The organism is Marinifilum sp. JC120, assembly GCA_004923195.1.
Taxonomy (GTDB): Bacteria; Desulfobacterota; Desulfovibrionia; order Desulfovibrionales; family Desulfovibrionaceae; genus Maridesulfovibrio.
Genome location: RDSB01000018.1, coordinates 1 through 96,055, shown reverse-complemented (window position 1 = coordinate 96,055; position 96,055 = coordinate 1). Strand labels below are relative to the sequence as shown.

The 96,055-nt window shown below is 48.0% G+C and carries 91 protein-coding genes and 2 tRNA genes; 51 read left to right on the top strand and 42 right to left on the bottom strand.

The genetic code is table 11. From position 1 onward, the window contains the following. Window positions 1–245: 245 nt before the first annotated feature. The gene (locus D0S45_16350) at window positions 246–1,388 is read right to left on the bottom strand and encodes an NAD(P)/FAD-dependent oxidoreductase (GenBank protein ID TIH13092.1); all 1,143 of its coding nucleotides are present in this window, start codon (window positions 1,386–1,388) and stop codon (window positions 246–248) included. Between the two features lie 111 nt (window positions 1,389–1,499). On the opposite strand from D0S45_16350, the gene D0S45_16345 reads away from it, so the two are divergent. Beyond that, window positions 1,500–2,177, top strand: coding sequence for an HAD family hydrolase (locus D0S45_16345; protein ID TIH13091.1), 678 nt, complete (start codon window positions 1,500–1,502; stop codon window positions 2,175–2,177). Between the two features lie 280 nt (window positions 2,178–2,457). On the opposite strand, the gene D0S45_16340 is transcribed toward D0S45_16345, so the two are convergent. After that, window positions 2,458–3,561, bottom strand: a complete 1,104-nt coding sequence (locus tag D0S45_16340) for a DUF362 domain-containing protein (protein ID TIH13090.1) — start codon at window positions 3,559–3,561, stop codon at window positions 2,458–2,460. A 222-nt stretch (window positions 3,562–3,783) separates the two neighbouring features. On the opposite strand from D0S45_16340, the gene D0S45_16335 reads away from it, so the two are divergent. Continuing rightward, the gene (locus tag D0S45_16335; protein ID TIH13089.1) at window positions 3,784–4,740 is read left to right on the top strand and encodes an SDR family oxidoreductase; all 957 of its coding nucleotides are present in this window, start codon (window positions 3,784–3,786) and stop codon (window positions 4,738–4,740) included. 86 nt (window positions 4,741–4,826) lie between these two features. Here D0S45_16335 and ilvD read toward each other — a convergent pair whose 3' ends face one another. The 4 genes from ilvD to D0S45_16315 form a co-directional block, all read right to left on the bottom strand. Further along, window positions 4,827–6,494: a dihydroxy-acid dehydratase gene (ilvD, locus tag D0S45_16330; protein ID TIH13088.1), complete on the bottom strand. Its 1,668-nt coding sequence runs from the start codon at window positions 6,492–6,494 to the stop codon at window positions 4,827–4,829. Between the two features lie 348 nt (window positions 6,495–6,842). Then, complete coding sequence (locus tag D0S45_16325) at window positions 6,843–7,724, bottom strand: FtsX-like permease family protein (GenBank protein ID TIH13087.1); 882 nt, start codon at window positions 7,722–7,724, stop codon at window positions 6,843–6,845. Further along, complete coding sequence (ftsE, locus tag D0S45_16320; GenBank protein ID TIH13086.1) at window positions 7,718–8,407, bottom strand: cell division ATP-binding protein FtsE; 690 nt, start codon at window positions 8,405–8,407, stop codon at window positions 7,718–7,720. The genes D0S45_16325 and ftsE overlap by 7 nt, the downstream gene beginning before the upstream one ends. 20 nt (window positions 8,408–8,427) lie before the next feature. Beyond that, window positions 8,428–8,781: a hypothetical protein gene (locus D0S45_16315; GenBank protein TIH13085.1), complete on the bottom strand. Its 354-nt coding sequence runs from the start codon at window positions 8,779–8,781 to the stop codon at window positions 8,428–8,430. A 336-nt stretch (window positions 8,782–9,117) separates the two neighbouring features. Between D0S45_16315 and D0S45_16310 the strand changes: the two genes are divergently transcribed. From D0S45_16310 to D0S45_16295, 4 genes are all read left to right on the top strand, one after another. Further along, the gene (locus tag D0S45_16310) at window positions 9,118–10,293 is read left to right on the top strand and encodes a pyridoxal phosphate-dependent aminotransferase (GenBank protein TIH13084.1); all 1,176 of its coding nucleotides are present in this window, start codon (window positions 9,118–9,120) and stop codon (window positions 10,291–10,293) included. Window positions 10,294–10,393: 100 nt separating this feature from the next. Then, window positions 10,394–11,737: a glucose-6-phosphate isomerase gene (locus tag D0S45_16305; GenBank protein TIH13083.1), complete on the top strand. Its 1,344-nt coding sequence runs from the start codon at window positions 10,394–10,396 to the stop codon at window positions 11,735–11,737. 120 nt (window positions 11,738–11,857) lie between these two features. Further along, window positions 11,858–13,288 carry a GHKL domain-containing protein gene (locus D0S45_16300; GenBank protein ID TIH13082.1) on the top strand — a complete coding sequence of 477 codons (1,431 nt, stop codon included), beginning with the start codon at window positions 11,858–11,860 and terminating at the stop codon, window positions 13,286–13,288. Window positions 13,289–13,290: 2 nt separating this feature from the next. Beyond that, window positions 13,291–14,664: a sigma-54-dependent Fis family transcriptional regulator gene (locus tag D0S45_16295; protein TIH13081.1), complete on the top strand. Its 1,374-nt coding sequence runs from the start codon at window positions 13,291–13,293 to the stop codon at window positions 14,662–14,664. 46 nt (window positions 14,665–14,710) lie between these two features. Here D0S45_16295 and D0S45_16290 read toward each other — a convergent pair whose 3' ends face one another. The 3 genes from D0S45_16290 to sstT all read right to left on the bottom strand — a co-directional run bounded on the left by D0S45_16290 (window position 14,711) and on the right by sstT (window position 19,710). Further along, the gene (locus tag D0S45_16290; GenBank protein ID TIH13080.1) at window positions 14,711–15,364 is read right to left on the bottom strand and encodes a toxin-antitoxin system YwqK family antitoxin; all 654 of its coding nucleotides are present in this window, start codon (window positions 15,362–15,364) and stop codon (window positions 14,711–14,713) included. A 56-nt stretch (window positions 15,365–15,420) separates the two neighbouring features. Next, the gene (locus D0S45_16285; GenBank protein TIH13094.1) at window positions 15,421–18,297 is read right to left on the bottom strand and encodes a DEAD/DEAH box helicase; all 2,877 of its coding nucleotides are present in this window, start codon (window positions 18,295–18,297) and stop codon (window positions 15,421–15,423) included. 171 nt (window positions 18,298–18,468) lie between these two features. Continuing rightward, window positions 18,469–19,710, bottom strand: coding sequence for a serine/threonine transporter SstT (gene sstT / locus D0S45_16280; protein ID TIH13079.1), 1,242 nt, complete (start codon window positions 19,708–19,710; stop codon window positions 18,469–18,471). A gap of 406 nt (window positions 19,711–20,116) precedes the next feature. On the opposite strand from sstT, the gene D0S45_16275 reads away from it, so the two are divergent. Both D0S45_16275 and D0S45_16270 read left to right on the top strand, forming a co-directional pair. Further along, window positions 20,117–21,067: a cation transporter gene (locus tag D0S45_16275; protein ID TIH13078.1), complete on the top strand. Its 951-nt coding sequence runs from the start codon at window positions 20,117–20,119 to the stop codon at window positions 21,065–21,067. Window positions 21,068–21,073: 6 nt separating this feature from the next. Next, window positions 21,074–21,766, top strand: coding sequence for a dienelactone hydrolase family protein (locus D0S45_16270; GenBank protein ID TIH13077.1), 693 nt, complete (start codon window positions 21,074–21,076; stop codon window positions 21,764–21,766). 64 nt (window positions 21,767–21,830) lie between these two features. On the opposite strand, the gene D0S45_16265 is transcribed toward D0S45_16270, so the two are convergent. The 3 genes from D0S45_16265 to D0S45_16255 all read right to left on the bottom strand — a co-directional run bounded on the left by D0S45_16265 (window position 21,831) and on the right by D0S45_16255 (window position 24,330). Continuing rightward, complete coding sequence (locus D0S45_16265; protein TIH13076.1) at window positions 21,831–22,340, bottom strand: nitroreductase family protein; 510 nt, start codon at window positions 22,338–22,340, stop codon at window positions 21,831–21,833. A 382-nt stretch (window positions 22,341–22,722) separates the two neighbouring features. Then, window positions 22,723–22,818: a MetS family NSS transporter small subunit gene (locus D0S45_16260; protein ID TIH13075.1), complete on the bottom strand. Its 96-nt coding sequence runs from the start codon at window positions 22,816–22,818 to the stop codon at window positions 22,723–22,725. 3 nt (window positions 22,819–22,821) lie between these two features. Then, window positions 22,822–24,330: a sodium-dependent transporter gene (locus D0S45_16255; GenBank protein TIH13074.1), complete on the bottom strand. Its 1,509-nt coding sequence runs from the start codon at window positions 24,328–24,330 to the stop codon at window positions 22,822–22,824. Between the two features lie 420 nt (window positions 24,331–24,750). On the opposite strand from D0S45_16255, the gene D0S45_16250 reads away from it, so the two are divergent. Further along, window positions 24,751–25,110 (top strand): response regulator, encoded by a 360-nt coding sequence (locus D0S45_16250; protein TIH13073.1) that lies wholly within the window; start codon window positions 24,751–24,753, stop codon window positions 25,108–25,110. Window positions 25,111–25,114: 4 nt separating this feature from the next. Here the strand turns inward: D0S45_16250 and D0S45_16245 are convergent, their stop codons facing one another. After that, on the bottom strand, window positions 25,115–25,987 hold the full coding sequence (locus D0S45_16245) for a PAS domain S-box protein (protein ID TIH13072.1): 873 nt from the start codon (window positions 25,985–25,987) through the stop codon (window positions 25,115–25,117). Continuing rightward, complete coding sequence (locus D0S45_16240) at window positions 25,984–27,102, bottom strand: histidine kinase (protein ID TIH13071.1); 1,119 nt, start codon at window positions 27,100–27,102, stop codon at window positions 25,984–25,986. The genes D0S45_16245 and D0S45_16240 overlap by 4 nt, the downstream gene beginning before the upstream one ends. Before the next feature lie 247 nt (window positions 27,103–27,349). Between D0S45_16240 and D0S45_16235 the strand changes: the two genes are divergently transcribed. Then, window positions 27,350–28,273, top strand: a complete 924-nt coding sequence (locus D0S45_16235; protein ID TIH13070.1) for an ACP S-malonyltransferase — start codon at window positions 27,350–27,352, stop codon at window positions 28,271–28,273. A gap of 64 nt (window positions 28,274–28,337) precedes the next feature. Here the strand turns inward: D0S45_16235 and D0S45_16230 are convergent, their stop codons facing one another. Continuing rightward, window positions 28,338–28,607, bottom strand: coding sequence for a hypothetical protein (locus D0S45_16230; protein TIH13069.1), 270 nt, complete (start codon window positions 28,605–28,607; stop codon window positions 28,338–28,340). 239 nt (window positions 28,608–28,846) lie between these two features. On the opposite strand from D0S45_16230, the gene D0S45_16225 reads away from it, so the two are divergent. The 3 genes from D0S45_16225 to D0S45_16215 all read left to right on the top strand — a co-directional run bounded on the left by D0S45_16225 (window position 28,847) and on the right by D0S45_16215 (window position 31,175). Continuing rightward, entirely contained in the window at window positions 28,847–29,266 is a 420-nt protein-coding gene (locus D0S45_16225; protein TIH13068.1) for a 4Fe-4S dicluster domain-containing protein, read from the top strand. Continuing rightward, window positions 29,266–31,047: an aldehyde ferredoxin oxidoreductase gene (locus D0S45_16220; protein TIH13067.1), complete on the top strand. Its 1,782-nt coding sequence runs from the start codon at window positions 29,266–29,268 to the stop codon at window positions 31,045–31,047. Before D0S45_16225 ends, D0S45_16220 begins: the two co-directional genes overlap by 1 nt. A gap of 52 nt (window positions 31,048–31,099) precedes the next feature. After that, window positions 31,100–31,175: transfer RNA gene (locus tag D0S45_16215), tRNA-Phe, on the top strand. A 53-nt stretch (window positions 31,176–31,228) separates the two neighbouring features. Here D0S45_16215 and D0S45_16210 read toward each other — a convergent pair. Beyond that, window positions 31,229–32,170, bottom strand: coding sequence for a LysR family transcriptional regulator (locus tag D0S45_16210; GenBank protein TIH13066.1), 942 nt, complete (start codon window positions 32,168–32,170; stop codon window positions 31,229–31,231). 137 nt (window positions 32,171–32,307) lie between these two features. On the opposite strand from D0S45_16210, the gene D0S45_16205 reads away from it, so the two are divergent. Together D0S45_16205 and D0S45_16200 are read left to right on the top strand one after the other, a co-directional pair. After that, on the top strand, window positions 32,308–33,003 hold the full coding sequence (locus tag D0S45_16205; GenBank protein ID TIH13065.1) for a 5'-methylthioadenosine/adenosylhomocysteine nucleosidase: 696 nt from the start codon (window positions 32,308–32,310) through the stop codon (window positions 33,001–33,003). Between the two features lie 136 nt (window positions 33,004–33,139). Beyond that, window positions 33,140–33,619 (top strand): S-ribosylhomocysteine lyase, encoded by a 480-nt coding sequence (locus D0S45_16200; protein ID TIH13064.1) that lies wholly within the window; start codon window positions 33,140–33,142, stop codon window positions 33,617–33,619. Between the two features lie 46 nt (window positions 33,620–33,665). Here D0S45_16200 and D0S45_16195 read toward each other — a convergent pair. The 3 genes from D0S45_16195 to D0S45_16185 all read right to left on the bottom strand — a co-directional run bounded on the left by D0S45_16195 (window position 33,666) and on the right by D0S45_16185 (window position 35,430). Then, window positions 33,666–33,741, bottom strand: a tRNA-Phe gene (locus D0S45_16195). Window positions 33,742–33,838: 97 nt separating this feature from the next. Further along, window positions 33,839–34,717: an NAD(P)-dependent oxidoreductase gene (locus D0S45_16190; protein TIH13063.1), complete on the bottom strand. Its 879-nt coding sequence runs from the start codon at window positions 34,715–34,717 to the stop codon at window positions 33,839–33,841. A gap of 122 nt (window positions 34,718–34,839) precedes the next feature. Then, entirely contained in the window at window positions 34,840–35,430 is a 591-nt protein-coding gene (locus D0S45_16185) for a LysE family translocator (protein ID TIH13062.1), read from the bottom strand. Between the two features lie 273 nt (window positions 35,431–35,703). On the opposite strand from D0S45_16185, the gene D0S45_16180 reads away from it, so the two are divergent. The 7 genes from D0S45_16180 (at window position 35,704) to D0S45_16150 (ending at window position 43,694) form a co-directional block, all read left to right on the top strand. Beyond that, window positions 35,704–37,176, top strand: a complete 1,473-nt coding sequence (locus D0S45_16180; GenBank protein TIH13061.1) for a PLP-dependent aminotransferase family protein — start codon at window positions 35,704–35,706, stop codon at window positions 37,174–37,176. Between the two features lie 45 nt (window positions 37,177–37,221). Beyond that, window positions 37,222–38,508, top strand: coding sequence for a 4Fe-4S dicluster domain-containing protein (locus D0S45_16175; protein TIH13060.1), 1,287 nt, complete (start codon window positions 37,222–37,224; stop codon window positions 38,506–38,508). Between the two features lie 473 nt (window positions 38,509–38,981). Beyond that, window positions 38,982–39,542 (top strand): GAF domain-containing protein, encoded by a 561-nt coding sequence (locus D0S45_16170; GenBank protein TIH13059.1) that lies wholly within the window; start codon window positions 38,982–38,984, stop codon window positions 39,540–39,542. 25 nt (window positions 39,543–39,567) lie between these two features. Beyond that, window positions 39,568–40,587, top strand: a complete 1,020-nt coding sequence (gap, locus tag D0S45_16165) for a type I glyceraldehyde-3-phosphate dehydrogenase (GenBank protein TIH13058.1) — start codon at window positions 39,568–39,570, stop codon at window positions 40,585–40,587. 373 nt (window positions 40,588–40,960) lie between these two features. After that, window positions 40,961–42,553, top strand: coding sequence for a hypothetical protein (locus D0S45_16160; GenBank protein ID TIH13057.1), 1,593 nt, complete (start codon window positions 40,961–40,963; stop codon window positions 42,551–42,553). A 2-nt stretch (window positions 42,554–42,555) separates the two neighbouring features. After that, window positions 42,556–43,449: an alpha/beta hydrolase gene (locus D0S45_16155; GenBank protein TIH13056.1), complete on the top strand. Its 894-nt coding sequence runs from the start codon at window positions 42,556–42,558 to the stop codon at window positions 43,447–43,449. Beyond that, window positions 43,449–43,694: a hypothetical protein gene (locus D0S45_16150; protein TIH13055.1), complete on the top strand. Its 246-nt coding sequence runs from the start codon at window positions 43,449–43,451 to the stop codon at window positions 43,692–43,694. Before D0S45_16155 ends, D0S45_16150 begins: the two co-directional genes overlap by 1 nt. Before the next feature lie 24 nt (window positions 43,695–43,718). Here the strand turns inward: D0S45_16150 and D0S45_16145 are convergent, their stop codons facing one another. Both D0S45_16145 and D0S45_16140 read right to left on the bottom strand, forming a co-directional pair. Further along, window positions 43,719–45,386, bottom strand: coding sequence for an FAD-binding protein (locus tag D0S45_16145; protein ID TIH13054.1), 1,668 nt, complete (start codon window positions 45,384–45,386; stop codon window positions 43,719–43,721). A 170-nt stretch (window positions 45,387–45,556) separates the two neighbouring features. Beyond that, window positions 45,557–46,591, bottom strand: a complete 1,035-nt coding sequence (locus D0S45_16140) for a radical SAM protein (protein TIH13053.1) — start codon at window positions 46,589–46,591, stop codon at window positions 45,557–45,559. Window positions 46,592–46,766: 175 nt separating this feature from the next. On the opposite strand from D0S45_16140, the gene D0S45_16135 reads away from it, so the two are divergent. Next, a complete protein-coding gene (locus D0S45_16135; GenBank protein ID TIH13052.1) occupies window positions 46,767–47,189 on the top strand; it encodes an HIT family protein in 423 nt (140 codons plus the stop codon). Between the two features lie 128 nt (window positions 47,190–47,317). Next, entirely contained in the window at window positions 47,318–47,608 is a 291-nt protein-coding gene (locus D0S45_16130) for an integration host factor subunit alpha (GenBank protein ID TIH13051.1), read from the top strand. A 207-nt stretch (window positions 47,609–47,815) separates the two neighbouring features. On the opposite strand, the gene D0S45_16125 is transcribed toward D0S45_16130, so the two are convergent. Next, window positions 47,816–48,685 carry a septal ring lytic transglycosylase RlpA family protein gene (locus D0S45_16125; GenBank protein TIH13050.1) on the bottom strand — a complete coding sequence of 290 codons (870 nt, stop codon included), beginning with the start codon at window positions 48,683–48,685 and terminating at the stop codon, window positions 47,816–47,818. A 249-nt stretch (window positions 48,686–48,934) separates the two neighbouring features. On the opposite strand from D0S45_16125, the gene D0S45_16120 reads away from it, so the two are divergent. Both D0S45_16120 and D0S45_16115 read left to right on the top strand, forming a co-directional pair. Continuing rightward, window positions 48,935–49,630 carry a Crp/Fnr family transcriptional regulator gene (locus D0S45_16120; GenBank protein TIH13049.1) on the top strand — a complete coding sequence of 232 codons (696 nt, stop codon included), beginning with the start codon at window positions 48,935–48,937 and terminating at the stop codon, window positions 49,628–49,630. A 99-nt stretch (window positions 49,631–49,729) separates the two neighbouring features. Next, window positions 49,730–50,011 carry a TIGR04076 family protein gene (locus D0S45_16115; GenBank protein ID TIH13048.1) on the top strand — a complete coding sequence of 94 codons (282 nt, stop codon included), beginning with the start codon at window positions 49,730–49,732 and terminating at the stop codon, window positions 50,009–50,011. An 89-nt stretch (window positions 50,012–50,100) separates the two neighbouring features. Here D0S45_16115 and D0S45_16110 read toward each other — a convergent pair whose 3' ends face one another. The 5 genes from D0S45_16110 to D0S45_16090 all read right to left on the bottom strand — a co-directional run bounded on the left by D0S45_16110 (window position 50,101) and on the right by D0S45_16090 (window position 55,639). Further along, window positions 50,101–50,616: a cyclic nucleotide-binding domain-containing protein gene (locus D0S45_16110; GenBank protein ID TIH13047.1), complete on the bottom strand. Its 516-nt coding sequence runs from the start codon at window positions 50,614–50,616 to the stop codon at window positions 50,101–50,103. Further along, window positions 50,609–51,757 (bottom strand): potassium channel protein, encoded by a 1,149-nt coding sequence (locus D0S45_16105; protein ID TIH13046.1) that lies wholly within the window; start codon window positions 51,755–51,757, stop codon window positions 50,609–50,611. The genes D0S45_16110 and D0S45_16105 overlap by 8 nt, the downstream gene beginning before the upstream one ends. 141 nt (window positions 51,758–51,898) lie before the next feature. Continuing rightward, entirely contained in the window at window positions 51,899–52,381 is a 483-nt protein-coding gene (locus tag D0S45_16100) for a LysM peptidoglycan-binding domain-containing protein (protein ID TIH13045.1), read from the bottom strand. Between the two features lie 57 nt (window positions 52,382–52,438). Further along, window positions 52,439–53,209, bottom strand: coding sequence for a hypothetical protein (locus tag D0S45_16095; protein TIH13044.1), 771 nt, complete (start codon window positions 53,207–53,209; stop codon window positions 52,439–52,441). 18 nt (window positions 53,210–53,227) lie between these two features. Continuing rightward, window positions 53,228–55,639: an ATP-binding protein gene (locus D0S45_16090; GenBank protein TIH13043.1), complete on the bottom strand. Its 2,412-nt coding sequence runs from the start codon at window positions 55,637–55,639 to the stop codon at window positions 53,228–53,230. A 447-nt stretch (window positions 55,640–56,086) separates the two neighbouring features. Between D0S45_16090 and D0S45_16085 the strand changes: the two genes are divergently transcribed. From D0S45_16085 to atpE, 4 genes are all read left to right on the top strand, one after another. After that, window positions 56,087–56,356, top strand: a complete 270-nt coding sequence (locus D0S45_16085; protein ID TIH13042.1) for an AtpZ/AtpI family protein — start codon at window positions 56,087–56,089, stop codon at window positions 56,354–56,356. After that, window positions 56,334–56,756, top strand: coding sequence for an ATP synthase subunit I (locus D0S45_16080; protein TIH13041.1), 423 nt, complete (start codon window positions 56,334–56,336; stop codon window positions 56,754–56,756). Before D0S45_16085 ends, D0S45_16080 begins: the two co-directional genes overlap by 23 nt. 5 nt (window positions 56,757–56,761) lie before the next feature. After that, the gene (gene atpB / locus D0S45_16075; protein ID TIH13040.1) at window positions 56,762–57,448 is read left to right on the top strand and encodes an ATP synthase F0 subunit A; all 687 of its coding nucleotides are present in this window, start codon (window positions 56,762–56,764) and stop codon (window positions 57,446–57,448) included. Between the two features lie 75 nt (window positions 57,449–57,523). Next, window positions 57,524–57,847: an ATP synthase F0 subunit C gene (gene atpE, locus D0S45_16070; protein ID TIH13039.1), complete on the top strand. Its 324-nt coding sequence runs from the start codon at window positions 57,524–57,526 to the stop codon at window positions 57,845–57,847. Here atpE and D0S45_16065 read toward each other — a convergent pair. Then, window positions 57,837–58,073 (bottom strand): hypothetical protein, encoded by a 237-nt coding sequence (locus tag D0S45_16065; protein ID TIH13038.1) that lies wholly within the window; start codon window positions 58,071–58,073, stop codon window positions 57,837–57,839. The two genes, atpE and D0S45_16065, sit on opposite strands and share 11 nt — an antisense overlap. A gap of 128 nt (window positions 58,074–58,201) precedes the next feature. Here D0S45_16065 and D0S45_16060 point away from each other — a divergent pair, with 128 nt between their 5' ends. After that, window positions 58,202–58,831 carry a redox-sensing transcriptional repressor Rex gene (locus D0S45_16060; protein ID TIH13037.1) on the top strand — a complete coding sequence of 210 codons (630 nt, stop codon included), beginning with the start codon at window positions 58,202–58,204 and terminating at the stop codon, window positions 58,829–58,831. A gap of 59 nt (window positions 58,832–58,890) precedes the next feature. Here the strand turns inward: D0S45_16060 and D0S45_16055 are convergent, their stop codons facing one another. After that, complete coding sequence (locus D0S45_16055) at window positions 58,891–60,369, bottom strand: sigma-54-dependent Fis family transcriptional regulator (GenBank protein ID TIH13036.1); 1,479 nt, start codon at window positions 60,367–60,369, stop codon at window positions 58,891–58,893. Window positions 60,370–60,544: 175 nt separating this feature from the next. Here D0S45_16055 and D0S45_16050 point away from each other — a divergent pair, with 175 nt between their 5' ends. The 3 genes from D0S45_16050 to rsmG are packed head-to-tail and all read left to right on the top strand — an operon-like array spanning window position 60,545 to window position 63,148. Then, window positions 60,545–61,003, top strand: coding sequence for a MarR family transcriptional regulator (locus tag D0S45_16050; protein ID TIH13035.1), 459 nt, complete (start codon window positions 60,545–60,547; stop codon window positions 61,001–61,003). A gap of 19 nt (window positions 61,004–61,022) precedes the next feature. Beyond that, entirely contained in the window at window positions 61,023–62,447 is a 1,425-nt protein-coding gene (locus tag D0S45_16045) for an MFS transporter (GenBank protein ID TIH13034.1), read from the top strand. Then, window positions 62,447–63,148: a 16S rRNA (guanine(527)-N(7))-methyltransferase RsmG gene (gene rsmG / locus D0S45_16040; protein TIH13033.1), complete on the top strand. Its 702-nt coding sequence runs from the start codon at window positions 62,447–62,449 to the stop codon at window positions 63,146–63,148. The genes D0S45_16045 and rsmG overlap by 1 nt, the downstream gene beginning before the upstream one ends. A gap of 89 nt (window positions 63,149–63,237) precedes the next feature. On the opposite strand, the gene D0S45_16035 is transcribed toward rsmG, so the two are convergent. The 3 genes from D0S45_16035 to D0S45_16025 all read right to left on the bottom strand — a co-directional run bounded on the left by D0S45_16035 (window position 63,238) and on the right by D0S45_16025 (window position 64,780). Next, window positions 63,238–63,462 carry a hypothetical protein gene (locus D0S45_16035; GenBank protein TIH13032.1) on the bottom strand — a complete coding sequence of 75 codons (225 nt, stop codon included), beginning with the start codon at window positions 63,460–63,462 and terminating at the stop codon, window positions 63,238–63,240. A 173-nt stretch (window positions 63,463–63,635) separates the two neighbouring features. After that, window positions 63,636–64,106: a 23S rRNA (pseudouridine(1915)-N(3))-methyltransferase RlmH gene (locus D0S45_16030; GenBank protein TIH13031.1), complete on the bottom strand. Its 471-nt coding sequence runs from the start codon at window positions 64,104–64,106 to the stop codon at window positions 63,636–63,638. A 2-nt stretch (window positions 64,107–64,108) separates the two neighbouring features. Beyond that, window positions 64,109–64,780 (bottom strand): serine/threonine protein phosphatase, encoded by a 672-nt coding sequence (locus D0S45_16025; protein ID TIH13030.1) that lies wholly within the window; start codon window positions 64,778–64,780, stop codon window positions 64,109–64,111. A 210-nt stretch (window positions 64,781–64,990) separates the two neighbouring features. Here D0S45_16025 and D0S45_16020 point away from each other — a divergent pair, with 210 nt between their 5' ends. After that, window positions 64,991–65,575, top strand: a complete 585-nt coding sequence (locus tag D0S45_16020; GenBank protein ID TIH13093.1) for a 5-formyltetrahydrofolate cyclo-ligase — start codon at window positions 64,991–64,993, stop codon at window positions 65,573–65,575. Then, window positions 65,563–66,309, top strand: a complete 747-nt coding sequence (locus D0S45_16015) for a laccase domain-containing protein (GenBank protein ID TIH13029.1) — start codon at window positions 65,563–65,565, stop codon at window positions 66,307–66,309. The genes D0S45_16020 and D0S45_16015 overlap by 13 nt, the downstream gene beginning before the upstream one ends. An 81-nt stretch (window positions 66,310–66,390) precedes the next feature. Here the strand turns inward: D0S45_16015 and D0S45_16010 are convergent, their stop codons facing one another. The 3 genes from D0S45_16010 to D0S45_16000 all read right to left on the bottom strand — a co-directional run bounded on the left by D0S45_16010 (window position 66,391) and on the right by D0S45_16000 (window position 70,314). Continuing rightward, a complete protein-coding gene (locus D0S45_16010; protein ID TIH13028.1) occupies window positions 66,391–67,356 on the bottom strand; it encodes a chemotaxis signal transduction protein CheV in 966 nt (321 codons plus the stop codon). Between the two features lie 220 nt (window positions 67,357–67,576). Continuing rightward, window positions 67,577–68,662 (bottom strand): glycosyltransferase, encoded by a 1,086-nt coding sequence (locus tag D0S45_16005; protein ID TIH13027.1) that lies wholly within the window; start codon window positions 68,660–68,662, stop codon window positions 67,577–67,579. Next, entirely contained in the window at window positions 68,656–70,314 is a 1,659-nt protein-coding gene (locus D0S45_16000; protein TIH13026.1) for a glycosyltransferase, read from the bottom strand. The genes D0S45_16005 and D0S45_16000 overlap by 7 nt, the downstream gene beginning before the upstream one ends. A 329-nt stretch (window positions 70,315–70,643) precedes the next feature. On the opposite strand from D0S45_16000, the gene D0S45_15995 reads away from it, so the two are divergent. The 4 genes from D0S45_15995 (at window position 70,644) to D0S45_15980 (ending at window position 74,847) form a co-directional block, all read left to right on the top strand. Next, a complete protein-coding gene (locus tag D0S45_15995; protein ID TIH13025.1) occupies window positions 70,644–72,116 on the top strand; it encodes a GGDEF domain-containing protein in 1,473 nt (490 codons plus the stop codon). A gap of 278 nt (window positions 72,117–72,394) precedes the next feature. Further along, complete coding sequence (locus tag D0S45_15990) at window positions 72,395–73,075, top strand: VUT family protein (protein TIH13024.1); 681 nt, start codon at window positions 72,395–72,397, stop codon at window positions 73,073–73,075. A gap of 71 nt (window positions 73,076–73,146) precedes the next feature. After that, a complete protein-coding gene (locus D0S45_15985; protein TIH13023.1) occupies window positions 73,147–73,992 on the top strand; it encodes a diaminopimelate epimerase in 846 nt (281 codons plus the stop codon). Between the two features lie 369 nt (window positions 73,993–74,361). Then, window positions 74,362–74,847, top strand: a complete 486-nt coding sequence (locus D0S45_15980; protein ID TIH13022.1) for a hypothetical protein — start codon at window positions 74,362–74,364, stop codon at window positions 74,845–74,847. 147 nt (window positions 74,848–74,994) lie between these two features. Here D0S45_15980 and D0S45_15975 read toward each other — a convergent pair whose 3' ends face one another. Continuing rightward, the gene (locus D0S45_15975; GenBank protein TIH13021.1) at window positions 74,995–75,210 is read right to left on the bottom strand and encodes a hypothetical protein; all 216 of its coding nucleotides are present in this window, start codon (window positions 75,208–75,210) and stop codon (window positions 74,995–74,997) included. A 275-nt stretch (window positions 75,211–75,485) separates the two neighbouring features. On the opposite strand from D0S45_15975, the gene D0S45_15970 reads away from it, so the two are divergent. The 9 genes from D0S45_15970 (at window position 75,486) to D0S45_15930 (ending at window position 87,919) form a co-directional block, all read left to right on the top strand. Continuing rightward, the gene (locus tag D0S45_15970; GenBank protein TIH13020.1) at window positions 75,486–77,708 is read left to right on the top strand and encodes a methyl-accepting chemotaxis protein; all 2,223 of its coding nucleotides are present in this window, start codon (window positions 75,486–75,488) and stop codon (window positions 77,706–77,708) included. 2 nt (window positions 77,709–77,710) lie between these two features. Continuing rightward, a complete protein-coding gene (locus D0S45_15965) occupies window positions 77,711–78,196 on the top strand; it encodes a chemotaxis protein CheW (protein TIH13019.1) in 486 nt (161 codons plus the stop codon). A gap of 3 nt (window positions 78,197–78,199) precedes the next feature. Continuing rightward, window positions 78,200–79,465: a chemotaxis protein CheR gene (locus tag D0S45_15960; protein TIH13018.1), complete on the top strand. Its 1,266-nt coding sequence runs from the start codon at window positions 78,200–78,202 to the stop codon at window positions 79,463–79,465. Further along, the gene (locus D0S45_15955; GenBank protein TIH13017.1) at window positions 79,465–80,121 is read left to right on the top strand and encodes a chemotaxis protein CheW; all 657 of its coding nucleotides are present in this window, start codon (window positions 79,465–79,467) and stop codon (window positions 80,119–80,121) included. The genes D0S45_15960 and D0S45_15955 overlap by 1 nt, the downstream gene beginning before the upstream one ends. A 41-nt stretch (window positions 80,122–80,162) precedes the next feature. Further along, window positions 80,163–83,060 carry a response regulator gene (locus D0S45_15950; protein ID TIH13016.1) on the top strand — a complete coding sequence of 966 codons (2,898 nt, stop codon included), beginning with the start codon at window positions 80,163–80,165 and terminating at the stop codon, window positions 83,058–83,060. Continuing rightward, window positions 83,057–84,070 (top strand): chemotaxis response regulator protein-glutamate methylesterase, encoded by a 1,014-nt coding sequence (locus D0S45_15945; protein TIH13015.1) that lies wholly within the window; start codon window positions 83,057–83,059, stop codon window positions 84,068–84,070. Before D0S45_15950 ends, D0S45_15945 begins: the two co-directional genes overlap by 4 nt. Before the next feature lie 4 nt (window positions 84,071–84,074). Further along, a complete protein-coding gene (locus D0S45_15940) occupies window positions 84,075–85,262 on the top strand; it encodes a response regulator (GenBank protein TIH13014.1) in 1,188 nt (395 codons plus the stop codon). Window positions 85,263–85,317: 55 nt separating this feature from the next. Then, window positions 85,318–87,156, top strand: a complete 1,839-nt coding sequence (locus D0S45_15935; protein ID TIH13013.1) for a methyl-accepting chemotaxis protein — start codon at window positions 85,318–85,320, stop codon at window positions 87,154–87,156. Window positions 87,157–87,226: 70 nt separating this feature from the next. Continuing rightward, a complete protein-coding gene (locus D0S45_15930) occupies window positions 87,227–87,919 on the top strand; it encodes a response regulator (protein ID TIH13012.1) in 693 nt (230 codons plus the stop codon). A gap of 143 nt (window positions 87,920–88,062) precedes the next feature. Here the strand turns inward: D0S45_15930 and D0S45_15925 are convergent, their stop codons facing one another. From D0S45_15925 to D0S45_15915, 3 genes are all read right to left on the bottom strand, one after another. Continuing rightward, on the bottom strand, window positions 88,063–88,383 hold the full coding sequence (locus D0S45_15925; GenBank protein TIH13011.1) for a hypothetical protein: 321 nt from the start codon (window positions 88,381–88,383) through the stop codon (window positions 88,063–88,065). A gap of 72 nt (window positions 88,384–88,455) precedes the next feature. Next, the gene (locus D0S45_15920) at window positions 88,456–89,172 is read right to left on the bottom strand and encodes an SPOR domain-containing protein (GenBank protein ID TIH13010.1); all 717 of its coding nucleotides are present in this window, start codon (window positions 89,170–89,172) and stop codon (window positions 88,456–88,458) included. 20 nt (window positions 89,173–89,192) lie between these two features. Then, window positions 89,193–90,836 carry an arginine--tRNA ligase gene (locus D0S45_15915; GenBank protein ID TIH13009.1) on the bottom strand — a complete coding sequence of 548 codons (1,644 nt, stop codon included), beginning with the start codon at window positions 90,834–90,836 and terminating at the stop codon, window positions 89,193–89,195. 209 nt (window positions 90,837–91,045) lie between these two features. Between D0S45_15915 and D0S45_15910 the strand changes: the two genes are divergently transcribed. Both D0S45_15910 and D0S45_15905 read left to right on the top strand, forming a co-directional pair. Continuing rightward, the gene (locus tag D0S45_15910) at window positions 91,046–91,951 is read left to right on the top strand and encodes a YitT family protein (GenBank protein ID TIH13008.1); all 906 of its coding nucleotides are present in this window, start codon (window positions 91,046–91,048) and stop codon (window positions 91,949–91,951) included. Between the two features lie 2 nt (window positions 91,952–91,953). After that, window positions 91,954–92,751, top strand: a complete 798-nt coding sequence (locus tag D0S45_15905) for a hypothetical protein (GenBank protein TIH13007.1) — start codon at window positions 91,954–91,956, stop codon at window positions 92,749–92,751. A 52-nt stretch (window positions 92,752–92,803) separates the two neighbouring features. On the opposite strand, the gene D0S45_15900 is transcribed toward D0S45_15905, so the two are convergent. The 3 genes from D0S45_15900 to D0S45_15890 form a co-directional block, all read right to left on the bottom strand. Continuing rightward, the gene (locus tag D0S45_15900; protein TIH13006.1) at window positions 92,804–93,484 is read right to left on the bottom strand and encodes a hypothetical protein; all 681 of its coding nucleotides are present in this window, start codon (window positions 93,482–93,484) and stop codon (window positions 92,804–92,806) included. Window positions 93,485–93,831: 347 nt separating this feature from the next. Next, window positions 93,832–94,509, bottom strand: coding sequence for a hypothetical protein (locus D0S45_15895; GenBank protein ID TIH13005.1), 678 nt, complete (start codon window positions 94,507–94,509; stop codon window positions 93,832–93,834). 56 nt (window positions 94,510–94,565) lie between these two features. Then, window positions 94,566–96,055: hypothetical protein (locus tag D0S45_15890; GenBank protein ID TIH13004.1), on the bottom strand; the 1,490-nt coding region annotated here is incomplete at its 5' end.

Sequence of the window (96,055 nt, the reverse complement as noted above, 5' to 3'; positions counted from 1 at the left end):
AAAATGCTGCACGCCTTTAATTAGACAGTTTTCCCTAGCAGATGCCAAGCAAGGCTTGATGACAAACAGGTTGGACCAACTCCTGAAAAACCTGACTCCGGCGGTGGCTTAAAAAGCCGTTGAGCCGATGAGGAGCAGGAGTGCGGATGCACCATCAGGGCACATAGATGCCGAATATACGTTTGCATCCACCTCTTAATCAATCCAAGCTTGACTTCTGGGCGGGACCATATACGCCGGAGGCATTAATCCCATTTCTTCTTCAATAGAAATTTATACGACCTCACACCGTGGACCATATCGGCCAATATTCTTGGCATGGATTTGAACATCATCTTGAATGACATATGCTTTAAGAGCGGCTGGGAATAGAACAGAGTCCAGCGTAAGCGATTGGAGTAGCGCAGTTCCGGGAAGACGTACTTTTCCAGACGTTCAAGGTAGAATTTTTCAGGTGCCTTGTTTTCAGTAATGCCTCGGGCTATTGATTCCGCAGCGTATCGTCCGGTCTGGATGGCGTAGAATATACCTTCACCGAAGAGCGGTTCAACCAGTCCGGCGGCATCCCCGGCAAGAAGTGTACGCCCGAAACAGGGATTCTCCATGAAATTTCCGTAGGGCAGCGGGTAGCCCTGCATGTGCAGTGATTCAGGATCAGAGATACCCTGCGTGCGTAGGAAGTCCATGTAGGTTTTCTTGAAATCAGTGGTGCATCGTTTGAGTGCGCCGATTCCGGTGACAACTTTTCTTTTGGCGGGGAATACCCAGATGTACCCGGCCCTGAGATGTCCGATATAAAGTTCAGGCTTGGTTACTTTGCGCGGGAAATCTTTTTCGTCAAAAATGATTTCAATGGTCGAGGCCATATCATCGCGCCATTTTTTCTTATCGTATGGCACAGAGCGGCGGATGGTGGAATGTACCCCGTCTGCGCCGATCAAGTATTTTCCCTTGAAAATTCGGTTTGATGCGGTTTTTACTTCCGCGTCCTGATAATTGCAGGATTTAATTTCTTCGCCGGTAAAAATGTGCGCTCCGGCATTTGCGGCTTTTTGTAGAAGGAAGTAATCAAAATCCACCCGGTCCACAAAGCGGAATGGGATGGATGATTCTGCATCGCGGATATTGTGGTTTCGGTAATTGATGGAATATTCAGCTGACTCAAAGTTGATGATGCCTTTTTCGTTGAGGCAATCAATATCACAATCGAATACTTTGTTTATTACTTCTGTGGCCTTATAGGTTAAGAGTCCACCACAGAGTTTTTTTCTGGGAAACTCGGATTTATCGATTAAAGCTACTTTAAAACCTTTACCAGCAAGGATACAGGCGGCTGTAGAGCCGGTAGGGCCTCCCCCTGCAATAATTACATCAAATTTACCGGACACATTGACTCCTGAAAAACTGTTCACAACCGGAATATCTGCTTGATTAAGTTATGATTTCATATCGGTTCAAGACAACTTGGGCAAGCAAGACCGTACAAAACTTATCGGAATATGAAAAAAATAGAAGCAATAATTTTTGATTTTGACGGCACACTGGCCGAGTTAACCATTGATTTCGATGAGATGAAGAAGCGTCTTAAGGCTTTGGGGAGGGCATTTCTTGATCCACTTCCTAAAAAGGATGCTCCAGCCCTTGAATGGGTGGATTTCATAGCCGATTGCCTTGCTGAAGATGACCCGGATCTTGGCAAGGAATTTCATACCCGCTGCCGTTTTCTGATTATCACCATGGAAGTGGAAGCAGCCCGTAACGGAAAGCTTTTTCCGTTCACCTGTGAGATTTTATCCAGTCTACGCAATTCCGGTATCAAAACCGGAATCATTACCCGCAATACCGCCTCAGCTGTGCGGGAACTTGTTCCTGAAATTGATGATATTTCCGGTTGTTTCCTTTCCCGTGAAGATGTTCGAAACGTCAAACCGCATCCGGAGCATCTGTTCAAGGCTTTGGAAAAAATAGGGGTTGATGCTTCAAATGCACTCATGGTCGGTGACCATCCCATGGATATTGAAACAGGTAAAAGAGCCGGGGCCATGACCGCCGGAGTAGCTACAGGGCGCATGTCAGTAGAAGAGTTAACAAAAGCCGAACCTGATTTCGTAGCTGCAAATTGTGCAGAACTTATGCAAATGCTTGAAAAAGAAGGGTTAGTTGTAAACAATTCATAGCTAAAAATTGTTCAAAACGTGGAGAGGACGTCATTCAAAAGGGATTGAAATCGAAAAAGAATTCAAGTTATGTTCGTTGCTGAAGCTGCATGGTGAATGTCAGTAAAACAATTGATATATGTTGATCTTAATTTTGTAGTTGCAATTTGTGCTAAACACGTACAAGTGCTTGGAAAGTAAAGATTAGTTATAAACAATTTGCAGTCATAATATGTTCAAAACAAAAGGGCGCAGTATCGTTAAAGATACTGCGCCCGATGTTTTGAACATATTTTTTAAGCTAAATAGTAACCAGCTTGTAGTTCCGAGATCCTAAGCCGATTTCTTCGGCATACTTCAGGCCGAAAGAGTCCGGTGTGTCCGGGGTGAGTGCTTTGAACTTGTCATCACCCTGACTGAGTCCATCCGGCAATCTGCTGGGATACAGCGGCGGCGCGGAGTTGATCATATCCAGCGAGGCCTGATCAATAGCAACAGGGTCGGATGAGATCATGACCCCAAGATCGGGACAGATGGGCGCATCGCTGTAGCCGTGGCAATCACAGTCCGGGGTGATGTTCATAAGAAAGTTGATATGCATGGCTGGGCGCTTGAGTCGATCCAGAATAGCTTTGTTGTATTCAATGAGCCGTTTGGTGAAGATATCCACATCGCTTTTCCAGTCGATGGAGATGGCCCCGTAACGGCAGGAAAGGAAACAGCGTCCGCATCCGGTGCATTTTCCGCCCATTATGATCTTACCGTCATCGTCAAGATCCAGTGCTTTAGCTGCACATTCGGTGATGCAGACCCCGCATCCGGTACATTTTTCAGGATGCAGATGCGGCTCAGTGGAAACATGGATATGCATTTTTCCTTTTTTGGAAGCGCAGCCCATGCCGATATTTTTGATGGCTCCACCGTATCCGGCCAAACCATGCCCTTTTACATGGTTGAGGGTAACCATCATGTCTGTTTCCATGAACATGCCACCCACGTGGGCTTCAGAAATGTGCTTTCCGTCGTAAGGGATAGTTGTTTCATATTCCCCGCGTAGTCCGTCAGCAAACATAACCGGAGCACCTACAATATTGGGATCGTAGCCATGCCTAGCTGCGAGTAATCCATGGGAAACGGATTCCCCGCGGTCACCTACATAAAGGGTGCTGGTGTCGGTAAAGAAGGGTTTGGCACCTGCTTTTTTCAGGAAATCTACTATGGGGCGCAGGTTGAGGGCATTCAGATACCCGGTATTGCCGCTTTCCCCGAAATGTACTTTAAGGGCCACAAGGTTACCCGGATCAATAATAGCATTCAATCCGGACTGCTTGAGCAGTTTTTTCATTCTCAAGGCGTGTGGAGATTTACGTGTGGTGCGTAAATTCCAAAAATATACTTTAGACATGTCACTTCCCCTTATGTTGCCGAAATGTGTAAGAGCTTTTTCGGGCTGCTTTTAGCGGCATTAAAGTATAGTCTACTTGAAAGATTGTCTATTTTAAAAAAACAGCTTTATAGTAAATATTTATGAATTAATGGGCGGGTAGCTTTCAGCAGATAGTTGATTTATATAGCACTGACTAAGCGATATATGCTTGAAGAGAATTGAATATTCAGGAGCTTGAAAATGCACTTACTCAAAAGGGTTTTGGTTACAGGCGGAGCAGGATTTCTGGGGGCGCACCTTTGTGAACGTCTTTTAGGTGAAGGATGCGATGTTATTTGTGTGGATAATTTTTTTACAGGTACGAAATCAAACGTTACCCATTTGCTTGGCAATCCGAATTTTGAAATAATCCGTCATGATGTAACTTTTCCGCTCTATCTGGAAATTGACGAAATTTACAACCTTGCCTGCCCTGCTTCTCCGATTCATTATCAGCATGATCCGGTTCAGACCACCAAGACTTCCGTTCATGGGGCAATCAATATGCTCGGTCTTGCAAAGCGCACCAGAGCGAAAATTTTTCAGGCTTCAACGTCCGAAGTCTACGGTGACCCGGAAGTGCATCCCCAGCCGGAAAGCTATGTTGGAAGCGTAAATCCCATCGGACCACGCTCCTGCTATGATGAAGGTAAACGTTGCGCTGAAACCTTGTTTTTCGATTACTATCGTCAGCACAAAGTGAACATCAAAGTCGCCCGTATTTTCAACACTTACGGTCCGAAAATGCATCCTAATGATGGGCGTGTGGTCTCAAATTTTATAACCCAAGCCCTGCTCGGCAAATCGATTACCATTTACGGTGACGGTTCCCAGACCCGTTCATTTTGTTACGTAGATGATATGATAGATGGATTTTTGAATCTGATGGATACCCCGGATGAAGTTACAGGTCCGATAAATCTCGGTAATCCGGTTGAATTTACCATCCGCGAACTGGCAGAAAAAGTAATCGAGTTGACCGGATCAAAGTCGGAATTGATTTTTGAACCCCTGCCCGGTGATGATCCAAAACAGCGCAAGCCTGATATTTCACTGGCCAAAGAACTGGGCTGGGAACCGACCATCCAACTCGAAAAAGGACTGGTTAGTACAATAGAATATTTTAAAACTTTGGATCTGGAAGCTATTTTCAAATAGAAGCATCTCGCGGTTTATCTACAATAAATAAGGCCGCAATATCATATAAGATACTGCGGCCTTGTTTTTAGAGTAGTTTGAATAAATTATTTCTTATAAACAGCACCGGTTGATGCTGAAGTTACGTTCTGGCTGTAACGCTTAAGAAATGCGGAGGGCATTTCTTTTTCAATGGGCTTGAAAACAGCACGGCGTTTTTCAAGTTCAGCTTCATCAAGCTTTACGTTGATGGACCGTTCGGGGATGTTGATTTCAATTACATCACCAGTCTGTACGAGGCCGATGGCACCGCCGGAAGCTGCTTCCGGGGAAACGTGCCCGATGGCTGCGCCGCGGGTACCGCCGGAAAAACGTCCGTCAGTGATCAGAGCCACGTCTGCGCCAAGTCCCATACCTGCGATGGCGGAAGTGGGAGTCAGCATTTCGCGCATACCGGGTCCGCCCTTGGGTCCTTCATAAAGAATAACTATGGCATCGCCTTTGACTATCTGGTTACCGAGAATAGCTTCAACAGCTTCTTCTTCGGAGTTATAAACTTTGGCGTTGCAGGTGCGCTTCATCATCTCAGGTGCTACTGCGGACTGCTTAACTACGCAGCCGTCCTCGGCAATATTACCGAACAGAACCGCGATACCGCCTTCATGGGAGTATGGATCATCAACCGGACGCACAATTTTGTGGTCGGTGATTCCGGCATTCAGTGCCTTGAGATTCTCACCCACGGATTTTCCGGTAACGGTCAGCGGATCAAGTTCGATACGTCCGGACTTGGAAAGTTCGGCCATTACACCCTGAATGCCGCCTGCTGTGTTCAGGTCCTCTATGTGATCGGGACCGGCCGGGGAAAGTTTGCAGAGGTTAGGTGTGTTGCGGCTGATTTCGTCAAATACGGTCAGGTCCAGATTAAGGCCTGCTTCGTTGAAAATAGCGGGCAGGTGCAGCACGGTGTTGGTGGAGCAGCCGAGAGCCATATCCATGGTTACCGCGTTTTTGAGGCTTTTCTCAGTGACGATGTCGCGGGGTTTGATGTCTTTTTCGAGCAGGGTCATGATCTGGGATCCTGCTGCTTTGGCAAGGCGGGTGCGCTCGGCCATAACCGCGGGAATGGTGCCGTTTCCGGGCAGTGCCAGACCGATGGTCTCGGACAGACAGTTCATGGAGTTGGCGGTGAACATGCCGGAACAGGAACCGCAGGTAGGGCAGGCACTTTTTTCAAGTACGGTAAGCTCATCTTCAGTCATGTTTCCGGTCTTAACCTGACCAACACCTTCGAAAACAGTAATCAGGTCTACTTTTTTGCCGTCCTTGCGTCCTGCGAGCATGGGACCGCCGCTGATAACGATGGTCGGGATGTTGAGTCTCAGGGCAGCCATGAGCATACCGGGTACGATCTTATCGCAGTTGGGGATGAGTACCAGCGCGTCAAAGGGGTGCGCAGTAGCCATGATTTCAATGGAGTCGGCGATGATCTCACGGCTAGGCAGGGAATAGCGCATGCCCGCGTGGTTCATAGCCAGACCATCACAGACACCGATGGCAGGAAATTCCATGGGCACACCGCCGGCAAGACGCACGCCGTCTTTTACCGCACGGGTAATGGTGTGCAGGTGCACGTGGCCGGGAATGATTTCGTTGGCAGCGTTACAGATACCGATCAGCGGACGGCTGACTTCATCCTCGGACATGCCCAGTGCGTAAAGCAGGGAACGATGCGGGGCCTTTTCCAGCCCTCCAGTCATTTTTTTACTTCTCATGATTTTCTCTCCTTGTATGCCTCCGGCGGCCCTGCCGGGGGCCTTAAACCCTTTGGGAAAAGGGTTTAAGAATCCCAAAACTTTTTAATTGGGGTTCGAGGTTTTGGTTTTAATTTGTGCTTTTAGCCAGTTCAGTCAAACAACAGTCAAACAACAGTCAAACAAATATACTATGCTTGTGTATTGTTATTATTGAATTTTTGACTGATATAGGAGTTTAGAACTTATCTCAGTCAAATGGCAGTCAAATAAAAATATCTATTAGGGATTCCAAAGGGGATTACCCCCTTTGGCCGCCGGAGGCGAAATGCGATCATATAAAAGCGCGATAGCGCATCAAATCAATATTTAATTCTTAACAGCTACAAAGCTGCTCAGCATTCCGATCAGGGTGACGGTTCCTACCAGTATAAGGCATTGTTCCGGGGGCAGGAAGGTCAGTTTCATGAATAGTGGCGGAAAGTTCAGGATATCTGTGAAAAATTGCTGGGCAGCGTAAAGTAGGCCAAGGGCTGCCCCACTTCCGACGAGTCCGAGCAGTGCCCCTCCGGTTAAGAGCGGAAGGCGGATGAACCATTGCTTGGCACCCACGAGATAGAGGATTTCTATTTCGTCTTTGCGGGTCATGAGTGAAAGGCGCATGGTGTTACCGACAACAAGTGCGACTATCAAACCTAAAAAGGCGATTATGGGCCAGACTATTGATTGGGTCAGGCTGATCCAGCCTCGTGCAAGGTCAATCTGCAAAGGATTGTAATGTACCTTGTCCACAAAGGGAAGTGCTTTAAGGTCGTGCAATAAATCCGCGGCCCAGCGTTCATTTTCCACGCCCGGTTCAATGGAAAATGAAAGCAGTGCCGTGGGCGGCAGTGGATTGCGTGATTCACCGAGCCATGAAAAATCGTCCGTATCGCTCAGGGCTGCGGAAAGCTGTTTGAGGGCGTTTTCCGGGGTGAAGGTGCGGATATCTTTCAACCCTTCGATTTTTTTGAGGTCGGACCACTGCTTTTCGTAATCTTCCGCCGGGGTGTTGGCGGCCCAGAAAATCTGAATTTCAACCTGTCCTTTGCTCTTGAGGAGTTCCTGATTAACGTTATGCAGGGTGAGCATGAACAACCCGGCCATGATGGAAACCATGGTTACGGCTACGAGAGTGAAAATATTGGCCCACGGGTGCAGTCCCATGTCACGGATACCCCGGCCTATGAGCCTGAAAAAGAGTGCTAACATGGGCATAGCTCCGAGGTCAGGAATTCCGGAGGTTCGCTGAGCTGGCCGTCTTCAAGGTGAATGATTCTGGAGTCAGGCACACAGCGCAGGATCTCCCGGCTGTGGGTAGCCATAACTACGGTTGTTCCGTGGGTGTGGAATTGTTTAAAAACATCCATCAGGTGCAGGGAAAGTTCAAAGTCGAGGTTTCCGGTAGGTTCGTCAGCAATGATCAATTTGGGATTGACCACCATGGCCCGGGCGATGGCCACCCGCTGCTGTTCACCACCGGAAAGGCTTCCGCATTTGGAGTAACTCTTTTTTTCAAGGCCAAGGGCACGGATGATGGCCCGGACCCGTTTATCAACAACAGATTTGGGCATGCTGCGTACGGTCAAGGCAAGGGATACGTTCTCGTATACTGATCTTCCAGACAGAATTTTGAAATCCTGAAAAACCACACCCAAGTCACGGCGTAGCATGGGAATCTGTTTGCGTTTGATGTTGTGCAGGTCGTACCCGGCAACAGACGCTTGTCCGCGGGTAAGTGGCAGGGCACCGTAAAGCAGACGCATGAGGGTGGTTTTGCCCGCGCCGGAATGTCCGGTCAGGAAGATAAATTCCCCTTTTTCAATATGCAGGGAGATGTCTTTCAGGGCCCAGTTGGAACCGAAGTTGTATGAAAGCCGGTTAAGCCGGATCATTTAATCACCGTGGAAAATAGCTAGAATTTAACCTTAAGGTTCTGACCGTCGGAAGTGGTACAGGTCCCTGTTCCGCCGCCTTCGAATTCCTGAACCGAATCTTTCAGCTCAAAGTCGCATTTCATGCTGACCCCGTCATGGCTGTAAAGAGTTACGGATTTTTCGCCGCGTTTCATTTCGCCATTGAAGACAGTCTCATCAGGAAGCTGAGCTTTTACTGCGTAGGTCTTGAGTCCGCTCTGTTTGAAAGCAGACATTTCCACCGGGCCGAGATCAGTCCCTTTATCGGAGGTTACTTCACCGTTCATCATCACAGGTGCGCAGGCAGCAAGGCTCAGCAGCAGGACGGTCAAAGTTAAAAATCTGTAAATCATATTATTAAACTCCTCGGATGGGGTTGTAGCAGGGGTGGGACAGTTTTGCAAAAATCATTGTATTAAGCGGTCCGCTGGGCATTTGTTTCGGTAAACGGTTAAAAAACAGAGTTGTAAAGTGGGATATTATCCATAGAGAGATTTACGTTTTTGCTGTTTTCAATTAAGTTCCCCAATAGAGCATGGACCTTAACAACAATCCTGACAATTGCGTGTTTTATGGCGCATCTTCAGATTTGGTGTCGTAACTGTTTGAATTTATTAGTTACGGTGTGTATGCTTAATTGTCGTCAATGGCCGTGGATTAACATATAACTCAAGCAGCAGGAAAGAGATATGAAAATTTCTGAAAGACTTATGAGGGCAAAACCGTCAGCAACTCTGGCAGTAAACGCCAAGGCACAGGAACTGCGTGCACAGGGTAAGGAAATCGTAAGCCTCGCAGTTGGTGAGCCTGATTCCCCCACTCCGGCGCATGTCTGTGAAGCCATGAAGAAAGCTGTTGATGACGGATTTCATCGCTACACCGCTGTTCCTGGACTCCCTGAACTGCGTACGGCTGTTGCCAATTATTACGGCAAATTTTACGGCGCAAAAGCTGAAGCTGAAAATACCATAGTCAGTAACGGCGGTAAGCATTCTCTATACAATCTGTTCATGGCCCTGATTGATCCGGGCGATGAAGTGCTTATTCCTGCTCCCTACTGGGTCAGCTACCCGGCCATGGTCGAACTGGCTGAAGGTAAGCCGGTTATCGTACCCACAACTGCCGAGTCCGGTTTTCTGGCAGAGATCAAAGATCTTGAAGCAGCCTGCACCGACAAGACCAGACTGCTCATCCTGAACACTCCCTCCAACCCCACCGGCGGACATTACCCGCAGGCACAGCTGGATGAAATTGCTAATTGGGCCAAGTCCAAAGGCATCTTCATTGTTTCCGATGAAGTTTACGACCGTCTGGTTTACGCACCTGCGCAGTATTCCACCCTTGCCAACTTCTGGGAAAAGAACCCCGAAGATGTAGCTATTGTCGGTGCACTCTCCAAGAGTTTCGCCATGACCGGCTGGCGTGTGGGAACCACTCTTGCTCATGCCGATCTGGTCAAGGCTATGGTCAAGATTCAAGGACAGTCCACTTCTAACGTAAACACCATGGCTCAGAAGGCTGCACTTGCCGCTTTTGAAGGTCCTTGGGATCTCATTGATGACATGTGCGTCAAGTTCCAGAGACGTCGTGACCTAGCTTATGACATCATCACTTCATGGCCCGGCGTGATCTGCCCCAAACCGGACGGAGCTTTCTACCTCTTCCCGGTTCTGGACACCTTTTTCACTGAAGAAACCCCGGATTCCGCTTCCATGTGCACCAAGATTCTGGAAGAAGCCGGAGTCGCTCTTGTACCTGGTTCCGCCTTCGGTGATGACCGCTGCATCCGCTTCTCTTATGCCGTAGATGACGAAGTACTCAAAAATTCACTGGAAAAAATCGGCAAAGTGTTGATGGGAAAATAAAAAGCAAGTAAAGATAGTCATATTTGATTGATGAAAAAATCAACCTCTCCCGGTGATAACTGCCGGGAGAGGTTGCAACCCATACAAATGGAGATCGAATATGGCTGCCAATATTCTTGATTGGACCGACAGCTGGTATGAAAGACTTGATTCGGAATCACATTGCGATTCCGCAGCAGGTCTTGCCGCAAGATTCAGCGGAGAAGTGGCTGAAGGCAAATTGCCCTTTTGCTCCATGCCTTTTATGGCTTCTTTGCTCCATGATCTGGACGGTCTTGAAGGTTACGTAAAAAGTTTTGACCATATGCTTTTGCTGGGCATCGGCGGCTCCGCCCTCGGTGCAAGAGCCTTGCAGAAAGCTTTCTTTCCGCAGCAGGATCAGCCGGGGCATGAAGGCCCATGGTTTTGGATTGCGGATAACGTTTGCGCCAAGACCCTTGATTCCTATCTTCAGAAACTCCCCCTTGAAAAAACATTGGTTGCGGTTGTCTCCAAATCCGGCGGAACAATCGAAACCATCAGCCAGTATTTCCTTGTTCGTGACAAACTCAAACAGGATCTCGGTGACAATTGGAACCGCAATCTCCTTTTCGTAACTGATAAGGAAAAAGGTTTCCTGCGTGAGCAGGCCGATGAATTTTCTGTGCGTACCCTCGAAGTTCCTGATTTCCTCGGCGGCAGGTATTCCGTGCTTTCCGCTGTCGGGTTGCTCCCGGCCATGTTTATGGGCATAGATTATCGGGCCATGGTGGAAGGTGCTTCTGCTGTTCTTTCTCCGCTGGCATCGCCCAACCTTGATGGCAGCAGCTTGGGCAACCATCCGGCATTTAAGCTGGCTTGCTGGGCTTCCGGTTTGATGAATGAGGGCTACAACGAACTGATTTTCTTTTCTTACATCCCGCAATGGGCCTGCTTCGGGCAGTGGTTTGCCCAGCTCTGGGCGGAAAGTCTCGGCAAGGACGGCAAAGGCAGTCAGCCGCTTCCGGCAACTGGGGCCACTGATCAGCATTCCGTGAACCAGATGTTTCTGGACGGCCCGCGCAACAAGGGTTGTCTGTTCCTGACCTGTCCTTCACTTCCTGAAGGCGCAGCCTTCCCGGAGGATATTCCGGATAATTTTTCTTATCTCAAGGGCAAAAGTTTTGGTGAATTGATCCATGCTGAAGGTCTGGGAACCAAGATGGCCCTCTCCGCTAATAAGGTTCCGTTAGTTGAAATGCAGATGGGTGATGATTCTGAGGAATCCGCAGGAAGACTCATGGGATTGCTCATGGCTGCAACTATATTTACCGGCTGGCTCATTGAGATTAATCCCATTGACCAGCCCGCTGTTGAGATGGGTAAGTTGCTTGCCAAAGCACGGCTCGGAGCTGATGGATTACAAAAAGAAAAGGACAGCCTTAACGCATTTTTGAATACCAAGCGTTTGGAACAAGAATTTTAAATATTACAATACTTACATTAAATTTTAATCGGTCGTCTTTTTTAATAAGGCGGCCGATTTGCTTTTGCTGCCGAAGGCTTATAAGTAATAACAACATAAATTAAGCTGCCCGGAGGCACTTTGGAAAATAATCAAGATTTGCAGGTTAAATCATTTCAGCTTGTTAAGCTTCTTTCATGGACTTTGCTGATAGTCATTATTGCCAGCAGTCTGGGGCTTTCTGTATTTCTGGCAAAGCATGCGGATGAAACCCTTCTGGAAAAGCAGAAGGAATTTGCTTTGTTGCAGGCTGAGAACCTGAACCACCAGATTTACCGCCGTTTTATCCTGCCTACGATTATCGGTTATGGGCGCATCGGGCTGAAAAATGAGGAACAGATGGACCGCCTTGATCAGGTGGTGCGTTCCACAGTGCACAGCTTTAAGGTTAATGAAGTGCGTATTTATGACCCTGAATTTACAGTTTCATATTCAACTGATCCTGAGATAATCGGCAAGAAAGATTTGGGTGGTGAATTTATCAAGCAGGTCCTTGAAAGCGGTGAGCCGAAATATGAATTTATCCGCAAGAAGTCCACGTTGGCTCTTATCTTTGATTTTCATATGCGGCCCGGAACAATGCAGCTCAAGATCGTTTACCCGCTACGTTCGGAAAAGAGTCTGAACATTGAGGAAAACGTGATCATGGGTGTGATGGAACTTACTCAGGATATTACCGAAGATTACCAGTCGGTTATAAATTTCGAGCGGCTTATCCTGTTCACTTCCAGTTGTTCAGCTATCATTCTTTTTGCCACGATTATGGCTATTATCCGACGTGCTGATATTATCAATGAACAGCGTATGCAGGAACGCCAGCAGTTTGAAAAAGAACTCAACCAGAGTGAAAAACTGGCCAGCATCGGGCGTATGGTTGCCGGGGTGGCTCATGAAATCCGTAATCCGCTGGGCATTATCCGCTCCAGTTCAGAATTGCTGCTTAAAAGGATGAAGGAAAGCGATCCGGTCAATGTGAAGATACTGGGGGCTATTCATGAGGAAACCAAACGACTTAGCCGTACGGTTAGCGATTTTCTCGACTATGCAAGGCCGCGCAAGATTGCTCTGCACGCCCTTGATCCGGCTGATTTGCTGGATAAAATTTATATGTTTCTGGACTCCAAATGCCGGGAAAGCAACATTGAATTGAAAAGGGATTACGTGCATGGGCATCAGGTATGTGCTGATGATGATTTGCTTTACCGTGCCTTTTACAATCTTATCGGCAATGCCATGCAAGCCGTGGAAGAAAATGGCCGTATCGCTGTTTCTATTAATGAAGGTAAAGATGGAATTAGTGTTGTTGTGTCCGATTCCGGCCCCGGATTTCCTGCTGAAATTATTGATAAGGCCAAGGACCCGTTTTTTACCACCAAGGATAACGGAACGGGCTTAGGGCTTGCCATTGTGACCAATATTGTGGAAAGCCATAACGGAAAGCTGCGTATCGGGAACAATCCCGAGGGCGGGGCGCGTTTGGAAATATTTTTACCTGAAAAGAAAGACTGCTAGAAATGCCTGCAAATATTCTCATACTGGACGACGAACAGAACTACCTGCTTATTCTGGAGGCACTGCTTTCAGACGAGGGGTATACTATTACTGCCCTCTCCGATCCTGAAACCGGATTGGCTTATCTTGATGAATCGGAAGTTGACATGGTCATCACCGACATGAAGATGCCCAAACTGACCGGACAGGACGTGCTGGAACATGTGAAAAAGAATTTTTCGCACATCCCGGTGATCATTATGACCGCTTTCGGTTCTATTGAGTCCGCTGTTGAGGCCATGAAAATCGGGGCCTTTGACTACATCACCAAGCCCTTTGCCAATGAAGAACTGCTTCTTTCTGTGACCAAGGCTGCGCAGTTTGCTAAAGCACAGCAGGAAAACAGACAGCTCCGGGAGCAGATCAAGGACCGCTATTCACCCAGCAATATCATTGGTCGTTCCAAGCCCATGATGCAGGTCTTCGACATGATCAGCAAAGCCGCTCCGGGCAGCTCCACCGTGCTGGTTACCGGGGAATCGGGAACAGGTAAGGAGCTGGTGGCGCAGGCTATTCATCAGGCCTCACCGCGTTGCGATAAGCCTTTTGTTTCCGTTAACTGCATGGCCTTTAACGCCGGGGTGCTGGAGAGTGAACTTTTCGGGCATGAAAAAGGTTCTTTTACCGGAGCCGTGGCCCTTAAGCGTGGACGTTTTGAGGCTGCTGACCAAGGAACCCTTTTTCTCGACGAGATAGGTGAAATTTCCCATGACATGCAGGTCAAGTTACTGCGCGTATTGCAGGAAAAGACCATTGAGCGCGTAGGTGGGGGAGAGCCCATCAAAGTTAACATCCGCATTGTGGCTGCCACCAATAAAAATCTTAAGGAAGCGGTGGAAAAAGGCGAATTCCGTGAAGATCTTTATTACCGTCTCAATGTGGTCAGCATTGAAATGCCCCCTCTGCGTGAACGGCGTGAAGACATTCCGTTCCTGGTGGATCATTTTCTGGCCACCTATTCGGCTGACAACAACAAAGAATTTGACGGCTTTGCACCGGCTGCTATGGATTACATGACCGCCTACGAATGGCCCGGAAATGTACGTCAGTTGCAGAACGTTGTGGAGCGTTGTGTTGTGCTTACTTCCGGCACAGTCATAGAGACCGAAGATCTGCCTGCCGAGATCAAGGATGAGGAAGCGCAGTTCAAAAGCGCGGTGGATTTACTGCCCGCAAAGCTCAATCTTGCCGATACCTTGGATAAGATTGAAGCTACGCTGGTGCGTAGGGCTTTAGTGGCCGGTAATTTTGTGAAAGTAGATGCCGCTGAAATGCTTGGTATCTCTAAGAGTCTTTTGCAGTATAAGCTGAAGAAGTATAAGATTACCGGGAAATAAATATTTAAAAGGGGTGCTGAACTTAGTTCAGCACCCCTTTTTTTTACTAAAAATTATAAAACATACTGGTCATGGCCGAAAACTGGTCGTGATCAGATAGATCAATATCCCGCGCATGCTCCTGCAACACATCATCCCGGTACTCGAAGACATTGACCAGAAATCCGGCCTTGTCCTTGGTGATGAATAAACCTTCGCGCTTGCCGTTCTTGTAATTCATTTCATCTTTCACCTTACCGTTGCGGTGAAAAGTAAAAGACTTGCCGTCAAGTTGGGCCTGAGCGTTGTAGTGGCGCATTTCACGCAGTTCACCGTTATCAAAATATTTGTAGTTATAGCCGTCCCTGTCGCGGTCGACGAAGAATTTCTCCTTGATTTTGCCGTTGGGCCAATACAAGGAATGGTAGCCGTAAATTTTACCATCCCGGTTGGTGCCCTTTTCACGCAGTGTGCCATCCGGGTTATAATGGTAGAACCCGCCGTCCATGACTCCATTTTTGACTACGATCCGGCTCTTGGGGAAGCGTTGTCCTGAGTCGTAATATTCGCTGTAGATACCGCTGAAAGGCTTATTGGTGTCCAGAAACAGGATTTTATCTTGCTCAAAGGTGAGCTCGTGGAAAGTTGCTTCCTGCGGATTACATGCGGCCAGCAGCATTAAGAACAGGGCAGCGATTAAAACGTGCATATTTTTGAACATAGACATCTCCTATTTCCTCAGAGGGCTATATGCCGGATGTCTTAAATACCCTCTTCTTACCAGTCTACTGGTAATCTCACTTTTTTCTTATCTTTATTAGTAAATAGCACGTATCCGTTCTCTTTGCCAAACAGATAGACATCGCGGGTTACGGCCACGTCCTGCTTGCAATATTCAGTGATAAGGTCCAGACGTCCTTCCTTCCACCATTCAAGAGCCTGTAAGCCGTCCGCGCTTTTGGCGGCATCGAGGGTCGCTTGAGCAATGTTATCGAGCTTGAGGCGGTACCCTAAGCGTTCGTGAACCTTTAGCAGCAGGTCCAGTGTGGGCAAGCTTTTGTAGTTGAAGGCGTGGATGCCGGAAAGGACCTTGTAGTCGAAACGTTCAATGTTGAAGCCGATGATCAGATCAAGGTTTTTGACCCGTTCCATCATTTCCGGAATTTGATCTTCTTCGTATTCAAAATATTTGTCCTCTGTGGAATCGTAAAGCACGGCAATGGAAATGCCCATACGCTCAGCTTTGTTCCAGCCGCCCACATCCTGCGCGGAGCGGCGGGTTTCCACATCGAGCACGCCGAAGTTTTTAACTTCCTTGGAACTCTCTTCCATTTTTACCTCTTCGCCGAAGGGAACCAGTACCATAGATAAATCCTCTATTTTTTTCGGTGGTTGTCCGTTGACCATGTTTTCAAGAACGTAGATTGCCGCTGCTTTGTCGATGGGCCTGTTGCCGGAACCGCATTTGGGGGAATGTACGCAGGTAGGACAACCCAGTTCACACTCACAGTCTACAATGACCTGTAAGGTGCGTTCAAGGAGTTCTTCTGCCTGTTCAAAAGCCTGCATGGTCAGCCCTGCGCCGCCGGGGATGCCGTCGTAGATAAAGACCGCCGGACCGTCGACTTGCTCGTGCATGGGTGTGGAGATACCGCCGAGGTCATTGCGGTCAGTGAGTACCAGCAGGGGCGTGATGCCGATGGCTGCATGTTCCACTGCGTGGATGCCGCCCATGAAATGAATGAAATCATCTTCTGCCCTGCGTTTGATTTCCGGGGAAATTTCCATCCACAGCCCTTGGGTTTCGAAAACGACCGGGGGTAAGTCCAGAGGCACTATCCCGAGCAGCTTGCCGCCCCTTACAGCTCGTTTTTCATATCCGGTGACCTCTTCGGTTACCCGCAGCCGTCCGAAGCGCATGACAATGCCGAAGACTTTTTTCTGGGAATGGACTTCAAGAATTTCCGTGGATTTGTTTTTGCGGGCGCGGGTGTAGTAGCCGACCCGTTCCTTGGCGGCTTTGATTTTCTTAGCTCCGAGGTCCAGTTCCTTGATACAGTAGGTGGAGCCGCGATGGATGTAGACAGCACCTTCGTGTGCTTCTGAGTAGGCCCGGACCTCATCAATGGTGCCGATGGTGGCGCCGCTGGCAGAATCCTCGATGTGCATGGTCGACCCGGCCCCGCGCAGAGATACTTCCCGATGCGGGCGTTTACGGGTGGAGTATATTTCGTCCCCGCGTTTGTTGCGCAACAGCACCCCTTCCAGCTCAAGCTCATGGACCCGTTTTTTTATCTCATTATCGCGGAGCAGGTAGTCGTTGTCGCGCAAGGTTAGTTCCGCTGCGGCGCAGACTAAGTGGCGTTGCATGATTACGGGGTTGTAGGGATTGAGCACCGCGTTTTCCGCCGGACGGGAAAAGAAGTCTTCCGGGTTGCGCATGAAATATTGATCAAGAGCATCTTCCTGTCCGATGAGGATGACCGCAGATTCGCGCTGACTGCGTCCCACGCGTCCACCACGTTGCAAGGTGGCCATGACTGATCCGGGGTATCCCACCATAATACAGAGATCTAAACCGCCGATGTCGATGCCCAGTTCAAGGGCACTGGTGGAGATTACCGCCAGCAGTTCCCCGGAAGACATTTTCTGTTCAATCTCGCGCCGTTCTTCAGGCAGAAATCCGGCCCGGTAAGCGCTGATGCGGTCTTTGTATTCCCCGGCTTTTTCATTTACCCACATGGCAATAAGCTCGGTCATTTTGCGGGATTGGGTGTAGACGATGGTCCTAAGTCCCCGCGCAAGTCCGGCCTTGAGCAGCTGGATAGCCGCGCTGTAGGGTGAAACCACCGGATTGAAAAAGATGTAGTTGCGTTTGCCCGAGGAGGCCCCGGATTCGGTTATGGGGCTTACTTCCAGTCCGGTCAGATCGTGGCAAAGTTCTGCCGGGTTGCCCACGGTGGCTGATGAAAAGATAAATGAGGGATTGGCCCCGTAATACTTACAAATTCTAAGCAGCCTGCGGAAAACCATAGCCATATGCGATCCCATCACTCCCCGGTAGGTGTGAACTTCATCCACCACAATGTGGGTCAGTCCGGCCAGAAAGGGTGACCATCTTTCATGGTATGGGAGCATGGAAAGATGCAGCATTTCCGGGTTGGTCAGGATCACCGAGGGCGGGGTGTCGCGGATTTTCTTGCGTCTGTAGGGTGAAGTGTCACCATCATAGATGGCTGCTTCGGGTCGCACTTGCTCGGGTAACAGGGCCGCCATTTCATTAAAGGTCTTGAGCTGGTCCTGCGCAAGGGCCTTGAGTGGGAAAAGATAGAGAGCGTGGGAGTCAGGATCACGCAGACATTGTTCCAACACGGGCAGATTGTAGGTCAGGGTCTTTCCGCTGGCTGTGGGGGTGGCAACGACTACATTGCGTCCGGCTCGGGCGTAGTCAGTTGCTTCAGCCTGATGGGAGTAAAGCTGTTCTATGTCACGGAAGCTGAGCACGGAATTTACCGAAGGGGAGAAAGGGCGGCGCGGTTCGCCGTATGAAGGATCGCATCCGTCCATGGTCCGATGGTGGACCACTTGATCTCCCATAGTTGGAGAGGCGAGCAGGGAGCTTATATATTCTTGTATCTTGTCTTTATTGTGCATCAGATAAATAGAGTCATCATGGAATGGAATTTCGTCAATAAAAAAAAGGCCCGTGCGTCGAAACACACGGGCCTTTTGATTTGTATATGCGAAGCGGCGAAGCCCCAATAAAAAGTTTTGGGATTCTTAAACCCTTTTTCCAAAAGGGTTTAAGCCGCCGGAGGCATTGCTTTAAGCTTTAACAGTTTCACCTGCAACTTCGTCACGCTTGGCTGCGATGTCGGCAGCAGCGGTGAAGATTACGTCGGTGGAGCTGTTCAGTGCGGTCTCAGCGGAGTCCTGAATTACACCAACGATGAAACCGGCAGCAACAACCTGCATGGAGATTTCGTTGGGAACACCGAAGAGGGAACATGCGAGGGGGATCAGCAGCAGGGAACCGCCGGCAACACCGGAAGCACCGCATGCGGATACGGAAGCAATAAGGCTGAGCAGCAGTGCGGTAGCAATATCAACCTGAATGCCGAGAGTGTGTACAGCGGCGAGGGTCATTACGGTGATGGTGATAGCTGCGCCGCCCATGTTTACGGTAGCACCGAGGGGAATGGATACGGAGTAAGTATCTTCGTGCAGGTCGAGTTTCTTACAAAGTTCCATATTCACAGGAATGTTCGCTGCGGAGCTGCGGGTAAAGAATGCGGTGATACCACTTTCACGCAGGCAGGTGAAAACCAGCGGATAAGGGTTGCGTTTGGTTTTGAACCATACAATCGCAGGGTTGATTACCAGAGCCATGGTACCCATGGAGATGAGCAGAACCATGATCAGGTGGCTGTAGCCTGCCAGTGCGGAAAAACCGGTGTTAGCAATGGTATTGGATACGAGGCCGAAAATACCAAGGGGAGCAAAGCGGATAACAAGCTTAACGATTTTGGATACGCCGTCGGAGAGGTCAGTCAGAACCTGCTTGGTTGTATCGCTTGCGTGCTGGAAAAAGAAACCGAGAGCGAGAGCCCAGGCAAGGATTCCGATGAAGTTACCGTTGTAGAGGGCGGTGACCGGGTTATCCACAATCTTAAAGAGTAGGGTATTCAGAACTTCAGCAATGCCGCCGGGAGGGGTGGCCGCGGTGTCGGTGGCAACAAGGGTAAGGGTGGTGGGCATCAGGAAGCTCATGGTAACAGCAACAAGTGCAGCCATGAAGGTACCCACAAGGTAAAGAGAAATAATGGAGCGCATGTTTGTGTGTGCGCCTTTTTTCTGGTTTGCGATGGATGCCGCAACAATTACGAAAACCAGAATAGGAGCAACTGCCTTGAGACCCTTAACAAAGAGGCTTCCCAGAAGTCCTACGGATTTTGCTGCTTCAGGAGCAGCGGTTGCCAGAGCGATACCTGCTGCAATACCGACCAGAATCTGTACTACCAGACTGCCGGATGCAATGCGTTTAAAGATGTTGGATGATTGTGTCATTTTTATCCCCCGTGTTTTTGAAAAAAATTTATGCTAGACGGTTTTGGTCATAGGTAGATGTTGAGATTCTTGTCAACATTTTTGTGCCAAATAGGCGATTAGTTAATTTAAGCTATGTTTTTTTTCGTATTGAGCAAAAAAACAATAAGCAAAACACAAGCATAGATAGTTGCACAACATTAGGTTACTATTGTACATTGATTGATTTGTATTAAAATGCTGAATGGATATTCAGTCAATAATTTGTTTTAATATGAAATATATCGTTATATGTTTGTTTGATAATTCCTATTTACAAAATATTAAGTTTAAATATTAACGAAAACGCAAAAAACGAAGTTGATAGTTGTACTGATAACCACTATGTAACTTTTTTTTAAATCTAAATTGAAAGCAGGATAAAAGCATGGCTGAGTCTCCACAGAAGTATATTTACTACTCAATTGCGGCTTCAATTATTACCATGTTCCTTAAAACATGGGCTTGGTACGTTACTGATTCAGTGGGCTTGCTTTCCGATGCTTTGGAAACCCTAGTCAACCTTTCTGCCGCGCTCTTTGCTCTGGCGGTCCTGACTTTGGCCCTCAAGCCTGCTGACGATAACCACACTTACGGGCACGGCAAGGCGGAATACTTTTCCAGTGGTGCGGAAGGGATGCTTATCCTCATTGCTGCGGTGGGCATCGTCTATGCTTCAGTAGAAAGGTTCATGAGCCCATCAGTTCCGCAGAATTTGGGTATCGGTCTGGGTATCGCGTTGCTCTCGTCAGTAGTGAATTATGTGACAGCCAAGATTATGCTTAAAGGGGCCAAGGTTCACGATTCCATCATCCTTGAGGCGGACGCAAAACATCTTCTGACCGATGTCTGGACTTCGGTGGGGCTGGTAGCCGGGTTAGGCACAATGTTTTTTACTCCTCCGTCATGGGCATTCATTGATCCGCTTATCGCCATGATCATGGCCGGGAATATCGTTTTTACCGGATTTTCGCTGATCAAAAAGTCGTATTCCGGTCTTATGGACAACGCCTTGCCTCATGAAGAACTGCTGGTAATTGACGCCGCTGTGCGTAGTTGCGGCGGTGAGGACGTGCTTTACCATGGATTGAGGACCCGCAAGGCCGGATCGCAACGGTTTGTTGATTTTCATCTGTTGTTGCCCGGAGAATCCAGCATTGCCGATTCTCATAATTTATGTACTGAGATCGAAGAATGTATCAAATCTGATTTGAGAAATTGCCATGTGACCATTCATGTAGAACCGAAAGAAGATGTTGCGTCCTACGATTGTGAGGAGACCGGCGGCTTATGTGGTTCCATGATCAGGCTTAGAGAAAAGCTCGGGGATAAGGAGTAGTTGTCGATGCATGAGCAACGTAGCATCAGTCATATTCATTTAAATATAGAGCTTGAAAGTATTCTGCTGTTTCCCAAGGGAGAGGGACGTTTTCCGGCTGTTCTGCTATTTCATGAATATACCGGGCTGAATGAGGTTATTCTCAGCCATGCGCGCAGGTTGGCGGAAAATGGTTATGCAGTGCTTGCCGCAGATTTTTATGGAGTCCACAACCGTCCTTTTACTATAGATGAAGCGCGCACCACCCACCGCATTTATCGCAATGACCGTCTTTTAATGCGTGAGCGGGCAAAGGCTTGTCTTGATATTCTTTGTGCGCAATCTGAAATTGATCCATCCCGCATTTATACCCTCGGCTTTTCATTCGGTGGAGGCGCGGCATTGGAACTGGCACGTACCGGAGCAGATTTGAAAGGGGCGGCATCTGTTTATGGCTATCTTGATACCAGCCATCCTGCATTTTCCGGAGACATAAAATGTCCCCTGCTGGCTATTCATGTGAATAATGATCCCGTAGTTCCCGCAGAGCATCTGCGGATGTTTGAAGAAGAAATGGACTGCGCAAAAGTGGATTATGATTTGACCCGGCTTGATACCGCACAACATGGCTTTGCCAACCCGGATGATGATGGTTTTGATGCGAGGCTTGCGGAAGAAATGTGGATGCAAGTGCTGGACTGGTTGGATGTCAAAAAGTAACCGATCGTATACTTTTTAAAATAGCAAAATCCCCGGCACTCTCGCACCGGGGATAAACAAATTCCTACCAGCTGTTGCGGTGAACCCTTTCTTCGTTGTAGCGGTCTTTTTTCTTTGATTCCTGCTTGGGCCAGCCCATGACTGCAAAGCCCAGCGGGATGACCTGTTCGGGCAAATTAAACAGCTTTTTAAATCCCTCGACCCTTTCTTTTTCAGGATGGATTCCAGTCCAGACCGCTCCGAGCCCTTTTGCATGAGCAGCCAGCAGTAGATTCTGCATTGCTGCTGCGCAGTCTTGTGACCAGTAGCCGGGATATTTTTCAAGGCTCAAATCAGCGCAAACAAGAATTCCCATGGGAGCATTTTTGGCCATTGCCGCATATTTGTTGATGGCTGAAACGGTTTCAAGTTTTTCGCGGTCGTCAACAACTACGAACTGCCATGGCTGGGCATTTCCGGCACTGGGAGCCATCATGGCTGCGCCGAGGATTTCTTTAACTATTTCCTCGGAAACAGGCTTATCTTCATATTTTCTGATGCTTCTGCGGGAGTGAATCGCTTCAAATACATCCATTGTATTATCTCCGTTTAAGTTTGAGTGGATGATTGTTTGTAACATAGGAGATTAAAAAAACGGATCATATTTTTGTATGGTTATAAGGAAGGTATTTATGGATGCGAAAACAGGGGATAGATAGGCAGTGTCGATGCCTTTTTATAAACGGGTAGAGGTAATTATAAATAGTGCTTGATTTTAGCTCATTCTGTTGTATTCTACACATAATCACACCCCTGATTTGGTCTGAAATACTTTTGGTTATTTTGCAGTCCAACCCCTTGGTGGTGCCGTTCTCCTCCCTCGCTAACCGTTCGGCACCACCATCCTTTCCTTAAGAAAAAGGGTGCGTTCCATGTGGAACGCACCCTTTTCTTAATTCTATATTCTGCCCGAAACGCTATTTGTTTTTAAAAGCGATACGGAAACAGGCGATTGCTCCGCCCCAAGTAATACCGAGGCCGAAGATCATCATGATGATTGCGCTGGTAGTCATGGTTTATCTCCTTTTAAGGAAGCTGCTGTTGGTGGAAGATACTGAGGCGAATGCACGATTCTGACTGGAAAGGGCAAGGCCGACAGCAAGACATACAGCAAGGATTGCCCAACCAAAGGCAATAATTGCGGTATTGGAGTACCCACCATAGTTCTTGGAGATGTCACCGATGAAGTTGGTGACGATCATGAAACCGAGCATAGCGGGAACAATGAAGCGCAGGCTGTTCAGCCACAGGGAACCAACTGTGAATTCAGAGGTTTTGTTAACGTGAACGCGCATTTCATCGAGATTGCAGAACCATGCAATGAATATGATCTCAAGGAATCCGCCGATGAGGATACCGAAGTTGTTGACAAAGTGGTCAACAATATCGAGCAGCAGCAGGCCGCCGCCAGTGGTGAAGACCAAGCTGACCAGAAAGCCCAGAGCGCAGCAAACGCTAACAGCTTTCTTGCGGGAAACACCGAACTTATCGATTACGGCAGAAGCCACAACTTCGTTGATGGAGATCATGGAAGAAAGGCCTGCAACAGTAAGGGCCATGAAGAAAAGCACGCCGAAGAATGCGGGGGCGGGCATCAGGTTGATGGCGGTGGGCAGGGTGACGAAGGCAAGGCCTACACCCGCACCGGCAACGTCCTTGATGGGAACGCCCTGCTGCTGGGCCATGTAGCCAAGCACGCTGAAGATCATGATACCGGAGATTATGCTGAATCCGCAGTTGATGAATACAGTCATGCAGGCGTTGTTGTTGATGTCAGATTCTTTGGGCAGGTAGCTGGAGTATGCCAGCATGATACCGAATCCGATAGAGAGGCTGAAGAAGATCTGACCGAATGCGTCAGCCCATACTTTGCCATCCATGATGGCGGCAAAATCAGGCTTGAAGAGCCAGTTCAGTCCGTCCATTGCTCCGGGGAGCATGAGACCTCTTCCAATGAAGATAAACACAAGCAGGAAGAGAAGGGGCATGAAGATCTTGTTTACCCGTTCAATACCGGCCTTAACACCGGTGAACAGGGCTACAAAAGTAAATGCCCAGGCTGCGGCGGTTGCCAGGAAGATGGAACCCTGCACATTACCCATATTCATGGGGGAGTCGGTCAGACCGAGGAACTCTCCAAAGAAAAATTCCTTGGGTGACGCTCCCCATCCTTGGGTGAAGGCGAGGCCCACGTAGTTCATTGCCCATGCAATAACTACTACATAATAAGAGGCAATGATAAATGAAACCACTACCTGCCACCAGCCGAGCCATTCCCATTTTTTGGAAATGGATGAGAAAATTTTTGGCGCGGAACCCTTGAATTTTTGGCCGAGACCGAATTCAAGAATCATGAATGGGATACCCGCAGCAAGCATTGCTACGAAATAGGGGATGAGGAATGCACCACCGCCGTTTTCATAAACCATGTAGGGAAAACGCCAGATGTTACCCAATCCAATTGCAGAGCCCACCGCGGCAAGAATAAAGCCGGAACGGGAACCCCATGTTTCTCTTTTTTGCATGTTGTCTAAACTCCTTAAGAAAAAACAAGCTGGAACAGCAACCATTTTGCTGATTCAGCAAAAACTATATGTAAAATGCGCTAAACGCACAATTGAGCATACCGCATAGAATACATTTTGATTATTGTCTATCAAATTCAGTATCTGGTTTTTGGAATAGAGATGGAAAAGGGTGCAGTTGGGATGTTATTATGCATATCTAGAATGTTAATTTTGGCAAAAAGGAATTTATACATAATAATTTTCGTGTTTCGAAAATTAAATGTGCATTGAAGAAAATATTGGTAAAAACATTTCTGCTAAAAATGAAAAATATTCTGGAGTGTGCTGCATGGCAGCAAAAGAATACATAAAACAGAGTACTCGACTAAAGTGCATGTTGATATTATGATTCGTCAGCGAATCTTAAGGAGTCTGGTTATGGCACATATTCTTGTACTTGATGATGTTGTTGACGCGGGGATACTTCTCAAGCGCATTCTGGAACGCAAGGGGCACAAAGTAAGTGTTTTTTCTGAGGAGGAGGAAGCTCTTTCTTTTGTTTCCGGCAGTGATGTTGAACTTGCTATTCTTGACATTAAGCTCAAGAAAATGACCGGGGTGGAAGTGCTGGAAGAAATGAAGAAGTTGTTGCCTGAACTGAAGGTGATCATGCTTACCGGTTATCCGACTCTTGAGACCGCCCGTGAATCACTTAAACACGGAGCCAATGAGTATTGTGTAAAGCCGATAGACAAGGAGGAGTTGGAGTCTAAAGTTGAGGATGTGCTTGCCGGATAATTAATTATTCCCGGAAGTTCCCTAGTTCTTCAACCGTGGCGATGACTTCGGTTTTGGGGCTGCCCGGAGATACCGGGTTAAATCTGCTCCGAATATACATTTTTTTATTACCTGTAATTGATATGTAGTTACTCTCGTATATTGCCGGTTCGCCGCTTAATGCCTGTTTTACTGCCTTTTTCATTTCTCCGGTCCCTTTCTGGACAGCGTTGAATCCAATCAGTTTTTCTCGTGTTGATCCCATTTGTTCTATGAATTTACGGTTGCAATCTCTGATGATTCCTTCATGGTCGAAATAAATTATTCCCAAGGGTGAATTCTCAAAGATTACTTTATGGATGCGCCGTTCTTCCGATATGGCTTGCTCAGCTTTCTCCCTTTCCCGGATTTGATTTTTGAGTTTCATGTTCAGGATTTCATTGCGGCGGTGGGTTTGGCAGGAAATTATTGATTCAGCCATCCTGATGTTAATTTTATGAAGTGATTTCAGCATGGAGTGTGGCAGCGGAGAATCTCCCCTGCTGATCATTAGGAATCCTGCTTCGGGGAGATCCATTAGGTAATAGTGTATTCCTTCGAATGGGTTATGCAGGGGCAGGCTTTTTTTCAGGTTATGGAGATCTTCCTGAGTGCGGCAGCTGGCTATTTTTTCAGCAAAACCATCAAAAAAACTATGCTTCTTTTCTCTGAGAGGGATGGAGAATACTTTGCTGAAGTTTAGAGCTTCTTTGTCTTGAAGAACGACCCTTGCGCTCATACAGCATGAATTACGAAGGTATGTTGAAAGTGCTGTTACCAGCATCTCTTCAAGGTCCATGCTTTTACCAATAGACATGGCGATTTCGTAAAGCAGTTGCTCCTGAATTCTAATACTCACAATTCCTCCAGAATGGATAATACAGTGGTCTTGTTGTGAAATTCGAGAGATTGTTTTGTTTGGGTGGCTATTTCCCCGAATGAAAGAAAGCCCACCAGAGGGATATCCGGAAGATGAACAGCGTCCAATTCATGTTTGAATCTGTCTTTGAGGAATAAGGCCCTTGATATGCAGTCAATTATCAACCCTGTAGAGTTTTTTCCGAGGCTGAATTCCGTGGCACATGTGGATAGTTTGCTTGACGCTTTAATTAGTGAATCTGAGCTGCCGTGCATTATGTTTACAAATGCCCCTTCCAATATTTCACCAACACAGGTCAGCGCACCTGTTTCATCGACCATTACCGGGTCCCGGATAATGGGTTCGTTGCACATTCTGGAAATTCCAAAGGGATATGACATGGCAATGCGGGAGAAGTTCTCTTGGGTTATGTATTGCCCGGAATGTTCACGGATGACTTCTCTATAAATATTAATGGCAGGCATCCAGTTGATGGTTTTAATTACATTGCGATCTGCTTCAGTTACTTTAAACGGTCCTTTTATGGGGTACCAGCCGTGGCTGATGTGTACTGTGCTTTGCGTATTCAGCTGGACAATTATGGATGCATCCTCCAGTAATCCTTCATTACTGAGAATGCAGGGGCGTTTTTTAAGACTGAGTGATCCGGTTCCGCCTCCGATAATATTTCGCTCAAGTCCGATGTTTATGAACATGGCATTTATGAATGAGGAAATCCGGCTGGCAAAGCCGTCAGTTAAAACAAAGATGGTTTCAGAAATATCATCTGTTTTGAAAATATTATTAAGGTGGTGCATGAAGTCCGTATCGGGATTGCTCATTCCCCGGATTATGGACAGTTTCGGTTCTTGGGAAAGCCCTATTACAATGGTGCCGGTTTCCATTGTTTCTTTCTGGTGAATTATGCCCGGAAAGATTCCCCCGGCAAGGGGGACAGGACAGTCTTTAAGAAAAGAATCAATATTATCCGGTGTGAATCCGTTTTCATCACAGGTCAGGATTATGATTCCTTTTACCCCGTCACGGTTTGCGGTTTTTTTTAGTACTGCTTCAAGAGCTTGAGCACTGCCCGTTTTTTCCATTTCAATATACATGCGTGATCTCCACTATTTTTAGAGATATATATTAAAATATCAAAAAAAAAGATTTTGTGCAGGCAAAAAGGACGCCAGTTAAATACGCGAATGAATTTATAATGATTGAGCTTGAACAACGCTCCTAAATCTGCTTTTTATAGGCTCTCTTCCAGCGCGCGAGTGCGCATAACTAAATGTATAAACAAGTTTTTATCATATAAAAGTGTCCGGCATTTGGTCGGCGTTTATTCAAGGAGTATTTAAAATGTCTGATTTATCTATACTTTTTCCCGGTCAGGGGTCTCAGGAACCCGGAATGGGTCGTGATCTTGCTGAAAAATGGTCTACTGCCATGGATATGTGGAAATTTGCCGAAGCCGAGTCCGGCCTGCCTTTGCGTGAGATCTACTGGGAAGGCAATGCCGTTGATATGGCTAAGACTGATGCCCTTCAGCCCGGTTTGACCGTGGTAAACCTTTCCATCTGGGCCTACCTTAAGGATAGCCTTAAGCCGGCAGCTACTGCCGGTCACAGTCTTGGTGAATTCGCATCGCTGGGTGCTTCCGGTGTTCTTTCTGTGGAAGACACCATCAAGGCTGTCAGTCTGCGCGGTAAGCTTATGTCTCAGGTTGCCAATGAGGATCACGGCATGGCTGCTGTTCTCAAGCTGGACCAGTCCGCTGTTGAAGAAGCCGTTGAATTCGGAGCATCTGAAACCGGAAAAGAATTGCGTGTAGCCAACTACAACTCCCCGGCCCAGTATGTAATCAGCGGTGAAAAGGCTGCCATTGAGGCTGCCGGAACTGTGATCAAGGAAAAGAAAGGCCGTGCTATTCCTCTTCCGGTCAGTGGCGCATTCCACAGTCCGCTTATTCAGGAAGCTGCTGATGAATTTGCAGCCTACCTCGGCAAGCTGGACTGGAAAGCTCCCGTATTCCCGGTTTATTTCAACGTCACCGCAGCAGCAGAGTCCAACCCTGAAGAGATTAAGAAGATCATGAGTTCTCAGATGACTTCATCCGTGCGCTGGATTGAAATTGTCACCAACCAGTATGCAGCTGGTGCGCGCAACTTTCTCGAACTCGGACCCAAAGGCGTGCTGACCAAGTTGTTGGTCGCTAACCTTAAAGGCAAGGAGTACGAAGGGAAAGGTGTCGGTAATCTGGAACAGGCTGAAGTACTTAAGTAATAGCTGATTTTTAGAAAGAAATGAAAAGGACCAGCCTTCTCAGGCTGGTCCTTTTTTTTAAAACTTAGATTGAGCAGGTTCCGCTTTCGGAGCAGTAGTTGTCGATTACATTCATCATTTGGTTGGTGAAGTAAACACAATTATGTTCATTAAAGCAGCTGCTTACATACGAAGAGTCCATATGAGTGGATAAAGATTCTGAATCGCTTCCAAGGGTTATGATCCAAGTGTCCTGTTCTTCGTTGAACTTTGTGGACATGCCGATATTAAACATTTCTATTTCCGGATAAAGGTCCATGACCATCTGCCGGATTTGGGAGTCATTAAGTCTCATAGTTCCCCCTCATGGTTGCAAGTGAGAAGATATTTTTATCGATTTTATCTATGGTTCATATTTAAAATATAAATTGTAAATTGCGACTGTCAAATTTTTCAGGCTAATCTGAGGTTTTCCGCGCAGTTTGAATTCTGTTTGTGTATGGTGTTCATTGTGTTAAAATTATAGTTAGGATCAAAATTTTAAAAATTAATGTTCATGTTCGTAAATGATATTTATCTAATTTGGGAGACCATATGAAAACATTGACTGCTTCACGTATGGAACGTTGCATAGGATGCCATTCCTGCTCCTTTGCCTGTGCACGTCTGGTGCATAAGCTGCTCTCATGGAATACCGCAGGGATCAGGATTGCCTCTTCCGGCGGTCTTTCCACCGGATTTGTAGCCAAAGTTTGTCTGGCCTGCTCCCCGGCACCCTGTGCCGAGGCCTGCCCCACCGGGGCCATGCGGGCCCGCAAGAAAGGTGGTGGGGTTATTCACAAAAAGGATATCTGTATCCGTTGCGGCAAATGTGCTGAGGCCTGTCCGGTGGATGCAATTTATCTGGATCTTAAGGATCGCCCGTACGTGTGCATCCATTGCGGCAGGTGTGTTGAATACTGTCCCCATGAATGTCTTGAGATGGTCGAATCAGACCAGAGGAGGGACTCATAATGATACGTGATTACTTCAGAGTCCTTGTTGTTGATCTGGGTAGCGGCAAAGGAAATGTGGTCAAGGTCGACGGGCGCAATGAATTTGCCGGGGGCAGCGGCTTGGGTGCTCTGCTTTTTGAAAAATACGGGCATGCGGATCGTCCGTGGGATGACCCGGACCAGCCGCTTATTTTTTCCATCGGCCCTTTGACCGGGCTGTTTCCTTTGATGAGCAAGACTGTCTGTTCATTTAAATCTCCCTATCACGACCAGTTTGCCGAGAGCCATGCCGGGGGCCGTTCTGCTTTGGCCATCCGTTTTGCGGATTATGATGCTTTGGTTATCGCCGGGCGTGCGCCGCGTTTATCCTGTCTCTCTCTCGGTATGAAACATCTGGAAGTGAAAGACGTTCAGTTTTTGGCCGGGAAGGATGTTTTCAGTACCGGAAAGATTTTGCGTTCCATGTATCCCGGTTCCGGGCACAGATCCATTCTGCGCATCGGTCCTGCCGGGGAGAACCTTTCGGGCATGGCCTGCATCAATGCCGACACTTATCGCCATTTTGGGCGTTTGGGGTCCGGAGCGGTTATGGGTGCCAAGAATCTCAAGGGGATTGTGATTCAGGGAGACGGCTCATTCGCTTTGCCGGAAAGTAAGGAATATTCCAAGATCTATAAGCAGGTTTACGAGAAGATGACCGCCACCGATATGATGAGCAAGTATCACAACCTCGGGACTGCGGCTAACCTTGATGCGCTTAATGAATTGGAATCATTGCCGTGGAGAAATTTACAAGCGACCAAGGATGAAGCAATAACCGGAATTACCGGAAAGAAATTTGCTGACGACACCCTGCTGCGCAACGCGGCCTGTGCCGGGTGTCCGGTTGGTTGTATCCATATCGGCTTCGTGCGTGAGAAATTCATGGAGGATAACCAATATCTCTACCGTCAGGTGGCTTACGATTACGAGCCCATTTTCGCTACCGGGTCCATGCTTGGTGTTACTGACGCCTTTCAGGTACTGGGCATAATGGACGAGGTGGAAAAGGCCGGTCTGGATGTTATGTCCGGCGGGGTTGCTCTTGCATGGGCCACCGAGGCTTTTGAAAAAGGTCTGGTCAGTGAAGCTGAAACTCTTGTGCCGCTTGCTTTCGGTGATGCGGAAAACTACAAAAAAGCAGTGCAATACCTCGGCAGTGCGGAAAACGATTTCTATGCCGCACTGGGCAAAGGTTCACTTGTGGCGGCCGCAAAGTACGGAGGCGAGGATTTTGCCTGTGTTCTGGGGCAGGAAATGGCCGGATATGCTACCGGGGAAGCTTTTTATGTAGCTGAAGGGCTGGGTTTCCGTCATTCTCATCTGGATTCAGGCGGGTATTCATGGGATCAGAAAAATGATCGTAAGGATGCTGGTGAGGTTTGCGATTTCCTGATCAGCGATGAAACCGGTCGGGCATTCCTCACTTCAATGGTCGCCTGTTTGTTCGGGCGTGGAGTTTACAAGGATGAGATCCTTGCCGAGTGCTTGAAGTCCGTAGGTTACGGAGAAATAGCTGATAATATGGATCTTATCGGAGAAAGGGTCCGGGCCATGCGTTGGAAAGTACGGTTTTCCACCGGCTACGACCCTGAGAAGATCAGTATTCCCAAGCGTTACCGAGAAGTAAGCACATGGAAGGGTAAGACTGATCCGGAATACATGGAAAAGCTTAAAGCTGAATATGGTCGCAGAATTTGCGAACTGGTCTCTGATGAAGCGCTTGAGAAGCTTAATTTAAAAAAAGTTGAGAAAAAATAAAAAAATGCTTGCCAAGCGTGTCTTGTTTAGTTAGTAATCTCTCCTCAGCGGCGCCGAGGTAGCTCAGTCGGTAGAGCAGGGGACTGAAAATCCCCGTGTCGGCAGTTCAATTCTGTCCCTCGGCACCACTAAGTGCATAGAATAGCCCTCATGATTTATCATGAGGGCTTTTTCGTTTTTCCTACCTCAACTCCAATTTCGCATAATTCTTATTTAGTTCCATCCGTAAGTGTTCCTGAAATGCTCTTTCTGTAATCGTCGACTGTTTGTCCTTGAATTGAACGCAAGAGATTGTATTCTGTAGTTTTTCTTTGCCTGGGCGGATAGCAATGATCTCACCCGCATTGATTTCTCTGTTCATCAGATGACTGACCGTAATTCCCGCTCCAATCCCTGCTTTAATGGCTGAAACAATGGCCTCGGAGCTGTCAGCAATGAATACAAGGTTTAATTGTTGCGGTTCGCGTTCAAAATGTAGTTTGAACCAACTGCGGAACAGGGCGATATCATCTTTGTAGCCGATAAAATCCAGCTTTTTTAACTGATCGTAATTTGTTCCGTTTATTCGCGCCCGGTAATATTTTTTTGAGCAGGCCAGCACGAATTCTTCACGTACTACGGGCTTTATGGAGTAGGCCGAAGTCCCGCCCGGTGTGTCCATGAAAAAGGGCAGGATGTCGATGTAGGCGAAATCAAGTTCGCCATTGGCTACCTTGGAGAAGAGTACCTTGGGTTCGTCCAGGTCTAATTGCATGGTCACTCCCGGATATTTGCGCCGGAATGAGCCGAATACTGGCGGTAAGTAAATTTTCCCGAACTCTATAGGCGCGCCGATGCGTAGCGGGCCGGAGGGAGTATCCAAGCCATCATTGATATGGCGGACTCCCTGTTCCAGCTCAGACATGAATCCTTGTACTATTTTATACAGCTGTTTTCCGGCAGCAGTGGGCACAAGTCTGCGGTTGACTCGTGTGAACAGTTCTGTCTGGAGCTCATCTTCCAATTTTTTTAGATGCTGGCTGACCCCGGACTGGGTGATGTGTAGTTGCTTTGCTGCCCTGGTGCTGCTTTGCTCATTAAATATGTGGAAGAAGACTTTTAGTCTGTTCAGATCGGGAAGCATTTTTTTTGCCTTCACAGTAAGTTTTAGTAATTAAAAAAAGTAGAACTATTAATTTTACTAATTACACGGCCCGCGTATATCTTTCAAGCAAGAACACGGCAGTGAGATCTGTCGGAACAGATAAAAGGAAAAATGTTTTGAAGATAGGAATTATCGCGGCAATGGAAGAAGAACTTGCATTGCTGGTCAACAAACTGGATGAGCCGAAGGCAGAAAATTTCGGGCAGTTCACATACCATACCGGAAAAATTAATGGGGTGGATGTGGCTCTTTTTTTGTGCGGAATCGGTAAAGTTAACGCTGCGGTGGGGACTACTCTGCTGCTGGATAAATTTAAGCCCGACTACCTGATTAATACCGGGGTGGCCGGGGCATTTCCCGGTAACATCAATATCGGCGATATCGTGGTTTCATCGGAAGTGCGCCATTACGATGCCGACGCCACTGCATTCGATTACGAAATGGGCCAGATTCCGCAGATGCCCGCTGCATATCAGGCGGATAAGCTTTTGCTCGGATTGGCGCAGAAGGCATGGATCAACGAGGATACCATCAGCGTACATCAGGGGCCGGTTCTTTCCGGGGATTCTTTTATCCATACCCCTCAACAGATTTTGCAGATTGAGCAGAAGTTTCCCGATGTAATGGCCGTGGAAATGGAAGGAGCAGCTATTGCTCAGACCGGATTTTTGTTCAACGTGCCTTTTATCCTGATCAGGTCCATTTCAGACAAGGTTCACGAGGACGGAAGTAGTGCGGTTTACGAATCCAGCATGGAGAAGGCTGCCGCTAATTCAGTGAGCATGGTTTTGTCTATGCTTGATAATATTTGATGCGCTATCGCGTTTTTTGATGAAAAGATTTTGCCTCCGGCGGCCCTTCGGGGACCAGAGAACCCTTTTGAAAAGGGTTCTCTGGACTCTCCTAAAACTTTTAGTAAGCTTCACTGCTTTGTTTGAGAGATTACACATGAATAGGATTGAGAGCTTTAAAATAGACCATACACTGCTTAAGCGTGGAATTTATGTTTCCCGTCGTGATGAAATTGGGGCTGAGAATATCACCACTTTTGATTTGCGATTAAAAGAACCCAATAACGAATCTGTCCTTGATCCGGCAGCGGCGCATACACTGGAGCATATCGGGGCAACGTTTTTGCGTAACCACGCGGAGTATGGTGAGAAGGTTGTGTACTTCGGTCCGATGGGTTGTTTGACCGGATTCTATCTGCTGCTGAACGGCAGGTATGATTCAAAGGATGTGGTGAGGCTGATTCAGGAATTGTTCAAATTCGCAGCTGATTTTGAAGGCGATGTTCCCGGTGCTTCCGCTGTGGAATGCGGAAATTACACGCTTATGGATTTGGCGCAGGCCAAACAGGAAGCCGCAAAGTATTATGCTGAAGTGCTGGATGGGATTGGTTCGGATAGTTTGAATTATCCAGAATAAAAGAAAAAGCCGTTACAACTTGGTTGTAACGGCTATTCTAATCAAGTGGTGCCGAGGGACAGAATTGAACTGCCGACACGGGGATTTTCAGTCCCCTGCTCTACCGACTGAGCTACCTCGGCGCCGGAGAAAATCTTCTACGTAGATCGTTAAATTAAGTCAACAATTATTTGTAGATTAAAGTGCAAATTGTTTGCGCTAAGCGCGTCAAATTCTTTCTTACTTCCCATTCATCTTTTCCAAAACCTTGTACAAAGCCTGAGTACCAAGTTCATCATAACCAAGTGCCATGGCTGAGATATAGAACTGGTTGACCAGTGCCAGTCCGGGCAGGGAGAGGTTCATACGCTTGGCCTCATCAAGGGCGATGCCCATATCTTTGACGAAGTGTTTGATGAAGAATCCCGGGTTGAAATCATCATCCGCAATACGGCGACCAAGATTGTTTATGGACCATGATCCGGCCGCACCGGAGCCGATCACATCAATTACTTCATTGAGATCCATGCCCGCTTTGTAAGCATAGAGCAGGGATTCCACGGTTCCGATCATGGTTCCGGCGATGAGGATCTGGTTACACATTTTTGTGTGCTGGCCTGCACCTGCTTTGCCCATGAGTTTAATGTTGCTGCCCATGATTTCAAAGAGTGGGTTTACTTCATCGAAAGTTTTTTGCTCACCACCGACCATAATTGCCAGTGTGGCATTGCGTGCACCGAGGTCGCCGCCGGAAACAGGGGCATCAAGTGTGCCTACGCCTTTTGCGGTTGCTTCTTCGGCAATGCGCTGGGCAAGGGCGGGTTCGGAAGTGGTCATGTCCACGATAATTTTTCCAGCGTCGGCATTTGCCAGTACTCCGTTTTCACCGAGAATGGTCTGTTCCACGTCAATGGGATAGCCGACAATGGTGAAGATAATGTCTGCCTGCTTGGCAACTTCTGCCGGGGAATCACACCATTTTGCGCCTTCAGCTACCAGTTGGTCGGCCTTGGATTTGGTGCGGTTGTAGACGTATGCCTCGTTGCCTGCTTTGATCAGGTGCATGCACATAGAGCCGCCCATGACGCCTGTTCCGATCCATCCGATTTTTATACTCATAATATTTTATCCTCACTGTGAATTTACTTTTAAGACGATTTACTCGATAGCAATTTATCGTCCCATGTGGCAACGCCTTAACAAAAGGGTTTAAGAGCCCCGGTAGGGCCGCCGGAGGCATCTTATTTGTAAAGGGCATAGGCCGTGGCACCCACCATGAGTACCACCATGGAAATATTTACTGTATGGCGTACTGCCGGGGAGCGCAGCATTTTCATGAATGATTCGCCTGCAAAGCACCACAAAGAATGAAAGAGGGCCGCGCTACAGGTGAAAGTGGCTACAAAGATCATGATTTCCGTGAATTGGTTTGCGGTCGGGTCAACAAACTGGGCGAATGCTGAAACGGTCATGGCGTAGTGTTTCGGGTTCAGAGGATGCAGGGCCAGACCTTCTGCAAATTTAAATGCTTTTGGCTGACCGGATGCATTGGCGTGCATGTTCAGCACCTTCCATGCAAGGTAGAGGATGTAGATCAGTCCGCCAATTTTGAGAACTGCTGACACTTGCGGATAGGTCATGAACAATTGGGCCAGCCCCATGGCGGCTAGCAGATCCATGGTCATGCCGCCGATTACCAAGCCTGATAGGAACGGGATGGAGCGTTTGAAGCCAACTGCCTGACCAAGAGCCATGGATGCGATGTTGCCCGGTCCGGGGGTTCCGGTCATGACAATGACAAATATGAGGAAAGCCCAGAAATTTTCTTGCATGGTGATGCCTCCGGCGGCTGGGGAGGGGAAAACTTTTGCAAAAGTTTTCCCCTCCCCAGACCCCACCCCTTTCAAAACCTTTTAATAGGCTTCGCCGTTTTGTATGGCTGATTGGGGATTGTGTGTTGATTGAGCGTTGTCCGGACAACGCTTGACAAGGGGACCACTGGACGTGGTTGATAACTAGCAGTTTAATGATGATTGTGTGCTTTTTGCTGCTTAATTGTATTCATATGCTTGACATTGTATGTAGTCAAATGAAACATTGTCTGCATGACAAAATGGATACCTGAGTTGGAAGAAAGTGCGCGTCCAAAGTTCAAGCTTCTGGCCGATGCCATTGAGCGTGATGTTTATGCCGGGAAACTTAATCCCGGAGACAGGCTACCCACCCACCGTGATCTTGCTGATGATCTGAAGATGAACGTGAGCACAGTGACCAGAGGCTACGCCGAGGCCGAAAAACGGGGGCTTGTCTGCGGGACCGTTGGTCGCGGAACTTTTATCGCTTCTGATGCGATCACCTCATCATCAATGGTCACCTTCGAGCCGCACGCACCGGGCATGATTGAACTGGGCATGGTCAATACCTTCTATGATCTGGACCCGGACATTCAAGATGGCATGAAGAAACTTACTCGCCGCCGCAATCTTAATGCTTTTCTGCGCTATACTGATCCGCAGGGGCTACCGGAGCATCGCGAAGTGGGGGCGCAGTGGGCCAAGCGGTATAGGTTGGATGCTTCGGCGGGGGATGTACTGGTCTGCTCCGGTGCGCAGCATGCTTTGACTTGTTGCCTGAGCAGTTTGTTCCGGGCCGGGGACCGCATTGCTACCGATACTCTGATCTATCCGGGTATGAAGACTCTTGCCAATATGCTCGGTATCCGCCTGGTTCCTGTTCCCATGGACGATCAAGGTATGATTCCTGAACAGCTGGATACAATTTGTCGCCGGGAAAAGATCAATGGCGTATCGATCATGCCCGGGGTGCAGAATCCCACTTCCGCGTGCATGTCTTATGAGCGGCGGGAGCAGATTGCCATGATCGCTTGTAACCACGACCTGACCATCATAGAAGATGATGCTTACGCACTGACTGTGGAAAGTGATCTGCCTCCGGTTACATCTTTTGCCCCGGAACGGAGTGTTTTCATTGCCGGACTTTCCAAATCCATTGCCGTTGGTTTGCGGGTGGCTTTCATGGTCGCGCAGGGTGAGAGATTCAAGCAATTGGCTCACGCGATTCTCAATTCTGTTTGGATGACTCCGCCGCTTAACGTGGAGCTTATTTCGCAATGGATTCAGGATGGAACAGCGGATATAACCGTCAAGCTCAAGCGTCAGGCTGCGCGTCGTCGTTTTGAAGCGGTAAAGGATCTGCTTGATGGAATGGGTTTGGGGGCGAATCCGTCAGGTTTTTTCCTTTGGCTATCCCTACCCGAACCATGGAAGGGGTATATGGTTGAGTCTCGCGCCCGTGAAGCCGGATTAAATATTTTCGGAGCTGAGAAATTTGCTGTGGGCGGTGGTCCCGTTCCAGCCAATATCAGGCTTTCTTTGAGCGGGCCCAAGGATATTGCACAGTTGCGCAAGGGGCTTGGGATTTTAAAAGAAGTTCTGGATGGTAGAGACTATTTCAAAGAAGCTGTTCAGCAAGGATTAGAAGAACTGAACAGAGGGGAAAGGATTTCTCACGAGGAGATGACCAAGTCTATTAAAGAACTTGGATATGGTGTTAGTTAATTCATTTCTTGCTAATGCTTTTTAGCAAATGTAGATCAAATTTTTATGGGACACATCATCGGAAAAGATATTTACCGTCAGCTGGGTGGGAAAGTGGACGGAACCACTGTGCGTATGCCGTGGTCCGATTCCATGCGTGAAATGCTCATTGCTCTTTATTCTCTTGCGGAAGCGGAGCTTATTGTGCGTATGCCTTACCGCCCCTCTTCAATTGAGCGAATTTCAAAGCTGACCGGAATGAGCGAAAATGCGCTGCGTCCCATGCTAGAATCCATGTGCCATAAAGGGCTGGTCTGCGATCTTTGGGAAAAGGACCGCTATCTTTATATGATCAGTCCTTTTGTGATCGGTTTTTTCGAATTCACCATGATGCGCACCAAGGGTGAACTTGATTCTGCCAAATGGGCTGAGCTGTTCAATAATTATATGTTCGGGGACAAGTCCTTTTTTGAAGCCAATTTCGGCAACAACGAGCAGATTTCCATCATGCGTGCATTACCTCATGAGGGGACCATCCGCAATGTGGACCATGTGGAAGTGCTCGATTACGAAAAAGCTTCCGCTCTAGTGGAACAGCAGGACCGGTTTGCGGTCAGCCTCTGTTCCTGCCGCCATGAAAAAATGCACCTTGGCAAGCAGAGATGTGGTATTGATCTGGAAACATGTACTTCCATGGGCGAGGCCGCCGACTTTCTGATCCGTAACGACTTTGCTCGTGAGATATCCCGTTCTGAAATGGACGATATAATGGTCCGCTCACGGGAAATGGGCTTTACCCTGACCACCGACAATGTTCGTGAGAATGCCGGATTTTTATGCCACTGCTGCGGGTGCTGCTGCAACCTGATGAACGGAATTAAGTCTTCCGGCTATCCGGGCATTGTGGTTTCTTCTACCTTCATTGCCGAGATTGAGCTTGCCGACTGCAACGGTTGTAGCAAGTGTGCCCGGGCTTGTCCTGTCGACGCCATTACTATTTATAAAGAAGCTGTTCCCGGATCAGATAAGTCACGTCGATATGCGCAGATCAACAAGGAAATTTGTCTTGGCTGCGGAGTTTGTGCCCTCAAATGTCCCACAGGGGCTTTGCAGATGGATAAACGCGAACAGCGGGTTATCCACCCTGAAGACAGCTTTGAGCGGGTTATCCTGCAAACTCTTGAGCGTGGAACATTACAAAATCTTATCTTTGATAACCCAAACAGCCGCAGCGAGGACTTCATGCGTTCCTTGCTGGGCGGATTCCTTAAGCTTTCTCCGGTGAAAAAAGGGTTGATGAGCGATGCTCTGCGTTCCCGTTTTCTCAGTGCCTTGCGTAAGGCAACCTCATAATTCTGAGTCATTGTCAGTTCTTCTCTTTGCTGTGCCTTGTTTGTGACTTTAGTGGTTGCTGTCAGGGCGGATTCTGCTATTATTGAACCTGTCTCTTCTCCGGGTGGTTGTTGATATTTCTAAACCGAACCCTTCTCAATCCAGTTCCTCGTAATCCCGGATCAGTTTTTTTATTGAATAAATTTTCTAATCGTACTTGATGAGAAATTGCTAATCTGCAATGCTTTCAGGGTGTTTAATTTTATTTAGTTTATAAATAATTGGTGTATAGTTATGCATAGCAAAAGTGAATAAAATTTTCATAAACGAAAAACATTTAGGAATAAAAAACATAGAAATGTTAGAAAGTGGTCATTTTTTGCATGCAAAAGGTTTTCAAATCTGTTAGAAAGAATTTAACCCAGAACTTGATACGCAGGTCCGCTTTAATTTGCGGCCCTTTCGGTTAAACATAAACAAGGCAGGTAAGAGAAATGGGTGTAACCAGACTCTACAAAGCAATTTTTGAAATCACCAGAGCTGTTAACTCCAGTCTGGAACCGGAAAATGTTCTGCACAGTATTGCCGAAAAAGTGGCAACTGAAATGGAACTGAAAGGTTGTTTTATCAGACTTCTCGATCGCAAGGGTGAAACTCTGAAAGCAGATGCATCCTACGGATTGAGCGAACGGTACGAAAAGAAAGGTCCTGTTGAGGTTTCCAAAAGCCGTCTGGACCAGGAAGTTCTTGAAGGCAAGATCGTATCCATTCCCGATGTAAGAAAGGATGACCGCTTTCAGTATCCTGAAGAAGCAGTCAAGGAAGGTCTTTGCTCTCTGGTCGTTCTTCCCCTTACCGCACGTGGTGAAAAAGTTATCGGTGTTCTGCGCGTATACTCCGCTGAGCTTCGCGAATTTTCTGAAGAGGAACTGGATTTCCTCAAGTGCGTTGCAGACCTCTCCGGTCTCGCTCTTGAAAATGCCCGCATGTATAGCGCACTGAAGCGTGCAAGCGAACTGGCAAACGATTACATCTACCGCGTCGACGATTTATAAGACGTTTGAATATAAGGAATTTATAATGAGTAAAGTAAAAGTAGGTATTAACGGTTTCGGCCGTATCGGCCGTCAGGTTCTTAAGACCATCTGGGAAAGACATCGCGACACTGTTGAAGTTGTTGCTATCAACGACCTTTTCGATATTGAAACAAACTCCGCTCTTTTCGCACGTGACACCAACTACGGTAAATTTCCCGCAGAAGTAAAAGTAGAAGGAACCACCATGTACATCGGTTCTGACTACACCATCAAAAACTTCGCGGAACGTGATCCTCGCCGCATCCCCTGGGGTGAGTGCGGTGTTGATGTCGTTATCGAGTGTACTGGTATTTTCAGAACCGGACCTACCGCTGCGCAGCATCTTGAAGGCGGCGCAAAGAAGGTTGTTATCTCCGCTCCTGCAAAGGAAGAAGATATCACCGTTGTTATGGGTGTTAACCACAAGGATTACGATCCCGCGAAACACCACATTATCTCCAATGCTTCCTGCACCACCAACTGCCTCGCGCCTATCGTTAAGACCATGCACGAGAAGTTCGGTATTGATAAAGGTGTGATGACCACTGTTCACGCATACACCAACGACCAGCGTATTCTCGACCAGCCCCATAAGGATCTGCGTCGTGCTCGCGCTGCCGCTTGCAACATGATCCCCACCTCCACCGGTGCGGCTAAAGCTGTTGCTCTGGTAATCCCCGAAATGGCCGGCCGTTTCGAAGGTTACTCCGTGCGTGTACCAACACCTACCGTATCCCTTGTTGACTTCGTTGCAGTGCTCAAGAAGGACACCACAACCGAAGAACTCAAGGCTACTCTGAAAGCCGCTGCTGAAGGCGAACTCAACGGAATCATGGGTTACTCTGAAGAGCCTCTTGTTTCTTCCGACTTCCTCGCCGATCCCCGTTCCGGTATCGTCGAAGCAGACTTCACAGTTGTACAGGGCGGCAACCTTGCCAAGGTTTACGCATGGTATGATAACGAATGGGGTTACTCCTGCCGTCTGGCCGACCTGATCGACTACATGGCTAAGTGCGGTATCTAACTGTAGCGTCCATCAAATTTATAAATTTGATTTTTTCTTAAAATAAATATGAATTTATTTTAAGGGCGTTATCCTAATAAATTACTAAAGATCGGCAGCGGTTCGGGATGTTTACCGCTGCCGATTTTGACCCTTTTCCTGAAAGGGTTTAAAACCTCCCAAAGTTCGTCCGGGTAGTGGATGTACCCGGATAGAATATTGAGATTCTTAAGATTGCCAAGACGGGCGGCCTGTATTTTACAGGTCGTCCGTCTTGTATTTTTTACAGGGGCGGACCTGAGTCAACTGACTCAGGTCCGCCCCTGTTGTTATTTTCAATTCTTGTAAATGGTTTTTTATCAATTAAATTAATCAATAATAGGAGAAAGTAACAATGAAAGTAGCAAGTGAAAAAGGTGGAAATTTTTTAAAGGGTCAGTCCGCAGACGGTTTGTTCGGGACTGAAAAAGAGCGAGGGGTCAGCCCGGAGCTGGAAATGTTAAGTTTACGGGAGAATATTGATCCAGCATTGCTCCAGCGTGCCCGTGACCGGGAAGAAGAGGAGCGCGATTTACGGGTGTTGGATGCTTACAACCGTTTTGAATCCGGGTTGCAGGAGATACTTGCCGACCCTGATTCCGGGCTGATGGAGCTGCGTGCAGGGGATGCCCAGTCCGCAGTGTTTGAAGTTAATGATTATTTTGCCGAAGAGGGCGGCAGGTTGCGTGATGCGCTGCCCGATGAAGAATGCCGGACCCGCTTTATGGATATTCTGGAATCCCGGCGCAAGACTGCAGTGGATGCAGTGGCTCGTCACCAGAGTCAGGAATACCAGAACTGGAAAGAGCGCACAGCCGCCGAGACCATTGATTCCGTGCTTAAGGCGGTTAATCTTAGTCCCGACGCAGCTTCACTCATGCATGGGGAAAGGCTGCTGGAAGGGGCAATCCTGCGGCTTTACCGGGGAAGTAATCCCGACTTTTTGCAACTCCGTTTGATTACGGTCAAACAGGCCATGTATGCCGGTGCCTTGGAAACAATAGGCCTGAAGGACCCTATAACCGCGCTGATTATGTGTGGAAGCTGGAAGGATCAATTGGGCGAAGGTCACTTTGAACGTCTTTACGAAATGTTTGAGCCGCTGGCCCGGAATCAGCACATGAAGCAGGAATTTTATTCATTGCGCAATATGGACGAAGAGCAGCTTGAAGCGGAGCTGGAAGATTTGAAAGATGATGATATGCGCCGTGAACTTTCGGAAATGTTGGCGGCTGATGGAGAGCTACGTGAGAGGGCCGAGGTGCAGGCTGAAGAAGAGCGCATAAACATGGCCTGCCGGGAACTGTTCAAACGATTCATGGAAGGCAGTCTGTCCGCTGAAAATATTCTTGATTCCGGCTTTGAAGCTGAGCTTCGTTCCCTGTGGCTGCTTATTTTCAGCCGTAAAGGGGAAAAGGGCAGCGATGAAGCATTGATCAAAGTTGTAGAGGCGGTAATCAATGATGAAATCAGTGAGGAGTACCAGATATACGCAGCCATTGTGGACGGCCTGGGTGAAATGGATGCATCCATGTTGGCCGCTCTTTTCATGCTCAAGGAGAATCCTGAATCACGGCTTATGGTTAACGGGTTACGCGAAATCGGCGAACGCAGCAAAAATGCTTCGAGTGATCAGCGTGATCAGGCAGCCGCAATCCGTGATTTCATGCATCGGGTGGCTGTGCTGGTCAGCAAAGGTGAGCCGTTCAGCGTAACCAAAGTGCGTAATGAAGTTGTTGCAGATCATTTCGGAAATGTTCAGGGCGTGAAAAGTGAGCAGTCTGAAGATCGAGTGCGGGAATTGTCCGAATCCATAGAGTCCACAAATGATTTTGAAGAGGCTGATCATGTTGCGGATGAAGAGGGGGTAACGGATTCAGCAATGGAAGATGAAACCGATCAGCTTTCCAAAAAAGATGATGAAGGGTATCCTGCCGTAGAATCCTAAAAATGGAGTTTGCTATGCGTCGGTTGATCATGCCTTTAGTGCTTTTGCTTCTGCTGGTCGGGTGTGTTCATAAGAACCTTCCCGATTCCGCGCAATACCTCACCCCCTTGCCCAAGTCGCAGGTTCAGGTGGATGATGTAAAGATTGCTTACCGTACATTCGGGGAAGGTGCGCCTCTACTCATGATCATGGGTTTTGCCGGGACCATGGATATCTGGGATGCAGGGCTTGTCCGTGAACTGGCTAAAGAGCATACGGTGATTATCTTTGATAACCGGGGCATGAGCGGTTCCAGCAATGGAACTGAGCAAATCTCCATTAGACGCATGGCTGCGGACAGCGCAGGGTTGCTGCGCGAACTCGGTTACGCACAGGCTGATGTTCTTGGCTGGTCCATGGGCGGGCTTATCGCGCAGGAAATGGCTCTCAATTATCCTGAAAAAGTAGGCAAGCTGGTCCTTTTGGGGGCATCCTGTGACGCAAAGCCCGTTGCGGATATCACCCGCAAGTTGTTGAAGATGGATGTAAAAGAATTACTCGGTCATTTCTTCCCGCCCGGTTGGATCGAAAAATATCCTGATGCCTATAAAAGGCTTCCACACCCGGCAAGTCCGCCTGATCCGGCAATTGTGCAGGCGCAGGCCGATGCCATGATAGTCTGGCCTGGTTGCTGCTCACGGTTGAGGGAATTGCAGAAAGCTACGCTGGTTATTACCGGCTTGGATGATGACATTCTGCCGGAACCCTTGGGTGTTGAAATTACAGAGCAGGTCAAAGGAAGTTGGCTGGTACGTTATAAAAACGCCACTCATTGGCTAATGTATCAGGAGCCGGTCGGACTTGGACGCACAGTGAATAACTTCCTAGAAGTTAGGCAGGATTTGATGCCAAATTAATGCCTCCGGCGGCGCTTTCAGCGGGACCAGAGAGCCTTTTTTTGGGAAAAAATAGGTTCTCTGGACTCTCCAAAAAAACTTTTAGTAGGGCTTCGCCGCTTGGCGAGCTAATTAGTTTAAACGCAAACAACCGCAATAGCATTCAAGCTATTGCGGTTGTTTTTTTGAAAGTTATTTTAATAAACTATATGCGAAGCTTATTGAAAAGTTTTGGGATTCTTAAACCCTTTTTCAAAAGGGTTTAAGGCCCCCGGCAGGGTCGCCGAAGGCTACCAAATATTTTTGTCAGAATTTTGGGTGTCATCAAAGAGCCGGGTGAAATCATCAAAGGCGGTCAGTGCTGCGGCAGCCCCTTGCCCCGTTGCGGTGATGATCTGGCGCACGCCTCCGGTCACGTCCCCGGCAGCATAGACCCGGTCTACGCTGGTGCGCTGGGTGGGATCGACTTTGATGAAACCGTCAGATCGCAACTCAACGCCAAGCTTTTCAGCAAGCTCGGTATTGGCAGTATGCCCGATGGCGACGAAGACCACATCAGTGTCCTTGATGATTTCAGTGCCGTCCTTGTTGATGATGCGCGCTGATTCCACCTGATCGTCGCCGATGATTTCGGTAACCAGACTGTTCCAGATGATCTCGATTCCTTCGCGGTTAACTGAGTCTTGCAGGACTTTCTCGGCCCGGAACTTGTCACCCCGATGAACGACGGTGGTTTCAATTCCTAGATGCTTGAGATGCAGAGCGTCGGTCAATGCGGTGTTACCACCTCCGACTACAATTGCCTTGCCGCCTTTGTAAAAATTTCCGTCACAAGTGGCGCAATAGCTGACTCCGTGCCCGTAAAATTTGTCTTCTCCTGGAACTCCGAGCATGCGCACGTTAACTCCGGTTGCCAGCAGAACGCCCTTGGCTCGGTATATTTTTTCTTCGGTGGTGATATCAATACGCGGGCCGTATTTGACATCACTGACCTCGGCAAACTGATGGATGTCGGTGTATTCGCGGGCATGGGCACCGAGAATTTCCACCAGTTCGAATCCCTGAATGTTGGCGAATCCGGGGTAGTTTTCCACTTTAGGGGTCAGGGCCACCTGTCCACCCATACCTTGTTTTTCGAGAATGATGCAGCTTAGACCGCTCCTCTTGGCGTAAATTCCGGCACTCATTCCAGCAGGTCCGCCGCCTATGATGGCCAGATCAATGTCTTCGTAAGTTGTCTCTTCTTGAGCTTCTTCTTTTGCGGCTTTCTGTTCCTTGATTACTTCTTCAAGAGGCTTGAGAAAAAGCAACTGGAGCATAAATTTTTCTTCCGGATCCAGTCCGGTAAAGGTGACTTTTTCATTGATATCAGTGTGTGGAACCGAGCCTACATTATATTCGTGGGCCATGTTTTCATTATCTAGTGTGGAGATGTTCCATGCTGAAATTTTATCTGGTCTGGCTACTGCGGCTTTAAATGCGTTGATGGCCTGACCCGGGCAGTAGGGACAGGTGGGGCTTGCAAAGACTTTGATCATCCTGTCTTCATTCAGCGGTTCAAGCATTTCTTTTGTGGAATCGGAGATAGCGTCGACGCCCTTGGATGCGAGGTTGAGTGCTTCAACCAAAGCGCGCCCTTCTTCTCCGGCAGGGGCACCGAGAAAACGGATGTCATATTCATCCGGTGATATGAGCACGGTAGGGGTGGTGATGATTTTGCGGTTTTTGCCCATTTCGCTTTCAACAGCATATTCGCGCAATTCAACTTTCTCGCTCAGAACGTTGAATGCCCGGCAGATATTGAGGGTGAAATCATTATACTCACGGTGTTCGCCGTCCGTGGTGTATACCTCGATGGTGATAGTCCGCTTGAATCCGGCGAAGAGTTTTTCAAGATATTCACGGCTCTCTTCAGGTATAAAATTGCGGTATTTTTCTTCTGCGCTCAGGGTGCTCATTCTTATCTCCTTGTTGATCCTACTTAAATCATGCGGGTACTGATCTTCTTATCAACAATAAATATGTTGCTCTCATTAATATGACTTATTTTACAGCTTCGGAAAAGATCTTTCCAAAACTATAACTTTCTACTATCGGTAATAATTACTAAAAGCAACAGCATGAGCAGTTATTTACAGATGAGCTTGAAAATTTGTCTTGCTGCAAAAGAGGTGTTGTCAGGAGAAATACCGATTCTGGCATAAAGTGGTTTCAGATTGGATTTATGTCCCCAGAACTCGCCGGAATATTGTTGCGGAACGATCAGTTGTTTGGGAGCTGATCCGCACATGGCTAAGCGGGAGCGCAGGTATAGGTAGAGAGCCTTGGACCTGATTTTCTGGCCCAGTGCAGGGTGGACCGGGCCGGCCACGATGCTGTCTTCAAAGCCGTCTTCATGGGCCACGCCGATGCGGATGACGTGAATTTTATGCATCCATAAGCGTAGCAGGGCCGGGGCGAGCTCTTCTTCCGTACGGCTTAGGGACCACGGGGTGTATTTTCCGGCTCGGTAGAGCTTTTCAAGTCCGGTTCCTTTGACTGTCAGGCAGGGGTAAATGCGTACGGCATCAGGGTTCAATTCAATAGTCCGGCTGATGTCGCGCTGGAAGTCGCCTCGTTGTGAGCCGGGCAGTCCGGGCAGCAGCTGGATGCCCAGTGACAGTCCGTTTTCACGGACAGTGTGGCAAGCCTCGATTGCGGTTTCCGGGGAATAATTACGAGCGGAACGGCGTAGCACTTCTGCTGAAAAGCTCTGGATACCCAACTCGATCATGTCCAGACCAGCTTCATGCAGTTGTTTGATCTGGTCCTGTTTGATGCAGTCCGGACGGGTAGAACAGCGGACTTTGGTTAAAAATCCCTTTTCTTTGAATTCGGCCGTCAGTGAGACAAAACGTTGCTGCCATTCAAAGGGAAGGGCCGTAAAAGTTCCGCCAAAAAAAGCCAGTTCAAGTGGATCGCGGTCTTTTTCAGCAAAAAAGGTGGGGATTTCCTGTTTAAGATCTTGATATATTACGCTTAATGTCTTAGCTCCTGTCCCTGTCTGCCTGTCTTGTGAGCAATAAATACATTTCGACGGGCAGCCCATAAAAGGCATGAAAACCGGCCAGATGCGTGTCTTAGGATGTACCGGTTCCGGATGTTTGAATGTTGTTGTGTGCATAATTTCGTGTTGCTCAGGTAAAAAAATTAGACAAATCATGCCTTTGTTTAATAAATTAGCTTGATTTAAAAAACGTGGTCGGTTATTTATTTAAATATAACTGTCTCTTGAAGATTTCAGGATCGGTTTAAGACTATTTGTTCTAACATGCAACTTAAGAACAGCAGTATTTATTATGAGTAATCAGGATTGTATTTTCTGTAAAATTGTGGCCGGGGAAATCCCTTGCTTCAAGATTTATGAAACTGACAAAGTGCTCAGTTTTCTGGATATCGGGCCGGTTAATAAAGGCCATGCACTTGTTATCCCTAAGCAGCATTGTGAGAATATCTGGGATCTGCCCGCTGAATTGGGGCATGATATAATTACCGCTGCCCAGCTTGCCGGGGATGCCATTGTCAAGGCTACCGGAGCTGATGGGTTGAATCTGATTATGAATAATAATGAAGCGGCAGGCCAGCTTGTTTTTCATGCCCATTTTCACCTTATCCCCAGATTTAAAGAAGACGGTTTCGTCCATTGGGATCAGAGTGAATATGAAAGTATGGATGAGGCAAACGTCCTTGCCCAGAAGATAGAAAAGATGATAATAGGATAAATTAGTACTAATTTATCCTCAACGATAACGCCTTTTACCTGAATCGCCGTGCCCGGCATTTTGCCTTCACGGTTAACATTAAACCCGCCGCCCCTGCCCACAGGGCCGGGGACAACGGAGGAAAGGAAATGGCTAGCGGAAACACCCTTACTAAAGCCAGCGTTGTTGACTACATCTACGAAAAGACTGACCGGAACAGAGCTGAAATCAAGGATCTGGTTGAATCCATCCTCGACATCATGAAGCAGGCTGTGAAAAAAGATCACGCCATGTTGATCAGCGGTTTCGGTAAATTTGAAGCTTACGACAAAAATGCTCGTAAGGGACGTAACCCCCAGACCAATGAAGCAATCACCCTGCCTGCACGTAAGGTTGTTGTCTTCAGACTCTCCCGCAAGTTCAGGGCTGAATTGAACTAGATGGTGAGAGGCCGCCTTTGTTGCGGTCTGGATTCCTCCCTGTTTGATATTTTGCAATGAAACAAGGGAGCTGGGAGATACCCGGCTCCTGTTTTATACTTTTGTGCAATTTATTAAATACGCGCGGTCTTTTTAAATCGATGTGTACAAAAAAATCCGCCATGTCATGCGACACGGCGGATTTTTTCATTCAAATTTGATCGTTGACTATTTGGTAACGAGGATCACGTTTCCGTATTCATCTCCCAGAGTCGTCATGGCGTCTTCAGCAGCAGGAATGTTGTAAAAGTACCCGGCCTGAACACGCATGAATTTCTGACCGTTTACATCCACTTCCACCATGCGGGATTCCTTGTAGCCGCCGTCGCGTAGCGATTGCAGCACATTCTGAGCCCGGTCGCTATCGGTGAATGCGCCTACCTGAATGTAGTAATGAGCCTGCGCGGTGGCTTGCTCTGTGATTATTATTTCTTCAACTTCAGGCGCGGCCTGCACTGTCTCTTCCATAACGGCTTCTTCGTCGGGAGCCGCTGTCTCTGCTACTATTTCAGTTGCTTCCACAGGCTCCACATTTACATCTTCAATAGCCCGCAATTCAACAGGGGTAAGACCTTTGCTGATAATCCCCAGCTTAGAAGCTGCTGCGTATGAAAGGTCGATAATCCTTAAATCAGGGTCGGCAAAAGGACCGCGATCATTAACCCTGACGATGGTCCTACGTCCGCTGGAGCGGTCGGTTACTTCGAGCATGGTGCCCATGGGCAAGGTGCGGTGGGCGGCGGTCATGGCGTACATGTTGTATGTTTCGCCGTTGGCAGTTGTTTTGCCGTGGAAATCGTCACCATACCATGAAGCGAGCCCTTGAGCTTTGTACCCTTTGGAACTGAGGTGCGGTACATAACTCTGGCCATGCACGGTGTATGGATCTGTTTTCAGAACCGGCTTAACTACATTCGGGGAATCCTGTTTCTTTACCTTATGATGGGTAACTGCAGGAGTGGAATAAATTCTTTTTTTTGCACAGCCTGCGGGAAAAACCAGCAACAGGACTGCAAGCAGAAGTATATATCTGGACATTTGTGCCTCCGTCATATGAAAAGTCTTTAATTACCGATGCCCTGACGAAGCAATCGGTAACCCATCCATAGTTGTTGAATGCGTTAAAGTCCAGCAGTCATTGTTATACATATAAAAGGGCGTGATTAATTTTATATCTTTCCTGTGGGATATTGTAGAAGTGCTACGCCGGAAACACTGGACCGTACGTTTATGCTGTGACAAATTCTTGGGCAGAAATGTTTTTAACAAAAGTAAGGGTCAACACGTATGGAATGTATCTGTGATCAATGCGGTGCAGGGGATTCAGCTGGAACAAGCGCATGCTTAAAGGATTTGTGGATATTCGACCATTTTACTGAAAGCCAACTTCAGGAGTTGCAAACGATCGGACTTAGAAGGGAAATTCCTAAAGGGCAGCTTGTTTTCAGTCAGGGAGGGGTGGCTGATGAACTGTTTCTTGTCAGGTCGGGAAGAATTAAACTTAGTAAAGTTAATGAAGACGGAACCGAGGTGACTCTCGATTTTAGAAAACATGGTGATGTTCTTGGTGAAGATCTTTTTTCGGGCGTCGAAACTTATCCGGTAAGTGCCTGGGCAATAGAGGAAACAATAACTTGCGGTTTTAATCTTGGTAGCTTTCAATCTCTTATCCGCCAAAATCCGGAGATCGGGCTTAATGTGATAAAATCTATGAGCAGTAAAATTTCGTCTCTGTCCAGTAGGATTGAGAGTATCGCGGAGGTCGGTCTTGAGGATAGGCTTTACAGTGTCCTTGCCAGCATTTCTAAAGAACATGGGCTCAGGATTGGCGATGTCTATAAGCTGCCTTTTAAAATGACCCACGAAGAACTTGCATTTTTAGTTGGGGCACATCGGGTCAGTATTACCAAGGCCATGCAGGCTTTGGTCTCTAATGGCAGAATTAGCTCTAAAAATAAGATCATCACACTAAAAAGTCTTTGATGTAGCTTTCGCTACAGAATTTCCCCATTTGCTCCTTTAGATAATTAGTCATTGCTGTCGCAATCGACGTAAATCAAAATATACTGAAGGAGCAAAACAATGCCTATTAAGTTTCCAGCTATCGGTAATAAGGTTGTAGCGAGAATTATTGAGATCAAAGGAAATTGTACTATTGAAATGAAGCTTGGTGATGAATTTGAACTAAGCACCCATAGGTGCGGTGATTTCTGCGGATTATTTTACAATAATATTGCAGGGTGGGTGACTACGTTGCAGCTGGGAGGAACTTTCCCATTTAGTGATGATCCAGATGTTCAAGTCTGGGAATGTCCCAACGCCAGCAACAAGGTCAAGGTAGAACTTCGTCGTATCAGGGGATAACACTCTTAGAGTTTGTTTTGATCGCCGGAAGGAAATCACTATACGCATACAGGTATTAGTAATTCTTTCCGGCGTGTCTGTTACAGTCGCTACCTACTGCTCCGCGAAAGAGCCAAAGCCAGAGCTGTGGTCAGCTTAACCAGTTCATTGTTGTTGCGGCGTACTGTTGCAGCGAGTCTTTTGCCGATGGTCATGAGCAGCTTTCCACCTATGGCCGGATGTTCCCCCACAAATTCAAAAAATTTCATGCGGTCGGTAATCAGAAATTCCGAGTCTTCCACCACTGTGACCGTTGCCGAACGTTGGTCACGGTCAATAAGTGCGATTTCCCCGAACATGGGAAAGCTGCTGTCATCTAGATTTGCCAATACTTTGTTGGGATTTTTCAGTTCGCTAAGGGGCAGGGACATGCCTTTCATGAGCATGGCTTTTGTTATGCGGACTTTTCCATCCACAAGAATGAATATTTCGTCTCCTTCTTCACCTTCGGATATGATTTCCGTGCCAGAGCGGACCGCAATACTGGCAAAGATCGATTTTACCTGTTGCAGTTCTTCTTCATCGAGGTTCTGGAAAAGGGGTATGGATTGCCAGTATTCAGCCATGCTCGGTTCCTCCCGAAGAGCTGATCACCAGCAGGGCGTCATATTCGGCCATGGGCTCATCATCTTGGGGATTCATTTGTACTTTCGGTCCCTGCATGCCTAGCGAAGTATCTTGCCCGGAATTTTTGAACAGTTCCATGATGAACTGGTCCAGTGCGGAGCCTTCATCCAGCACGTCCTGCAAGGTCAGGTTCTTACCCAGTTTGCAGGCAGCAACCGGAAGACCGCCGCTGTTGTTTTTGATTCTGGAACTGAGTTCGCCCCAGTTCATTGTCCGTTCTTCGGCATTACATGTCCGGAACTGAAGCTTGCCCGATTCTCCTATGCCGAGCAGGTTGCGAAAAAATGACCACATGGAAGGGCTGGCACCCATCATACCCATCATACGCCCGGAAATTTCTCCACGTACTAGAATTTCATTGGCTCCGGCCCGGAGCAGGTGTTCCTTGTTTTCATGGCGGGCAATTTCCGCATAGATCGGAACCTTGGGGGCTAAAGTACGCAGGGCCAGTACCGCGTAAATGGCCTGCTGATCGGACTCCTTACTGTCCAGTCCGCTCTGGCAGACGATATAGACATTGCGGGCCACGTCCGGGTTGGCTCTGGCAATGACATTGGCCTGACTGATGGTGCCGTGCACAAAATTCAGCCTTTCACCCATATCTAGCCTGAAGGCGATTTCATCTCTGATCTGGCTCTCAAGGTCGCTGACAATTACCAACTGCATTTTTTTGGAAGCAGTTTGTTCGGTAAGAGATTCGATCAGCCCGAAGGCGTAGTCATTCCAGCCGAGTATGATAATGTGGTCACTGGCTTTCACTGATAGCAGCCCCTTGCGTTTTTTGGCTTTCTGCTCCACCAGCATGGAAGCCATATTACCGGTTAGTGATGTAACCAGCCCGATGCCGGAGATCATGACCAGCCCGCCGAGGATTCTACCGGGTACGGTGGTCGGCACCATGTCCCCATATCCTACAGTGGTCAGGGTTACGATGGCCCACCAAAAAGCATGGGATATCCGTGCGTCCTCACCCTCACTGAGTTCTATCCAGTAGAAAGCCAGCGTGCTTAGAATGAGGAGCAGGGCTGTGGCAATGACCAGCTTGCCGAATCCCGATCTGAGCCAGTTTAGAAATTTCATTTTTCACCTGTATAAAAAGGGAACCAGTCTTTTTAACTATAGCCTGTAATTACACAGTGATTCAAGAGAAAGAAAAAAAGAAAGCCCGGTTTCCACGTTAGTGGAAACCGGGCTTTTAAAAATCTAAATCTACTTGTATTTCTACAGGTAACCGAGAGCTGCTTTCATTTCACCGGGAACAACTGCGTTCTCAGCGGGCTGAAGAGCTTTCCAAGAGGCGCCTGCCTGCTTGCGGATATCCTTAACTTCGTCAAGGGTGAAGCCAGCGCGGGGAACTTCAAGGCTCTGGCCTGCGTAAATCAGGTCAGGGTTCTTGATCTGGTCCCTGTTTGCTTTGTAAATAAGGGGCCACATGAAAGGATCGTTGTAAATCTGCTGGTATTCAGCGATCCACCAGAGGCATTCGCCTTTGGTTACTACGTGTGAAGTGGGCAGAGTTTTGTACTCACTTTCGTAGATTTCCATGGGAGTCGGAGGAACAACTTCAGCTGCGGGTTCTTCTTCAACAACTACAACTTCAGTTTCTTCAACAACCACAACATCTTCCTGCTGGACCTGCTTTTTAGCACATCCCCATGTAAACATCAGGCTGAATACGATTGCGAGCAAAGTCAGTTTTTTCATTTTCAAGGCCTCCTGCTATTAGAAATTTAGTATTGGGTACCCGTTGTTCGGCAATAGTTATACTTTAACTGTTTTCGTCCAATTATCAACAATTTCTTTTTCTTGCAACACCCTAGGGTTGTTCGGGTTTAATTTAAATGCCAGTCCGGTGGCTTCTACTGCTTTTTTCATCCAGCCTCCGAGGCGCAGGCTCCGGGAGGCAAGAACATAAAGCATCTCAGGTTCTTCTTCGTATATTGTGTCGATAAGCATTTCATATTCTTCACGAAAGACTTCAAGAATAAGATGGTTTTGGGAGAAGATCAGCCTGCCTAGAAGGGCATTTTCCTTATGACTTTTCAGGTAAATGGGGAAGAGTTTACGGCAGCGGGCAATAATAAATCTTATGCGGCTGATTTCTCTTTCCATACTTTCTTCGGTCTGCTCAACAACCTGAACAAAGTCCTGTCCGATCATTGATTCCGGCAGGGTGGTATCTTTGCCGCGTAAGTTTGAAAAAAGAGGAGCATAGTTGAGATTCTGGTAGGCATCCTCGCGCAGCTTGAAGGCTTCGTGAAAAATATAGCCCATGCCCCAATCCAGAAAGCGGCCTGAAAGCGGGTCACCTTTTTCATTGCGGAAAAGCAGGTGTGCAGTGTCCTTGAGGCGCCAGAGCAGCCCTTTGTTCATTTTGGTTCCGATAAGGTCGTCAAGAACTTCGAAACTGACACTGCCTTCACGGTCGAATGTTTCGAACTGTTCTTCCAGTGCACTGCCCGCAAGGCAGAAATCCCTGAATGTGTCACGAACAAACTCAGGTATTTTGGACATTATCCATGAGTTGGACATATGAATTTCCTGTCGGGTTTATTTTTTACATTCTGCAAGGCTGGCCAGTTTTGCCAGTTCCGCCAGCCTGTCATCAGCTTTGCGGTAAAGCGTTCCTTCCGGGAATTTACCGTCTTCATCCCGGACTCCGGCTTCCGTTCCGGTGAGGATGTAAATGGCTTCTTCAATGGTTTTGACCGGGTAAATATGGAATTCACCATTTTCCACAGCTTGGACAACCTCGCTCCTGAGCATGAGGTTTACCACATTATCGGCCGGAATGAGAACTCCCTGCTTTCCGTTCAAGCCCCTGCGGCGACAGACCTCAAAAAAACCCTCAACCTTGCGGCTGACTCCGCCTACGGCCATGATGGAACCGGACTGACTGACCGCCCCGGTAAAGGCGTAGTCGAATTTGATGGGCACCCCGGAAATTCCGGAAAGCAATGAGGCTAGCTCGGCACCGGACGCGGAGTCTCCTTCAATTCCTGCATAGCTTTGCTCAAAGCAGAGGCTCCCGGTCAGTACGATGGGCTTGTCCTGTGCAAAGAGTCCCACCAGATAGCTTTTGATGATCATCATGCCTTTGGTGTGGATGGGTCCGCCCATGCGGGCTTCGCGTTCAAGGTCGAGAATCCCGCCATGACCTACGCCGATGGTGCAGGATATCTGGTGCGGCAGGCCGAATTCGTAATTACCGAACAGGGTAACAGAAAGTCCGTTGGCCCGTCCGACACCTTCACCGGAGGTTTCCACCTTGATGACCTCGCGGTCATACTCGTTCATGTATTCATCTTCATAAAGATTGGAGCGGAAGTCTTTCATGGAAATAGCTTCTTCCAATGCGGGAAGGTCCACATTTTCTTTGCCGTCCAGTTTTGCCAATGCTGATGCTTCGACCATCATTTCCTTGATTAGCGGGATGCGCAGGGAAAGTTTTTTCTGGTCTTCAGCAAGACGGCTGGAATAATCCACTACCCGTGCCAATGAGTCTTGTTCAAAGGGCAGTAGTTTAGAATCCTGAATAATCTTGCCCAACACCCGGACAAAACGTTCTACATTGTCCGGTTTACGCTCAGCACTGAGCTGCATATGAGCCTTGAGCTTGAAGTATTTACCGAATCTTTCGTCGTTATATAATAATATTTCGTAAGTTTCTTCAGAGCCGATCAGGATCACGGTCAGGTCCAAGGGGATGGGTTCCGGCTCAATGGTTTTGGTGCGGACCTGATCGCCGTCGCCAGGATCTTCAATTTTGGCCTGCCCGGTGCGCAGGGCACGCAATAACCCTTCCCATGAGGAGGGTGTGCTCAAAATATCATCGACATAGACAATCAGGTATCCATGGTTGGCTTTGTGGATAGCCCCGGCTCGGATAAGGGTGAAGTCAGTATACAGGGCTCCCATTTCGGATTCACGTTCAATGGAACCGAGCAGGTTGAACAGGGTCGGGTGGTCGGCCATAACCACCGGGGCACCTTCGGTTTTGCTGTTATCTACTAACAGGTTAACTTCAAAACGGGAGAAAAGTTCTTCCACCGGGGAGGCTTCAGGGAGTTGCAAACCGGGGATGGGAGATGCGGCCTGCGGTTCCTTGGGCATGAACAGCTCGATATTATCAAGAAGTTCTTCTTCAAGGTCACCCAGATAGCTTTTGATTTTTTCGAATTCATCAAAATTTTCATGCAGCGGAGCCAGCAGGTCTTTGAGCAACTCTTTGGCGGAGTCCTGATGCAATTTGCGCTCATCCTTACGGAAACCCTCTTCGGTCTTGCTGATGCGGCGCAGGATGGTGGTCACTTCAGCCAGCAGGTCATCTGCGGCATTGCGCAGAGTCTTGCGCACCTCGGGGTCAAGGCGTTCAAATTCGTCATCGTTTAGGATGCGGCCTTCCACCAGTGGGATCAGAGTCAGTCCACCGTGATCGTCAATCTCAAGGCTGAAGCCACGTTCTTTGGCCAACTCTTCCATGTTGCCGAAAAGGTCTTCCCGTTCATCCTGAAAGGTTCGGGATATCTGTTCAAGGGCTTTTACATGCGGCTCACGCTCAAACCATGTGGGAAGCTGTTCCTTGATCTGAGAAACCGTTTCGGACATGGCGGTTTTGAATTTATTACCCCGTCCGGCAGGAAGGCTCACTGAAATGGGATGGTCCTGTCGGGAGAAATTATGCAGGTAAAGCTGGTCCGGCGGAGTGGCCTGTTTTGCGGCACGCAGTTGGAAATATTCGCGGGCAAAGTAGCTCCTGCCGAGGTTGGGATCACCGGAAAGGTATAAGTTGTGGCAGGTCCCTTTGATGGCAAGGGCCATGCGGAAGGCCTGTAATGCCCGGGGCTGGAACTGGTCGTAATCGTATTTTGATTCGGGTATTTCGTTGCTGGAAATATATTTAATTTCTGACGGTTCTTGTCTGGAGCTGAGTCTGTCCAGTGTCAATTCATTGATAGTCATATTTTTGTATTCATCCTGTATTAAATCTGTATCCGGTTAGAGTTATAAGACTTACGTTGATATGAAAAAAAAGTCACTCCGTCTGATTTGGCTTGGATTTTACTGCGGCTGCTGATTGTGAAATTTTTTACAAATATAAAATGGTCATAATTTTAGTGTATTACAGAGAAATGTGGATGAAAAATGAATTGAATATACGTTCAAAATTGATTTTGCAGTTGCATACAGGTCTATTCAGGGCTATGAAATTCAGGTGATTTTAGTTGCGAGGTGGGTTCCTCTGCTGATCTTTGGAATAATATTTCAGCTAAATAGGGCTTCTGGATAAAGAATCCGTTGACTCTTATTTGGGGGTTGTGCTAGACGGGACTCACTTGTGAAGGTTTGCGCAAAGTCCGCTTTGCGCACCAAATTCCATCCCGGATAAAATAAAGGACCGGAAGCAACATGTTCTTCTTAAATGGGAATAAAGAGACTTTTGATCTGCTCGGCAATGCCGCAACGATCGGAACTCATCTAGTTGTCTCCACCTTTGTCGGGTTGGGTATCGGGTGGTATCTCGATAAATGGTTGGGAACGAAGCCTTGGCTTCTAATTGTTTTCTTGTGTTTCGGAATCGCTGCCGGCTTCAAGAATGTATTCGATGAAGTTCAGCGCATTCAAAAAAAGGATCAGGGGAAAGTTCCTGAAACCAATGAAAATAAATCAGAAGACTGAATCATTCCTCCACAGGCGGGGCTTCACTCATCCGGACGTACGCAGTTTGGTACGAAATCAATTGTATCTTGCTGTTGGAACATGTTTTATCGCTGCCGTATTATCCATCGGGTTTGCCCATTGGGCACTGGGTTTGGCAGCAGGAGCGGTTCTAGTAACGTTCAACTTCTGGTCGCTGGCCAAGTTCGGTCAGCATCTGGCTTATATGCGCAAGGGCGCGGTTGTGTCCTTGTTGATTCGCTTCTACGGTCGACTCATTTTATCCGGGTTGGCCATTTACGGACTCATCGTCTGGGGGCAGTGTTCCATAACCGCTCTTCTGGTAGGTCTTAGTACAGTAGTTGCGAATGCGATATTTTGGGGCGTAGCCGGGTTACGGCAAAAAGTGAAGGAGGCATAAGGATCATGGCTGGAGGTTTACCACATCCATTATTGATCATGACAGAGCTTAATAATGCTCTGGGAACTCACATCCCCAACCACGTGTGGTACACATGGTTCGGAATGAGTGTTCTTTTTGTACTGGGTTTCATCGTATCCAGAAGGCTCAGTCTGGTTCCTGGCGGGGTGCAGAACCTTGCCGAGATCATCATCGGGGGACTGGAAGATTTTGTCGTCAGTAACGTCGGTGAGGGCGGACGTCAGGTTTTCCCTTTCATGTGTACTCTTTTTGTATACATCCTCGTACTGAACCTCATGGGTCTTGTTCCCGGTTTTGACGCTCCTACTGCGAACGTCAACACCAACGCAGCGATGGCTGTATGTACTTTTCTTTATTACAACTATATTGGTCTCAAACTTCATGGGGCCGGTTACATCAAGCATTTCATGGGCCCAATTCCGGCTCTTGCTCCCTTGATGTTTATCATCGAAGTGGTTTCCCACATCTCCCGTCCGCTTTCGCTTACACTGCGTCTGTTCGGTAACATCCGGGGTGAAGAAATCGTTCTCGTACTTCTGTTCCTGCTTGCTCCCGTAGTTTCCACCCTGCCCATGTACTTCCTGTTCATGCTGGCAAAGGTTATCCAGGCTTTCATTTTCTTCATGCTGACCATGATTTATCTGAAAGGTTCTCTGGAAGAAGCTCACTAGGATTTAGGCAAACTTAATTTTGGGGAAATGGTCTAACGACCTGTTAAATAAACTTATATTTTGGAGGATTTTACAATGCGTAAAGCTCTGCTTATCGTTCTGAACACCATGGCTCTGGTTCTCGCTGCTGGTGCAGCATTCGCTGCTGGCGTAGCTCCTGAAGTTGCTTCCGCAACCGCTACTGCTACCGCTCTCGGTATGGCTATCGCTGCTGCTGGTTGTGGTATCGGTCAGGGCCTCGGTCTGAAAGCTGCTTGTGAAGGTACTGCACGTAACCCCGAAGCTGGTGGTAAAATCACTGTTACTCTGATTCTTGGCCTGGCATTCGTAGAATCCCTCGCCATTTACGCTCTCGTTGTTAACCTGATCCTGCTCTTCGCTAACCCCCTCATCGGTTAGTCTTAAGGATTTGGAAATATTTAAAGGAGGTCTTCGGACCTCCTTTTTTTTCCGCAAGTATTGTTAATTTTTTCACATATTTTGATGCCAGTATCGGGGTTTTACGGGCATTAAGGCTATAATCCCCTGCATAAATTAATATTATGCGGTTAACGGGGTAGCCGAAACCAAGGGTTTTAGTATATATAAATCTAATGGAAGGTGGCGGAAAAGGTTGCTTTCGCATCCACTCTCCAGTAAGGGAGTGAGCGAACTTGCGAGGGAAGGTGTTGGTCTTTTCGGACCTAAGAGCCTTAAACTACCAGCCGAGACTTTTCGGGCAAGTGCATTTGTCATGGAAAATAGGAAACTAAAGTGAAAACCCAGAATATCCCCAAAGCGACCATTAAAAGGCTTGCTGTTTACATACAGGTTTTGACAGGACTCAAACGGGACGGAGTAGAGGTTATATCCTCTGAGAAACTGGCCCGTGCATGTTCGGTCAATCCTTCTCAGATTCGTAAGGATCTGGCATATTTCGGTGAATTTGGCGTGCGTGGCGTTGGCTATTACGTGCACGAACTCATCTCTTCAATTAAGCAGTCCCTCGGTGTTGACCGGGTTTGGGGCTGTGCTCTTGTTGGCGTCGGTAACCTCGGGCGCGCTTTGTTGCGTCATAAGGAATTTGCTCTGCGCGGTTTTTCCATTCGCGCTGCATTTGACTGCGATCCCTATAAAATCGGGGAAGTGGTTTCCGGGCTTGAGGTTGTCTGCACTCGCCAGTTCAAGGCAAGAGTGGAAGAGTTGGGGCTTGAGATCGGAATCATTACTACACCTCCTGAAAGGGCGCAGCGTGCTGCAAACTATCTTGTGGACGGTGGTATCAAAGGCATCGTTAACTTCGCTCAGGCGCGAATTGAAGTACCTAAAAATGTTCCGGTAGAATACGTTGATTTCACTCATCATTTTTATTCCGTAGCTTTTAATATCAGCTCTATGGAATAAATAGTTTACACAAATCAGTCAGAAATGAATCCCCTGCTACCATGAGTCGCAGGGGATTTTTATTGCTCGACTGAGTACTGCTTCTTGATATTGTGTTTTTTTAGCAAGGCGTAAAGTCTGGATACCGAAATCCCGGATACTTTAGCTGCCTCCGTCATATTTGCCCGGCTGAGGAGGATCAATTGCTCAAGATAAATTTTTTCCGCATTTTTAACCGCTTCTTCCCGGTATTCTTTAAAGAACGGGAGTTTGTTAACATCCGGTACATTGATTTTGGGTAAAGGAATTTCTTCGTTTTGGCCTTGGTTTTTGCGAGGTTTGTTACCTTTAATCAAGGTCAGACTGTTACGGGTTTCCTGCTTAGGGAGCACTGATGCCTGTGCCGCTGAGACGCGCAGTCTAACCGGGAGGTGGATGGGTAAAAATTCCCCGGCACCGGGATTTGAGGTGAAAACCTGTTCCAGTACATTGAATAGTTCACGCACATTCCCCGGCCATGGGTATGACTTGAGTGCATCAAGAAATTCATCAGATATAGCAATGGGTGAAGCATTAAAATCAGCTGCCAGCTTGTTAAGGTAGTAGCGGGATAGTCTGTGGATGTCTTCGCCGCGCTGTCTTAAGGGGGGGAGCTCGATGTTGAAGGCTTGTAATCTGTATAGCAGATCCTGCCTGAAGCGTCCGTTTTGGACCAATGCTTCAAGATCACGGTTGGTTGCCGCTACCAGCCTGAAATCACTTTGTTCTTCTTCATTACCTCCAACAGGACGATAAGTGCGCTCTTGTAATACTCTGAGAAATGATTTTTGTATCGAAACAGGCAGTTCGCCCACTTCATCAAGAAAAAGTGTTCCACCGTCTGCCTTGGTAATCAGTCCTTCTTGACTTTTGTCAGCACTGGTGAAAGCTCCGCGCTGATGACCGAATAGAATGGATTCCACAAGGTTTTCAGGGATGGATGCGCAGTCCACAATTATGAAAGGCCCAGTGCGGCGCATGCTGTTATCATGCACAGCCCGGGCAAAGAGTTCCTTGCCTGTGCCTGTCTCTCCAAGCAGGAGTACTCCCACATGACTTTCGGCTGCTTTAGCGGCCTGACCGAGGCAACGCATTATTGAGTCAGAGCGTCCTACAATATTGTGGTGTCCGAGTTTGGGACTGGAGGATTGTTTTTCGCTGCGGTACTGGAAGACTCGCTTCATATGCAGCATGTATTCTTCCTGGCTGGCAGGTTTTGAAATATAGTCCCATGCTCCTGAATTGATAGCTAGTTCCGCACCCTTTGAATCACCTTTGCCTGTGATGATGATAACTTCCGGCATGTTAGTCAGCTGTTGCAACTCAGGCAGGGCGTCCAGCCCATTACCATCAGGCAGGATTACATCGAGAAAAACAACGTCGAAACGTTCTTCGCGGGCTAAGGTCATGCCCTCTTTAAGGGTTAGGGCTTTTTCCCCGTTGTGGTTCAGGGCTTCGGCTATGGCGATTAGCAGTTCTCCGATAAACGGGTCATCATCAATAATTAGGACATTTGCCATTAGTAGTTCCGATTGATTCGCAGTTGAGGTATTATGTTAATAATTGAGTAGGTTTTAAAGCATATGAGCATACGTTCTTGCGCGAATCAACTGTTTTTGTTTTTTTCATTGACGAATGAAAAGTCTGTGCTTAGTTGATTAGTCAACGGTTGATTGATCAACAAAGAGAAAGAAGATGTTAAAAAAACACGTTTCATTCGGTTTTATGAACAGTCAGATGGGTAGGCTGCACAAGGCTATCCTCGCTGAAAAGCTTAAATCAATAGGCATAACCTACGGTCAGGTCGGCTTTATCATGCAGGCAACTCGGTTTCCGGGCAGGTCGCAGGATGAATTGTCCACGGTTTTGAGCGTGGATAAGGCTGCTACTGCCCGGGCTGTGGCAAAATTGGTCAAGCAGGGGTTGCTTTATAGGGAAGAAAACCCTGTGAATAAACGTCAAAAGCTGGTTTACCCCACTGAGAAGGCCATGGCTCTTCGAGAAAACTTACATCGTGAATTAATTGAAAGTAATAAGATAATGATGTCCGGCCTTACAAAAGAAGAATCTGAGATGCTGATAAAGTTGATGGTCAAAGTAATTGATAGAAGTCGTGAAAATCTCGATATGCCTCGTGTTTGGGATTATTTATAGATTTTTTCAGGAGTACAAAATGGATGATGCAAAGAAAAGAGCCGTAATATTTGCTGTGTCGGTCACCCAGTTCACTATGCCTTTCATGTTTTCGGCTGTGGGTATAACCCTGCCTGTCATGGGAACTGAGTTCGGAGCAAGCGGGTTGGATCTTAGTCTTGTGGAATCTGTATATATAGGCAGTGTGGCCGCGTTGCTGCTGCCCTTTGGAAGGTTGGCTGACATGCACGGCAGGCAGCCTATGTTTCGGCTGGGAGTGCTATTGTATGCAGTCTTTACCTTGTTGATAGGATTTGCTCAGAATATTGATACCGTAATCGTGTTGCGTATGATCCAGGGTATAGTTGGGGGAATGTGTATTGCCACCAACATGGCTCTGCTGACGAATTCTGTTCCTAAGGAGGAGCGCGGTAAGGCCATGGGTTTGGCTGTGGCTGCTGTTTATGTTGGGCTTTCCGCAGGACCATATGTGGGAGGTCTTTTGACATCTCATTTGGGCTGGCGTTGGATTTACTACCTGAGTATGTTTCCACTGGGAATTTCATATTATGTCGCCTACCGCAACCTTAATGGAAAATTCCGTTCTTCGACTGAAAAATTTGATTATTCCGGCAGTGTTCTCATTTCCTTGTCTATTGCTGCAATTGTTTTCGGCGGAACCAGTCTCGGTGCCGGATGGTTCGGACCAGCAGCGTTGATAGCCGGGATATTTGGGGTTGCGTTATTTGTTTACATGCAGGATAGGACGGAATTTCCGTTGGTTGAATTGACCCTGTTCAAAGAAAGGCGGGATTTTTCCGATGCCGCTCTGGTTCAATTCATCAACTATGCCGGGACCTTCGGTATCGTTTTTCTGTTCAGCCTATACATGCAGTCCGTTAAGGGGTTTACACCCCATGATGCCGGACTGGTTCTTGTCATTCAGCCTGTTGTGCAGGCGGTGCTGTCACCTCTTTGCGGTGGGTTGGCGGATAGATTTTCCCCGCGGGTATTGGCCCTGCTGGGTATGGTCGCTTGTACTGTCGGAACCGTCATGGGAGCCATGGTCACGTCGCAGACCAGTCTTTTTTACTTGTACACCATGTTTGTGGTGCTGGGAGTGGGGTTTGCTTTGTTCTCATCCCCGAACATGATCATTCTCATGGGCAGTGTTCCACCGTCCCGCTACGGTTTTGCTTCAGCAATTACCGGGGGGCTTAGAACTCTGGGTATGGTTTTCAGTATGGTTATCATTGCTATTTTCCTTTCAACTATAATGGGTAAGGCTCCGGTTTGCCCTGAAACCGCAGTGGACTACCTGACCGTGATGCGTTTTTCATTATTCACTCTTGCTGTTTTGTGTGGAATTGCGGTGCTGATTTCCATTCGCGCGGTGTTCAAAAGGCAAAGAGTTGCCAAGGACGGGCTTTGTGTGCAATCTGCCGGGAACAGCAAGGAGGGCTAATGGCGGAAATAAATATCAGTGCAGCGGATATTCTGGGTGCGGCAAGTAAGTCCGGGCGTAAGCTTAAGGATAATCCGGCGCAGGATGAAGGGTTCAAGGCCGCAACCGATCAGGCAAGGATTTTGGCATATTACCTGACCCTGCTGGTCAAGTGGAATAAGTCCATGAATTTAGTCGGGCCGCAGGGATGGGAGAAAGTTTTTCATTCCTTGATTATCGACAGTTTGTATCTGGCGGATTTTCTGGATTCTCTTGATCTGCCAGACAATCCCGTTTCCCTAGATCTGGGAGCCGGGGCCGGATTACCCGGAATTCCTCTGCGTACTCTTTGGCAGGCCGGGGATTATCATCTGGTTGAATCGCGCGAGAAGCGTTGTATATTCATGCGCACTGCCTTGCGGATGATGAAGCTCCCACGCACCGAGGTTTTTCAGGGCCGGGCGGAAAAGTTTCCGCAGGAAACACTTCCCGCTGACTTGATTCTGAGCAAGGCTTTCATGCCTTGGAAAGAGCTTTTGGAATTTGTAAAGCCAATGGTTGCACCGCAAGGCAGGATCGTGATTCTTTCAAACGATCCCGCTCCGTCCGCTCAGGACTTGGAAGAGCTGGGGCATGATCTGGAAGATTCCATGCAGTATAAGGCCGGTGGCAAAGTGCATTATTTCTGGTGCTTGCGACGGGCTCGCGGTAGTTGGGGGTAGGCAAAAAATATTACAGATAGTTTGTAAAATAAAAGCGGCCTTGATTTATCTGAATCAAGGCCGCTTTTGGGTGTTTTAAGGTAATAGAATTACTTCTCTTCTTTTTGCCCCGCTCCTGAAAGTGCATCCAGCAAACCGCCTTTGAATATTAGCTTGGTGGCGTGTTCGTCGGCGATCTCTGCCACGTCCATAAGTTTTTCAAGGAAGTCGAGAATTTCAAACCGTTTCTCTTCGGTTCCATTATCAAATTCAAATTTCATATCGCCGGAAGTCATGTATTCTTCCAGTTTTTCAAGGTAATCCATCTTAAGCATTGTATCTCCGGTTGTGTGGGGTAAATCGCACGAAATTTATAGTTACTTCAGTATAAAACAACTAGGGAGTCCAGAGGGGCTTAGCCCTTCTGGTCACGCTGAAGGCGCCCTCGGAGAGCCGCCAGAGGCATCTCATAGTTCTTCAAAAGCGCAAAGCGCATCAAATTCCTGCCTTAAACATGATGATAAGGCGAACCACGAAGTATGGAAGCAGCGCGGTAGAGCTGCTCAAGGAGCATGGTCCGGGCCAGTTCGTGAGGCAGGGTCATCTTGCTCAGAGAAAGTTTGACCCGCGCCGCGTTCTTAACTTCATCAGCCAGTCCAAAAGGACCTCCGATGACGAAAGTTGGGGTCAGGTTCGGGTCCTCGGTCCAGCGTTGCAGCTGCTTGGAAAGTTCCACCGAGGTCATTTCCTTGCCTTTTTCATCAAGGCAGATGAGCAGGTCCGAGGGTTTGACTTTGGATATGATGGATTTGCCTTCGTGCAGGACTTTATCCTTTGGCGGCAGCTTGCCCGGGGCATCCTTGAGGATTGTTTCCTCCAGCTTGTGGAAGCGGCCGAGTTTCTTAGTATAATGGGCGCAACCGTCGCGGAAAAAGGGTTCCTTGATTTTACCGACCCATATAAATCTTATTTTGCTCATGGTTAAATCTGTTTAAGTGTTGCATTCAGCTTGCCGTCCTTAATGGAGACGAGTACGTACCCGCCGCCGGAAGCCATGCCGGGGTTGATTATGTGGGATTTGCCGATGTGATCTTCTCCGCTGGATTCATGGATGTGGCCGCAGAGAACGATGTCCGGCTGGTGGTCTTCTATGAATGTGCGTACGGACTTACTGCCCACATGCATTCCATTGCCGAGGACATCGAGTTTGGTATTGAAAGGAGAATCGTGAACCACAAGGACCAGCTGCTCGTAGCCGCCGAGACGGTCATGAGTTTCTTCAAGGTAGCTGGACATCTCTTCCTCAGTTATCTCACTGGGGGTCCCGAAAGGGGTGGGGATGGAACAGCCTACGCCCATGATCTTTATGCCCTCAGCAAGTTCGCGGAATTCGCAATGCAGGTTTGCACCTTTTTCCTTAAGAAAGTCAGTAACATTGCTTCTGTCCATATTGCCCAGCTGGGCAAGGATATTCTTGTTCTTGCTGTAGACGATGTCCCAGATCTTTTCAATTGTCCCGGCCGGGGAGTGGTTGGTCAGGTCTCCGGTGATGATCACTCCGCAAGCTTCTTCAAGCCCCGGGAGAAGGTCAATGAATTTAAGGCTCTGGTGTACATCACCGAAAGCAATCCATTTTTTATTGGATTCAGGCATGTTGCCTCCGTTTGTACATGGCTCAGTTGTTGATTTTTACACTGCTTCAGAAGTCCACTGGATATCATTAATGATCTCAAAAACCAATGGCAGACCACTGGGAGCGCTGGCTGGGAAGAGTATATTTTCGTTATTGTCGCACTTGGTGATTGATCTTTGTTGCATAGTTGTGCTTAGTTTTCTTATCCCATGATTGAAACTGAGGAACAGGTGGCAGATTTGGATAAAGAAATTATCAGACGGCAATTGTTGGAAAAACGTTCTGTCCTGAGCGGACCGGACGTGGAATCCATGAGCCGCAATATAGTGGGTACGGTATTGTCTCTTGAACAGTGGGAGCGTGCAGAGGAAGTGCTGCTTTATTGGCCCATCAGGAATGAGGTCGATATTCGTCTTCTGCTTGAAAATGCTTGGAGCAGCGGCAAAAGACTTTTCATGCCCTGTTGTCGTAAGAACGAACCGGGGCAGATGGATTTCGGCGTGGTTCGCGCTGAGGCTGATCTTTCTTCCGGTTCATTCGGCATCAAGGAGCCCTGCCGGACTCGTTGTGAATTCCCGGATGTGGTGTCACCGGACCTGATAGTGGTTCCCGGTGTGGGCTTTGATCGAAGTGGTTACCGCATTGGATTTGGAGGCGGATACTATGATCGTTTTCTGGCCCGTCCCCAGAAGCAAAGATTTCTTTCCGTCGGAGTCTGTTATGATTTTCAGTTGGTGGAAGGATTTCCCGTGGAACCGTGGGATAAAAATGTGCAGCTTGTCTGCACTGATAAGGAATTGATATGGCAAAGATAAGTTTTATACCGTTTGTTTTTCCGGGGCTGGATAATGTTTCGGTTGCTTTTAGTACCAGAGAAGGCGGCAGCTGCAAGGCTCCATTCAATGCAGGCAATATCTCTTACGATGTTGGGGATGATCCGTATGATGTACGTGCCAACCGTACAGAGCTGGCTGCTACCCTTGGTGTTTCCCATTGGCATGAATGCATTCAGATCCATGGGGATGTGATGCATTATGATCTTGAGGAAGGTTCCCCGGCAGATTCTCCCAGTCTTGAAGGAGACGGTCTGGCCACCACTGCAGCGGGGCATGCCCTTGTGGTTAAGACCGCTGATTGTCAGCCAATTATGATCGCTCATAAAAATGGTGATTTTGTGGCCGGCCTGCATAACGGCTGGCGGGGAAATGCAATTAATTTTCCTGGAAAAGGTGTTGCGGATATCTGTGAACGTTACAGCTGCGAGCCTAAAGACCTTCTGGCGGTGCGTGGTCCCAGTCTTAGTCCTGCTGTGGCTCAGTTTGTCAATTTTGAATCTGATTTCGGTCCGGGATTTGATGATTATTTTGATAAGCAATCCAGTACGGTTGATCTCTGGAAACTGACTATTGACCAGTTAGTACAAGCAGGTCTGGCCCGGCGTAATATCCATTCCCTTGATCTATGTACTTATTCCATGGTTGATAGTTTTTTTTCCTACCGTCGCGAAAAGCAGACCGGGCGGCAGTGTTCTTTGATTTGGATTAAATAAGTATTTTACTTTGAAGCATAAGAAAAATCCCCCGCGAAGTTAAACTTTGCGGGGGATTTTAGTTGTCTTTTTCAGCGTAAACTATTTGTTGCCGAATTTTTCAATAAGCTTAAATACTCTTTCGGCCAGTTGGTTGATTTCAGCTTTTGAAATCTGGTCATCAGCACCAACGGATTCCCCTTTGTGAAAGAGGGTATCGGTGATGATAGAGGAACAGAGTAGTACCGGGAGGTGGCGCAATTCCGGGTCATCCTTTATGCGTTTGGTCAGATTGTGACCGTCCATGACCGGCATTTCAATATCGGTGACCATAATGTCCAGATAATCATTGATGGTTTTGCCTTCGGCTTCAGCTTTTGCTTTCCATTCAACAATCTTGTCCCAGGCGGCCTTACCATTATGGGTTCTGGTTACCCGGAATCCGGCATCTTCGAGCATCTGGCCGATCATGCGACGGATCATGGTGGAGTCGTCGGCTATAAGGGCCTTGAGCTGACGTTTTTCGATCTTGTCGACCAAGTCTGCTTCAGGCACATCGGTAAGATCCATGTCCGGGTTGAGGTCGGCAACGATTTTTTCAAGGTCGAGCAGGAATACAATACGTCCTTCAAGCTTGACCACTCCGGTGATGGAGTTTGCGGTCAGCGAGGAAACCTGTCTGCTCGGTGCTTCTACCTGCTCCCAGCTGATGCGGTGGATTCTGGTCACGCCGGAAACAAGGAAGGCAGTGGAAATCTTGTTAAACTCAGTGACTATTACCTTGGGTGCTTCGTCTTCGATCCTGTTTTTACCGACTCTGCGGCTCAAATCGATGAGGGGGATAATTTCCGACCTGAGATCGAATGCGCCCAGAACAGCATCGTTTGCTGCATCAGGCATATCGGTCAACTCAGGTAAGCGAATGATTTCGACGACCTTGGCAACGTTGATGCCGTAGTAGTTACGGCGGGTTGAACCGTCATGTACATTGTCAACTTCGTCAATATAAAATTCAACTATTTCAAGCTCATTGGTGCCTGATTCAAGTAGAATATTCGTTTGGGACATTGGCATCCTCCCCTGGGGAAATAATGTATCAAGCCTGTATCATATAACAAAGCAACTTTTGCTCAAATTAATGTTAGCCTGAAATGCTTGTTTGTGAAAGATTTTTTTCATCTTCATATTTAGATTAGTAAGTTTAGTTCCAGTTTAAACAGGAAAAAAAGTCAACTGGCTTTTGGTAAAAATTGAAAAAATAAGTAAAATAATAACACGTGAATCCCAATTACACCAGTTTGTCATAAATTTTGTTGTAGTCGGTAAGCATTCTCACATGTGAATAGCGTTTTTTTCCTTTCTGAAAACCCCGGCTGCCCATTTCCCTTGCTGTCCTGTTATGTCGCAACAGCGTAATCACCTTTTCGGTAAAAAGTGTTTTTTCATAAGGGGGGATCAGCAGACCGTCTTCCCCGTCAGAGATCTGTTCCACCACACCGCCTACAGCATAGCTTACAACAGCAAGACTCTGGGCCATGGCTTCCAGTATGATTAGTGGATGATTGTCGCCCAGAGTGGGGTAGGCCAGCACATCCGCTGCGCTCATAAATTTTGCAAGGGTCGTGCTGTCCACGTAGGGGATGGATATAAAATCACCGTCCCTGCTGTTTTCGATGCCTCCGATGGCAAAGCAAAGGGCTTCGGGCACTGCTGACTTGATTGTTGCCCAGTATTTTTTCCATTGCGGACCAGACTTGTAGGCAGCCTGCACTCCTCCGTGGGCCACGAAAAGCATTACCTTGGAAGCGGGGTGGAGCCCCAGTTCCCTCCGGGCTTGATTTTTGTCCGCAGGTCTGTCTGGCCACGGTATGCCGTTGGGGATAATTTTGGGTTTTAAAGCCGGATGGACTTTGCGAACAAGTTTGCTCAACCATCTTGAAGGGGAGACCAGTATGGCTTCTGAATCAACAATAGCCGCGATGCGTTCCTGGCGAACTTTTTGGGAATCCGGAAAATTTCTCGGGCAGTGGCTACATTCCCGTTCAAATTCCGGGCAGTCCATGGTTGAAGCACAGCCTCCGGTAATCATCTGAGTGTCATGCAGGGTGATTACTGTCTTGCAACTAGCAGCCAGGGAACGCAGGAAGAGCGCAGGGTCCTTGGAGGTGTGCAGGTGGACGATGCTGTTTTCAGGAACTGCCTGAGCGGCATCCTGCGGGCTGGTCAATTGGTCGTTTGAAATCTCTGAGGCTTCGAAGGAATGCTGCGAGTCATGTCCCTGTTCAAGCAGTCCCTGATGAAGTTGCAGGGCTACTTTTGCGGCACCACCGCTTTTTTTGAGGATGGTATGGTGCACTATGCTCCGTTTCAACATACTTTTTCCAGAATATCGTGTTTCAGACTCCAGAGGATGTGGAATCGGGCGTCATTATCACTCATTTCTCCGGCAATTGATTTAATTTTTTCTCCAAGCTCAGCAACAGTCAGCGGCTTGCGGGCAAAAAAGGCCATCTTGCGGATAACTTCCTCACTCAGGATTCTGTCCACTCCTTTATATATAAGGGGGAACTCCCGGCCTTTGTAAATAGCCATTCCGGTGGTTCCGGTGACCAGCTTTGTTTCCGGGGTTAAGACTTCCGTGGGATAATGGGAGAACGTTTCCCCCAGCCGGACCTGAACCGGGTGGAGTATGTCTCGCAATGCTTCCCCGTCCACCGGGACCGTATTCAGCTCTTCCCAAAGGGTTATGTGTTGTTCAACTATTTGGGTCCAATTGAATTTTTCGCGGACCCGTTTTGCTCCGGCTTGTCCCAAATCAATACGCAATTGTGAATCGTTGATCAGTTGTTTCAGTGCTGCCGCCAGTTTAGGGGTGTTCACAGCGGTCTGCTGGGCCATGAGTAAATGGTAATGATTGTCAAAGCATAACGGAGCCATGACGTCGAGATCCGGGGTGGCTTCGGGGCCGATGGTATCGATGAGCAGTCCGGTTTCCTCGTGGACGACCAGATCTTTGTAACCGTCATAATCGGAAGCAATGACCGGAAGTCCTGAAGCCCCGGCTTCCAGTACGGTCAGGCCGAATGTTTCCTGGGGGTTGTCGGAGATGGAAACGAAGATGTCCGCCGCCCGGTAAAGATCCAGTTTCTTTTCATCAGAAGGGCGTCCGGTAATGGTAAGCTCCAGACCCATGTTGCGGCCCAGTTGGGCAAGGGTGGCCGGAAAATCATCCTCTTCGTCGATCCATCCGCCAAGCATGACCCGCACCTTGGTTCGTTCAATTCCGGAAACAAAGAGCTTTTGTAGGGCGCGTAATAGCGGAAGGATGTCCATTTTGGAATAATGGGCGATACGGCCAAAGACGAGTATGTTGACTCGCTCGTCAGCTGCATCAAAGCCGAGATTTCTTTTGGCCTGAGCTTTTAAATGTTCATCCGGCGGAGCCAGTTGCCCGGGATTGATTCCCAGTGGAATCTTCCTGATCTGAGGCGAGGGGTGTGTCTCTTCACTTATTCCCAGCCCTTCGCGCAGGTGTTTGAAATAATTTTCAACAACCTGCACCCCGGTGCTGGAAGTTGTCACAATACAGTCCCTCTTGGTGGTGCCCTTCCATAGATAATTGAGGAGAAATGATCCGTAGTTGCTGTAACTCAAGGAATGGGTGGTTCCGGTGATGGGAAAAATATTTTGTCCGTACTTATTGCGGACTCGGGCCAGATGAGAGGGGTAATTGATGCAGTCTGACTGATGGAAGCAGAAGTATTCCCTGCGGGCAATTTCGGTGGGTAGGTCCCGGCGATCCATTATTTTGACTCTGCCCTGCTCAAAAATAGCGGGGTAGCTGTTTTTGAAAAAGGAAGTCAGGTCTTGTTTGCCTCCCGCGCCGGAGAGAAAGAAATGATATTCGTCAAAAGGATCAAGCCCAAGCAAACCGTTCAGGAAACCCATGTTTGCGACTTTTCTGCCCAGAATCGGTCCGCTTTCGTAAAATGGGTCCAGACTGCCCCATATTCTTTGAGTTTTCATACGTTATTTCAAGCCACATTTGGCCTGCTCTTGTCAAAGGATTTATTTGCCGCGTCATTGCTTCGGAAGGTGACGGATTTCCGGCACTCTTTTCCTTTATACACTTGATAGTGAGTGAGCTGCGATCTACCTGATAGCTTTTTTAAAATTTATAAGAGTATGCGTTTTTGATGTGTAACGTGTTGTTCTAAAAGCTTTTCTATTTGTCTATCGGTCTTCTTCAACGCTACGGGTATTCGTGTTTTGCTCCTCTTAATATCTGCTGGCCCTCTTTTTGCAAAAAAACGGTTGGAATATTGTTTCTGACAGCTTAATCAAGGAGACCAGTAATGAAAAGAGGAAGCAGACCTGAACTGCTTTGGGGGTTCGGTCTTAATAGTAGTGAAGCCGGTAAAATCGAGGATTCTCTCGGTCCCGGATTCTTTTTGAGAAATTTTTCCGAGCGTGCCCTGCCCGGTGAAAAGGAACTCAGCAATAATGAAAAGCCTGCCGCTACCTGGATTCCGCAAAGGGTCTGGGAGGAACTGCCTGAAGAAAGGCGTTCTGCATACCGCAACCTTGAGTCCACCCAGCGTATCCTGATTCAGGATGACATGAATCACGCTGATCTGGAAAAGGTGCTGGAAGATGGTTTTCTTGCTGTGGTCAGCTCTCCGCTGACCAGTTCCAAGGTGCAGGACGCTTTGTTCAGGGCCAAGGAAATTTCCGGTCTTTACGGTGATCTTTATCGCATGACCGAAGAAATCATCCTTGAGCGTGAATTGCTTTCCCGCAAAACTGAACAGCTCATGTTCCTGAACACCGTGCTTTCCAATGCTACCGAGCGTCTTGAAGTGGCGGATATTCTCGGTCAGGCTGTCGAGGACCTCAAGATGCTCCTGCCGGTCTACTCCGTTCAGGGTGCCTTCTGGGATATCCTGCCCACTGGAAAGCATATTGATACTGAAATTTTTATCAATCCCGGTCAGGTCGAGAACGTCCAGAACGAGTGGATTGAATTGATGATTGAAAATGTGGTCGCGCTTAGCGGTATGGAAGTTTCCAGCTACAATATGTCTGAAACCGTTCCTCCGGGCAGCAATTCCATGGTCTATAGCCCCGGTTCAGGAAGGATTCTGGCCCTGCCGCTGGTGGCCCGTGGTGAGAAATTTGGTTGTCTGGTTATGCTCTGTGAACGAAATGTACGGCTGGCCAAAGATCAGGTTGCCACCCTTAACGCTGCGGTTAACCATCTTTCTCTGGCCCTTAGCAACGCCATCATGTTCAACAAAATCAAGACCCGCGCCAACCGTGACGGTTTGACCAGAGTCTATAACCGCCGCAGTTTTGATGAAAGACTGGTCGAAGAAGTCAAGCGTCACCAGCGTTTGAATACAGATCTTTCTCTGCTCATGGTTGACCTTGATCATTTCAAAGCAGTGAACGACACCTACGGACATCTGGCCGGGGACATGGTGCTGGAAAAAGTAGCCCGCACCTTTGAAAAAACATTCAGGTCCACTGACTTCATCGCCCGCTATGGCGGAGAGGAATTTGTTATTCTGCTTCCGCACACTCGTGAAGAGCAGGCGGAAATGCTGGCCGAACGGGTCAGAGCTATGATTGAAGACAACACCATGACCTATCAGGATAAGAGTTTTAACGTGACCGCCAGCATCGGGGTATCCTCTGTGTGTCCCGGAAGTCTTGAAAAAGATACTGAAATTGTACGCAAGGCGGACGAGGCCCTTTACGAGGCCAAGATGCAGGGCCGTAACCGGGTGGTTGTTTCCCACCTGCGGCCCAAGTTGAGAATTATGTAATTTATGAGGTTTCCTTCAGCCTATAGCTGTCAGGCTGAATCAAGGGGTCCCGGTTGTCGGGACCCCTTTTTTTGTTAAAAGGTAAGAAATAGTTCCGGTTATACATCCCTGTCTGGTTATTGTGTTATTTATATTTTCATAATACCTAAAAACTGAATGGCTTTTCAATTTGATTTGAGCTAGGAGCAATGTCTTGGCTCTTCAGGGGCCGTTTTTATTATGCTGCGGTGTTTTGATGAATCTCTCCTTTTCATGGAATAGCCGTACAGGAGTTTATTATGAATGAATTATTATGGCTTGGCTTTGCGGTCATGGACCTGAGCCTCGTACTTGTTATTTATAGATATTTCGGAAAAATAGGCTTGTTCGGACTGATTGTTTTCAACCTGATCCTTTGCAATATTCAGGTATTGAAGACCATTGAGCTTTTCGGGATGACGACCACTCTGGGTAACATTCTTTACGCCAGTGTTTTCCTTTCTACTGATATGCTCAGCGAATTTTACGGTAAAAAAGAAGCCAAGAAGGCTGTTTATCTGGGGTTTGTGGTTCTGGTCATGGCGGTTGTCTATATGCAACTGGCCCTCCTGTTTACCCCGGCGGTTGATGATTTTGCCCAGCCCCATCTTGAGGCTATTTTCGGATTCCTGCCCCGTATTGCTCTCGGTAGTATGGCCGCCTATATTGTTTCCCAGCTGAATGATGTTTATATTTTTCATCTGCTCAAAGACAGGATGGGCCAGCGTCATCTCTGGCTGCGTAATAACGCATCCACCCTGCTCAGTCAGCTTCTGGATTCCTCAGTCTTCTGTTTCGTTGCCTTGTGGGGGCTTTTCCCCTTTGAGGTTTGGGTGGAAATTCTTTTTACTACCTATCTGTTTAAGGTTATAGTGGCGGTTATGGATACCCCTTTCTTGTATCTGGCCCGCCGGATGCACTCCCGTTTGTCCGAGGCTTGATCGCCAGCTTTTAAGTTGAACTTGCCTTTAAGGACAATTCTTTTTTATTTTTCAAAAAAACGAGGCTGCCAATGAGTAAAATGTTTGGAAAATCAATTCCTTTTTATAAAATGCAGGGCTGCGGCAACGATTTCGTAATTATTGATAACCGTGAATTGGGCGTACCGGTTGAGAAGATGTCCCTTTGGGCTAAAAAGCTTTGCCAGCGCGCGTTCGGCGTTTATGCTGACGGTCTGTTTTTTATTGAAAACGCACCGGATGATTCCGGCCTCGATTTTATTTGGCAATTTTATAATTCTGACGGCTCAAGGGCGGAAATGTGCGGCAACGCATCCCGTTGCGCCGGAAGGCTGGCTCATGCTCTGGATATTGCCGGGGAGCAGCATGTTTTCGGTTCTGATGCCGGTCCCATCAAGGTGCAGGTATTTCCCGTACTGGAAGAGGTTAAGGTTCAGCTTACCCCACCCGAAGGTGTGGCAATAAAGCAGACACTGGAGATCGATGGGGAAGAATATGAGTACCATTTTGCTAACACCGGAGTTCCGCACGTTGTCGTGCAGGTTGCCGATGTTGATGAAGTGGATATCAAAAAGCTCGGCGCGGCTTTCCGCTACCACGATGCTTTTGCCCCGGCAGGAACAAATGTTAATTTTGTCCAGATCGATGACAACGACAGTCTCATCGTGCGCACCTATGAAAGGGGCGTTGAAGATGAAACCTATGCCTGCGGAACCGGGGTCAGCGCAGTGCAGGTCACCCTTCATGAGCAGGGTTTGACCGATGCCGCAGTGCGAGTCCGTACCTCCGGCGGTGAGATTCTTAAGGTTATTATTGAAGACGGAAATGTCTTCTTGCAGGGCGGAGCAGAGCTTACCTTTTCCGGTGAGGTTTACCTTGAATCTCTGGGAATTGATTAGTTAGCAGGAAATTATTTACGAAAGGGATACCGTATTTTTGCGGTATTCCTTTCTTCTATTCTTAAAAAGCATACCTGAACAGGGCAAAATTCAATATAGCTGAAATCAGTTCTTGCATGGGAAGAGTATTCCTTGTATAGCCTTCTTTTCGCAGTGATAATGATTTGCTGGATAATTGGTTTTATTGATTTTCAGTAAAAGATATTGTTTTTTGAGAATACAGAGAGGGGTCCATTGCGGGCCGGTGTGTTAAGGTCTTGAAAATAAAGCATTTAATGTATGTGTATTATTGCATAATAAACTGGCATAGATTTAGCTAGTATTAGCAGTGGTAATAAACATAAAATAATGAACTAAGGGAGAGATAAAATGGCTAACAATGAACTTACCAAGCTTTTGCAGGATGTTGTACTCAAAAATGATAAGCCTGCACGTGACGTAGCAACCGAAATCAGCAAACCTTACCCCACCCTTCTTCGTGAGATTAATCCCGAAGATAAAGGTGCAAAGGTCGGCGTTGAAGAACTGATCCCCATCATGAAAGCTACCGGCAGCATCCGTCCCCTGACCAGACTTGCCAACATCATGGGTTACGTACTGGTCCCCATGGACATCAACCCTGAAGATCCTGATGAAGCCAACTACATGGCTCTCGATCTCATGGACGGTTTCGGCAGATACTCCAAGGCTCTCAAAAGCGCCTTGCAGGCTGATCCTTCCGACCAGCTGGTAGACTCTGTAGAACAGGAAGGTTTTGAAGCAATCACCGCCATCCTGACCATGGTTCACTACCTGCGTAAAAGATCTGAAGAAGAAAAGGCCAAGAACGCGCCCCGTCTCGCTCAGGTCAGCTAGCAAAAGGTTTGCATCTGGCACTTTCTTGACCGTCTGAGACGGTCGATAAAGCATTCCAAAAAAAATCCCCGGCAGTTAATACTGTCGGGGATTTTTTCGTTCAGGAGTCTGCGATTTTCATCAAAACCGCTGGCATCTGAAAAAAGATCAGCAGTTATGAACGTCTTTGTTGATGTAGAAGCAGAGGTCGAAAAGATTGTTAACCATCTGGTCCACAAGATGGTCCTGTTCCGGGCATGGTTCCTGAGTGTTCACTGTCTTATTGATTATTTTTGCAAATAATACCGAAACAAGTTCATCGTCTTTGTTGCTCCAATACTTGGTTGCAGACGCAGCTTTGTTATCAAATCCGTGATAATACATACACTCCTCCGTGAGCGGGGACATCGGCCGGGTAGAAATTTACCCACCGGTTCATACTTCTGCTATCGGCAGGCGAAGGCAATCACTTTACATGAAACGAATATATTTTTTTGAAATACATGCAAAATGCCTGCGGTCATTGATTTAATCATATAAAATAAATACAAGGGGGAGGTAGGTGCTACTGTGCCTGTTCCTTGATACGATGGAATCCATGTAATCTGTAATAAAAAATCACCGCTGTCTGACCTTTTGGCGGTGCCGGGATGTATCCGATGCGTTTTTCCCTCAGAAGAAAGATAATCGCCATTGCCTGTGGAGCCGCAATAATTCCCATTGTGGCCATGTTCATCATTACCGATATTCTTGAGGATCGGTTGCAGGACTGCATGAAAGGTGAGGTCCGTTCCCTTATTGAATCTCATGTCTCCCAACTAACGGGAGATCTTTATGAAGAATGCCGTACCTCTGACCAGCTGCTTACCGCAGAGACAGAAAGGGCGGCCATGGCTTTGGAGACCCTGATGGATGATCTGGGCCGGGTTCAGGTCTTGAAGAAAGTTTCGGACTGGCCGGTAAATAATCATCGTATTGAGGGAACCGACGAGCTGACCGTTCCGGTGCTCAGTATTGGTGATAATGAGTTCACCTATTCCAAACGCAAGGGCAAAACACTGACTATGCTGGTGGAGGCAACCCGTATTTCCGGTGCATATTGTACTGTTTTTCAAAGGTTGAACCCGGAAGGGGATATGCTGGTGGTGGATACCACCGCACCTGCGGACAATTTTAACTGGAAGCTGGGGGATATCTTTTATTCTCTCGGAGATGACGGCAGGGTCGAATCAGCCATTGACGATGTTCTTTCCGGGCGCACAGCCAGAATGTATGATGATCTTGATCACGGTACCCGTTTTATTATCTATGTGCCTTTAAAGGATCAGGAAAATTTTGTGACCGGAATGGTTGCCGTTTACATGGATGATAATATTTTGCAGGTACTGCGTAAATCCATGCTCAAAACTTCCATCGGCAAGACCGGGTACATCTGGGTTATCGGAACCAAAGGAGACAGCCGAGGACACTACATTGTTTCCAATTCACCCAAAAATGACGGTGCTCATGTGGATTCCGTTGGCGGCAGGAAAGGGTTTGTACATGATATTCTCAGTCAGGCAGTAGAGGCCGGAGAGGGCAAACTCAGCAGCAAGAATTATGTTTGGAAGATCGGGCCGGATGATGAGGGCCGGGATAAACTTTCCGTATTTACATATTTTAAGCCTTGGGGCTGGGTAATCGGGGCCGGAGTCTATCTTGATGAATATCAAGGTATCACCAGCCGCTTGACCGGGGTGCTTGATTACCTGGTGGGATGGCTGGTCATCACCGGATTGGTGTTGCTGGCTATTACCCTTGGTGTGTCCCTTTATGCCAGTGCACTGATTGCTGATCCGGTCAGCCATATGGTTGAGTTGGTTAAAATTATTGCTTCCGGTGATCTGCACAAGGCCCGGGAAACCATAGCCATGGTGGATGAGAATTGCCCCAATGCCCGTAAGGCTGTGCGAAATGCCGACCATCCTGAAAAGTTGGATGAAACCGGACAGCTCTACCTTGCTGTTAAAGGTATGGTCGATGCCCTTTATTCCCTGATCGGGCAGATGCAGCGGTCCGGTATTCAGGTGACCACCTCTTCTACAGAGATTTCGGCTTCGGCCAGCCAATTGGAGGTGACTGTTAACCAGCAGGCAGCCGCCACCACCCAGATAAGTGCTACCAGTGCTGAGATTTCAGCCAATTCAGGCGAACTTGCCGGGGCCATGCATCATGTAAATGATGCCGCTTCCAGCATGGATAAGCTAGCTTTCGAAGGTCAGGACGGTCTTAAGACCATGATCAGGATTATGGACGATTTAAGCACGGCTACGATCACCATTACCGGCAAGCTTGATGAGATCAACGACCGGGCCAATGCCATTGAAGGTATTGTCAATACCATTACCAAGGTAGCGGACCGTACCAACCTGCTTTCCCTTAACGCTGCCATTGAAGCGGAAAAGGCCGGAAAGTTTGGTCAGGGCTTTTCCGTTGTTGCCGCTGAGATCCGGCGTTTGGCGGACCAGACTTCTGTTGCCGCCCTTGAAATTGAAGATATGATCAGCAATATGCGCAGCTCCGTTGATTCAGGTGTTGATGAGATGGAAAGATTTGCTTCGGATGTGCGCTTCGGTGCGGAAAAAGCGGGTAAGCTGGGCAAGAAGTTGGAAGGAATTATGACCGGGGTCCGGGAGTTAAACCCCCGCATTGAGCAGGTCAATGACGGTATGACCGCGCAGGCTGAAGGTGCAGGGCAGATCAGTGAAGCCATGTCCCAGCTTTCCGAGACCGCTTCGGATACTTCAGACGCCCTTTCGGAATTCAACCGGGCCACATCCCAGCTCAACGAAGCTGTACAGGGCTTACGCAGTGAAGTTTCCCGCTTCAAGGTGAGTGGATAAAGATGCTGGTACTCACATTCAAAATAGCTGAATACGTCTACGGGCTGGAGGCACGGGTTGTAGCTGAAGTGGTTCCGCCTACTGTGTGCAAGGAATTGCCTCGGTCACCGGATTACGTGAAGGGTCTTTTCAGTTACCGGGGCAAGGTTACTCCGGTGGTGGATCTTTCCATGCTGGCGACGGATATCCCTTGCGTTTCGCGCATGTCGACCCGGATCATCGTCATTGATTTAGCTGATCTAGACTCAGGGGAAAAACGGGACGAACAATTTCTGGGATTGCTGGCTGAAAATATTACCGAAACCCTGAAAGTGGCTGATTCGGATTTTGAGGAGTCCGGGCTGGAGATTCCCGATGCCCCGTGGCTGGGCAGAGTTGCCCGGATCAACGGGAGTATGTTGCAGCTGCTTAAACCGCATCGGCTGCTTACCGATGAATTACGCCGGGTTCTTTTTCCCAAGGATGAACCGGAGCATGCTCAGGAGTAATGGATGAATCTTGAGCCGTTCCTGAAAATTCTCAATCGGGCCATGGGCCTTGCCCCTGATTCACTGGCCCGCTCCGGTATAGAGCTGGCCGTTAAGGCTCGCTTGCGTGAAACCGGGTGCGATGAAAAGGGGTACCTAAGTCTGTTGCGTACCAGTGAAGTTGAATTGGCTGAGCTGGTTGAGGAGATCGTGGTTCCGGAGACATGGTTTTTCAGGGATAGCAAACCCTTTGAATTGCTATTTGAAACAGCAGTTGGATGTACGACTGATGAATTCAGGGTGCTCAGTGCGCCCTGTTCCACCGGGGAAGAGCCTTACTCCATTGCTATGACTCTCATGGGGGCCGGAGTAAACAGGTTTCAGGTTGACGGGGTGGATATCAGTGAGCGTGCTTTGCACAGGGCAAGGGGCGGAATTTATACTGATAATTCGTTTCGTGCTGAATTGCCATTTTATGCCGAAAAGTGGTTCCGTAAATGCGAAGAAGGGCGCATGCTTGCAGAACAGGTCAGAAGGGCTGTTAATTTTCGTTCCGGGAATATTATAGAAGACTGTCTTCCCCACGGCAGGTACGATGTTATTTTTTGCCGTAATTTATTGATTTATCTGGATGATAAATCAAGGAAATGTTTGGCCGCATTGTTAAATGAGAAACTGAAGGATGACGGTTTGCTTTTTGTGGGCCATGCCGAAATCCTTCCGGTTTTCAATGATTGGTTCACCCCGGTCAGGAAGCAGGGCACATTTGCACTGCGCAAGGGTAAACGCAAGGTTGCAGCCCTGCTCAAACCTCCGGTTTGTCCAAAGCAGGAATGTGCGCGGAGCAAGACAGCCGCTCCAAAGACGCAGCCCGCAGCGCACAGACCGTTTAAGGCTGTATCTCCGGTGAAACCCGTGGTGCTGCCGCGCAGGGAAGTTTCTGGTGTAAAAGAAGAAAAGCAGCCCCCGTCGGCAGTTCTTTCAGTAAAAGAGATCAAGGGACTGGCTGACCGAGGTAAGACAGCAGAGGCCTTGAGCATGTGTGATAAAATGCTCGGTCAGGGTGGACCGGACTCGGAACTGTTTCATCTCTGCGGATTGCTCCATGAGTCCGGGGGAAATATTTCAAAGGCTGAGGAATATTATGGCAAGGCCCTGTACCTTGAGCCGGATCATATAGAATCTTTGGTGCATCTTGCCCTGCTGCTGGAAAACAGGGGAGATACACGTAAGGCTGAGATCATGCGTAACAGAGCCCGCCGGGCCGAAAAAAGAAATGAGGCCGGATAATGCTTGAATCCTGCTGGAATACAATTGGTTATGCCGGTGACAGATCCTGTCAGGAACTGGAGCATTGGAGCCATTGCTACTATTGTCCTAAATTTACCAGTGTCGGGTTGTCCCTGCTGGACCGGAAGCCTCCCGAAGGATATCTGGCTGAGAACACCGAGGCTGTGTCCATTGCCAAGGAAGAAGAGCAGGCCGAAACTTCCGGGGCGGTTGTGTTCAGGATTTCCCGCGAATGGTTGGCTCTTTCTTCACAGGTTTTTGTTTCGGTGCTGGAAAAGCGCACTGTGCGCCCGGTTCCTCACCGCAACAGCAGGATGTTTCGAGGTCTGACCAGTCTTCAGGGCCAGATTATTCCGGTCGTTTCTGTTCGCGAACTGCTGGGTCTTGAAGAGGAATATCTCACTGAAGAGGAAAAGGGGTTCCGGGTTTACAGCAGATTCATTTGCGTAGACCGTGGTCTGGGACGTTGGATTTTTGCGGTGGATGAGGTCCTCGGGGTTCATCATTATTTACGGGATGCACTCATGGATGCCCCGGCAACTGTGGCCAAGGCCCCTGCTGCCTATACCCGCGGGCTGTTCGAGGTTGACGATAAAAGAATTTCACTGCTGGAAGACGAGCTTCTTTTTGAGGCTTTCAACCGCATCATCAAGTAGGGCGGAAATTATGAGCAATAGCCAGACAGGGAGAAGATAGAGTGACGCGAGATATGGCGGATCTTTCCATGCTGGAACTCTTTCGCATGGAGGCGGGTAACCATACACAGGTGCTGGAAGAAGGAGTGCCCGGTCTGGCTGCTGACGTTTCCCCGGAAAAGGTACAGCCTCTCATTCATGCGGCCCATGCCTTGAAAGGCTCGGCTCGTATTGTGGGTCTGGCTGAGGCGGTGGAACTCTCGCAGGCCATGGAAAGTGTGCTGGACAGATGTTCCGGATCAGAAGATTTTCCGGCTCAGCAAGCTATTGATGGATTGCTTGATGGCGCGCGTTTTCTGCATTCCCTTGCCGAAGTGGAAGCTGAGGAAATGGACGGCTGGCTGGCAGAAAGAAAAGGTGAACTGACTTCTTTGCTTGAACGCATTGCATCTGCGGAATTCACAGAAGGTTCTGCGGCTCAAGATTCGGAGCTTGTTCAAACTTCTGACTCCGAACCGTCTTCGCAGCCGCAGGAAGAAGGCCAGCCTGTTGAACCGCAAAGCTCGCCTGAAAAAGAAATTTTACCCGCTGATCCGGTGCAGGAAGCTGCCCCGTCCAAAGAGGAGATTCCTCTTGCTGATCTTTCCATGCTCGATCTTTTCCGTATGGAGGCAGAGAGTCATTCCCATGCCCTGAATGTCGGGTTGCTGGAGCTGGAAAAGGATCAGGCCCCGGATAAGGTGGAACCGCTCATGCGCGCGGCCCATTCCATGAAAGGCGCAGCCCGTATTGTAGGGCTGACCGATGCCGTGGCCCTTGCCCATTCCATGGAAGATCTGCTGGTGGCCTGTCAGAAGGGCGAAACTGTCCTTGATGCCGGTCAGATTGATCTGCTTCTGGCGGCAACAGATATTTATCGCGATGTTTCCCAGCTTGAAACAGATGCCATTCAGGGATTTTTGAGCGAAAGCAGACCGTTCATGGATCAGATGGAAAAGGCATTGCGCGGGGATGAGGAAGCAGCAGCCAAAGTTTGTTCCAAGGTTTGCCCGTCAGGAATGCCGGCTTCTCTTGTGGAGCAGGTAGAACAGCCTCCGGCAGCATCTTCGGTACCCCCGGCGACTGAAACAGATTCCGCAACGGGTGATTCTGTACAGGAAGTCCCAGTCAATAAAAAAACAGCAGCCAAGGAAAATTCCGCACCTGTGCAGGGAATGCGCGCACCGGAAGATTCCGTGGTCCGTGTTTCGGCCGGAAATTTGAACAGGCTCATGGCTCTTGCCGGGGAAAGCCTTGTGGAGTCTGGCAGGCTGGGTGAATTCGCTTCTTCTTTGCTGAGGCTTAAAGGCGGACATCGGGACCTTGGTAAAATTCTGGAAGAATCTTGCGAGCGGGTCCGTCATGGTGAGACAGCCGAAGATGTGGTGGATAATCTCAAGACGTCTTTGATGGAATGTCAGTCAATGCTTGGTCGGCACATTAATGAATTTGATCTGTTTCGCAGACGGAATGACAATGTTTCCGGTAGACTTTACCACGAGGTTATCGCCAGCCGCATGCGTCCTTTTTCTGACGGCGGGCGCGGTTTTCCCCGTCTGGTACGTGATTTGGCCCGTTCATTGGCCAAGGAAGTTGATTTCGTCATAGAAGGTGAAACAACTTCCGTGGACCGCGATATTTTGGAAAAGCTGGAAGCTCCACTGAATCATTTAATCAGGAACGCTGTAGACCACGGTATAGAAATGCCTGATGATCGTATTGCAGCGGGAAAGGTTTCCACCGGAACCATTCGGGTTATGGCCGGACACCGGGCCGGAATGCTCTTTATTGAAGTGCGTGATGACGGTCAGGGCTTGGACCCGGAACGGATCAGGGCCAAGGTTGTGGAGCGCAAGCTTGCCCCGGCACGCATGGCTGCGGAAATGAGCCGGGCCGAGCTTATGGAATTTCTTTTTCTGCCCGGTTTTTCCACTGCCGGAAAAGTCACTGAAATTTCCGGGCGCGGGGTCGGGCTGGATGTTGTCCATGCCATGGTTCAGGAAGTGGGCGGCACTGTCCGCGCGGATTCACAGCCCGGAGAGGGCATGTCTTTTTCCATGCAGCTGCCTTTGACTCTTTCGGTAATCCGTACTCTGCTGGTGAAGATTGCGGACCAGCCTTACGCCATTCCTTTGAGTCGCATCAGCCGCATTGCCTCGGTTTTTCCGGAGCAGCTCAAGCTGGCTGAGGATCGTCAGTATGTTTCGCTGGACGGGGCAAATGTGGGTTTGGTGCCCGCAGCCCAGATTCTGGGGGTGACATCCCATCAGCTGGAAGATGAAGGTCTGAAGGTGGTGGTCATCAGTGACCGTATGAACAGGTACGGACTGGTGGTGGATGATTTCTTAGGCGAGCAGGATCTTGTGGTCCGTCCGCTGGATCACAGGCTGGGCAAGGTCCCGGACGTTAACTCTGTAGCCATGATGCCTGACGGTTCTCCGGTGCTGATTCTTGATGCTGAGGACCTTGTGCGTTCCATCGATAACCTCCTTTCCGGCGGCAGACTGAGCAAGGTGGGTATGGAATCCGTAGAAAGCGGCCCGGTGCAGAAGATTCTGGTGGTGGATGATTCACTTACCGTGCGTGAAGTGGAACGCAAGCTGCTGGCCAACCATGGTTACGAAGTGGATACGGCAGTAGATGGTCAAGATGGTTTTAATGCGGTTATCTCAGGTGATTATGATCTTGTAGTAACTGATGTGGACATGCCGCGTATGAACGGTTTGGAACTTACCCGTAAGATTAAGGACAACCCGGATTTGAAAGCTATCCCGGTGATGATGGTTTCATATAAGGACCGTAAGGAAGATAAGCTCCGGGGACTTGAAGCGGGTGCTGATTATTATTTAACCAAGAGCAGTTTTCATGATGAGACCCTGCTTTCGGCAGTTGAAGATCTGATAGGCGGGGCTGGGAAATGAGAATAGGTATTGTAAATGATCAGGCACTGGCAGTTGATGTCCTCAAGAAGGTGGTCACCGCTGCCGGGCATGAAATTGCCTGGAGTGCTCATAACGGAGAAAAGGCGGTAGAGAAGTGCTGCGCCGACTTACCGGATCTGGTGCTTATGGATCTGGTTATGCCGGTGCTTGATGGAGTCGGAGCCACGCAGGGGATCATGCAGAAGTGTCCCTGTGCTATTCTGGTTGTTACTGCCAATATCGAAAGCAACTCGACCAAGGTTTTTGAGGCTATGGGAGCTGGGGCACTTGATGTGGTCACCACTCCCCGTCAGGAAAACGGAGGCATAGAAGGCGGAGATGAGCTTCTTTCAAAAATTTCAGTAATCGGCAAGCTGCAAGGCAACAAAAGGGCAAAAGCGGTTTCCAAGCCAATAACAAAGGTCAGAATGGTTCCCCCTCTGCTGGCAATAGGCAGCTCTACCGGAGGACCTTCCGCTCTAGCAACTCTGCTGGGAGCCTTGCCGGAGGATTTTCCGGCGGCCATTGCCATTGCCCAGCATGTGGACGGACATTTTTCCGAAAATCTGGCTCAGTGGCTGGACGGACAGACCGGGATAAAAGTTGAGCTTGCCCGCAGCGGTATGGTTATGCAGCCCGGCAAGGCTGTTATTGCCCCCGGTGACCGACATATGCGCATGGGGCCGGGGGGCATGGTTGAATTGACCAACGGTCCCGGTGAAAATTTATATGTGCCCTCTGTGGATGTTCTTTTTGACAGTTTATGTTGTGCCGGATTTCCATCCAACTCCGTTGCGGTTCTGCTGACAGGCATGGGAGCTGATGGAGCAATAGGCATGTGCGATCTCAGGAATTCAGGTTGGATGACCGTGGCCCAGGACAAGGAGTCCAGCGTGGTCTGGGGCATGCCCGGTGCGGCTGTGAAAATGGGTGCTGCGCGTGAGATTTGTTCCATTGAAGATATGGCGGCGTTGCTGGTAAGGCATTTTAAAAAACGTTTCAGGAGTTAGGAAGATGACCGAAGTCAAAGAGCAACTGCTCACCGAACATAAGATTAATGTTCTGCTGATAGATGACCAGCCCATGGTGGGCGAGGCTGTGCGGCGCATGCTTGAAGGCGAGGAAGACATTGATTTCCACTTTGTGAGCGACCCGACCAAGGCCATCCCTACTGCTGAAGCGTTGCAGCCCACAGTTATTTTACAGGACCTTGTTATGCCTGAGATTGACGGTATGACCATGGTCAAGTTCATGCGGGTCAATTCCAAGCTAAAGGATATTCCCCTGATCGTTCTTTCCACCAAGGAAGAGCCGGCCACTAAGGCCGAGGCTTTCGCCCTTGGTGCCAACGATTATCTGGTCAAACTTCCTGATCGTATCGAGCTTCTGGCCCGCATCCGTTACCACTCCAAGGGTTACATCAACCTGTTGCAGAGGAACGAGGCCTATGAACAATTGCGTGAAAGCAGAGATGAAATGCGTAAGGAACTGGCAGTTGCTGCCGATTACGTAACATCGCTGTTGCCGGACCCGGTTAAAGAGGGAAATATTCAGGCGGACTGGCGTTTTATTCCTTCCGCATCACTGGGCGGGGATTCCTTCGGCTACCACTGGCTCGATGATGAGCATTTTGCCATGTATCTACTTGATGTTTGTGATCACGGGGTCGGCTCGGCACTGCTTTCTGTTTCAGCCATGAACGTGCTCCGCTCCCAGACCTTGCCGGATACAGATTTCCTTAAACCGGACGAAGTGCTGACATCTCTGAACGATTCTTTTCAGATGGATCAGCAGAACAACCTTTATTTCACCATGTGGTACGGAATATATCGTAAATCGGACCGGACCTTAACCTTTTCAAGCGGCGGACATCCACCGGCTTTGCTGATTTCGGCCGGGGAAACGCAGCAGTTGCGTACTCCGGGAATGATTGTGGGCGGCATGCCAGATATGACCTACACCAGTGACAGCGTGATAGTTGAACCGGGATCGCGTTTCTTTCTTTACAGTGATGGAGTTTACGAGCTGAAGAAGGTTTCCGACGGTAAAATGTGGGAGTTCGAGGAGTTCTCCGGGTTCATGAAAGGGACTGCGGGAGAGCTTGGTAAGCCTATTGATCAGCTTATAGACCACACCCGTCAGTTGCAGGGCGGCGAGCTTTACGAGGATGATTTTTCCATGGTGGAGTTTGTCTTTGCCTAAGCATGGAGCTTAGAAACAGGCTTTGCAATTAATCGGGAATTTAAGAGGACTGAGAATGAGTATCCGCAAACAGTTCATAACCGGGTGTGTGGTTTTCTGCATAGCCCTGACCGTGGCCATAATGTGGCTGGTTTCAGATTATGCACGTGACACCCTGATGGATCAGTACCGGTCCAAGGCAGAGATCATGCTGCACACTATGAAAGCAGTGCGCAAGCATACCGGATCTGTGATCCGGCCCAAGGCCACTGAAATTCTGCCGGAAAATAAGTTTGTAACTGAGTTGCAGTCCACTTCCTTTACCGCCAATGGCGTGTTCGATCGTATTCCCGATCTTTTCAGGCATGAGCTGAGCTTTAAAACTGCTTCCACAAAGCCGCGCAATTCTGACAATCTGGCCACCAATGATGAGGCTCGAATTATTGAGGAACTCGACGCCATGGCCCGGGCCGGGCAAAAGCCCTTTATCGGAGAGATTCGCAATATTAACGGCATTGAGTCGTTTATCGTAGCAGAAGGGGAGGCGAACAAGCCCTCCTGCATGGTCTGCCATGGTGATCCCAAGGACGCGCCTCCGTCCATGAAAAGCAGATATCCGGTCAAGAAGGACACGGGTTACTACCGCAAGCCGGGGCGTATTGAATGCGCTATGATTTCGGCCATTCCGCTGGCGGCTATGAATGCTGCTTCTAATCAGGCTCTTGGTGCGGTGGTCTTCATGGGATTTATTTTTATAGTGGTGACCCTCGGTTTTCTGCTTTTCGGCCTGAACCTTATTTTTAGCCCGGTTTCTCAGATTACCAACATTGCTAAGGAAATTGCCTCCGGTGACTTGAACAGTGCCAATGTTTCCATTCGTAAGATGAAGAATATGGCAGAAGGAAAATTCCTTGCAGGCAGGATTATCCGGCCCGGAAACGAAATCGGCAATCTGGTGACTTCCTTTGAAACTATGATTTCCGGTCTTTCAGAGCTGATTGGTGAAGTGCAGTCTTCCGGAGATAATGTCTCAGTGGCCGGAAACAAGATCAGGTCCACTGCCGAGCACATTGATTCCGCAGTAAACAGACAGGCCGCCTCCACCAACGAAGTAACCGCTACCAGCAGGTTGATTAGCAAGACTTCCAAGAATCTGGTGGAAGTGATGGCTGATGTTGCCGATAGTGCCAGCGAGTCCGCTCATATGGCCGAGACCCTGCAAGGCAATATCGAACGGCGTGAACAATCTTTGATCAGGCTCGTTGATTCAACTGACAATGTTTCATTGCGGCTGGCGGCCATCAACGAAAAGGCCAGCAGGATCAACCATATTGTAACTAAGATTGCCAGAATTTCCGATCAGACCAATCTACTCTCGCTTAACGCGGCTATTGAAGCGGAAAAGGCCGGACAGTTCGGTCAGGGCTTTTCCGTGGTTGCCCGCGAGATGCGGAGGCTGGCCGACCAGACGGTCATTGCCGCAGAAGATATCGAACTCATGGTCAGGGACATGCAATCCGCAGTCAGTTCCGGAGTCATGGAAATGGAAACCTTCAACCATGAAGTGCGTTCCAGCGTGGATGAAGTGGAAAAAATGAGTGCTGATCTGGGGCAGATTGTGGATCAGGTCCGGGTGCTTAAACCCCGTTTTGTGGATGTTTCCCGCTCTATGGGTGATCAGGCCGACAGTGCTGAGCAGATCAGTGATGCCATGGGTGATCTTAGTGAGACCGCTGCCGGAACCACGGAATATCTCGAAGAATTCAAGCGTACTGTGGCAAGTTTGAACTACACCGTACATAGTTTGACCGGTGCTGTTGACGGTTTCCAGACTGTTGAGGATGATTTTTTCTCCTCATCGGACGAAAAGGAAGAGCCTGCAAAGGATAAAAGCGAATCGGAGCCGGAGAATTAACACAGTTGTAACGGTTCCGCCTTAATTCGTACCAATGTTACAGGTAAGGTCCGTCCAAAAGGAGAACATTGTGTCAGTTGAGAAAATACTGGTTGTTGAAGACCATAACGATACTATTGAGTTGTTGAAGTACAATCTGACCTCTTCCGGTTACGAAGTTGTGACCGCTATGGACGGCCATAAAGCTTTGGATCAGGCCGGAAAGGAGAATCCTGACCTGATCCTGCTGGATCTCATGTTGCCCGGCATTGACGGGCTTGAAGTCTGCCGCAGGTTGAAGCAGGAGGTCGCCACTCAGCATATCCCGGTGGTCATGCTTACCGCCAAGGGTGAGGAAGTGGACCGGGTTGTGGGGCTTGAACTGGGCGTGGACGATTACATTGTCAAACCATTCAGTCCCCGTGAGCTGGTCCTGCGAGTCAAGGCCGTGCTGCGCCGCAGTCGTGAAGTTCCTGAGTCGCGCCGTCCCGGAAAATGGAACCGCGAAGGTCTTTCCGTGGATTTTGAAGCCCACACAGTGGAATGCGACGGCGATCTTGTGGCCCTGACCGCTACTGAGTTCAAGCTTTTTTCCGAATTGTTGCAGCATGAAGGCAAAGTGCGCACCCGCGATCACCTGCTTGATACTGTTTGGGATACACATTTCGAAGGGTATTCCAGAACCGTGGATACCCACATCCGCAGGCTGCGTCAGAAGCTCGGTCCTTATGCGGATTACATTGAGACTGTGCGCGGCGTGGGCTACCGTTTCAAGAATTCGTAGATTTGATTGAATCAGATTTTGAGCGATAAATCCAAAGCAGTATTGTTAATGGCAACTACGGCCCTGATCTGGAGTTCGGGGGGTAGCCTGATAGATTCTGTGACGGTGTGTGGGGCGTTGCCGTTTATGAAATAAGCCAGTTCTTACAGCCCGAAATAATTCCCGGCCGCACCTACTGCGCTACCGAGAATAGCCGACATGGAGAGGATGATCGGAACGGCTTTTTTATCATTTTCCGCAACAAGAATGATGATAGGAAGGGCTGTGAGGACAGCAATGGTCATTCCGTTGGCCCAGCCGGATAGTCCGAAGAGGTTTGCATTTGGTATTAATAATCCCAGCACCAGCCATTGTGTGAAGGCGGAGCTGATTGCAAATATTCCAAGCCGTTGTTTAATCATGGGGGCAATATCAATAATTCCGGCAACGCAACCTATGAGCAGAGCTAGGAGTATTTCATTCATCTGGTGTCCCTTTGATTCGAGTTGTTTATTGAAAAAAAGAAATCCCGGAAGCGTGAACTTCCGGGATTTTTATTAGATAGCTTTCTTGCTCTTCAGGAGCGGCTTCTTGATGCCGTACTTGGCGAGCACTTTTTTCATGCCCGTGGTAGAGTCTGCCGTCCCTGTGTGGCGGACAAAGACCCGGTACCATGTGCGGTTGCCGCCTTTTCCGGCTTCAACGTAGGAATCGAGTCCGCTTGAAACCAGCTTATCGGCAAAAGTCTGTGCCCTTGCGTCATCGCCGAATGATGCGGCCTGATATACATAGTTGTATTTGGGCGCGTCAACATCTTCCGGGTTATCGATTTCCACTGCCGGTTCCGGTTGCTGAACTTCAGAAGTCTTTTTTACTACTTTTACCGCAGGCTTCTCGGTTTTTGCTGGTTCCGTTTTCTTTGCCGGAGCAGCTTTCTTTTCAATCTTGGCAGCTACTTTTTTCTTTGGCTCTTCCGGTTTTACCGCGGACTCAGGTATTTTCTTGAGCTGGTCAATGTAGTCCAGATCTTCGGGTTTGAGCACTCCGCCTTTTACTTCCCCGGATGCGTTGTTTTGGCTGGGCAGCATCATGGCGATTTCGGGCATATCCTTTTCAGGCTGATACCCTCGGCCCAGCAGAATTCCCAGCACAAAGAAGGCGCACAGGGCGGCAACAGCCCCGGCACATAGCCCAATGACTTCGGGCATGGTGAAGGTAAAGGTGAATGTCTTTTCCTGACCGGGAGCGGTCTTCTTTTTTCTGGGTGCAGCCATGGTTGAAACTCCGTATAATGTTACATGCTTTCAGGAGCGGAAACGCCAAGCAGGCTCAGGCCGTTGGCAAGGGTTCTTGCAACTGCCTGCAACAGTACCAGCCTTGCGGCGATTACATCTTCCTCAGCGGAAAGGATGTGGTGCATGGAGTAGAATCTGTGCAGTGCGCTGGCGAGGTCGCGCAGGTAGTAGCTGATTACGTGCGGGCTCATGTTTTTGCCTGCATTTTCAGCAACGTCTGCAAACTGATCCATGAGCTTCATGAGGTTCAGTTCTTCCGCGTTGGTCAGAGCGGAAAGGGGAGCCGCGTCCATGGCGGGAATTTTGATTCCCTGATCGGCAGCTTTACGCATTACGGAGCAGATACGCGCGTGGGCGTACTGTACGTAGTAGACCGGGTTATCCATGGTCTTCTGCTTGACCAGTTCGAGGTCGAAGTCGAGGTGGCTGTCGCTCTTTCTGGAGAGGAACATGAAGCGGGAAGCATCGCGACCTACTTCGTTAACCACGTCTTCGAGAGTTTCAAATTTACCGGCACGGGTGGACATGGCGATCTGTTCTCCGCCGCGCAGCAGGTTGACCAGCTGTACGAGGATTACATCAAGCTGTCCTTTTTTGCCGAGAGCTTCCACAGCGGCCTGCATGCGGGGGACATAACCGTGGTGGTCTGCGCCCCAGATGTCGACTACAATGTCGAAGCCACGTTTGTATTTGTCATCGTGATAGGCGATGTCGGAAGCGAAATAGGTCAGGTCTCCGTTGGACTTGCGCAGCACACGGTCCTTGTCATCACCAAGTTCGGTGGATTTGAACCAGAGTGCGCCGTCTTCTTCGTAAGCCATGCCGCGTTTTTTTAGGTCGGCGAAGGTCTCTTCAACTTTACCTACGGAAACGAGGCTCTTTTCGGAGAACCATACGTCGTGGCGCACATCAAAGGCAGCGAGGTCCTTCTTGATACCTTCAAGAATTTCATCTTTACCATATTCGCGGCAGATGGCGATGGCTTCATCTTCGCTCATATCGAGAATACCGGGATTGCGTTCCAGTACTTCGGCTGCGAGGTCTTTGATGTATTCACCTTTGTAGAAATCTTCGGGGTCAACAATGTCGCGGCCCTGAGACTGCTGTAAGCGGACCCAGATGGAGTTGCCGAGGATGAGCATCTGGCGACCGGCATCGTTGACGTAGTATTCGGCTTCCACGTCATATCCGGTGAATTCGAGGATGCGTACAAGGCAGTCACCAAGAGCGGCACCGCGACCGTGACCGATATGCAGCGGTCCGGTGGGGTTGGCGGAAACGTATTCCACCTGAATCTTGGTGCCTTTGCCGATTTCACTGCGGCCATACTCTTCTCCTTTAGTCAGAACTTCGGGAACGAGGTCCTGCCAGAAGGAGTTGGAAAAAGTGAAGTTGAGGAAGCCCGGTCCAGCGATATCAACTTTTTCAATGTATTTGTCTCCGTCCAGTTCGGACTGGATAGTCTCCGCAATGGCGCGGGGATTCATTCTGGCCTGCTTGGAGAGCATCATGGCGATGTTTGCGGACATGTCGCCGAATTTTTTGTCTTTGGGAGGCTCGATAACGGTCTTTTCCGGCCATTCCCAGCCCTTGGCTTCGAGAATGGAACCGAGAACGTTTTCAAGGTGTTGTTTAGCTTTCATGGTGGATCAAAAATCTCCTTAATAAATTATGACGGCAGCCCTGCCGGGTCCGGTGGGCTGTTTATCTGTTATGTAGGCATGCTTCGCTTATCATCTTTCGGTGCGGCTTCCAAGTGCTGTGTTGGCTCTAAAAAAATCTTAAAGGTTGAGCTTAACTGAGTTTGTGAAAAAACGAATCTATATTGCCTTTTTTTTTAATACAGCAAAATATGGCTGCATACAAAGGAGAATATAAATTGGATACTGAATTTGATGCAGTCATCAACCGTTTTCAGAAAATGAGTTACACCATCCCGTGGAACCTTTTTCTGCTGACTCTCGGTGGGTTCATTGCTGCCATAGCCATAAAAGCAATAATAATTCCGAACTCTTTTCTGCCTAGCGGGATTTCCGGTCTGGGGCTGCTGTTCTATTATATTTTTCCGCAGCTCAGTTCCGGGCTATGGATTTTCCTGCTTAATATCCCGGTATTCCTGATCGGCTGGTTTTTCATCAGCAAAAAATTCTTTTTCTATAGTTTTTACGGTCTGATCTCGCTCAGCTTTTTCATCGAGCTGGTTCCTTGGGCAATTCCATTTGCCGATAAATGGTTGGCAGTGCTTGCCGGGGGAGTTGTGCTGGGCATAGGGTCCGGGATTTCTCTGCGCTCACTTGGTTGCAGCGGCGGGATCGGGATTTTGCTGGTGCTGGCCCGCGAGAAGCTGGGTATCAAGCCCGGGCAGTTTTCCATGGGATTCAATGTCGTTGTGCTGGGAGTCGGTACATTTTGGCTTAATCTCAATGATGTTCTTTATTCTCTGGCAATGATATACGTAGCTTCAGCCGCCATTGACGGGGTGCAGCGTCTGTTTAACCAGCGTAAACTTGTGCTGGTCATCACCACTTTTCCCGAAGATGTGTCCGGGGCGATTATGACTAAGATGGGCAGGGGAACCACCTTGCTCAATGCCAAGGGTGGCTATACAGGCAAAGAAAAAACCGTGATCATGACTGTTGTGGATTCTTTCAGGATCAAGCGTCTTGAGTCCACTGTTTTTACCATTGATCCGGCGGCTTTTGTGATAATCGAATCAACCTTCAGCGTTCTCGGAAAAGGGTTTTCCGTACCGAGGTAGATATGAGCAGAACCATTGCGCTTTTAACTGATTTCGGACTTGATGATCCCTACGTGGGCCAGATGAAGGGAGTGCTGACCGCTCAGGCCCCGGATTCCCGCATCATAGATGTCAGCCACGGGGTGGAGCCGTTTTGCATTTCGCAGGGGGCATTTTTTCTTGCTGCAGCCATGGCCCATTTTCCAAAGGATGCGGTTTTCATTACCGTGATCGATCCCGGTGTGGGCAGTGCGCGCAGGATCATCGCTGCCGAATTCGGAGAGCAGATTGTGCTTGCTCCCGATAACGGGGTTCTTGAACTTGCCGAGACCCGTTTTTCCGGAACCATGATTGTCACCGATTTAAGCGAGACCGCAGCCAAGATTCATAGTTCCGCCACCTTTCATGGCCGCGATATTTTCGCGCCCCTTGCTGCGTCCCTTGCAGGCGGAACCTCCCTTGAGTCCCTAGGACCCAAGCTGCCGTTGCGTGAGATGGTGCGTACCGGAATCAACAAGCCCCTCTGGCTGGAAGACGGCGTTAAAGCCACCATCCTGCACAAGGATCGGTTCGGCAATCTGGTGCTCAATATCCCGGACACCCAGTCTCTGCCGGAACGTATGACCATCCCCGAAGAGCAGCTTCTTTCGGGCAATGATGGCAGCTGTGTAAAGCGGGTTTGCTGCTATGCCGAACTTGAGGCCGGAGCCACCGGGCTGCTGGCCGGAAGCCAAGGCTACTACGAACTGGCTTTGAATCGCGGCGCAGCATCAGAGATGTTAGGGCTTGAGCCGGGGGATGTTTTGACTTTGAAGTTTTGATGTGGAGATAAGAAACAGCCCCCGGATTGGGGTCCGGGGGCTGTTTAGTTATTTATGAATTATCTTCAATAAAAGAATTTTTACCCACAACATAAGATAAAACAATTAGCATGAGATGATGAATTGCAAAAAAAGGACTATATAAATACAAGTCTGTTTTTAACTGTACTAATAAGCCTGCAATGCCGAACACAATACCATTAACAACAAGAAAAATAGTACCTATTAATAAGTTAAGGATAGAGATAGAAAATATTTTTTTAAATGAAAAACATAAACTTGAAAAAGAATATATTAGTGAAGAAAAAAGACCATAAAGCAAAGAACCCACAGTAATCTCTAGTGCACCTTCATATGACAATTCAGACTGTATGCTTGGAACAAAATTTAAAATAAAACTTGATAGCAGCTCTTTAAATTCAGTAATATGATTATTTATTAAAGATGATGACATTATTGTCATCCAACTAATAAACAATAAAGTCAAATAAACAAAGGTCATCCTAAATTGAAAATCAAATCTTATTACTTTCAACCCCATATCTTTGCAGGCAATACAACTCAAAGCAAATGCAATAAATAAATCAGATGTATAAAAAGATGCATAGTCTGTAGCTCCATATATGTTTAGATACACCATTTGACATATGAAGAAAATATACACAAACACCAAAAAAGGAGCTCCTTTAATAGTTGCAGCTTTGATGTCATAAGTGATTTTTTTCAGAAACATAAGCTCTCCAAATAGCCTCTGTAACGGCACTTAAGTGCCGTTACAGAGGCTATTCTTATTATTTTTTGTTACCTTTCATATATTTATTAACCCCTTTGAGGGCTTTGGTGATCGGTGCCACCACCGTATCAGGAGTGGAAAGCTGAACATCAGCGTAATTCTTCAATCCACCTTGAACACCCGCTTGAATGGTATTAATTCGGTTTTTCCTCACTTCAGGATCATTGCTGAAAATATCAAAAACAGAACTCGGTTTAAGGTTGTACAGACCTCCGAGATTAACCTCTTTTTATATTCAATTACAATTAAACAGCCCCCGGACCGGAGTCCGGGGGCTGTTTAGTTATTTATGAATTATCTTCAATAAATGAATTCTTACCCACAACATAAGACAAAATAATCAGTATAAGAAAGTTAACTGCAAATAATGGGGCAAAATATAGTCCTGGTTTCACCTGTGCTAATAATCCCAAAATTCCGAATACAGTGCCATTAGCAACAAGCAAAAGATTTCCTGATAGTAAGTTCACAACAGAGACCGAGAGTATTTTTTTTAGGGAAAAGCTCAAACACGCGAAAGAATATATAACAGGAGAGAAAAACCCATAAAACAAAGACTCCATAATAATACTCAAAGAGCCTTTATAAGATAATTCATATTGGATGTCTGGGAAAAAGCTTAAAATATAAACGGATATAGCGTCTTTAAGTTCAATAATATTGCTATCTATGATGGAGGCTGCCATAAATGATAATTTGTTTATCATCAATAAAGTCAAATAAACAAAAGTCATCCTAAATTGAAAATCAAATCTGATTATTTTTAAATTCAAATCTTTGCAAGCAATACAGCTCAAAGCAAAGGAAATAAACAAACTTGAGGTGTAAACAGATGCATACTCTGTGATTCCAACAAAAAAAACAGACATTGATATACATATAAAATATACATACACAAAAACCAAAAAAGGCCAACTTTTACAAATCACAGAATTAATATCATGTGTTATTTTGTTTAGAGTCATAAGCTCTCCAAAGTATCCCCTGCAACGATATCCAAGTATTGCTACAGGGGATGATTTTATTTTTTCTTATTTTTATTCATAATATTGTCTATTGCTTTGAGTGCCTCTATAGTAGGAGCCACCACCGTATCAGGAGTGGAAAGCTGAACATCAACGTAATTCTTCAATCCACCTTGAACACCCGCTTTAATTGTATTAATTCGGTTTCTCCTCACTTCAGGATCATTGCTGAAAATATCAAAAACAGAACTCGGTTTAAGGTTGCTTGCAGCTGCATTTTTATTTTGTTGTTTTAACATCTCTTTTGCTACCATATCGTTCCAGCTATGCCTGACAGCATTGGTGACAGGTTCGTGCGCGGGCTGTCCCCCATTGATTTTATCTTTGATAAAATCAGAGGCCTGATTTTTGGTGTTGGGATGAGTGAGCGGACTGTATGCCTTGTGGGAGAAATCCAAAGCTTCCGATATGTATTCACCTGCTGTTTCAAGTAAACCTTTGTTTTTCCTCCCGGTCAGGCGACCACTCCGAAAGGCTGTTTTTCCTATGGCAACAAAGTTCCCTTTGTTCTGCTGTGTTTTATCAACAGTTGCTTTAGGGAGGCTTTTCATTTCCGGGGAATGCTGTGCGCTTGATTTACCCGTTATCGTACTGGTGCCCACACCTCCTTCTGTCTTACTGGGCATACTTGCTTGGTTCTGCTGTGCCTTATCAACAGTCTCAGTCAGAGGGCTGGTCGGTTTGTTTTTTAATTCGATGGCACCAGTACTAACCATTTGCCGTATTTTATCTTCACGTTCTTTGGCCGCAGTAATTGTGCGATCCCTTTTCGCCTTTGTTTCAGCTAATTTTGCCTTTTCAGCTTGAAACTCCTTTTGGGCTATTACCGCAGCCCTTTTTTCCATTTCTCGGGCTTGTTGTACACTTGATTTGGCTGAAGAATTATTGTTTTGGTCAGTGTTCTTACCAATGGTTCTGTTCCCGTTAAACCCGAGAGTAGAATGAGCTCTCCCATGGATATTACCTGATCCAAAAGCACCAATGGTGCCATTGCGTCCGTATGAATGGCTTGAACCTTTTTTTGATGAATTATGGTTGGTGTTTTTGGATGTGTTCCTATTAGCTCCAAGAGAAGAATGGGCTCTTGTGTTGGTCTTCCCTGAACCGAATGCTCCGCATAGGCCATTACTGAATAATCCATTCCTATCCACAAAGTTAATCGGATCATCCAGACAATAACCATACACATCAACATCCCCGCCATCATACCCCATCGGGTCAGGAGAAATGAACCTGCCGATGACAGGATCATACTCGCGGTAGCCGAAATGGATCAGCCCGGTATCGGAGTCATAAAGACCACCACAGAAACCGAGCAGCGGATCATGTTCGGGATTGCTGTTCTGTATCCTTCTGCCGAAAGAATCATATAGGACTTCCTGTACGCTATTTCCTGATGGATCGGCAACAGTAAAAACACTCCCTAACTGATCGGTTGCAAAGAGGAATACCTGACCATTACGGATCATTCCCATTGCGCGGCCAT

Bases quoted from the DNA above. Each gene is read 5' to 3' on its own strand.
- D0S45_16120 (TIH13049.1), top strand. From the start codon at position 48,935: ATGGAATGTATCTGTGATCAATGCGGTGCAGGGGATTCAGCTGGAACA.
- D0S45_16005 (TIH13027.1), bottom strand. From the start codon at position 68,662: ATGTTGAAACGGAGCATAGTGCACCATACCATCCTCAAAAAAAGCGGT.
- D0S45_16310 (TIH13084.1), top strand. From the start codon at position 9,118: ATGAAAATTTCTGAAAGACTTATGAGGGCAAAACCGTCAGCAACTCTG.
- D0S45_15945 (TIH13015.1), top strand. From the start codon at position 83,057: ATGAGAATAGGTATTGTAAATGATCAGGCACTGGCAGTTGATGTCCTC.
- D0S45_16345 (TIH13091.1), top strand. From the start codon at position 1,500: ATGAAAAAAATAGAAGCAATAATTTTTGATTTTGACGGCACACTGGCC.
- ilvD (TIH13088.1), bottom strand. From the start codon at position 6,494: ATGAGAAGTAAAAAAATGACTGGAGGGCTGGAAAAGGCCCCGCATCGT.
- D0S45_15905 (TIH13007.1), top strand. From the start codon at position 91,954: ATGAGCAGAACCATTGCGCTTTTAACTGATTTCGGACTTGATGATCCC.
- D0S45_16085 (TIH13042.1), top strand. From the start codon at position 56,087: ATGTTCTTCTTAAATGGGAATAAAGAGACTTTTGATCTGCTCGGCAAT.
- D0S45_16160 (TIH13057.1), top strand. From the start codon at position 40,961: ATGAAAGTAGCAAGTGAAAAAGGTGGAAATTTTTTAAAGGGTCAGTCC.
- D0S45_16150 (TIH13055.1), top strand. From the start codon at position 43,449: ATGCCTCCGGCGGCGCTTTCAGCGGGACCAGAGAGCCTTTTTTTGGGA.
- D0S45_16210 (TIH13066.1), bottom strand. From the start codon at position 32,170: ATGCTTCCCGATCTGAACAGACTAAAAGTCTTCTTCCACATATTTAAT.
- D0S45_16025 (TIH13030.1), bottom strand. From the start codon at position 64,780: ATGCCTGAATCCAATAAAAAATGGATTGCTTTCGGTGATGTACACCAG.
- D0S45_16255 (TIH13074.1), bottom strand. From the start codon at position 24,330: ATGCAAAAAAGAGAAACATGGGGTTCCCGTTCCGGCTTTATTCTTGCC.
- D0S45_16200 (TIH13064.1), top strand. From the start codon at position 33,140: ATGAATAGGATTGAGAGCTTTAAAATAGACCATACACTGCTTAAGCGT.
- D0S45_16175 (TIH13060.1), top strand. From the start codon at position 37,222: ATGGGACACATCATCGGAAAAGATATTTACCGTCAGCTGGGTGGGAAA.
- D0S45_16180 (TIH13061.1), top strand. From the start codon at position 35,704: ATGACAAAATGGATACCTGAGTTGGAAGAAAGTGCGCGTCCAAAGTTC.
- D0S45_15910 (TIH13008.1), top strand. From the start codon at position 91,046: ATGGCTGCATACAAAGGAGAATATAAATTGGATACTGAATTTGATGCA.
- D0S45_16105 (TIH13046.1), bottom strand. From the start codon at position 51,757: ATGAAATTTCTAAACTGGCTCAGATCGGGATTCGGCAAGCTGGTCATT.
- D0S45_16125 (TIH13050.1), bottom strand. From the start codon at position 48,685: ATGTCCAGATATATACTTCTGCTTGCAGTCCTGTTGCTGGTTTTTCCC.
- D0S45_16135 (TIH13052.1), top strand. From the start codon at position 46,767: ATGAGTAATCAGGATTGTATTTTCTGTAAAATTGTGGCCGGGGAAATC.
- D0S45_15900 (TIH13006.1), bottom strand. From the start codon at position 93,484: ATGTTTCTGAAAAAAATCACTTATGACATCAAAGCTGCAACTATTAAA.
- D0S45_15985 (TIH13023.1), top strand. From the start codon at position 73,147: ATGAGTAAAATGTTTGGAAAATCAATTCCTTTTTATAAAATGCAGGGC.
- D0S45_16155 (TIH13056.1), top strand. From the start codon at position 42,556: ATGGAGTTTGCTATGCGTCGGTTGATCATGCCTTTAGTGCTTTTGCTT.
- D0S45_15975 (TIH13021.1), bottom strand. From the start codon at position 75,210: ATGTATTATCACGGATTTGATAACAAAGCTGCGTCTGCAACCAAGTAT.
- D0S45_16035 (TIH13032.1), bottom strand. From the start codon at position 63,462: ATGCTTAAGATGGATTACCTTGAAAAACTGGAAGAATACATGACTTCC.
- D0S45_16235 (TIH13070.1), top strand. From the start codon at position 27,350: ATGTCTGATTTATCTATACTTTTTCCCGGTCAGGGGTCTCAGGAACCC.
- D0S45_16050 (TIH13035.1), top strand. From the start codon at position 60,545: ATGTTAAAAAAACACGTTTCATTCGGTTTTATGAACAGTCAGATGGGT.
- D0S45_16115 (TIH13048.1), top strand. From the start codon at position 49,730: ATGCCTATTAAGTTTCCAGCTATCGGTAATAAGGTTGTAGCGAGAATT.
- D0S45_15940 (TIH13014.1), top strand. From the start codon at position 84,075: ATGACCGAAGTCAAAGAGCAACTGCTCACCGAACATAAGATTAATGTT.
- D0S45_16190 (TIH13063.1), bottom strand. From the start codon at position 34,717: ATGAGTATAAAAATCGGATGGATCGGAACAGGCGTCATGGGCGGCTCT.
- D0S45_15895 (TIH13005.1), bottom strand. From the start codon at position 94,509: ATGACTCTAAACAAAATAACACATGATATTAATTCTGTGATTTGTAAA.
- D0S45_16000 (TIH13026.1), bottom strand. From the start codon at position 70,314: ATGAAAACTCAAAGAATATGGGGCAGTCTGGACCCATTTTACGAAAGC.
- D0S45_15955 (TIH13017.1), top strand. From the start codon at position 79,465: ATGCTTGAATCCTGCTGGAATACAATTGGTTATGCCGGTGACAGATCC.
- D0S45_16335 (TIH13089.1), top strand. From the start codon at position 3,784: ATGCACTTACTCAAAAGGGTTTTGGTTACAGGCGGAGCAGGATTTCTG.
- ftsE (TIH13086.1), bottom strand. From the start codon at position 8,407: ATGATCCGGCTTAACCGGCTTTCATACAACTTCGGTTCCAACTGGGCC.
- D0S45_16055 (TIH13036.1), bottom strand. From the start codon at position 60,369: ATGGCAAATGTCCTAATTATTGATGATGACCCGTTTATCGGAGAACTG.
- D0S45_16225 (TIH13068.1), top strand. From the start codon at position 28,847: ATGAAAACATTGACTGCTTCACGTATGGAACGTTGCATAGGATGCCAT.
- D0S45_16080 (TIH13041.1), top strand. From the start codon at position 56,334: ATGAAAATAAATCAGAAGACTGAATCATTCCTCCACAGGCGGGGCTTC.
- D0S45_15960 (TIH13018.1), top strand. From the start codon at position 78,200: ATGAATCTTGAGCCGTTCCTGAAAATTCTCAATCGGGCCATGGGCCTT.
- D0S45_16265 (TIH13076.1), bottom strand. From the start codon at position 22,340: ATGGATGTATTTGAAGCGATTCACTCCCGCAGAAGCATCAGAAAATAT.
- D0S45_16090 (TIH13043.1), bottom strand. From the start codon at position 55,639: ATGACTATCAATGAATTGACACTGGACAGACTCAGCTCCAGACAAGAA.
- atpE (TIH13039.1), top strand. From the start codon at position 57,524: ATGCGTAAAGCTCTGCTTATCGTTCTGAACACCATGGCTCTGGTTCTC.
- D0S45_16185 (TIH13062.1), bottom strand. From the start codon at position 35,430: ATGCAAGAAAATTTCTGGGCTTTCCTCATATTTGTCATTGTCATGACC.
- D0S45_16095 (TIH13044.1), bottom strand. From the start codon at position 53,209: ATGTCCAACTCATGGATAATGTCCAAAATACCTGAGTTTGTTCGTGAC.
- D0S45_16315 (TIH13085.1), bottom strand. From the start codon at position 8,781: ATGATTTACAGATTTTTAACTTTGACCGTCCTGCTGCTGAGCCTTGCT.
- D0S45_16250 (TIH13073.1), top strand. From the start codon at position 24,751: ATGGCACATATTCTTGTACTTGATGATGTTGTTGACGCGGGGATACTT.
- D0S45_16275 (TIH13078.1), top strand. From the start codon at position 20,117: ATGGCTGAGTCTCCACAGAAGTATATTTACTACTCAATTGCGGCTTCA.
- D0S45_16230 (TIH13069.1), bottom strand. From the start codon at position 28,607: ATGAGACTTAATGACTCCCAAATCCGGCAGATGGTCATGGACCTTTAT.
- sstT (TIH13079.1), bottom strand. From the start codon at position 19,710: ATGACACAATCATCCAACATCTTTAAACGCATTGCATCCGGCAGTCTG.
- D0S45_16030 (TIH13031.1), bottom strand. From the start codon at position 64,106: ATGAGCAAAATAAGATTTATATGGGTCGGTAAAATCAAGGAACCCTTT.
- D0S45_16295 (TIH13081.1), top strand. From the start codon at position 13,291: ATGCCTGCAAATATTCTCATACTGGACGACGAACAGAACTACCTGCTT.
- D0S45_16015 (TIH13029.1), top strand. From the start codon at position 65,563: ATGGCAAAGATAAGTTTTATACCGTTTGTTTTTCCGGGGCTGGATAAT.
- D0S45_15990 (TIH13024.1), top strand. From the start codon at position 72,395: ATGAATGAATTATTATGGCTTGGCTTTGCGGTCATGGACCTGAGCCTC.
- D0S45_16240 (TIH13071.1), bottom strand. From the start codon at position 27,102: ATGTATATTGAAATGGAAAAAACGGGCAGTGCTCAAGCTCTTGAAGCA.
- D0S45_15995 (TIH13025.1), top strand. From the start codon at position 70,644: ATGAAAAGAGGAAGCAGACCTGAACTGCTTTGGGGGTTCGGTCTTAAT.
- rsmG (TIH13033.1), top strand. From the start codon at position 62,447: ATGGCGGAAATAAATATCAGTGCAGCGGATATTCTGGGTGCGGCAAGT.
- D0S45_16260 (TIH13075.1), bottom strand. From the start codon at position 22,818: ATGACTACCAGCGCAATCATCATGATGATCTTCGGCCTCGGTATTACT.
- D0S45_16325 (TIH13087.1), bottom strand. From the start codon at position 7,724: ATGTTAGCACTCTTTTTCAGGCTCATAGGCCGGGGTATCCGTGACATG.
- D0S45_16290 (TIH13080.1), bottom strand. From the start codon at position 15,364: ATGTTCAAAAATATGCACGTTTTAATCGCTGCCCTGTTCTTAATGCTG.
- D0S45_16065 (TIH13038.1), bottom strand. From the start codon at position 58,073: ATGCGAAAGCAACCTTTTCCGCCACCTTCCATTAGATTTATATATACT.
- D0S45_15980 (TIH13022.1), top strand. From the start codon at position 74,362: ATGGCTAACAATGAACTTACCAAGCTTTTGCAGGATGTTGTACTCAAA.
- D0S45_15970 (TIH13020.1), top strand. From the start codon at position 75,486: ATGCGTTTTTCCCTCAGAAGAAAGATAATCGCCATTGCCTGTGGAGCC.
- D0S45_16305 (TIH13083.1), top strand. From the start codon at position 10,394: ATGGCTGCCAATATTCTTGATTGGACCGACAGCTGGTATGAAAGACTT.
- D0S45_16170 (TIH13059.1), top strand. From the start codon at position 38,982: ATGGGTGTAACCAGACTCTACAAAGCAATTTTTGAAATCACCAGAGCT.
- atpB (TIH13040.1), top strand. From the start codon at position 56,762: ATGGCTGGAGGTTTACCACATCCATTATTGATCATGACAGAGCTTAAT.
- D0S45_16145 (TIH13054.1), bottom strand. From the start codon at position 45,386: ATGAGCACCCTGAGCGCAGAAGAAAAATACCGCAATTTTATACCTGAA.
- D0S45_16285 (TIH13094.1), bottom strand. From the start codon at position 18,297: ATGCACAATAAAGACAAGATACAAGAATATATAAGCTCCCTGCTCGCC.
- D0S45_16130 (TIH13051.1), top strand. From the start codon at position 47,318: ATGGCTAGCGGAAACACCCTTACTAAAGCCAGCGTTGTTGACTACATC.
- D0S45_15965 (TIH13019.1), top strand. From the start codon at position 77,711: ATGCTGGTACTCACATTCAAAATAGCTGAATACGTCTACGGGCTGGAG.
- D0S45_16140 (TIH13053.1), bottom strand. From the start codon at position 46,591: ATGCACACAACAACATTCAAACATCCGGAACCGGTACATCCTAAGACA.
- D0S45_16045 (TIH13034.1), top strand. From the start codon at position 61,023: ATGGATGATGCAAAGAAAAGAGCCGTAATATTTGCTGTGTCGGTCACC.
- D0S45_15925 (TIH13011.1), bottom strand. From the start codon at position 88,383: ATGAATGAAATACTCCTAGCTCTGCTCATAGGTTGCGTTGCCGGAATT.
- D0S45_16100 (TIH13045.1), bottom strand. From the start codon at position 52,381: ATGAAAAAACTGACTTTGCTCGCAATCGTATTCAGCCTGATGTTTACA.
- D0S45_16110 (TIH13047.1), bottom strand. From the start codon at position 50,616: ATGGCTGAATACTGGCAATCCATACCCCTTTTCCAGAACCTCGATGAA.
- D0S45_15920 (TIH13010.1), bottom strand. From the start codon at position 89,172: ATGGCTGCACCCAGAAAAAAGAAGACCGCTCCCGGTCAGGAAAAGACA.
- D0S45_16270 (TIH13077.1), top strand. From the start codon at position 21,074: ATGCATGAGCAACGTAGCATCAGTCATATTCATTTAAATATAGAGCTT.
- D0S45_16340 (TIH13090.1), bottom strand. From the start codon at position 3,561: ATGTCTAAAGTATATTTTTGGAATTTACGCACCACACGTAAATCTCCA.
- D0S45_16010 (TIH13028.1), bottom strand. From the start codon at position 67,356: ATGTCCCAAACGAATATTCTACTTGAATCAGGCACCAATGAGCTTGAA.
- D0S45_15935 (TIH13013.1), top strand. From the start codon at position 85,318: ATGAGTATCCGCAAACAGTTCATAACCGGGTGTGTGGTTTTCTGCATA.
- D0S45_15915 (TIH13009.1), bottom strand. From the start codon at position 90,836: ATGAAAGCTAAACAACACCTTGAAAACGTTCTCGGTTCCATTCTCGAA.
- gap (TIH13058.1), top strand. From the start codon at position 39,568: ATGAGTAAAGTAAAAGTAGGTATTAACGGTTTCGGCCGTATCGGCCGT.
- D0S45_16220 (TIH13067.1), top strand. From the start codon at position 29,266: ATGATACGTGATTACTTCAGAGTCCTTGTTGTTGATCTGGGTAGCGGC.